The sequence below is a fragment of the Arthrobacter sp. 18067 genome (genome assembly GCF_902706295.1).
GTDB lineage: Bacteria > Actinomycetota > Actinomycetes > Actinomycetales > Micrococcaceae > Arthrobacter.
On sequence record NZ_CACSJJ010000001.1, the window covers coordinates 1 to 115,343 of the forward strand.

Annotated in this window: 88 protein-coding genes, 1 tRNA gene and 1 pseudogene (1 of these 90 running past the window's edge); 43 read left to right on the forward strand and 47 right to left on the reverse strand. The window is 63.8% G+C overall.

The window, feature by feature from the left end; all coding sequences use genetic code 11:
* The 4 genes from GVL04_RS00005 to GVL04_RS00020 form a co-directional block, all read left to right on the forward strand.
* On the forward strand, positions 1–1,367 hold a 1,367-nt coding region (locus GVL04_RS00005; RefSeq protein ID WP_159697696.1), incomplete at its 5' end, for an MFS transporter.
* Entirely contained in the window at positions 1,368–3,554 is a 2,187-nt protein-coding gene (locus tag GVL04_RS00010) for a molybdopterin oxidoreductase family protein (RefSeq protein WP_159697698.1), read from the forward strand. It begins immediately after the preceding gene.
* A complete protein-coding gene (locus tag GVL04_RS00015) occupies positions 3,551–5,113 on the forward strand; it encodes an FAD-dependent oxidoreductase (RefSeq protein WP_159697700.1) in 1,563 nt (520 codons plus the stop codon). The genes GVL04_RS00010 and GVL04_RS00015 overlap by 4 nt, the downstream gene beginning before the upstream one ends.
* 27 nt (positions 5,114–5,140) lie before the next feature.
* The gene (locus GVL04_RS00020; RefSeq protein WP_159697702.1) at positions 5,141–5,878 is read left to right on the forward strand and encodes an MBL fold metallo-hydrolase; all 738 of its coding nucleotides are present in this window, start codon (positions 5,141–5,143) and stop codon (positions 5,876–5,878) included.
* Positions 5,879–5,884: 6 nt separating this feature from the next.
* Here the strand turns inward: GVL04_RS00020 and GVL04_RS00025 are convergent, their stop codons facing one another.
* Positions 5,885–6,781: a LysR family transcriptional regulator gene (locus tag GVL04_RS00025; protein ID WP_159697704.1), complete on the reverse strand. Its 897-nt coding sequence runs from the start codon at positions 6,779–6,781 to the stop codon at positions 5,885–5,887.
* Positions 6,782–6,901: 120 nt separating this feature from the next.
* On the opposite strand from GVL04_RS00025, the gene GVL04_RS00030 reads away from it, so the two are divergent.
* Together GVL04_RS00030 and GVL04_RS00035 are read left to right on the forward strand one after the other, a co-directional pair.
* Positions 6,902–8,317 carry a M20 family metallopeptidase gene (locus tag GVL04_RS00030; protein WP_159697707.1) on the forward strand — a complete coding sequence of 472 codons (1,416 nt, stop codon included), beginning with the start codon at positions 6,902–6,904 and terminating at the stop codon, positions 8,315–8,317.
* Between the two features lie 29 nt (positions 8,318–8,346).
* Entirely contained in the window at positions 8,347–9,675 is a 1,329-nt protein-coding gene (locus GVL04_RS00035; RefSeq protein WP_159697710.1) for an MFS transporter, read from the forward strand.
* A gap of 104 nt (positions 9,676–9,779) precedes the next feature.
* On the opposite strand, the gene GVL04_RS00040 is transcribed toward GVL04_RS00035, so the two are convergent.
* Positions 9,780–11,189, reverse strand: a complete 1,410-nt coding sequence (locus tag GVL04_RS00040) for an NAD(P)H-quinone dehydrogenase (protein ID WP_090820643.1) — start codon at positions 11,187–11,189, stop codon at positions 9,780–9,782.
* Positions 11,190–11,293: 104 nt separating this feature from the next.
* On the opposite strand from GVL04_RS00040, the gene GVL04_RS00045 reads away from it, so the two are divergent.
* From GVL04_RS00045 to GVL04_RS00060, 4 genes are all read left to right on the forward strand, one after another.
* Entirely contained in the window at positions 11,294–12,112 is an 819-nt protein-coding gene (locus GVL04_RS00045) for a purine-nucleoside phosphorylase (protein WP_159697713.1), read from the forward strand.
* 472 nt (positions 12,113–12,584) lie between these two features.
* The gene (locus tag GVL04_RS00050) at positions 12,585–14,183 is read left to right on the forward strand and encodes a glycoside hydrolase family 68 protein (RefSeq protein WP_159697716.1); all 1,599 of its coding nucleotides are present in this window, start codon (positions 12,585–12,587) and stop codon (positions 14,181–14,183) included.
* A gap of 93 nt (positions 14,184–14,276) precedes the next feature.
* Positions 14,277–15,899, forward strand: a complete 1,623-nt coding sequence (locus GVL04_RS00055; protein ID WP_159697719.1) for a glycoside hydrolase family 32 protein — start codon at positions 14,277–14,279, stop codon at positions 15,897–15,899.
* A 101-nt stretch (positions 15,900–16,000) separates the two neighbouring features.
* Positions 16,001–17,746 (forward strand): phospho-sugar mutase, encoded by a 1,746-nt coding sequence (locus tag GVL04_RS00060; RefSeq protein ID WP_159697722.1) that lies wholly within the window; start codon positions 16,001–16,003, stop codon positions 17,744–17,746.
* Between the two features lie 5 nt (positions 17,747–17,751).
* Here GVL04_RS00060 and nirD read toward each other — a convergent pair whose 3' ends face one another.
* Positions 17,752–18,114, reverse strand: a complete 363-nt coding sequence (nirD, locus tag GVL04_RS00065; RefSeq protein WP_159697725.1) for a nitrite reductase small subunit NirD — start codon at positions 18,112–18,114, stop codon at positions 17,752–17,754.
* A 281-nt stretch (positions 18,115–18,395) separates the two neighbouring features.
* On the opposite strand from nirD, the gene nirB reads away from it, so the two are divergent.
* The 3 genes from nirB to GVL04_RS00080 are packed head-to-tail and all read left to right on the forward strand — an operon-like array spanning position 18,396 to position 23,240.
* Entirely contained in the window at positions 18,396–21,026 is a 2,631-nt protein-coding gene (gene nirB / locus GVL04_RS00070; protein ID WP_159697728.1) for a nitrite reductase large subunit NirB, read from the forward strand.
* A gap of 9 nt (positions 21,027–21,035) precedes the next feature.
* On the forward strand, positions 21,036–22,070 hold the full coding sequence (gene cobA, locus GVL04_RS00075) for a uroporphyrinogen-III C-methyltransferase (RefSeq protein WP_159697730.1): 1,035 nt from the start codon (positions 21,036–21,038) through the stop codon (positions 22,068–22,070).
* Between the two features lie 12 nt (positions 22,071–22,082).
* The gene (locus GVL04_RS00080) at positions 22,083–23,240 is read left to right on the forward strand and encodes a uroporphyrinogen-III synthase (RefSeq protein ID WP_159697733.1); all 1,158 of its coding nucleotides are present in this window, start codon (positions 22,083–22,085) and stop codon (positions 23,238–23,240) included.
* A gap of 28 nt (positions 23,241–23,268) precedes the next feature.
* On the opposite strand, the gene GVL04_RS00085 is transcribed toward GVL04_RS00080, so the two are convergent.
* Together GVL04_RS00085 and GVL04_RS00090 are read right to left on the reverse strand one after the other, a co-directional pair.
* Positions 23,269–24,567 carry a Y-family DNA polymerase gene (locus GVL04_RS00085; RefSeq protein ID WP_159697736.1) on the reverse strand — a complete coding sequence of 433 codons (1,299 nt, stop codon included), beginning with the start codon at positions 24,565–24,567 and terminating at the stop codon, positions 23,269–23,271.
* 174 nt (positions 24,568–24,741) lie between these two features.
* Positions 24,742–26,208 carry a sugar porter family MFS transporter gene (locus GVL04_RS00090; protein WP_159697739.1) on the reverse strand — a complete coding sequence of 489 codons (1,467 nt, stop codon included), beginning with the start codon at positions 26,206–26,208 and terminating at the stop codon, positions 24,742–24,744.
* A gap of 136 nt (positions 26,209–26,344) precedes the next feature.
* On the opposite strand from GVL04_RS00090, the gene GVL04_RS00095 reads away from it, so the two are divergent.
* Together GVL04_RS00095 and GVL04_RS00100 are read left to right on the forward strand one after the other, a co-directional pair.
* Entirely contained in the window at positions 26,345–27,376 is a 1,032-nt protein-coding gene (locus GVL04_RS00095; RefSeq protein WP_159697742.1) for a LacI family DNA-binding transcriptional regulator, read from the forward strand.
* Positions 27,377–27,385: 9 nt separating this feature from the next.
* On the forward strand, positions 27,386–28,483 hold the full coding sequence (locus GVL04_RS00100; protein WP_159697745.1) for an FAD-dependent monooxygenase: 1,098 nt from the start codon (positions 27,386–27,388) through the stop codon (positions 28,481–28,483).
* Between the two features lie 24 nt (positions 28,484–28,507).
* Here GVL04_RS00100 and GVL04_RS00105 read toward each other — a convergent pair whose 3' ends face one another.
* Positions 28,508–28,939, reverse strand: coding sequence for a LexA family transcriptional regulator (locus GVL04_RS00105; RefSeq protein WP_159697748.1), 432 nt, complete (start codon positions 28,937–28,939; stop codon positions 28,508–28,510).
* A 353-nt stretch (positions 28,940–29,292) separates the two neighbouring features.
* On the opposite strand from GVL04_RS00105, the gene GVL04_RS00110 reads away from it, so the two are divergent.
* A complete protein-coding gene (locus tag GVL04_RS00110; protein ID WP_159697751.1) occupies positions 29,293–30,438 on the forward strand; it encodes a hypothetical protein in 1,146 nt (381 codons plus the stop codon).
* Between the two features lie 81 nt (positions 30,439–30,519).
* Positions 30,520–31,740, forward strand: coding sequence for a hypothetical protein (locus tag GVL04_RS00115; RefSeq protein WP_159697754.1), 1,221 nt, complete (start codon positions 30,520–30,522; stop codon positions 31,738–31,740).
* On the opposite strand, the gene GVL04_RS00120 is transcribed toward GVL04_RS00115, so the two are convergent.
* The 7 genes and pseudogenes from GVL04_RS00120 to GVL04_RS00145 all read right to left on the reverse strand — a co-directional run bounded on the left by GVL04_RS00120 (position 31,725) and on the right by GVL04_RS00145 (position 37,766).
* On the reverse strand, positions 31,725–32,171 hold the full coding sequence (locus GVL04_RS00120; RefSeq protein ID WP_159697757.1) for a DUF6262 family protein: 447 nt from the start codon (positions 32,169–32,171) through the stop codon (positions 31,725–31,727). The genes GVL04_RS00115 and GVL04_RS00120 overlap by 16 nt on opposite strands.
* Entirely contained in the window at positions 32,158–34,098 is a 1,941-nt protein-coding gene (locus GVL04_RS00125) for a tyrosine-type recombinase/integrase (protein WP_159697760.1), read from the reverse strand. The genes GVL04_RS00120 and GVL04_RS00125 overlap by 14 nt, the downstream gene beginning before the upstream one ends.
* On the reverse strand, positions 34,095–34,697 hold the full coding sequence (locus tag GVL04_RS24585; protein WP_235036095.1) for a tyrosine-type recombinase/integrase: 603 nt from the start codon (positions 34,695–34,697) through the stop codon (positions 34,095–34,097). Before GVL04_RS24585 ends, GVL04_RS00125 begins: the two co-directional genes overlap by 4 nt.
* A gap of 153 nt (positions 34,698–34,850) precedes the next feature.
* A pseudogene (locus GVL04_RS24900) lies at positions 34,851–35,213 on the reverse strand (site-specific integrase); the annotation flags it as partial.
* 300 nt (positions 35,214–35,513) lie between these two features.
* Positions 35,514–36,338 (reverse strand): hypothetical protein, encoded by an 825-nt coding sequence (locus tag GVL04_RS00135; protein WP_159697766.1) that lies wholly within the window; start codon positions 36,336–36,338, stop codon positions 35,514–35,516.
* Between the two features lie 80 nt (positions 36,339–36,418).
* Positions 36,419–37,138 (reverse strand): ATP-binding cassette domain-containing protein, encoded by a 720-nt coding sequence (locus GVL04_RS00140; RefSeq protein ID WP_159697769.1) that lies wholly within the window; start codon positions 37,136–37,138, stop codon positions 36,419–36,421.
* Between the two features lie 31 nt (positions 37,139–37,169).
* Positions 37,170–37,766: a dihydrofolate reductase family protein gene (locus GVL04_RS00145; RefSeq protein ID WP_159697772.1), complete on the reverse strand. Its 597-nt coding sequence runs from the start codon at positions 37,764–37,766 to the stop codon at positions 37,170–37,172.
* A 128-nt stretch (positions 37,767–37,894) separates the two neighbouring features.
* Between GVL04_RS00145 and GVL04_RS00150 the strand changes: the two genes are divergently transcribed.
* The 9 genes from GVL04_RS00150 (at position 37,895) to GVL04_RS00190 (ending at position 48,537) form a co-directional block, all read left to right on the forward strand.
* Positions 37,895–38,326, forward strand: coding sequence for a hypothetical protein (locus tag GVL04_RS00150; RefSeq protein WP_159697775.1), 432 nt, complete (start codon positions 37,895–37,897; stop codon positions 38,324–38,326).
* 149 nt (positions 38,327–38,475) lie between these two features.
* A complete protein-coding gene (locus GVL04_RS00155; RefSeq protein WP_159697778.1) occupies positions 38,476–41,154 on the forward strand; it encodes a GMC oxidoreductase in 2,679 nt (892 codons plus the stop codon).
* On the forward strand, positions 41,151–43,187 hold the full coding sequence (locus tag GVL04_RS00160) for a hypothetical protein (RefSeq protein ID WP_159697781.1): 2,037 nt from the start codon (positions 41,151–41,153) through the stop codon (positions 43,185–43,187). The genes GVL04_RS00155 and GVL04_RS00160 overlap by 4 nt, the downstream gene beginning before the upstream one ends.
* A complete protein-coding gene (locus GVL04_RS00165; protein ID WP_159697784.1) occupies positions 43,184–44,257 on the forward strand; it encodes an alpha/beta fold hydrolase in 1,074 nt (357 codons plus the stop codon). Before GVL04_RS00160 ends, GVL04_RS00165 begins: the two co-directional genes overlap by 4 nt.
* The gene (locus GVL04_RS00170) at positions 44,254–45,198 is read left to right on the forward strand and encodes an acetoacetate decarboxylase family protein (RefSeq protein WP_159697787.1); all 945 of its coding nucleotides are present in this window, start codon (positions 44,254–44,256) and stop codon (positions 45,196–45,198) included. Before GVL04_RS00165 ends, GVL04_RS00170 begins: the two co-directional genes overlap by 4 nt.
* Positions 45,195–45,677 (forward strand): hypothetical protein, encoded by a 483-nt coding sequence (locus GVL04_RS00175; protein WP_159697790.1) that lies wholly within the window; start codon positions 45,195–45,197, stop codon positions 45,675–45,677. Before GVL04_RS00170 ends, GVL04_RS00175 begins: the two co-directional genes overlap by 4 nt.
* On the forward strand, positions 45,674–46,156 hold the full coding sequence (locus GVL04_RS00180) for a hypothetical protein (RefSeq protein ID WP_235036096.1): 483 nt from the start codon (positions 45,674–45,676) through the stop codon (positions 46,154–46,156). Before GVL04_RS00175 ends, GVL04_RS00180 begins: the two co-directional genes overlap by 4 nt.
* Before the next feature lie 8 nt (positions 46,157–46,164).
* Entirely contained in the window at positions 46,165–47,508 is a 1,344-nt protein-coding gene (locus tag GVL04_RS00185; protein ID WP_159697793.1) for a patatin-like phospholipase family protein, read from the forward strand.
* A gap of 156 nt (positions 47,509–47,664) precedes the next feature.
* On the forward strand, positions 47,665–48,537 hold the full coding sequence (locus tag GVL04_RS00190) for an FAD-dependent oxidoreductase (protein ID WP_159697796.1): 873 nt from the start codon (positions 47,665–47,667) through the stop codon (positions 48,535–48,537).
* Between the two features lie 26 nt (positions 48,538–48,563).
* Here GVL04_RS00190 and GVL04_RS00195 read toward each other — a convergent pair whose 3' ends face one another.
* Positions 48,564–50,072, reverse strand: a complete 1,509-nt coding sequence (locus tag GVL04_RS00195) for an HNH endonuclease signature motif containing protein (RefSeq protein ID WP_159697799.1) — start codon at positions 50,070–50,072, stop codon at positions 48,564–48,566.
* A 160-nt stretch (positions 50,073–50,232) separates the two neighbouring features.
* Here GVL04_RS00195 and deoC point away from each other — a divergent pair, with 160 nt between their 5' ends.
* The 3 genes from deoC to GVL04_RS00210 all read left to right on the forward strand — a co-directional run bounded on the left by deoC (position 50,233) and on the right by GVL04_RS00210 (position 52,409).
* Entirely contained in the window at positions 50,233–50,925 is a 693-nt protein-coding gene (gene deoC / locus GVL04_RS00200) for a deoxyribose-phosphate aldolase (RefSeq protein ID WP_159697802.1), read from the forward strand.
* Positions 50,926–50,978: 53 nt separating this feature from the next.
* Positions 50,979–51,206 carry a hypothetical protein gene (locus GVL04_RS00205; RefSeq protein WP_090819661.1) on the forward strand — a complete coding sequence of 76 codons (228 nt, stop codon included), beginning with the start codon at positions 50,979–50,981 and terminating at the stop codon, positions 51,204–51,206.
* Between the two features lie 99 nt (positions 51,207–51,305).
* Positions 51,306–52,409 carry a right-handed parallel beta-helix repeat-containing protein gene (locus tag GVL04_RS00210; protein ID WP_159697805.1) on the forward strand — a complete coding sequence of 368 codons (1,104 nt, stop codon included), beginning with the start codon at positions 51,306–51,308 and terminating at the stop codon, positions 52,407–52,409.
* A 22-nt stretch (positions 52,410–52,431) separates the two neighbouring features.
* Here GVL04_RS00210 and GVL04_RS00215 read toward each other — a convergent pair whose 3' ends face one another.
* From GVL04_RS00215 to mfd, 7 genes are all read right to left on the reverse strand, one after another.
* Positions 52,432–53,223 (reverse strand): PIG-L deacetylase family protein, encoded by a 792-nt coding sequence (locus tag GVL04_RS00215; protein WP_235036097.1) that lies wholly within the window; start codon positions 53,221–53,223, stop codon positions 52,432–52,434.
* Between the two features lie 12 nt (positions 53,224–53,235).
* On the reverse strand, positions 53,236–54,387 hold the full coding sequence (locus GVL04_RS00220; RefSeq protein ID WP_235036098.1) for a glycosyltransferase family 4 protein: 1,152 nt from the start codon (positions 54,385–54,387) through the stop codon (positions 53,236–53,238).
* Between the two features lie 4 nt (positions 54,388–54,391).
* Entirely contained in the window at positions 54,392–57,517 is a 3,126-nt protein-coding gene (locus GVL04_RS00225) for an oligosaccharide flippase family protein (protein WP_159697807.1), read from the reverse strand.
* Between the two features lie 36 nt (positions 57,518–57,553).
* Positions 57,554–58,993 (reverse strand): glycosyltransferase family 4 protein, encoded by a 1,440-nt coding sequence (locus GVL04_RS00230; RefSeq protein WP_159697810.1) that lies wholly within the window; start codon positions 58,991–58,993, stop codon positions 57,554–57,556.
* Entirely contained in the window at positions 58,990–59,787 is a 798-nt protein-coding gene (locus GVL04_RS00235; RefSeq protein WP_159697813.1) for a glycosyltransferase, read from the reverse strand. The genes GVL04_RS00230 and GVL04_RS00235 overlap by 4 nt, the downstream gene beginning before the upstream one ends.
* 230 nt (positions 59,788–60,017) lie before the next feature.
* Positions 60,018–60,827 carry a metal-dependent hydrolase gene (locus GVL04_RS00240; RefSeq protein ID WP_159697816.1) on the reverse strand — a complete coding sequence of 270 codons (810 nt, stop codon included), beginning with the start codon at positions 60,825–60,827 and terminating at the stop codon, positions 60,018–60,020.
* A gap of 4 nt (positions 60,828–60,831) precedes the next feature.
* Entirely contained in the window at positions 60,832–64,458 is a 3,627-nt protein-coding gene (gene mfd, locus GVL04_RS00245) for a transcription-repair coupling factor (protein ID WP_159697819.1), read from the reverse strand.
* 109 nt (positions 64,459–64,567) lie between these two features.
* Between mfd and GVL04_RS00250 the strand changes: the two genes are divergently transcribed.
* The 4 genes from GVL04_RS00250 (at position 64,568) to nhaA (ending at position 68,347) form a co-directional block, all read left to right on the forward strand.
* The gene (locus GVL04_RS00250; RefSeq protein ID WP_159697822.1) at positions 64,568–66,106 is read left to right on the forward strand and encodes an SDR family oxidoreductase; all 1,539 of its coding nucleotides are present in this window, start codon (positions 64,568–64,570) and stop codon (positions 66,104–66,106) included.
* A 47-nt stretch (positions 66,107–66,153) separates the two neighbouring features.
* Positions 66,154–66,651, forward strand: coding sequence for a DUF2505 domain-containing protein (locus GVL04_RS00255; protein ID WP_159697825.1), 498 nt, complete (start codon positions 66,154–66,156; stop codon positions 66,649–66,651).
* Position 66,652: 1 nt separating this feature from the next.
* Entirely contained in the window at positions 66,653–66,874 is a 222-nt protein-coding gene (locus GVL04_RS00260) for an SCO4848 family membrane protein (protein WP_089594213.1), read from the forward strand.
* A 156-nt stretch (positions 66,875–67,030) separates the two neighbouring features.
* Positions 67,031–68,347: a Na+/H+ antiporter NhaA gene (gene nhaA / locus GVL04_RS00265; RefSeq protein WP_159697828.1), complete on the forward strand. Its 1,317-nt coding sequence runs from the start codon at positions 67,031–67,033 to the stop codon at positions 68,345–68,347.
* Positions 68,348–68,368: 21 nt separating this feature from the next.
* Here the strand turns inward: nhaA and sufU are convergent, their stop codons facing one another.
* From sufU to GVL04_RS00315, 10 genes are all read right to left on the reverse strand, one after another.
* A complete protein-coding gene (gene sufU, locus GVL04_RS00270) occupies positions 68,369–68,821 on the reverse strand; it encodes a Fe-S cluster assembly sulfur transfer protein SufU (protein ID WP_159697831.1) in 453 nt (150 codons plus the stop codon).
* 87 nt (positions 68,822–68,908) lie between these two features.
* Positions 68,909–70,234, reverse strand: a complete 1,326-nt coding sequence (locus GVL04_RS00275) for a cysteine desulfurase (RefSeq protein WP_159697834.1) — start codon at positions 70,232–70,234, stop codon at positions 68,909–68,911.
* An 88-nt stretch (positions 70,235–70,322) separates the two neighbouring features.
* Positions 70,323–72,770: an ATP-binding protein gene (locus tag GVL04_RS00280; RefSeq protein ID WP_159697837.1), complete on the reverse strand. Its 2,448-nt coding sequence runs from the start codon at positions 72,768–72,770 to the stop codon at positions 70,323–70,325.
* 472 nt (positions 72,771–73,242) lie between these two features.
* Positions 73,243–75,903, reverse strand: a complete 2,661-nt coding sequence (locus GVL04_RS00285; RefSeq protein WP_159697840.1) for an AAA family ATPase — start codon at positions 75,901–75,903, stop codon at positions 73,243–73,245.
* Positions 75,904–75,938: 35 nt separating this feature from the next.
* Positions 75,939–78,671 carry a LuxR C-terminal-related transcriptional regulator gene (locus tag GVL04_RS00290; protein ID WP_200846698.1) on the reverse strand — a complete coding sequence of 911 codons (2,733 nt, stop codon included), beginning with the start codon at positions 78,669–78,671 and terminating at the stop codon, positions 75,939–75,941.
* A gap of 141 nt (positions 78,672–78,812) precedes the next feature.
* Complete coding sequence (gene pth / locus GVL04_RS00295) at positions 78,813–79,397, reverse strand: aminoacyl-tRNA hydrolase (RefSeq protein WP_159697846.1); 585 nt, start codon at positions 79,395–79,397, stop codon at positions 78,813–78,815.
* 137 nt (positions 79,398–79,534) lie between these two features.
* Positions 79,535–80,104: a 50S ribosomal protein L25/general stress protein Ctc gene (locus GVL04_RS00300; RefSeq protein ID WP_026542774.1), complete on the reverse strand. Its 570-nt coding sequence runs from the start codon at positions 80,102–80,104 to the stop codon at positions 79,535–79,537.
* Between the two features lie 319 nt (positions 80,105–80,423).
* The gene (locus GVL04_RS00305) at positions 80,424–81,404 is read right to left on the reverse strand and encodes a ribose-phosphate diphosphokinase (RefSeq protein WP_159697849.1); all 981 of its coding nucleotides are present in this window, start codon (positions 81,402–81,404) and stop codon (positions 80,424–80,426) included.
* 2 nt (positions 81,405–81,406) lie between these two features.
* On the reverse strand, positions 81,407–82,900 hold the full coding sequence (gene glmU, locus GVL04_RS00310; protein ID WP_159697852.1) for a bifunctional UDP-N-acetylglucosamine diphosphorylase/glucosamine-1-phosphate N-acetyltransferase GlmU: 1,494 nt from the start codon (positions 82,898–82,900) through the stop codon (positions 81,407–81,409).
* A gap of 120 nt (positions 82,901–83,020) precedes the next feature.
* Positions 83,021–83,092: transfer RNA gene (locus GVL04_RS00315), tRNA-Gln, on the reverse strand.
* A 288-nt stretch (positions 83,093–83,380) separates the two neighbouring features.
* Between GVL04_RS00315 and GVL04_RS00320 the strand changes: the two genes are divergently transcribed.
* Both GVL04_RS00320 and GVL04_RS00325 read left to right on the forward strand, forming a co-directional pair.
* On the forward strand, positions 83,381–83,980 hold the full coding sequence (locus GVL04_RS00320) for a TetR/AcrR family transcriptional regulator (RefSeq protein WP_159699012.1): 600 nt from the start codon (positions 83,381–83,383) through the stop codon (positions 83,978–83,980).
* A 295-nt stretch (positions 83,981–84,275) separates the two neighbouring features.
* Positions 84,276–84,692, forward strand: coding sequence for a VOC family protein (locus GVL04_RS00325; RefSeq protein ID WP_159697855.1), 417 nt, complete (start codon positions 84,276–84,278; stop codon positions 84,690–84,692).
* 265 nt (positions 84,693–84,957) lie between these two features.
* On the opposite strand, the gene GVL04_RS00330 is transcribed toward GVL04_RS00325, so the two are convergent.
* The 5 genes from GVL04_RS00330 to GVL04_RS00350 all read right to left on the reverse strand — a co-directional run bounded on the left by GVL04_RS00330 (position 84,958) and on the right by GVL04_RS00350 (position 91,054).
* Positions 84,958–86,790 carry an ABC-F family ATP-binding cassette domain-containing protein gene (locus GVL04_RS00330; RefSeq protein ID WP_159697858.1) on the reverse strand — a complete coding sequence of 611 codons (1,833 nt, stop codon included), beginning with the start codon at positions 86,788–86,790 and terminating at the stop codon, positions 84,958–84,960.
* A gap of 36 nt (positions 86,791–86,826) precedes the next feature.
* Positions 86,827–87,819, reverse strand: a complete 993-nt coding sequence (locus tag GVL04_RS00335; protein ID WP_159697861.1) for a 4-(cytidine 5'-diphospho)-2-C-methyl-D-erythritol kinase — start codon at positions 87,817–87,819, stop codon at positions 86,827–86,829.
* The gene (gene rsmA / locus GVL04_RS00340; protein WP_159697864.1) at positions 87,816–88,697 is read right to left on the reverse strand and encodes a 16S rRNA (adenine(1518)-N(6)/adenine(1519)-N(6))-dimethyltransferase RsmA; all 882 of its coding nucleotides are present in this window, start codon (positions 88,695–88,697) and stop codon (positions 87,816–87,818) included. The genes GVL04_RS00335 and rsmA overlap by 4 nt, the downstream gene beginning before the upstream one ends.
* Before the next feature lie 26 nt (positions 88,698–88,723).
* Positions 88,724–89,875: a transglycosylase family protein gene (locus tag GVL04_RS24880; RefSeq protein WP_159697867.1), complete on the reverse strand. Its 1,152-nt coding sequence runs from the start codon at positions 89,873–89,875 to the stop codon at positions 88,724–88,726.
* Between the two features lie 291 nt (positions 89,876–90,166).
* Positions 90,167–91,054, reverse strand: a complete 888-nt coding sequence (locus GVL04_RS00350) for a TatD family hydrolase (RefSeq protein ID WP_159697870.1) — start codon at positions 91,052–91,054, stop codon at positions 90,167–90,169.
* A gap of 192 nt (positions 91,055–91,246) precedes the next feature.
* On the opposite strand from GVL04_RS00350, the gene GVL04_RS00355 reads away from it, so the two are divergent.
* From GVL04_RS00355 to GVL04_RS00365, 3 genes are read left to right on the forward strand one after another with little or no spacing between them, the layout of a single operon-like run.
* Positions 91,247–92,335: a MoxR family ATPase gene (locus GVL04_RS00355; protein ID WP_159697873.1), complete on the forward strand. Its 1,089-nt coding sequence runs from the start codon at positions 91,247–91,249 to the stop codon at positions 92,333–92,335.
* 9 nt (positions 92,336–92,344) lie between these two features.
* A complete protein-coding gene (locus tag GVL04_RS00360) occupies positions 92,345–93,796 on the forward strand; it encodes a DUF58 domain-containing protein (RefSeq protein ID WP_159697876.1) in 1,452 nt (483 codons plus the stop codon).
* Entirely contained in the window at positions 93,793–96,315 is a 2,523-nt protein-coding gene (locus GVL04_RS00365; RefSeq protein WP_159697879.1) for a DUF3488 and transglutaminase-like domain-containing protein, read from the forward strand. The genes GVL04_RS00360 and GVL04_RS00365 overlap by 4 nt, the downstream gene beginning before the upstream one ends.
* A 143-nt stretch (positions 96,316–96,458) precedes the next feature.
* Here GVL04_RS00365 and GVL04_RS00370 read toward each other — a convergent pair whose 3' ends face one another.
* Together GVL04_RS00370 and rsmI are read right to left on the reverse strand one after the other, a co-directional pair.
* On the reverse strand, positions 96,459–97,940 hold the full coding sequence (locus tag GVL04_RS00370; RefSeq protein ID WP_159697882.1) for an NAD-dependent succinate-semialdehyde dehydrogenase: 1,482 nt from the start codon (positions 97,938–97,940) through the stop codon (positions 96,459–96,461).
* Between the two features lie 160 nt (positions 97,941–98,100).
* On the reverse strand, positions 98,101–98,976 hold the full coding sequence (gene rsmI / locus GVL04_RS00375) for a 16S rRNA (cytidine(1402)-2'-O)-methyltransferase (protein ID WP_235036132.1): 876 nt from the start codon (positions 98,974–98,976) through the stop codon (positions 98,101–98,103).
* Between the two features lie 125 nt (positions 98,977–99,101).
* On the opposite strand from rsmI, the gene GVL04_RS00380 reads away from it, so the two are divergent.
* The 3 genes from GVL04_RS00380 (at position 99,102) to GVL04_RS00390 (ending at position 103,215) form a co-directional block, all read left to right on the forward strand.
* On the forward strand, positions 99,102–100,919 hold the full coding sequence (locus GVL04_RS00380) for a dolichyl-phosphate-mannose--protein mannosyltransferase (protein WP_159697885.1): 1,818 nt from the start codon (positions 99,102–99,104) through the stop codon (positions 100,917–100,919).
* A gap of 10 nt (positions 100,920–100,929) precedes the next feature.
* Positions 100,930–102,762, forward strand: a complete 1,833-nt coding sequence (locus GVL04_RS00385; RefSeq protein WP_159697888.1) for a long-chain fatty acid--CoA ligase — start codon at positions 100,930–100,932, stop codon at positions 102,760–102,762.
* A 162-nt stretch (positions 102,763–102,924) separates the two neighbouring features.
* The gene (locus GVL04_RS00390; protein ID WP_159697891.1) at positions 102,925–103,215 is read left to right on the forward strand and encodes a hypothetical protein; all 291 of its coding nucleotides are present in this window, start codon (positions 102,925–102,927) and stop codon (positions 103,213–103,215) included.
* Here the strand turns inward: GVL04_RS00390 and GVL04_RS00395 are convergent.
* Both GVL04_RS00395 and GVL04_RS00400 read right to left on the reverse strand, forming a co-directional pair.
* Entirely contained in the window at positions 103,205–104,440 is a 1,236-nt protein-coding gene (locus tag GVL04_RS00395) for a TIGR01906 family membrane protein (RefSeq protein WP_235036099.1), read from the reverse strand. The genes GVL04_RS00390 and GVL04_RS00395 overlap by 11 nt on opposite strands.
* A gap of 141 nt (positions 104,441–104,581) precedes the next feature.
* Entirely contained in the window at positions 104,582–105,574 is a 993-nt protein-coding gene (locus GVL04_RS00400) for a stage II sporulation protein M (protein ID WP_159697897.1), read from the reverse strand.
* Positions 105,575–105,680: 106 nt separating this feature from the next.
* Here GVL04_RS00400 and GVL04_RS00405 point away from each other — a divergent pair, with 106 nt between their 5' ends.
* Positions 105,681–106,484, forward strand: coding sequence for an RDD family protein (locus tag GVL04_RS00405; protein ID WP_159697900.1), 804 nt, complete (start codon positions 105,681–105,683; stop codon positions 106,482–106,484).
* Positions 106,485–106,510: 26 nt separating this feature from the next.
* Here GVL04_RS00405 and GVL04_RS00410 read toward each other — a convergent pair whose 3' ends face one another.
* The 5 genes from GVL04_RS00410 to GVL04_RS00430 form a co-directional block, all read right to left on the reverse strand.
* A complete protein-coding gene (locus GVL04_RS00410) occupies positions 106,511–107,350 on the reverse strand; it encodes a pentapeptide repeat-containing protein (RefSeq protein ID WP_159697903.1) in 840 nt (279 codons plus the stop codon).
* A 184-nt stretch (positions 107,351–107,534) separates the two neighbouring features.
* Positions 107,535–108,755 carry an Ig-like domain-containing protein gene (locus GVL04_RS00415; RefSeq protein WP_159697906.1) on the reverse strand — a complete coding sequence of 407 codons (1,221 nt, stop codon included), beginning with the start codon at positions 108,753–108,755 and terminating at the stop codon, positions 107,535–107,537.
* A gap of 118 nt (positions 108,756–108,873) precedes the next feature.
* Positions 108,874–110,352 (reverse strand): adenosylhomocysteinase, encoded by a 1,479-nt coding sequence (gene ahcY, locus GVL04_RS00420; RefSeq protein WP_159697909.1) that lies wholly within the window; start codon positions 110,350–110,352, stop codon positions 108,874–108,876.
* A 48-nt stretch (positions 110,353–110,400) separates the two neighbouring features.
* The gene (locus GVL04_RS00425) at positions 110,401–110,619 is read right to left on the reverse strand and encodes a Trm112 family protein (RefSeq protein ID WP_159697912.1); all 219 of its coding nucleotides are present in this window, start codon (positions 110,617–110,619) and stop codon (positions 110,401–110,403) included.
* 143 nt (positions 110,620–110,762) lie between these two features.
* Positions 110,763–111,140, reverse strand: a complete 378-nt coding sequence (locus GVL04_RS00430; RefSeq protein WP_200846699.1) for a DUF3499 domain-containing protein — start codon at positions 111,138–111,140, stop codon at positions 110,763–110,765.
* Positions 111,141–111,282: 142 nt separating this feature from the next.
* Here GVL04_RS00430 and GVL04_RS00435 point away from each other — a divergent pair, with 142 nt between their 5' ends.
* Positions 111,283–111,801 carry a metallopeptidase family protein gene (locus GVL04_RS00435; protein ID WP_159697918.1) on the forward strand — a complete coding sequence of 173 codons (519 nt, stop codon included), beginning with the start codon at positions 111,283–111,285 and terminating at the stop codon, positions 111,799–111,801.
* Between the two features lie 68 nt (positions 111,802–111,869).
* Here the strand turns inward: GVL04_RS00435 and GVL04_RS00440 are convergent, their stop codons facing one another.
* Together GVL04_RS00440 and GVL04_RS00445 are read right to left on the reverse strand one after the other, a co-directional pair.
* Positions 111,870–113,507: a DUF5719 family protein gene (locus GVL04_RS00440; RefSeq protein ID WP_235036100.1), complete on the reverse strand. Its 1,638-nt coding sequence runs from the start codon at positions 113,505–113,507 to the stop codon at positions 111,870–111,872.
* Positions 113,500–115,343, reverse strand: partial view of a glycosyltransferase gene (locus GVL04_RS00445; RefSeq protein ID WP_159699018.1) — the 3' portion only. Its footprint extends 1,540 nt past the window's final position; 1,844 of the gene's 3,384 nt are visible here — the last part of the coding sequence; its start codon lies off the right edge, out of view; its stop codon occupies positions 113,500–113,502. Before GVL04_RS00445 ends, GVL04_RS00440 begins: the two co-directional genes overlap by 8 nt.

The following is a 115,343-nucleotide window of genomic DNA, read 5'->3' on the forward strand; positions in this document are numbered from 1 at the left end:
CTGCCACCGCAGCCCCCGCCCTTGAACACCGCCCCGGCCGCTGGATTGCGAACTGGGATGCCGAAGACAAGGGCCAGTGGGAAGCCGAAGGCCGGTCCATCGCCAAGCGCAATCTCTACTGGTCGATCTTCGCCGAATTCCTCGGTTTCGTCGTCTGGCAGCTGTGGTCCATCGTGGTGGTCCAGCTCCCCGCGGCCGGGTTCACCTTTGATACCAACGAGATCTTCTGGCTCATCTCCATCCCCAGCCTGGTAGGCGCCACGCTCCGTATCCCCTACACGTTCATGGTTCCCAAGTTCGGTGGCCGGAACTGGACCATCGTCTCCGCCCTCCTCCTTCTGATTCCCACCACGGGCCTCGCCATCTGTGTCTCGAACCCGGAAACGCCCTTTGGCGTCATGCTCCTGGTAGCCGCCCTCGCCGGCTTCGGTGGCGGCAACTTCGCCAGCTCGATGGCCAACATCACCTTCTTCTACCCCGCCCGCGAAAAGGGTTGGGCGCTGGGTCTGAACGCCGCGGGCGGAAACCTGGGTGCCGCCGTCGCGCAGCTTGTTGTCCCCATCGCCATCACGCTCCTGGCAGCCGGGACCGTCAACCTGCCGATGGCAGGCATCATCTGGATTCCGCTGATCATCATCGCCGCCTTCGGCGCCTACAAGTACATGAACAACCTCACCAGCGCCAAGGGTGACGTGGCCGGCTCACTGGCTGCCCTGAAGGAACCTCACCTCTGGATCATGGCGTTCCTGTACATCGGAACGTTCGGCTCGTTCATCGGCTTCGCGGGTGTCTTCCCCAAGCTGATCAAGGACTACTTCCCGGATTTCTCCTCCATCCACGTCGGCGCAGTAGCACTATCGCTGGCCTTCCTCGGCCCGCTGGTTGGCTCCTTGGCCCGTCCCTATGGTGGCCGCATGGCTGACCGCATGGGTGGCGCCCGGATGACCATCGCCTCGTTCGCCTCCATGGCAGTCATCACCCTGACTATGATCTGGACACTGCCGCTGAAGAACTTCTGGCTCTTCCTCACCTTGTTCCTGCTGCTTTTCCTGGCCAGCGGCTTCGGAAACGGCGCAACGTACCGGATGATCCCGGTCATCTTCGCAACGTCCAGCCGGGCAGCACGCTCCGGAGCTCCCAGTGCCACCACCGCACGACTCGCGTCTTCCTCACTTGGCCTGATCTCCGCGATCGGCGCCTACGGCGGCTTCGTCATCCCGCAGGTACTCAACGCCTCCAACACGGCCAGCGGCTCTTACACCCCGGCGTTCTACGGATTCGTTGGAGCCTATGTCCTGATGCTCACCGTCTGCTGGGTCTGCTACATCCGCCCCGCCCAGAAGCGCAACACGATCGGACACATCTAGATGCCCAACGGCGCCGATACCCACTGCCCCTACTGCGCGCTCCAGTGCGCCATGACGCTGACCCCGGCTGCACCTGCAGCCGGGGCAGTGCCCGCGCCGGATGCAGCACCCGCCGTGCCCCTGGAAGTTTCCGGGCGCGACTTCCCCACCAACCGGGGCGGGCTGTGCCGCAAAGGCTGGACATCGGCGTCGTTGTTGCGTCATAACGGCCGCGTCACCGAGCCCATGCTCAAAGGATCCGACGGCGTCCACCAGCCGATCTCCTGGGATCAGGCGCTCATGCTCATCACCGGAGCCGTCAAGGACACGCAGGTTCAGTACGGAAATGATGCTGTGGGCGTTTTCGGGGGTGGCGGCCTCACCAACGAGAAGGCTTACCTGCTGGGCAAGTTTGCCCGCCTCGCCCTGAGGACGTCCCGGATCGACTACAACGGACGGTTCTGCATGTCCTCCGCTGCTGCCGCCGGCAACCGCGCCTTCGGCGTGGACCGCGGCCTGCCGTTCCCCGTCACTGACCTCGACACCGCGTCCGTGATCCTCATGCTCGGTTCCAACGTTGCCGAGACGATGCCGCCGTTCGTCCAGCACCTGCAGGGCGCGCGCGATGCCGGTGGGCTGATCGTGGTGGACCCCCGCCGCTCGGCTACTGCAGCGTTCACGTCCGACGGCGGCGGCCTCCACCTGCAGCCGACGCCCGGCACAGATCTGGCGCTCCTTTTGGGCATCAGCCACGTAATGGTCCACGAAGGGCTCACCGACGCCGGGTACATCGCTCAGAACACCAGTGGATACGCAGCCGTGGTTCGCAGCCTTTCTGCGTTCTGGCCGGAGCGCGTCCAGTCCATCACCGGCGTCCCGGCCACCCTCATCCGCGAAACGGCCCGACGCCTGGCCCAAGGCACCCGCGACGGCGGCAGCTACATCCTCAGCGGCCGTGGCGTGGAACAGCACGTGGACGGTACAGACACCGCCACTGCCGCGATCAATCTCAGCCTCCTCCTCGGCTTGCCCGGCTCGGCCCACAGCGGCTACGGCACCCTCACCGGCCAAGGCAACGGCCAGGGCGGCCGCGAACACGGCCAAAAGGCCGACCAGCTCCCCGGCTACCGCAAGATCACCGACCCCGCCGCGCGCGCCCACGTCGCCGCAGTCTGGGGCGTCGACGAGTCGCTCATCCCCGGCCCCGGCCTGCCCGCCGTCGAACTTCTCAAGTCGCTCGGAAAGCCCGACGGCGTCCGTTGCCTCTTCGTGCACGGCGCCAATGTTGTGGTCTCGGCCCCGGACACCAACGAAGTGATCAAGGGTCTTCGCAGCCTGGACTTCCTGGTGGTCTGCGACTTCTTCATGTCCGAGACCGCAGCCGAAGCTGACCTGGTGTTGCCCGTGACGCAGTGGGCCGAAGAAGAGGGCACTCTGACCAACCTCGAGGGTCGCGTGATCCGACGCCGGCGGGCCCTGACTCCTCCCCCGGGTGTCCGCAGCGAATTGTGGCTCATGGCCCGGCTGGCGGAGCTGCTCGAGGCCCCTTCGACTTTCAGCGATGATCCCGAGACTGTTTTCGAGGAGCTGCGCCTGGCCTCTGCCGGCGGCTTGGCCGACTACTCGGGCATCGACTACGCCATGCTGGACCGGGGCGAAGCTGCCTACTGGCCTTACCCTGTGGGCAGCACTGGGACTCCGCGACTCTTCGCCGACGGATTTGCCCACGCCGATGGCCGGGCCGTCATGGTTCCGGTCACCCCGTCCAAGCGGGCTGTTCGATCGTTTGCGGACGATTCCCTGGCCTTGGCAACCGGCCGGCTCCTGGAGCATTACCAGTCCGGCGCCCAGACCCGTCGCGTGAGCGAGTTGATGGCATCACAGCCGCAGGCCCGGCTCCTCATCCACCCGGGCACAGCAGCTGCCCGCGGTATCGCCGATGGCGACTACGCCACCGTCACGAACGAGCGCGGCGAAGTACTTTGCCGCGCTGAACTCAGCACCACAGTCCGACCGGACACAGTCTTCCTGCCGTTCCACTTCCCCGGCCAGGAAAACGCCAACCGCCTCACCGAAGCGGCAACAGACCCCATCTCCGGCATGCCGGAATTCAAGACCAGCCGGGTATGGGTCCGGCGGGCAGTCTCCACCCAGGAATTGGTTCCTGCCGGGACGCGGCTGCCACTGCACGTCAAGGAGGCATCATGAGCGAGCGCATTGTTGTAGTTGGATTCGGGCCCGTCGCGGCAAGGCTCATTGACGAACTGCTCCCTGCCGTCCGCACTGGACTGGTGCAGTTGCTCATCGTCGGCCAGGAGGCTGAGGCGGCCTACAACCGTGTGATGGTTGCCGAGCTCGGCGTTGGCCGCACCACAGCCGAGGCCTTGGCGATGGCTGACGCGTCCGAGCTGGAAGCCGACGGCGTTGACGTCCGGTTGGGAATCAAGGTCAAGCGGATCGACCGTGCCCGCCAGCACGTAGTCCTCTCGGACGGCACCACTGAACACTACGACCGACTGGTGTTCGCCACGGGCTCCCGCCCCGTGATTCCCAACTTGACCGGGCTCAACCCGGATCCTTCCGGACCTGTGCTTCCGGCTGGCGTCACGGCTTTGCGCGATCTGAAGGATGCCGCCGTGCTCCGGTCAGCCGTAGCCGGGGGCAAGCGTGTTGTGGTCCTTGGCGGTGGTGTCCTCGGCCTGGAAACCGCTTTGGCTGCTTCGGAAGAGGGTGCCCAAACCACGGTGGTCCACAATGGACCATTCCCGCTTGGCCGCAGCATTGACCGCGGCAGTGGCTCTGTCCTCACCAACAGCCTGCGTGCCGGCGGTGTCCGCATGGCGGGCAACGCCCGGTCCACGGGCATTGAAACGTCCGGCCCAGACGGCAGTTTCTCCGCATTGCTGTTGGATGACGGTTCCGCAATCGATGGCGATCTTCTGGTGTTGTCATGCGGCGTCCGGCCCCGTATTGAACTGGCTGAGGGATGTGGGCTTCCTATCGCTTCCGGCATTCTGGTGGACCACCATCTCCGGACGTATCACGAGCCGCACATGTTCGCGGTCGGTGACTGCGCGGAAGTGCGCTGCCCGGACGCTTCCTGCGTTGATTGCCGTACCGCGGGCGGACCCTCCGGCCTGGTTGGCCCGGGGTGGCGGCAGGCCGAATGGCTGGCAGAGTACCTGATAGTCCTGGCCCGTGATGGCCAGGCTGCCGCGGATGCACTGGAGGCGTTGCCCAAGGAGAAGCCAGGAGTGGTGGTCCTGAAGGCACGCGGTATCAATTTGGCGGTGGCCGGCGACAACCAGGCCGATCCTTGGGATGAGGAGTTGTTGGAAGCCGGCGCTGTTGCCGGACGTGCCCGTCGGCAGATCTCCCAATGGGCAGATCCGGAGCACGGCCGTTACGTGAAGATGACCACGCGCGGCGGGGTCCTGGAGGGCCTGGTTGCTGTGGGCATGCCCAGGACTGCGGCTGAACTCGTGGTGCTGTTCGAGCGTTCCTCCGAGTTGCCCGCCGACCGTTCCCTGCTGCTCCGGCTCGATGGGCCTGACCAGCCGGTCGCAGGTTCCACGAGCAACGACCCCCAGCGGACCGTGTGCCGCTGCGCAGGGGTCAGTGCGGCCAGCATCGAGGACTCCGTTGTTGAAGGCTGCAGCACGGTCGGCGAGGTCTCCAAGGCCACCCGCGCCGGAACTGGCTGCGGAGGATGCCATGAGGACATCAAGGGGATCATCGAAAAACATTTCCAAGCGGCTGCCGCCTGACACCGCGTAGCTCTCTAGACTTCTCGGGTGAACATATCCGAACAAGCACCCGGCGTCTTTTTCGTGGAGGGACCGGCGTCCAACTGGCTCATTGTCCGTGACGACTCAGGCTTCATCCTGATCGACGGCGGCTACCCCGCCGACCGCGACCTGGTCTTGGAGTCCGTCCGTGGGCTCGGCCTGGATCCCGCGGCAGCCAAGGCAATGTTGATCACGCATGGACACGTGGACCATACAGGATCCGCCGCCTACTTCTCCCGAACCTTTGGCACACCCATCCTCTGCTCCCCCGAGGAACTTGCCCATGTGCAAGGCAAGGAGAAGCATCAGGTCACGTTCGGCCAGGTCTTGGTCCGGGCGTGGCGGCCCAAGGTGTTCCGCTGGATGCTGCACGTCATCAAGGCCAAGGCCCTCCAAGCAGAGCCGGCCACACGGGCCGAGGCCTGGACCCAGGAGAAGCTCCAAGGCCTGCCGGGAAAGCCGGAAGCGATCCTTCTTCCTGGCCACACCCCGGGCAACGTTGCTTTGCTGCTGCCAACCGCCCGGGCGATCGCCGTGGGAGATTCGTTCGTCAGCGGGCACCCGATCAGCCCTATGTCCGGCCCGCAGATGTTGCACCGGATGTACCACTCGGACCCGGCGGCGGCGTTAGGGGCTACCCATCGGCTCGATGATGTTGACGCTTCAGTGGTCCTCCCGGGACACGGCCCTGCCTTGAATATGCCCCTCGCTGAAGCCCTTTCGGCGCTGCGCAAGCAGTACTGAGCCGGTCTACTCAGCCAAGAGCTCGTCCGCCAAGGCCGAAGCGAAGGCAGTGACCAAGGCCGATTTGCGGCGCCCGGCCATGGTCTGGATTTGTCCCTCCCGCTGGAGGAAGACTGTGTTGTCCACGGGAATGAAGACAAGACCAGCGTCTTCGCGTGCCGGGACCGTGAACCTGCTCATCAGCGCCACTCCAGCGCCGCTCCGGGCAAAGGCAAGAATGGGTCCCACTTGATCCGTTTCCAGGACGATCTCAGGGCTAAGTCCTTCCCGCTGGACGGCGATATCAAAGAGCTCACGCTGGGTAATCCCTCGTCCGGGGAGGGCAAGTTTTTCCTCGCAAAGCTCCTTGAGAGACACCGAATCCCGAGCTGCCAGCCGATGATCGCGCGTGACGGCAGCCAGGGCAGGAGCCGGTAAGGAAAACTCCACAGTGACATCACGCTGGGGCCCGAGGGCAAACACCGCGGCAATGTCAGCCTTGCCGTCGATCACTTGACGCGTGGCCTCTGCTGAGGGCACGACTACCAGGTTGAACACAACGTCGCTGTAGCTGGTTACCATCGTTGCGATGGCCGCCGGCACCCTGCAGTGAGCCAGCCCTTCCGCACTGGCAACCTTGATGACGCTGGTTCGCCGAGACTCCGTATCCCGCAGTTCCTGGAGCAGAGTTTCTCCTTCGAGTTCGCTCCTGCGGGCATGCGCCAACACCAATCGCCCAGCCTCGGTAAGCATCATGCCCCGCGGGTGCCTGTGGAAGAGCGGAGCTCCGGCCGAGGATTCCAGCTTGCTCATTTGACGGCTGATGGCTGATGGCGAGACATGGAGGATTTCTGCGGCCTCAGTGATGGATCCAGTACCGGCGACCTCGCGGAAATAGATCAGCGATGTTGGCAACAGCTGCACGTCGCACGCTTCCCTTCGGTTTGCATTCAAGTCAAAGCTTGTTGAGAAAAGGATACTGGTTAGTGAGTCAGGCCACATCTAGAGTCGGAGTTAGCCACCACGATTCGAGGAACAAAGCCCATGACTCTACGCACCGAAATCCTTGCTGCAGCTAATGATCACATCGACTCTGGAACGTTTCTCAGTGAACTGCGCACAGCGGTCTCCTACCCGACAGAGAGCGGCAAGCCTGAGGGAAGAGATGCACTGAATGCATATCTGGACGACATCCTCACCCAGTTGTTGGAGGACATGGGGTGCGCCATGGATCGCTGGGACCGGTGGGACGGCAGCGAAAACTCGTTCCTGCTGGGCACCCGCATGGAAAGCCCTGAGCTCCCCACGGTCCTCTGCTACGGACACGCCGATGTGGTGGACGGCCACGAGGGACAGTGGGCAGGAGGCCGTAATCCGTGGGAAGTTTCCGTTCAAGAAGGTCACTGGTACGGCCGGGGCACCGCCGACAACAAGGGCCAGCACTTGGTAAACCTGGCAGCCCTCCGGCTTCTGCTTGCCCACCAGGGAAAGCTTGGCTTCAATCTCAAATTCCTGTTCGAATGCGGCGAAGAGATTGGCTCGCCCAACCTGGCCGAGTTCGCGGCCTCGCACCAGGATGAGCTCTCCGCTGATGTCTTCATCGCATCCGATGGTCCCCGCCTCAACGCCCATACTCCGACGATCTTCCTTGGCGCCCGGGGCGGCGCAAGCTTTGAGCTCACGGCCAAGCTGCGGCCCAGCTCCTACCACTCGGGCAACTGGGGCGGGCTCCTTCGGAATCCGGCCACCACCCTGGCAGCCGCCATCGGCACACTGGTGGACGGACATGGCCGAGTTCAGATACCCGGCCTGCTGCCTGCAGCCCTGCCGGGCTCCGTCCGGCGAGCCCTTGCCGGCGTCGAAATCTTGCCGGGGCCCGAAGACCCTGCCGTTGATGAGGGCTGGGGCGATGAGAGCCTCAGCCCTGCTGAGCGGGTCTACGGCTGGAACACGCTGGAAGTCCTGGCCCTGGGCGCCGCTGACCTGGAAAACCCCGTCAACGCCATTCCCGGAACCGCGCAAGCAATCCTGCAACTTCGATACGTCACCGGAACAGACACCAACGGGTTGGAGCGCCGCCTTCAGGACCATCTGGACGCCAAGGGCTTTGACATGGTCAAGGCCCGGGTCACCACGGTCTTTCCTGCCAGCAGGTTGGACCCGGACAATCCTTGGGTTGCCTGGGCCAGCCAGTCCATCACGGAGACCACGGGCACGGCACCGGCGATCCTGCCCAACATTGGCGGCTCCCTCCCCAACCACGTTTTCGAAGACATCCTGGGGCTGCCGACACTCTGGGTCCCGCACTCCTACCCCGGTTGCCTGCAGCACGCGCCCAACGAACACATGCTCGAGTCCATCGCCCGCGAAGGCCTGCAGATCGCGTGCGGGCTCTTCCACGATCTAGGCCAAGCCCAGGTTCCTGTCCTGGAGCAACGCCGCACAGCAGCCCACGCCTGAATCCCACTACGTATCATCGAGGGAACACCATGACAACAACGCCCAACGCCGCTGCGCAGCAGCCGGCACCTGTTGGCATCAACGACGACGTTGAACGCCCGCAGTCCAGGAAAGCGACCACGCGAGGAATTGCCGCCGCGACGGTCGGTAATGCCCTGGAGTGGTTCGACATGGGCATCTATGCCCTGCTTGCCATCTACATCGGCCGCAATTTCTTCCCGGCCGAAAACCCGGCAGTGGAGCTAATCCAAGCCTTTGCCGTCTTTGGCGCCTCCTACCTGATCCGTCCCCTGGGCGGCCTCATCCTTGGCTCCTACGCAGACAGGAAGGGGTTGAAGAAGGGCCTCATGCTGACCATCCGCCTGATGGTGATCGGCACGGCGATGATCGCCTTCATGCCTGGCTACGACCAGATTGGCATGCTCGCCCCGATCGGCATCATCCTTGCCCGCCTGGTCCAAGGCTTCTCTGCTGGTGGTGAGTTTGGTGCCGCGACGTCGTTCCTCATCGCCCAAGACTCCAAGCGCAAGGGCTTCCTGGGAAGCTTCCAGTTCGCCAGCCAAGGCTTGGGATCGCTGATGGCAGCCATCTTCGTCGCCGTCCTCACCTCCGTGCTTTCCGCATCGGACATGACCGAGTGGGGCTGGCGCATCCCCTTCATTTTCGGGCTGTTGGTGGGCCCGGCGGGCTACTTCATCCGGAAGCATGTGGATGAAGCGCCGATCGTCCGGAGCGACGACGACGCCGGAGCCTCGGGATCCCCCATCCTGGATGTTTTCAAGACCCAAAAGCTCGGCATCTTCATTGCTGCGGGCGCCTTGGCCATTTCCACGGCAGTGAACTTCATCCTCCAGTACATGCCTACGTACGGGATCAAGCAGTTGGGACTCGACCCGTCAGCTTCGTTCAGCTGCCTGGTGATCACGGGCGTCATCCTCACCTTCGGGACACCCGTGGTGGGGCACCTCTCGGACAAGTTCGGGCGACTGAGGATCATGATCCCCACGGTCATTCTGACCGCACTGATGGTGATCCCGCTGTTCCTCTGGCTGACTGCCGGGAGGTCCTTCCTGGTTCTGGCCACCACCATGACCATTCTCGGTTGCCTGAAGGCCGCCTACTTCGGAGCATTGCCCTCGGTGATGTCGGACGCCTTTGATGCACGTTCCCGGGCAACCGGACTGTCCTTCAGCTACAACGCTTCCGTGGCGGCCTTCGGTGGTTTCACTCCCATGATCGCCGCGTACCTCATCGAGATCACAGGACAGGGTGTCGCCCCTGCCTACTACTTGGCCATCCTGGCTTGCCTGAGCCTGGCGGCGCTGGGAGCAGGCCTCAAGTACCGGGGCATCCGCTAAGTCGCTGGACGCAGAAACGCCCGTTTCGATGGCTGGCTGCGCAGAGTGCCGTGCAAACGGCATGGTGCGCAGCGAACCGTCGAAACGGGCGTCGGCGTTTGAACCTACATGTGCACGTGCAGGCGCCGTGCAGCCTCCGAGATGGAGCCAGTGAGCGACGGGTACACCGTGAAGGCGCTGGCGACGTCGTCCACATGGAGCTTCTGGGTCACGGCAACGGAGATCGGGAAGATCAGCTCGGAAGCGTTCGGGCCCACCACCACGCCACCAATCACAGTGCCTGATCCCTTACGGGCGATGATCTTGACGAAGCCGTCCTTGGTGTTGCGCATCTTGGCGCGGGCGTTGCTGAGGAGGGACAGCATCACAACATCGCCCTGGTACTTACCCGAAGCCAGATCGGCCTCGGAGACACCCACGGAGGCGATTTCCGGGGAAGTGAAGATGTTGGACGCCACCTGGTTGAGTTTGAGCGGCTTCACGCCGTCCCCCATGAAGTGGGCAATCGCGATGCGGCCCTGCATGGCAGCTACGGACGCGAGGGCGAAGACACCCGTGCAGTCGCCGGCAGCGTAGATGTTGGGGGCAGTGGTGCGGGAAACGCCGTCCACCTTGATGTGGCCGGACTCCGTGAGGGTCACGCCGGCTTCTTCCAGGCCGATGCCGGCGGTGTTCGGGATGGAGCCAACACACACCAGGCAGTGCGAACCCGTGACCACCGATCCGTCACCCAAAGTGACCTTCACGCCGTCGTCCGTTCGCTCCACTGCGTTGGCGCGTGACTTGGACAGAACGCGTACGCCGCGGCGTTCGAAGACGCCTTCCAGCAGCTTGGCCGCGTCCGTGTCCTCGCCGGGAAGGACTTGGTCACGGCTGGAGATCAGGGTGACCTTGGATCCCAGGCCGTTGTAGGCGGAGGCGAACTCGGCACCGGTAACACCGGATCCCACCACGATCAGCTCTTCGGGGAGCTCGTCCAGGTTGTAGATCTGGGCCCAGTTGAGGATGCGTTCGCCGTCGGGCTTGGCCGTGGGGAGTTCGCGTGGGTGGGCGCCGACAGCCAGCAGGATGGCATCGGCATCAATGGTGCGGGTGCCATCGATGGTCAAGACCTCGATGGTGTTGTTGTCCAGCAGCTTGCCGGAACCGATCACGATCTCCACGCCCAGCCGCTCAAGGCCGGCACGGATGTCCTCGGACTGTCCATGGGCCAGGTTCAGGACACGATCATTGATGTGTTTGAGGTCGGCGCGGGGCTTGGACGCGGTGCCGTCGCCGTCGAACTTCACTCCCAGCTCGTCCGCCTCACCGACGCGGGTCATGAGGTCGGCGGTGGCAATGAGGGTTTTGGAAGGCACGACGTCGGTCAACACGGCAGAGCCGCCAAGGCCTGCCCGCTCAACGATGGTGACGTGGGCGCCGAGTGAGGCGGCCACCATGGCAGCTTCATATCCGCCGGGACCACCTCCCAGGATCGCGATACGGGGGGCACTGAAGTCAACTTGGGTGGTCACAATCCTCAATTCTCGCTCATTGCCACGCCGGCTGCCACTCAGCCCACCCTCACCAACGCCCGGGTCCCTACCAAAGTCCTGCGGCCGCAGGGTAGCTTGTACCAGTGAGTAACACTGAGCTGATGAACACAGACCCTTTCGAAGCCGCACAGGCCGCCGCTGACTTCATTGCCGCGGAGACCGGCGTCGAGTCCCACGATGTAGCCCTGGTGCTCGGATCCGGCTGGGCGGAGGCTGCTGACCTCATTGGTGAAACCACCGCCACGCTCAACGCCTCGGAGGTCCCCGGCTTCCATAAGCCAGCAGTCGTGGGCCACGTGGGCACCATCCGCTCCGTCCTCACCAAGGAGGGCAAGCGGGCCTTGGTCCTCGGTGCCAGGACGCACTACTACGAGGGCCGCGGTGTACGTTCAGTGGTCCACGGCGTTCGCACCGCGGCGGCCGCCGGATGCAAGACCTTGGTCCTCACCAACGGCTGCGGCGGTCTCAACGAGGATTGGACCCCGGGCACTCCCGTGCTCATCAGTGACCACATCAATCTCACCGCAACTTCACCGCTTGAGGGCGCCACGTTCGTGGACCTCACCGACCTCTACTCCTCACGCATCCGCGACCTTGCCCGCGAAGTCGATGCCTCCCTGCAGGAAGGCATCTACGCCCAGTTCACGGGCCCCCACTACGAAACGCCGGCAGAAGTGCAGTACGCCAAGCGCATCGGTGCAGACCTGGTGGGCATGTCCACCGCGCTCGAAGCAATCGCCGGCCGCCATGCGGGCATGGAAGTGTTCGGCATTTCCCTGGTGACCAACCTCGCCGCAGGTATCAGCCCGGTCCCCCTGAGCCACGCGGAGGTCCTGGAAGCCGGCCAGGCCGCGGGCAAGCGCATCTCCAAGCTCCTGGCTGAGATCATCACCAAGCTCTAGGGCGCACCCCAAGGAATGCGTGGTCACTGGCGGGTGGCCACGCATTTCTGTTTATCGGTGCCCATAAGCGTGTGCGCTAACAATTTCGGGCGGGAAGTAAACGCACAGTAAATTCTCAGAATAAATCTGATTTGTTGCGCAACATTTGACCCGCATCTCTGGAAATGTCACGCGCGCACGTTGGCAGTGTAAGCGCTTGCACATCTACTGACGGGTAGGCTCCCGAGCAAATGAAATGCCCTTTGATTTGCGACCTAACACGTGTCTAGCGTGGAGAGCGTTCCGGTAAGTCGACGTGCCGGAACGAAGCGCGACGGGGGCCTCACAAGGACTCGTCGCCACCTCGAAACGATGGCGTCCCTCGAAGACGCTTCCAGCGGATCGAGTGGACGCCTTAGTAGAGAACCCCTCATCAGGGGACAGGGCATGCGCCCCACTCCACGAAGTCCAACACTCCGCGAGAAGAGCAAGCATGAACACGCACTCAACCCCTCAACGGCCACGCCGCCGTCTGCGACGGGCAGTAGCCGTCGCAGCGGCAGCCAGCGTGGCAGGCAGCATCCTGCTGGTCACGCCCGCTGCGCAGGCAAACCTGCCGGCCGATCCGCCGTCGAGCACCATGCCGGCACCCACGCCCGGCTTCCCGCTGCCGAGCCTGCACACTCAGCAGGCCTATGACCCGGCGGCAAACTTCACGTCCAAATGGACGCGCGCCGACGCCAAACAGATCATGGCCCAAAGCAACCCCACCGTTGCACCGGGTCAGAACTCCATGAGCCCCAACGTCACCATGCCGGAAATCCCCAAGGACTTCCCGGCCATGAACAACGACGTTTGGGTCTGGGATACCTGGTCCCTGACCGACGAGAACGCGAACCAGATCAGCTACAAGGGCTGGGACGTCATCTTCTCCCTGGTTGCTGACCGACATGCGGGATACGGCTTCGACCAGCGCCACTGGAACGCCCGGATCGGCTACTTCTTCCGGAAGACCAACGCCGATCCTGCCAAGGATAAATGGAACTACGGCGGACACCTGTTCCTGGACAACACGTCCATCGGCAACACGGAATGGTCCGGTTCCACCCGCCTCATGCAGGGCAACAAGATCAACGTGTTCTACACGGCCACCACGTTCTACGACGTCGCCGAACGCAACGCCGGCGGGGGTGGAATTGCCCCGGACGCGGCCATCGCCAAGGCCCTGGGCACCATCCATGCCGACAAGAACGGCGTGAGCTTTGATGGCTTCCAGCACACCAAATTGCTGGAACCGGACGGAAAGCTCTACCAGAACAAGGCCCAGAACCCGGGCTTCGCATTCCGTGATCCGTACACGTTCGCGGACCCCGCACACCCGGGCAAGACCTTCATGGTCTTCGAAGGCAACACCGGTGGCACCCGGGGCTCCTACAAATGCAAGCAGGAAGACCTGGGCTACCAGCCTGGCGATCCCAACGCCGAAACCGTGGCCCAGGTCAACAGCACCGGCGCCTGGTACCAGACAGCAAACGTGGGCCTGGCAGTCGCAGACAACAAGGACCTGACCAAGTGGAGCTTCCTTCCGCCGATCCTGTCTGCAAACTGCGTCAACGACCAGACTGAACGTCCGCAGATCTACATCCAGAACGAGAATGGCAAGAACAAGTACTACCTGTTCACCATCAGCCACCAGTTCACCTACGCGGACGGCATGCGCGGTCCCGACGGCGTCTACGGCTTCGTTGGCAACGGCGTCCGTTCGGACTACCAGCCCGTCAACAACAGCGGTCTGGCCTTGGGCTCCCCCACGGACCTGAACATGCCGGCCAACGCGCCGGAGGGTCCGGACCCGCGGCAGAACGGCCGCCAGTTCCAGGCCTACTCGCACTACGTGCAGCCAGGCGGCCTGGTGCAGTCGTTCATCGACAACGTGGACGGCGTCCGCGGCGGCTCCCTCTCACCCACCGTGAAGATGAACTTCAAGGGCGGCGTGACGCAGGTTGACCGCAGCTTCGGCCAGAACGGCCTCGGCCCGTTCGGCTACCTGCCCACCAACGTCCGCGTTGGCGGCGAAGGCCACTACAAGTAGGCCGTAACACCCTGGCCGTGAGGCCGCGGCAGGGGTGTTGGCTCCAGAAGGGCCAGCACCCCTGCCACCCCCAACCCTTCAGGATTTCTCCCCATGACTTATCCCAACCCCCATCTGTCCCGCCGCCACTTACTGGCCGCGAGTGCCGCCGTCGTGGTCGCTTTCTCTGCCGCTTCCTGCACAGCCAGCCCGACGCCGGTCCCCACCTCGGCGGCTCCGGCACCTACCCCTTCGGATCCTTGGCGGCCCGTTGCCCATCTGACGGCTGAAAAGAACTGGCTCAACGACCCCAACGGCCTCGTCTATCACAACGGGACCTACCACGCGTTTTACCAGTACAACCCGCGCGGAAACTCGTGGGGCAACATGTCCTGGGGCCACTCCACCAGCACAGACCTGGTGCACTGGGAACAGCAGCCTGTGGCCATGGAGGCCAGTCCCGAGGAAGAGATCTTCTCCGGCTGCATCGTTATGGACACGAACAACGCTTCCGGACTCGGATCGGCAGGGAATCCGCCCATGGTGGCCCTGTACACCAGCGCTTACGGGAAGAACGGTGCGCTTCCTCAAGGCACGCAGGCACAGTCGCTCGCCTTCAGCCTGGATAAGGGGACAACCTGGCAGAAGTACCAAGGCAACCCCGTGCTCAACCTCGCGCCCACCAACAACAACTTCCGCGATCCCAAAATCACCTGGTACGAGCCGGGCAATTACTGGGTGATGACCACCGTGGTGGCCGACGCCCACGTGGTCAAAATGTTCAAGTCCACCGATCTGCTCCAATGGGATTACCTGAGTGATTTCTCCGGCGTCGGAGCCCAGGGAGGGCTATGGGAAGTGCCCGAACTTCTCCAGATGAAGGTAGAAGGTTCCACCGCGAAGAAGTGGGTGATGCTGCTGAGCATCAACCCCGGCGGTATAGCTGGCGGCTCGGGCATGCAGTACTTCGTGGGTGAATTCGACGGGACCCGCTTCACTGCAGAGAACGCAGCTGCACCCGATGGGCCGCTCAGCGAATCCCAGTGGCTGGACCATGGGGCTGACTATTACGCGGCGAACTCGATCTCCGGCGCACCCGGTGACAAACCCGTGCTACTTGGCTGGATGGGCAACTGGGACTACGCCCAGCATGTTCCCACGACTCCGTGGCGCGGTTCCATGGCGATTCCGCGCGAGCTCACCTTGGTTCGCGGGGAGCGCCGTTTCGAACTGCGGTCCGTCATCGCCTCCGCAGCCAGGGCGGCATTTGAACGCGCCGGCAGTGAAGTCAAGGGCAAAAACCTCACCATAGGCTCCTCACCGCAGGCTCTCGGCAAGGACTTCACGGGCCGCACGCAACTGATCGAACTCGAGATGGAACTGACCTCTGCCCGCGAAGCCGGTCTGCTCCTCCGCCAATCGCCCGATGCCAAAGCGGGCCTGCGTATCTCCTATAACAAGGAGAACCACACCGTCAGGGTGGACCGGTCCAAGGCCGGGACGGGCAATTTCTCCGAAAAGTTCAGCCCATTTCACGAGGTGGCCCTGCCATCCCCCGGAACCGACGGCAAGGTCAAGCTCACGATTCTGCTGGATTCCTCATCCGTGGAGGTCTTTGTCCAGGATGGAGCAGCAGTTATCTCAGACACGTTCTTCCCGGACTGGGACAACACTGGGGCATCAGCGTTCAGCATGAATGGCGACACGGACTTCACGGTGCGGACACGCTCACTTTAGAGCCGCCGAGGGGCCGGATCCCACCCTTTACAACCACTCTTACGGGCGGGATCTTGCCCCTCGTTGCCCCTTCACGGCGCAATGAGGATAGTTTTGTCCCTATGACATCCAGCGATGCCGCATTTGAACAGCTGCTCACCGACGCCCGCGAGTGGGCATCCCAAGACCCGGATCCGGCGACATCGGCCGCTCTCCTCGAGCTCGCCGACCTTGCCGGTGGCGGTGATGCGGGAGCAGCCCAGGAATTGGGCGACAGCTTCAATGGCACGCTGCAGTTCGGCACCGCCGGCCTCCGTGCGGCCCTCGGGCCCGGTCCCAACCGGATGAACCGCGTCGTTGTCCGTCGAGCCGCGGCAGGTTTGGCGGCCTTCCTCACCGAAGCCGTCGCCGCAGCTGCGCCGGGAACCCGGCCACGCGCCGTCGTCGGCTTTGATGCGCGCTACAACTCGGACATCTTTGCCGAGGAAAGCGCGGCAATCTTCACCGCGGCCGGCATCGAGACCTTCCTCATGCCGGCGGCTCTCCCGACGCCGTTGCTCGCCTACGCGGTCAGGTCACTGGAGTGCGACGGCGGCGTGATGGTGACAGCCAGCCACAACCCGCCCCAGGACAACGGCTACAAGGTCTACTTGGGCCGGCACGCTGTGCCGGAGAGTGGTCGCGGTTCACAGATCGTCGCTCCCTACGACGAAAAGATCGCGGAGAAGATTGAGGCCGTGGGTTCCTTGGATTCGATTCAGCTGGCCCCGGCTGGCTGGACCGTGCTGCCAAAATCCATTGCCGCAGAGTATGAAACCGCCATGGCGGGCTTGGCGGATCGGGAACACTTCCGCGCCAGGGACCTCAAGATCGTTTTGACCCCCATGCACGGTGTGGGCGGCGAAACGGCCGTCTCAGTCCTTAACGCAGCAGGTTTCACGGACGTCACCCTCGTGGCCGAACAGGCTGCACCTGACCCTGACTTCCCCACTGTTGCCTTCCCCAACCCGGAAGAGCCCGGCGCGCTGGACCTGGCTCTCGCGGCTGCCGCGGACTCGGGTGCAGACATCGTTTTGGCCAATGATCCCGACGCCGACCGCGCAGCGGTTGCAGCTTTGGATCCCGCCACGGGAGCTTGGCGGATGCTGCGCGGCGATGAAGTGGGTGCGCTGCTGGGCGCACATGTCGTGGCGCGCTTGGCCGCCGGTGCGGGCGAAGAAACCCGTGGCGGCGTCTTTGCCAACTCGATCGTGTCCTCACGCCTCCTCTCGCGGATCGCAGCCGCGGCAGGGTATGCGCACGAGGAAACGCTCACGGGATTCAAATGGATTTCGCGCGTTCCCGGCCTCACCTACGGGTACGAGGAAGCACTGGGCTACTGTGTGGCGCCGGATCTGGTGCGCGACAAGGACGGCATTTCCGCGGCAGTACTGATCGCTGAATTGGCGGCCGCTGCCAAGGCCGAGGGCAGGACGATCTTCGACACCCTTGATGACCTGTACCTGGTGCACGGGCTGCACGCCAGTGACCAGTTGAGCATCCGGGTGGCAGACCTCGGACTGCTCGACGCCATGATGAACCGCTTGCGGGTCAACCCGCCCGAAGCATTCGGGGGCTCCGCCGTCGAGGTCTTTACCGACTTGGCAGAAGGAAGCGAAGCCCTGCCACCCACGGACGGTCTGCTGTATTTGACCCGGGACCTCACCCGCGTGATCATCCGTCCCAGTGGCACGGAGCCCAAGCTCAAGTGCTACCTGGAAGTCATCCAGGCCGTGGAGTCCGCGGCCGAATTGCCCGAGGCCCGCCAAGCAGCACGGACATCCCTGGACGATGTCCTCAGGGATGTCCGCGAAGCATTGGGTTTGTAGGACTCTTAGACTTCAACTTCGATGAAACCGTCCACCAACCGGGTGGCGAAGACAGCGAGCGTGAGTTCCGGGTTGGTGAAGCACTCCCCGGTTTCGAGGTCGTAGACCTCTTTGTGCAGCGGCGACGCAATGGTCGGCCTGCTTCCACGGGATCCGATGATGCCGCGGGCCATAACGTTGGCCAGGGTTGCCGGGTCCTGCTGCGCCACAGCGAAGACCTCGGTGGGCGCGGTGCGGAACAGGGCAACCTGGCGGCCGGCGATCAGTGCCGCTTCGCCCCAGGCCACTTCAAGTTCTGCCACCGGGCAAACACGCTGCCACGTGGCGGTGGTGGCCAGGTCCTCGGCACGGTCCAGAATTACGGTCATTTCAGCCCCTCTCACTGTGTCCGGGTGCTGGCATTTCCACCGTTACTCCCCCGGACCGGGCCACGCTTGCGGCCACTCCTCCACGCTAGGACGGGGGTGTTTCGACAGGAGTGCGCGTTTGTGTCCAACGCGTAAAAGAGACCTCACGCCCCCGGAAATGCGTTCGTGATGCAGAAGTTAAGATCACGAAACATAAGGGAAACTGAAGCGAAACTGCCCGTCCCTAGGCTGGAACCACAAGTTGCGGAGATCCGTCTGCAACATCTGCGAAAGGCCCACCAGTGACCGGACACACTTCAAGTACAGAGAACCCGCGCCGCATCGTCGTCGTCGGCGGCGGCCCCGCTGCCCACCGTTTCGCCGATGCCATGGTCAACCGGGGACTTGAAGGTTGGCAGGTTACGGTGCTGACCGAAGAGGCCCACCTCCCTTATGACCGCGTGGCGCTGAGCAAGGCCCTCACGGAAACGGGCGTGGACCTCACCTTGGGCGAGGCATCGATGTGGGACCACGGGGCCCTGACCCTCAAGACCGGCGAGCGCGCCGTCAAGATCGACACCGTTGCCAAGAGCGTGCTCACCGCCGCCGGCAACAAGTACGACTACGACCACCTGGTGGTTGCCTCGGGTTCGGATGCAGCCCGGCTTCCCATTCCCGGCGCCGAACACACCCACGTTTACCGCACGCTCGAGGACGTTTGGGCCATCAACAAGGCCATCGCCGGGCTCAGCGCGAAGTTGGGACGCAAGGTCAACGCCGTCACCATCGGCGGCGGGCTGCTGGGTCTTGAGTCCGCAGCGGGCACCGAGCAACTGGGCGCTACCCCGATTGTCATCAACGGTTCGCCGTGGCTCATGAACACCCAGTTGGACGAAGGCGCAGGCCAGGCCCTCGGCCGGCTGATTGAAGCCAAGGGCTTCGAAGTCCACGGTGGCGTCTTCCCCTCCGAGGTTGTTACGGACGACGACGGCAACGTCACCGGAGTCCTCATGGCCGACGGCCGCACCATCGAGGCCGACCTCGTGATCGTTGCCATCGGCGTCAAACCCCGCGACGATCTCTTCCGCGCGGCAGAAGGCGAAGAGCAGCTCTTCAGCTTGGGCCAGCGCGGCGGCGTGGTCATCAATGATTTTTGTGCCACCGAGGTGGATGGGATCTGGGCCATCGGAGAGGTGGCCAACTTCGAGGGCATGTGCTTGGGCCTCGTTGCTCCCGCCAACACGATGGCCGAGATTGTTGCCGACCGCCTGCACGGTGGCGAGGCAACTTTCCCGGGCTTTGACACTGCCACCAAGCTCAAGTTGTCCGGCGTGGACGTTGCCAGCTTCGGTGACGCCTTCGCCAGGACCGAGCACTCCCTCGAAATCGTTTACGCCGACCCCGCACGCGGTGTTTACCAGAAGATTGTCACCACCGATGATGCCAAGACCCTGTTGGGCGGAATCTTCGTCGGCGATGCTTCCCCGTACATGAGCCTCCGCCCGCTTCTGGGCCGCGAGCTCTCCGCCGAACCGGGCGCCTACCTTAGCGCTGCCGGCGGTGGCGAGGCCCCCGAGACCGAACTCCCGGATGACGCCATCCTGTGCTCCTGCAACAACGTGGCCGCCGGAACCATCCGCGACACCATCAACGGATGCGGAGCCTGCGAGGGCAACGCTCCCGTGCAGGAACTCGGAGAGCTGAAAGGCTGCACCCGTGCCGGAACCCAGTGTGGTTCCTGCGTCCCCATGCTCAAGAAGCTGCTTGAAGGCGAACTGACCAAGTCCGGCATCGAGGTCTCCAAAGCGCTGTGCGAGCACATCAGCCTCTCCCGCCAGGAACTCTTCGACGCCATCCGTGTCCTGGAAATGACGTCCTTCGAAGAGATCATGGCCAAGTACGGCACCGGTGCGGGCTGCGATATCTGCAAGCCGACGATTGCCTCCATCCTGGCCAGCCAGCACTCCGCCTATGTCCTGGATGCCGGCCGCGGCTCGCTGCAGGACACCAACGACCGCGCTTTGGCGAACATGCAGAAGGACGGCACCTACTCGGTGGTCCCCCGCATAGCCGGTGGCGAGATCACACCCAAGGGCCTCGGCGTCATCGCGGCCGTCGCTGAGAAGTACAACCTCTACACCAAGATCACCGGCGGACAGCGCATCGATATGTTCGGTGCCCGCCTTGAGCAGCTCCCGGACATCTGGAAGGAACTGGTGGATGCCGGCTTCGAGTCCGGACAGGCGTACGGCAAGAGCCTGCGCACCGTGAAGTCCTGCGTTGGATCCACGTGGTGCCGCTTCGGTGTCCAGGATTCCGTGGCGATGGCCATCGCACTGGAGCTCCGTTACCGGGGCCTCCGCAGCCCGCACAAGCTGAAGATGGGTGTCTCCGGTTGCGCCCGTGAGTGTGCCGAGGCACGAGGCAAGGACGTCGGCGTGATTGCGACAGCCGACGGCTGGAACCTGTACGTGGGCGGTAATGGTGGCGCCACCCCGGCGCACGCAAAGCTCCTCGCCAAGGACCTGGACGACGAAACCCTGCTGAAGTACATCGACCGCTACTTGATGTACTACATCCGCACCGCTGACCGCCTGCAGCGCACCGCCCGCTGGCAGGAAGAGCTTGACGGCGACATCAAGCACGTCGAGGAAGTAGTGGTCCACGACTCCCTGGGCATCGCCGAAGAGCTTGAGGCCGCCATGGCCAAGCACATCGACACCTACGAGGACGAATGGGCCGAGACCCTGAAGGACCCGGAGCGCCTCCGCCGCTTCCGTTCCTTCGTCAACGCTCCCAACCAGAAGGATGAATCCATCTCCTTCGTTCCGGAGCGAGGCCAGATCCGCCCGGCCACCAACGAAGAAAAGGGCGGAGTGCTCATAGCCTCCACCATCCCGGTCCGCAGCGAAACCGTCGGCGCAGAAAACTAGGGGTCCCCCATGCAGCTCACCATCGATCTCACCGGCCGCGACGTCCTCGTCACGGGATCGGAAAAGTCCGCCCGCCAAGCAATCCGCCGCTACCAGATCGCCGGTGCCCACGTATACCGGCTGAGCACCCCCGAGGGTGTGCCCGGCGACGGCCAGCTCCCCGAGCGTCCGTTCCTGGTGGCAGTAGTGGACGACGGCGAGGCGGGCTGGCTGCCGCTGGTGGAACGCTGCCGCGACGCCGGAATCCCGGTTGCGTTCGAGCCCGCCCCGGGCGCTGAGGGCCACGTCACCCTGGTAGGCGGAGGCCCGGGGGCCCTGGACCTGCTGACCGTTGGTGCCGTCGACGCCTTGCGGGATGCCGACGTCGTGTTCTATGACCGACTGGCCCCTTACCAGGAACTGGCCGACCTCACCTCTGCCGACCTGGTGGATGTCGGAAAGCAGCCTGGCCTCCACAAGGTGACTCAGCGTGACATCGAAAAGCTCATGGTGGAGGCGGCACTTCTGGGCAAGAACGTGGTCCGGCTCAAGGGCGGCGATCCCTACGTGTTCGGCCGTGGAGGCGAGGAAGTGGCGGCCTGCGTTGCTGCGGGCGTTCCCGTGCGGGTCATTTCCGGTGTCACCAGTGCCATCTCCGTTCCCGCAGCGGCAGGGATCCCGGTGACACACCGCGAAGTGAGCCACATGTTCACCGTAGTCTCCGGCCACGCCCCGTTGACCGAGAAGGAACACACCCACCTTGCCGGCCTTGGCGGGACGATCGTGGTCCTCATGGGTATCGGCACCCTTCCCCAGCTGGCGGCAGGCCTGCGTCGGGCCGGGATGAATCCGGACATGCCCATGGCCGTGGTGGAACGTGGATACCGCCCGGGACAGCGCACCACCATCGCTGATCTGGGTACGATCGAAACTGCAGCCACCGGCTGCAGCAACCCGGCCGTTCTGGTCATCGGCGAGGTGGTCCGGGTGGCTGAAGCCAACCGCAATCATGCTGAAGCATCCGCTGAACTTAGCCGCCTCGCGGCTTCGCTCCTTGAAGCCTGAAGGTAAGAACACATGACTGTTGCACGCGCCATCGAAGTCCACGACGCCACTGCCGCTCCGGAAGTTTCCGAAGTGGCCGATGCGCCACTGGATGGTTTCCGAATCGGCGTCACCTCGCACCGCCGTTCCCGTGACCTTATTGAGGCATTGGAGCGCCGCGGTGCGAGCGTGTTGCACGCCCCCGCTTTGAAGATCGCCCCAGTGCAGGAAGACATGGTCCTCATTGAGGACACCCGCACCATTATCGCTGCCAAGCCGGACATCTGCATCGCCACCACGGCTTATGGAATGCGCCGCTGGTGTGAGGCCGCGGACTCGTTTGGCATCGGCGAACAACTCCTGGAAACCCTGTCCGCTTGCCGCATGTTTGTCCGTGGACCCAAAGCCCGCGGCGCTGTGCGTGCGGCCGGTCTCGCCGACGTCGGAATCAGCAGCGACGAAACCACCGCCACACTGGTGGACATGCTGCTGGTTGAAGGCGTGCGGGGCAAGACCGTGGCCGTGCAGCTGCACGGATACACCGACGTTCGCCAACTGGAACGGCTCCGCATGTCCGGCGCCACGGTTCTGACTGTGACCCCGTACCGCTGGGTGAAGCCCGACGGCGAAGACAAACTCCCACGCCTGATCGAGGCCGTGGTGGGCGGGAACCTTGATGTACTGACGTTCACCAGCGCCCCAGCGGTGGATGCCATGTGGAGCACCGCTCACGAAATGGGCCTCTACCGGCAGCTCATCGAAGCGCTCAAGGGTCCGGTGACCGTTGCCGCTGTTGGGCCTGTCACCGCACAGCCACTGGTCGACGCCGGACTGACGCCCCTTATCCCCGACCGCTACCGGATGGGTGCCTTGATCCGTCTGGTGACGGAGCACCTGTCCCTGAACCACGTGCGCCGACTGGAAACCAAGAGCGCCACGATCGAATTGCGTGGCCGCTGCCTGCGGATCAACGGTGAGGTGGTGGAGCTTGCACCGGCTCCGCTCCTGCTGCTGCGGGCACTGCTCGGCGCGGGTGGGGCGGTATTGTCCCGGGAAGCGCTCTCGGACCTGTTGGACCTGCGTGGCTCCGTCCACGCCCTGGACATGACAGTCAGCAGGCTGCGGTCTTCGCTGCCTGACGGCAAGCTCGTTGAAACGGTAGTGAAGCGCGGGTACCGGCTGAGGGCCTAGGTCCTCCGCTTCCTCGTCCCCTGCCACGCTACGCCGCCTTCACCAGGGGAAGTTCGTCCCAGTTGGTGGTGTAGCGGGGGCTGAGCATGTCCCGTTTCATGGACCAGTCCGGACCGCCCTTAATGCCCGCGTGGCCCAGGCCGATGGAGCCCCGGCCATACCGCTTGCTGACTTGCTCCAGCAGAGGGCCGATGCCGCGCTCCTCATGACGGTTCTCGAAGATCTCCAACGGTTTCTGGTTGCCGCTGGGACGGAGGTCGGTGACCATGATCCCGGCTTTGGCATACTTCACGCCTTCCTGGATTTTGGGGACCAGCGCGTGTGCGGCCTTGGTGAGGAGCACGGGGTCCGAAGTGGGCATGGGCAGCCTCACGGTGACCGTGGGAAAGGACTTGTCGTTCGGGTTGTAGACGGACGTCGCTGCAAACGCTGTCAGGAGCTTGGCCTGAAGATCGTGCTTGGCCAGCCTTGCACTGGCCATTTGGCCGTAGACGCTGAGCACCTGCCGAAGCTGATCCGTCGTCGTAATCGGTGTGGAGAACGAGCGGGAGAAGATCAGCTGGTCCCGGCCGATTCTTTCTTCCTCCATGGGAATACAGGGAGTGCCTTGGAGTTCAAGGACGGTTCGCATCATGACAATGGAGAACTTGTCCCGCAAAGCAATAGGGTCGGCGCGGACCAGGTCCAGGATTGAGAAGATCCCCATAGCATTCAGCCGCTTGGTAAGCCGCGTTGCCACACCCCAGATTTCGATGACGGACAGCCGTGCCATGAGTCCTTCGCGCTGATCTTCAGGGATGGAGTCCCAGCGGCACACACCGCGGAAAGCTGGATTGTGTTTTGCCCATTTGTTGGCGAGCTTGGCGAGCGTCTTGGTGGGGGCGATTCCGACACACACGGGGACTCCCACATGCCGTTGGCAGGCAACCTTGATGGTGTGCCCCAGCTCCAACAGTTCCCGTGGTTGTCCCCTGACACCAAGGAACGCCTCGTCGATGGAGTAGACCTCCTGCCATGCCGAGTAGCGGGCCAGGAGCTCCATGACCCGGGAGCTGATGTCGCCGTACAGTTCATAGTTGCTGGAGAGCGCTATCAGCCCCCATTCCTTGGCACGTGGGGCAATCTTGAACCACGGCTCCCCCAGCCCAATGCCCAGCTTCTTGGCCTCCGGCGACCTGGTCACTGCGCAACCATCATTGTTGGACAGCACTATGAGTGGCTTGCCCTCCAGCGCGGGGTTGAATGCCCTCTCCGCCGATGCATAGAAGCAGTTGATATCCACGTGGGCGATCTCCTGCATCCGGTGCATGAGTGCTGGCTTGGACATTTCGCTCCTTCGGTGGGCACTAGCACGGTTGCCGCTGTTTCCGTCCAGGACACACCGCGCATTCGAATATATATTCGAATACCTTCACTTTACTGCCAGCCGCCGACAAGAAAGCATCCCACCCGCCTGACTGTGGAAAAGTCGGGCGGGCGGGATGCGATGAGCATGGAGTGGCTAGGATATTTCCGCCGAATCCTTCTTGTGCACCAGATAGATTGCTCCAGTGGTCACGTCTTCTTCCAGGGCCTCCAGCGTGCGCCCACGGGTTTCGGGAACCTGGGTGTAAATGAAGATCAGGGCCAGGATGCCCACCACTCCGAAGAGGAAGAACGTGCCGGTGATTCCCACCCCCGCCACGAGAGTCGGGAAGAACAGGCCCAGCAGTGCATTGGCGATCCAGAGGCAGAATACCGACAGGCCAATCGCGAATCCGCGCACGTGCAGCGGGAAAATCTCGGACAGCATCACCCACACAGCGATGTTCAGGAAGGTCTGCATGGAACCTACAAACGCGACCACCAGGAACAAGATGACGAACGGGCGGGCAGCATTTCCGACGGGAAGCACGATCGACGCGATGCCGATCAGGAAGTGGCAAGCGGTGGTCAGCGTAAAGCCCAGGAGGAGAGTAGTGCGGCGGTTGACGCGCTGCATGAGCGTCAGGGCGATCACGCCACCCACCACGGCGATCACGCCGGGTGCGATATTGGCAACGAGTGCGGCATTGGAGTCGAACCCGGCCTCCACCAGCACGGACTGCCCGTAGTACATGATCGAATTGATGCCCGTCAGCTGCTGGGCAACGCCCAGGCCAATGCCCACCAAAATGATGCGCAGGATCCACTTGTCCTTGAGTGCGCCCCACGAGGTGGCCTTGGATGCCCGCTCTTCGTCGGCGAGGTGCTTCACGTCAGCCATTTCAGCTTCGGCGCGGTCTTCGGAACGGATGGTCTTGAGGACTACCAGGGCTTCTTCCCAACGCCCCTTGGAGATCAGCCAGCGCGGCGACTCGGGCATCCGCAGCATGCCAAAGAACAATGCGATGGCGGGTAGGGCGGCAACTGCGAGCATGATCCGCCAGACTCCCCCGAATTCTCCCCAGACGTTGCCAATGATGGCATTGACCACAAAGGCCGCCAGCTGGCCGATCACGATCATGAGCTCGTTCCGCCCAGCCAGGGAGCCACGGATTTCATAGGGCGCCAGCTCAGCAAGGAAAACGGGAACCACTGTTGAAGCTCCACCAACAGCCAGGCCCAGGATGACGCGCCCCGCAACCATGACTTCAAAGCTCGGGGCGAAGACGCAGGCAAGAGTCCCTGCGAGGAAGAGGACAGCCAACAGGATGATCGTCTTGCGGCGACCCCAGCCATCCGACAAGCGGCCTCCCCCAACAGCTCCGGCAGCAGCTCCGAACAAGAGGGAGCTGGTCACGATCCCTTCCGTCAGGGGCGTCAGGGTGAGATCGACCGTCATTGGCCTGAGTGCGCCGTTGATGACACCCGTGTCGTAACCGAACAAGAGGCCGCCGAACGTCGCTACGAGTGCGACGAGACCCAGTCGCTTTCTGTGCGGGCCATTGGTCAGCGGAGGGAGCGAAACGCCTTGGGCGCCTCCCCGCTGCGTTTGTGTAGCAGACATCAGGACTCCTTTGTCAGTGTGCTGCGGGTCATACTCACCCGCTCTGAATAGAGACTAACGCGCGAAAGGCTTAAATGTAAGGTCAAACTAACAAATGACTTAATTTCGTACTCCTTCCGCGTGGGAGGATGAGGACATGGTTACCGGCCACCGCCCCCGCTCCGCCACCCAAAGTGACGTCGCCCGGGAAGTCGGCGTGTCCCGAACCCTCGTTTCCTTTGCCTTCCGCGGCGCCCCGGGTGTCAGCAATGAAACGAAGCAGGCCATCTTCGAAGCCGCAAAACGTCTCGGCTACCGACCCAACGCCGTAGCCGCCGACCTCGCACGCAAGCACCGGTCCGCCGTCGGGCTCTATCTCATGGACATCCGCAACGAGGTCTACGCGGACATCCTCAGCGGCGTCCGCACGGCGCTGACCCAGGACCGCAACAGGCTCATCCTCAGCGTCTCCCGATCCGTGGACGGCGAGGACCAAGGCGCCCTCGAGTCGCTCATTGAGGCCCGCGTGGGGATTATCATCGCGGCCACCCTGCTGGATTCCGACGAGCGCGTCCAGGAGCTGGCTCAGATCGTTCCCCTCGTCAGTGTGACACGACCCGTGGACGGCGTGGACAGTGTGTACTCGGACGATGCCGCCGGGGCCCGAGCCGCCGTCGAACACCTCATCGGCCTGGGTCACACGAGGATCGCCCACCTGGCCGGCCCGGTTTACGACGGACACACGGTCCGCAGGCAGAGCTACTCAAAGACCATGCGCGACGCCGGGCTGAAGCCACTAACGCTTGCAGCCGAGGACTTCACGCAGGATGCCGGGCAGCGCGCTGCCGCCCGACTGCTGGGCATGGCCGATCGCCCGACCGCGATCTTCACCCATAACGACCAACTGGCGCTGGGTGCACGCGAGGCCGCCTACGCCAAGGGCCTGGCGGTCCCAACCGACCTGTCGCTGGTGGGATACGACAATTCCCGGACTGCAAGGCTTCACGGCATCGACCTCACGTCCGTTGACCTTCATGCCGTAGAGCTGGGACAGGTTGCTGGAACTGTGGCACTGGAACGCCTCAGTAATCCACAGGCGCCAATCGCCGACAGGCGCCTCAAACCGCGGTTGGTGGTGCGTCATTCGACGGCGCCACCGGCCCCCGGTGGCAGCCGGGCCGGAAGGTAGATCGAGCCCATGAACATCGCAATTGTCGGCGGCGGCCCTGGCGGCCTTTACTTTGCCGCACTGATGAAGCAGCGGAACCCCGCCCACAACATCACCCTCTGGGAGCGCAACGCCGCATCCGACACCTTTGGCTTCGGCGTCGTTTTCTCAGACGAAACCCTTGGTGGCATCGGCACCGCCGAACCCGTTGTGGCCGGTTACATGAGCAGCCGCTTCGCACGGTGGACCGACGTCGACATCCATTTCAAGGACCAAACGAAAACGGTGGGCGCACAAGGGTTTGCAGGGATCGGCAGGAAGGACCTACTGGAACTGTTGCAACGGCGCGCCCTGGAACTGAGCGTAGAGATCCGCTTCAGTACCGCAGCCCCGCCTGTGGAGGATCTGGCCGCCACCTACGATCTGGTGGTCGCCGCAGACGGCGCCAACTCCCAGATCCGGGCCACCTATGCGGAGGAGTTCCGCACCGCCCTGGATGTGCGGCCAAACAAATACATGTGGCTCGGGACCGACCAGCCGCTCAAGGCGTTCACGTTCTTCGTGAAGGAGACTGAATGGGGCGTCATGCAGATCCACGCCTATCCCTATTCCGATCAAGGCTCAACGTTTGTTGTCGAAATGACTCCTGGCGCCTGGCACGCTGCCGGCTTTGACCAGGCCGCCGACAGAGTCTTCGCACCAGGGGTTTCGGATGAGGATGCCGTAACCAAGATCCGGGCCATCTTTGCCGATGAGCTCGGCGGGCACCAGGTCCTGACCAACAATTCCAAGTGGCTGAACTTCACCACAGTCCGCAACAAGAACTGGCGCAAGGGCAATGTGGTGTTACTGGGCGACGCCGCCCATACGGCCCACTTCTCCATCGGATTCGGCACCAAGCTGGCCATGGAAGACGCCCTGGAACTAGCCGATTGCCTGCGGGAACGCACCGGTGTTGACGCGGCCTTGGAAGCCTACGAAGCTCGTCGTCGCCCGGTGGTCGAAGCAACCCAACGCGCAGCCCAGGCCTCAATGGAGTGGTTTGAGAACATTGACAAATACAAAAACCAGCACCTCGAGCAGTTCAGTATCAACCTGCTGACCCGCAGCCGGCCGCACCGCCTGTGACAAGGACCTACCTCGCAGAGAGGGCTAGATGTGGTGCAGGCAGGTGGTCGCAACGCCCCAGATAGTCAGCTCAGACATTGCCGGCACGCGAATGTCCGGGTACTTGGGATTGTCCGCCTGGAGGATCACTCCCGAGGGCGTGACTCGAAGCCTCTTGATGGTCAGCTCACCGTCGAGGACAGCCACGACGACGGATCCATCCTTGGGCTCCAGCGCCCGGTTAACGATCAGCTCATCCCCGTCACTGATCCCTGCACCCTCCATGGATTGCCCCGTCACCCTCACCACGAAGGTGCTGGTGACATCCTTGATCAGGTGTTCATTGAGATCGATCCTGCCGTCAAAGTAGTCCTGTGCGGGCGATGGATACCCTGCCGCCACCGGGATTGGAGCCAGCAGTACCGACATCAGGGAAAAGCCCGCATCTATCACGCGGGGGCCGACGATCACGCCCACAACACACCTTTATTCGAATATATGTTCCCATTAGTGTACGGCGTGTCCTAAGGTTTTGACCTGCGGGTCTACGTCGCCGACGGGTGTCCTTGACGTGTGTCGAGGACGTACCAACGGTTTCACGAGGCACTGACAGTATTGCGGGCCCGAGGGGTAGAACATTAGTTCCCATCCGTGGGTGTCCCATTGGAGAGATTGCGCCCTGTGGCACCGGACAGTAATCGCGCCTGTTTAGGCCTCATGCAGGGTGCCTGCGCGCTTTCGCTTAGGCTGTGAGAAATCTTCGGAGGGCAGTCAGGTCTTCCTTGGGGGTTGTGCCGTAACCCGTCGCACTGCAAAGGAAGTCTCCAAGAATGTCCATTGATCTCTCTGTGTACGGCGCCGCCGGGCTCAACACGGAGGCCATTGCTGAATTGGTTCAGTCGATGCCTGGCCTGTCTGCCGTATCCTCAGGCGGAAGCGCGATGGTGCGGGCCATCCGAGGCAAGCAGCAACTTCCTTGGTTCACAGTGGACGGCCCGTTCGCGGTGGAAGACGAGGACCTCCCTGCTGAGGTGACCGCCCGGTCAATCGGAACAAAGTGGCTCTACCAGATCCGCATCGAGGACACCTCTGAAAAAACCATCAGCGACGCCGACCGGTTCGGCAGAAAACTCACCAAGGCGACCGACGGTGTCCTCGTTGATGAGCAAACCGGACAAGTGTGGCCCAAGACAAGCAAACGCCACGTACCCCGCCCGAAAGTTGCGGGGCCGGTTGATGAAATCGTACTGAGATGGTGTTACCTGGTTGATGAAGCACCCGACGACGTGGCGGCGCGCTATCTGAGGTTGGCCCGACTGTTTCTCCCTGAGGCACTTCCTCGCCGCTACGGAACGTACGAACCCTTCCAAGGCAACCTTGAACGGGACGGAGACGCCGGTTTTGCAGAATTTATGAACGCCGACGACAGCGATCTGGTCCTGTTCTACGGCAAATTCCCCGTCATCATTGGAACTCTTGATGGCCGGACGCGAGGTCCTGGCAGGACCAGGGCAATTTCGCTGACACTTGACCGGCAGGCTTTCAACGACGTCGCCTGGCGGGGAGCGCTGATGCGATTCTTCAAGGCAATGGCCGCTGAACTCGGGTGCTTCTTCGCTTCAGCGGAAGTACAGAGGCCAGGCCGAATGATCAGCGGGGTGATGTCCCTCCAACTTCACGAGGAGGGATACTATCCGACCATAAGGGGTGAATGGCTGGGGCTTCCTGCCTACCCGGTCTGGTGGTCTTGGTACTCGAAACCTTATGCAGATCTTGTCCACCAATACTGCCATGGTGCCAGCCAGAATCCAGACGGTTCTATTTTCCATTTCTGGCAGGAAGAATCCGCAGACCGCGATCAGCTTCGCGCGTTGCTGCAGGATCCGGAGGCACCGTGGATCCCGGCGGAGCTGTCCCAGCAAGGCGACGAGACAACCCAGCGAGCTTCCGTGATGCCGTCCAATTTGGATGGTTGAGCTGTTCCGGCAACATCGTCGCTCGAATCCCGGTTATCACCGCACCAGCTTCACACTCTGGCATGAGAGAGGATATGCAGTATGTCGTACGACCTGACCGTCTATTGCCCGGATTCGCCCACCATCGACAAGGTCGCATTGCTGGTCGGCAATACCCGGGGTCTTCATGTGGACCCTGAGAATTCCGACGAGAGCGGGGTGCTGGTGCTGCGCGGGGTGAAGCGGGCATATAGTTTCACGGTCGATGGTCCGGTCGCCTTGGAACCCGAGGATCTGCCTGACGAGGTCAGCGGTGTTCTTCCCGACGCCAACACCATGTTTCAGGTCCTTGTTGAGGGGACAGTCGAGTCCGAGATTATTCATGGTGTTCGATTCGCGAAGAAGCTCGCGAAGTCGTGCCATGGGGTGACAGTGGATGAGCAGACCGGTGAAGTGTGGCCCAAGCCCCGCGTGGTTAAGCCGGTTGTACCCAAGGTCAGCCCGTACAAGGATCTCATCCATTTTTCTTGGTACGCCCTAGCCGACGAGATGCCGGCAGATCTTCCCGAGCGGTACGTTCGATTGGCGAAGGAATGCCTGCCTGAAGCGCTTCCTGTTCGGTTTGGGGACTATGAACCGTACCAAGGTGATTTCGTCCGGGACGGTGTCGAGGGGTTGATGCGCCAGTGGAAGGACTCGCCGCCGCTGAGTATGATCGTCACGGCTGATCTCCCTATAAAACACTTCAGCATGGAGTACCTGACCCAAGGCACCACGGGTGACTCCCGGCACGTGGGCATGAGCATGGCTCGCGAAGCTTTGGAAGACGACGAGCTGCGAGCAAGGACAAAAGAGTTCTTTATCCGCCTCGCGTCCGAGATGGGCGCGTTCCATGCCTACGTCGAGGTCATTCCGCTGGTCATCACGGGAGGGGTCCCTGGTTACCCGATCTACAGCTACGCAGACATAACCAGGTCGTCCGCTCCTCGGCGGGAGGAAACCAGACAAATGGAATGGGTGGGCTTGCAACCGTATCCGCAATGGTGGACGTGGTTCGGTCCCTTATACGCGGACCTGGTCCGCTCTTACCTCACAGGCCAGCTCGAAGAACACCCTCAAGGAATCTTCCACTCGTGGACAGAAAAGCCGGCAGACCGGCGCGAAATCACCCGCGTGCTTCCGGACCCCGAGCAGCCATGGATACCGCAGGAGTTCTGCGGAGTTTACGAGGACGAGAAGGCTTTGTTTCCAAGCAGCCTTGCAGTCAACGTCCCGCAGCGATTGAGGGAAGTCAGGATGCCACTGCATCAGTACGAGGACTGATCCGAGGAACGGGATCCGGGTGAGTTCCTTCCCTCTTGTGACTGCTGGCCGTTGATCTGGGTGGCGAGTCGCAGCGCGCCATGAACACGGGCGAGGCGTTCGTTGAGTTGTTTGTTTTCCTCGGTGAGCTGGGCGATGCGTTGGTGGGCCAGATGCAGGCGCCGCCGCAGCGAATGATCGGAGGCGTGGACTGCCTGGCCGGTGGGGGCCGGTGGTGGGTTGGTACGGAATTCTTCCAAGCGGACCATCACCTCTGGCTGACTATAGAGCCAGGACCGCGAAACACGCGCGGTTCGGGCCAGCTCGGATGCCGTCCGCGGGCCGGGTTCTTTGCTCATTTCCTGGAGGGCTGCCGCGACGCGGGCCCGCGCGTCCTCAGACCGTTGGCGGGCTGCGGCGAGCAGGTGATGGCTGTTATCAGGACGCACCATCGGGTTCCTGCGATTCAGTACCGCTGGAACGGATCGTGTTGATGATGTTTTCCAGGTTCCCGGCGACCTTGGTATTCATCTCCACCATGCGGGTCCTGCCCGTGGACTTCGCTTCTGCTATCAGTCGCTTGGTCGTTCGGAGCTGGGCGAGGTGTTCGCCGAGGAAGTCAGGGGTAGTGACGAACACCGGGCAGGTCAGGCAAGCGTTGGCGTGCGGGCAGCTTTGCTGCAATGGAAGCCCGCAGTATCCGTTGGGCAGTGCCATGGTTGCCCGGCCAAGGTGCTCTTTCATCCAGGCCGCGTCGCTGAGGCCCGGTGCCTGCTCGATATTGATGGCTTCGCCCTGGACATTGATTTTCGTGGCCTTCTCCCAGTGGCGACGGATCGTGGCGTCGTTCAAGCGGGCGTAGCGGGCAGTCATGTCGTTGGATTCGTGATCCAACAGGCGCCGCACGACTTCCTGCGGGACATCCGAGTTAATCATCCGGGTCCCGTAAGTGTGCCTGAGCTGGTGAGCGGTAAACCGGAACGGCCGCCCATGTTGATCGCGCAGCCCAATGCTCTCCTGCCAGGAGGCGAGGCGGACCGAAGCCACGGCAGTGGCCAACGGCCGGGTCCCGTCCCTGGATGTCGGTGCCGGGGCCAGGCATTGGGCAGAGGGTATGGAGGACAGGACTTCAGCGGCCCGTTCGGTGATGGCCCCGGCCATTTCCTCACTGATCGGTGTGAAGGCCTCGCGTGACATTTTGTGGTTTCTGTAGCGCAGATACGGCGCGTTCTGGCCGTCCCGGACCACGCAGTCAATATCGAGGTGATACGCGTCGGCCAGGCGCAGTCCGGTTCCGATGAGGATCTGCATCATCAACCGGTGTGGTTGTTCCAGCCGCGAGAGGGCTTCAGGGGATTCGATTTGGGCCATGACGTATTCAGGGAGGGCACGCGGGGCACTGACTGGCAGGCGTGGAAGGTCGCTGGGGTGGATCCAGACCGATGCCGGTAAACGTGGCTCCCAGTCGTGTTGCCGTGTGGCCTTGAGGAACATCGAAATTGACCCGAGTTCGTAACGACGGCTGGCCTGGCCGAGGTTCAACCTCAGCAGCAGATTCATATGGACTTCAAGGGTTTCCCGGGAGAAGAGTTCCAACCCCGCAGTGGGGCCAGCATGCTCGGTGAAAGCGGCTGATAAGCGGTGCAGGGCAGTGATATCGCGGTTGAGCTGGTGGTAGCCGGTGCCGGAGGAGATACGCCATCGCATGAATCGTTTGGCAAGTTCCCGAAGCCATGGCTGGGTGATCGGGGCGAACTGGAGTGTTCCTCCTGCGCCCTTCTTGCCCACGAAGCCCATGGAGGTGAGATGCCACAGGTTGCGTGCGTAGGTGTCGTTCGGGTCCGAGGGGTCCCTGAAATTGCTCATCATTCGGAACAGGGCGTTGTTGACCCGATGAATTTCCCGACGGGCGTCGCCCAGGTCCAACGGGTTATCGCCATCGATCAGAGAAAGGACTCCTCTGGACTGGAGCAGGGCGACGTATTTGCGGATTTCCGGTGCGGGGAGCCGGCGGAAGCGTTCGCCCGGGCTTGAAGCCACCAGCTGCAGGGCCAAAGCCACTTCCCAGCGCAACGGCGACGGAAGCCCGGATAAATCAACGGCTTCCGGTTCTGGAGGTTTGCCCGTCGTCTTGTAGAACTCCTCCAGAGGCGGTTTCCCCCGGGCCCGCCACCGCTGGACATGAAGGTTGCAGAAGAGCTCTCCTGGGCGATACCTCAGACAACCCGGAACCGAGCACAAGGGGAAGAACCGCCCAGCGAAAGCTTCGTCGTCAAAGACGATGATGTCAGCGGTGAAACGAGGCGATAACGCCAAACGCATCCGCTGGATCCGGCCGCCGTCAATGTCATCGACGGCGATTTCCCTAAACTCGGTCATGGTTCGTTCCTGCCTTCATCGGCCGGGTCCGACGAGGCGAGCCAGCCCGTGGAAACCAAAGCTTCCCGGACGTGCCGGATCTCCAGATGGGAGTACGTGTCGATCGTCGTTGACACGGACGCGTGCCCCAAGAGTTTCTGGACAACTTCCGAAGGGACCTCCCGCCGGAGTAATTCCGTGGCATAGGTATGGCGGAACTGGTGCGGGGTGAAATGAAACCCGGTCCGCCGTCGAAGCCGGCGGACCAAGTCCATCACCGCGGCGTAGGTCATCGGCCGTCCTTCAGGAGGAGCCCACAGATTGACGAAAACGTAGTCGCAGTCCAAAGCGCCGTACTCGTCAAAGAGATAGTCCACGAACATCCGCACCAACTCCGGGGCCACGGGGACGTCACGGTCGCCGGACTTTGCCCTGGCCGCGTTGACGTTGTCCCTGGCCCGGACCCGGATCACACAATCCGGGGCGTCAATGTCCTCATGCCGCAAACCCAGGACCTCACCAATCCGGAGGCCGGTCCCGGCCAGCAAAGCGAACAAGAACCTGTCCCGCTGATGCTCGCACGCATCCAGGATCGCAGTGACCTGGTCGCTGCTGAGCACCCGCGGCGCCTTCTTTGGGGCCCGAAGGCGAAGCTCAGCCCGTGGCCTGACAGACCGCCCCAAGTGCGCCAGGAACGGCCGCCACGACCCGCGCCCAAATGACTGCACCGTCGTGCTCAGGAAATGGCAAGAAACCCCGTGCCGCTGATGGAACTGGTGGAACGAGCTGACAGCAGAGAGTTTCCGGTTGATCGTTACCGGGCCGCAGTGCTCCAGCGCTGCCGGCAATCGGGCTACGCGCCCGGCCCGCTCGAGAGGAGATTTACGCAACCACCCAACAAAACGACCCAGGTCCTCGAGGCGCACAGAACGCCACGACACACCAACCTGATCCAGAAAGGCGAAGTAGTCCCGCAAGTCAAAGGCATACGACCTCACCGTCTCCGGTGAACGATCGATAACACTCAAATGAGCCAGGAACCGGTCGACGGGAGCGACGACCTCGAAGCGGGGATCAACAACGGTCCACGAACCCGACCCATCAGGCAAAACCACCTGCTGAACAGTCCACGGCATACGGTCCCCTTCACCGATCCCTCACGAATAGCTCAATACCAGCAGACGAAGGAAACAGGTTCATGAACACGTGGACAACACCACAGGTAATCAAATTCGGAAGGCCAAGAGCGGTGCAATCACGCTCCGGCAGCTACATCGAAGACAGCCCAGAAAGGGCTACAGGAAATATATGTTCGATACCCGAGTGTACAGCGGATGGCGGACATTGTTGGATCTCCACCCGAAACCTGGCCGCGGAACCGTGGTACCGCGCGGGCGTGGCTTCTGGTCCCTGCCGGAGTGAGAAGGCAGATGAAGCTATCGGTCGATTCGAGGCAGTGCTGGTGCGGCGATCTCCCGCGCGGGCAGGACGGCGGCGTTAAGGATGGCGCGGTTCCCGAGCTGCCGTTCGAGATCGACCATAAACGGTGTCGCCGGGTTTCCCTGACAGGTGGCCCACTGCGCCCCGGAGGGCCGCACTCCCAGGACGACCTCGACCGTGGACTCTGTTTCGAGGAGCTTGACGATTTCAACCCGGCCTTCGGCGTTCTGTCCGGAGTTGCAGTCAAACTCCGTGATGAGAAGTGCCACGCGGTTGGACTCAGGAGCCGGCGGCAACGAGGGATCAAGAGTGACTGCGCCGGCTCTCAGCTCACCAAGGTCGAGCGTGGGTGTGCAGGTCGATGACTCAACGACCGCCCACACCGGCTTACCTGGCTCCGATGCCATGGAGTTGGTGGAAATGACGATGTACATGTAGTCGCGGACATCTCCGTGGCCGTCATCTTGGGGAACTGCCAGCCTGTTCATGAGCATCACACGATCGCGGCTTTCCTGCGCAATCAGCCATGCGGCCGGGTCAAACTGTTCGACGTTGCGGCCGTCGAGGGCCGGGGCGGCCTCCGGGCCGAGCCCGCTCGCCGGTCGTGGATTGTTCAGCGCCTGAAGCGGAACCTCGTTGCCTTGGCACAGCACCACTTCAGGTTGAATTTCCGGGGTTTGGCTCCCGGCGGACGGCAAGCCGGCTGCCGGCTGTCCAAGCGATGCACACCCGGTTCCGAGCAGCGCCAGGGCTCCGCTGACCAATGTGAGCCGTGCTGCTGCTCTCAATAGTTTCCCCATGCCGCCAAGGCTACGCCTCACGCCGGAAGTGATTCTTCGGGCAAGCCCCGCTCATTCGCGAACCTCTCCGGTCATTTTCCCGGCGCGTTGGCCACGTGACGTCAGATGTGCCGGAGATACCTCTGAGGTGCGTCCAGGAATGACCGCCAGTTGGCAACAAGATCAAGATCTTCCCAGTCGCGGGCCCGCAGACCCCATGGCCCCACTTCCAGGATCCGGGCGCCCGGAAGGGCCGCCAGAAGAGGTGAGTGTGTGGACATGATGACCTGGGAATCTCCGTGGGACAACAGATCCTTCAAGACACTCAGAAGGCTGAGGCAGCCGCTGAACGACAGAGCCGACTCGGGCTCATCGAGCACCCATAATCCGTGTCCCTTGAATCTGTCCAGCGCCAGTTCCAGGAATGATTCGCCGTGGGACATGTCGTGGAAGGGGATGTCCCCGGATGTGCTCGGGTTCATCTCGAGGTACGTGAAGAATCCGTGCATGGTTTCCGCCCGCAGGAAGTACCCACGCCGGGTGGCACCGGCATTCCGGACAAGCTGCAGGTGATCGGCGAGGACGGATTCGCTGGATCTGGTGGTGTGCCGTGCACCAGTCGAACCGCCCTCCGGCGACAGACCGTAGGCCAAGGCGATGGCTTCCACCAGCGTCGATTTTCCGGACCCGTTCTCGCCAATCAGGATCGTGGCGGCGGTCAGATCGAGGCCCTCATCAAGCACCTGGGTAACAGGCGGCAGCGCTGCCGGCCAGCGACCGCGATCAAGAACGTTTGCCGGGTCCTCGGCAAGCCGCCGGATTGGATAGGTATGGAGGGGCATGCGCCCATTCTTGCAGTCACCGAATCTTCGGCTAGCGGACCACCCGATATCGTACGTGCGTCACGAGCCCGGTCCCCCGCACGTCCACCGGCTCCAGGCGGACGTCCCCGACTCCGTCCAGCAATCGTTCGCCACCGCCGAGAATTACGGGCGAGATGTGGAGCCTCAACTCGTCCATCAGCCCCGCCGAGAGGAACTGCCGGGCCGTCTGCGCTCCGCCGGCGATGGCCACGTTCTTGCTGCCGGCAGCTTCCCGGGCACGGTCCAGTGCAGCCTCAATACCGTTCGTGACGAAGTGGAACGTCGTGCCGCCCTGCAGCTCCAAGGGCTGCCGCTCATGATGGGTCAGGACGAAGACGGGTGCGTGGTACGGCGGTTCCTCACCCCACCACCCGCGCCAGTCCGAGTCCCAAGGGCCGGGGCCGGGCCCTGCGTACATGTTCCTGCCCATGATGTAGGCGCCGGCTTCCAGGATGCCAGCCACCTCGGCTGCGTTGGCTTCGCGTTCTTCGAACTGCCAGCGGTGCAGGCTTTCGCCGCGCTCCCCCAGCGGCTGCTCCAGAGACTGATTGGGGCCGGCAACAAAGCCGTCCAGGGACACGGTCAGATCGCACGTGACTTGGCTCATGCGCCCATCCTGCCACCCACCACGCTGGCCGTATAGAAAACAGCTGAGGCTTGGACCCTATGCGGAGGAACGCACGGGTCCTACGCTGAACCTGTTCACCAGCGCGAAGACGCGAAGAGAGGGCAGCCATGGCACGGGATCCAAAACCCACCTTGGAGCAACTGAACATCCTCGTCGGCGAATGGGAAACGTCTATTCCGGGCAGGGAAATCTCCGGCCGGACGACCTTCGCGTGGCTCGAGAGTGGAGGCTTCCTCATTCAGCGCTCCACGGTCCAGCACCCTGACTACCCCAACGCGGTCAGCGTCATCGGCGCCACCGGCTCGGACGGTGCGTTCCAGCAGCACTATTTCGACTCGCGTGGCGTCGCGCGGATCTACGACATGACGCTCAAGGACAAGCTATGGACCCTTTTCCGGGACGGACCGGACTGGCCTCAGCGCTTTGTTGGCCGTGTCAGCGAGGATGGCAACACCATCACTGCCCGCTTGGAGCGGGGCAGTTACCCCGGCGGCCCGCTGGAGCACGACTTTGACATGGTTTACAAGCGCATTGTCTAACCCAGGCCGCACCCAATAACTCCACCTCATTTACAGATCCCCTGCCCGGTGGGAATATAAGCCCCATAGTCCGCGGAGGCATCGCCCCGGCCACGCCTGGCGCCGTCAGCTGCAGCTATGTAGTCAGCTCTCCTCTGAGAGGAACGGCCATGGGTCGTCTGGGGACCGGGAACAGTGGGGATGCGGGTACCGAACCCGCTACTGATCTGCCACGCCACCGGGGCAGTGGCATCGAAAAAGTCGACGCAGTGGTAGTTGGTTCAGGCTTCGGCGGTTCGGTGGCTGCACTTCGCCTGGCCGAAGCCGGGCAGTCCGTTGTGCTCATGGAACGCGGCAAACCTTACCCTCCCGGCAGCTTCGCGCGCTCGCCGTCCGAGATGGGCAGGAACTTCTGGGATCCGGACCGCGGCCTGTATGGGCTCTTTGACGCCTGGACGTTCCGTGGCACTGAGGGTCTGGTGTCCAGCGGACTGGGCGGCGGCTCACTCATTTACGCCAATGTACTGCTGCGAAAAGACGAAAAGTGGTTCGTCAACGAGTCGCCCATTCCCGGCGGTGGCTACGAGAACTGGCCTTTCACCCGGGCAGACCTCGACCCCTACTACGATGCCGCCGAGGCCATGCTCCTGCCTGTCCCCTACCCGTACAGGGACACGGCCAAAACCGTGGCCATGGAAAAATCAGCGGCGAACCTGGGCCTCTCCATCACCCGCCCGCCCATTGCCATCACGTTCTCCACGGGACCGGACGCGGAACCGCGGACCAACCATGCGCTGCCGCTGCCCGGCTACGGCAGCATCCATGGCCCCAACACTTTGCGGACTACGTGCACGCTCAGCGGTGAATGCGACATCGGGTGCAACGCCGGCGCCAAGAACACCTTGGACCACAACTATGTCTCAGCCGCGGCATTCAAGGGCGCCGATGTGCGCACCTTCCATGATGTCCGCGGCATCCGGCCGCTGGATTCCGGAACGCCGGGCAGCGGTTACGAGGTCCGGTACGTTGTGCACAATCCGGACCACCGCGGCGAACTCCTCACAGAGCGCATCATCCATTGCCGCAGGCTCATCCTGGGCGCAGGTACGTTCGGCACCAACTTCCTGCTGCTCCGCAACCGCGGCTCCCTCCCGGCACTCAGCGACGCCCTGGGCACCCGTTTCAGCGGTAACGGCGACCTTTTGACGTTTATCATGGGCGCCAAGACGCCCCCTGCCAATGGCTCGCGTCCCGGCATCCGAACGCTGGCCGGGAGTCGAGGACCGGTGATCACCACAGCGATCCGGGTTCCGGATTCGAACGACGACGACGGCGATGGTCCCGGCTACTACGTGGAGGACGCCGGGTATCCGGCCTTCATGAACTGGCTCATCGAAACCGCCCAGCTGGGCACCACCATCAAACGCACCGCCAAGGTCGCGGGGCAACTGTTCAAGGACAGGCTGTTCGACGCCGGCCGATCCAACGTCTCGGCCGACCTCGCCGCAGCCCTGGGTGATGGCCGCCTGTCGTCCAGTTCGGTGCCTTTGCTCGGCATGGGCAGGGACATTCCCGACGGCGTCATGACCCTTCGCGACGGACGACTCGCCGTCGCCTGGACCATGGCCACCTCCAAGGAGTACTTCGGCCGCGTCCGCGAAACCATGGAGTCGATTTCCAAGGACCTCGACGGCGACTTCATTGACAACCCGCTCTGGTGGGCCAAGCGAGTCATCACCGTCCACCCCATCGGGGGCGCGCCGTCCGGCCGGCATGCCGGGGAAGCAGTCTGCGATTCCTACGGCGAGGTGTTCGGATACCCGGGGCTGTACGTGGTTGATGGAGCCGCGATGCCAGGTCCCGTGGGCGCCAACCCGTCATTGACCATCGCCGCGTTCGCGGAGCGTACCTGCGCCCACATCATCGAGGATGCGGACCACACGATCCACCGGGGCATCAGTCCCGCAGATGCGGCGGGCTCCGGTGAGTCCAGCGCAAGGGCCACCGTTGAACGCGAGGCGGCTGGCGCCGTCGTCGACGTCTGGGCGTCCGCTCCGCGCGCTTTGGCGCCGGACGCTACCAAGGGCAAGGCCGCACCTGAGGAACAGCCTGCGAGCGCCGTGTCTGAAATGCCCGAGGTGCGCAGCCGCGGCCTGGGCATGCCTGGCGCTCAAAGCAAGGATGCGACGTCCGTGCGGTTCACCGAACAGATGCACGGTTGGTTCAGTCCCGGAATCACAGACCCGGAAAAGGGACGGAGCCTGGGCCGGGACCGAAGCCGGAAGATCATGTTCGAGCTGACCATTATTGCCGAGGACATCGACGCGTTCGTTGCCGACCCGAACCACCCTGCCAAAACCGAGGGCTACGTCTTGGCGGACTACTTCGGCGGCCGGATGCCGGTGGAGCGTGGCTGGTTCAACCTGTTTGTCGAGGACACCTCCGACGACGGCGCACCAGCCAGGCGCATGCTGTACCGGTTGTGGCTGCGGGACCCAGGCGGAACGCCGTTCACGTTCACCGGTCACAAACTGATCCACAACGAGGCAGGTTTCGACCTCTGGGCGGACACCACCACCCTGTATGCGACCATCCTCCGGGGGCACGTTCCACCGGAGTCCGGACTTCCGGCCGTAGAAGAAGGCACCGGCCGTGAGGGGATCGTGGGCGCCGGCATCCTCTTCATCAGGCCTCTCGACTTCGCCAAGCAACTCACCACGTTCCGGGCCGAAGGCCCGGCCCCTGCTGCAGGATTGGTGGCTTTCGGGAAGTTGTTCGGGGGCGAACTCTGGCAGGTCTACGGTCGGGGGCTCAAACGTATCCCGTTCCCTTTCAAGCCGAAGCAATGAAAAGCTGGGAGCTCGCGAAACACCACGCCGTTCTGGGTTTCACACCCCAGGCGGCGGTTCGTTGGCTCTCACCCATGTCGCTGGCCAGAACTGCCCTGAAGGTCGCGGCGGCCACCGTGTTCGCCGACTTTGGCGATAAGCGTGAGCTTGAGGGCAGCTTCCCCTCCGATCCTCTGCGCTTGGATGACCTTCCAGTCCAGGGCCAGCCGGCGCAGCCCCCAGTCAGCAGCCGGGGGCTGCCCTCGCCTGCTGAGCTTCAGGAGGAGCGTGCGGCCGGTCCGGCAGCGACGGACATGTGGCTCGACTTCGCGGCCGACCTCGGCGACGGCTTCGACGCCACGTACACGGTGGCATCCCTGCTGGCCCAGGACACTCTGACCGTGGACGGACATGATCTCCCCCGCGGCAGGATCCTGGTGCTGGGAGGGGACGAGGTCTACCCAGTGGCTTCCCCGGCAGCCTATGAGAACCGGATGGCGGGCCCGTACCGGACGGCATTTCCAGCTGCGTTGCGGGGCCCGCTGAGCGCCCCAAAACTCCCGGATAGCACGCGAAGCGGGCCTCACAACCCACCACCCATCATGCTCGCGCTCCCCGGCAACCACGATTGGTACGACGGGCTCACCTCGTTCATCCGGATCTTCACCAGGCAACGGAGCATCGGGGGCTGGCGGACCATCCAGACGCGCAGCTACTTTGCCGTCCGGCTCACGGGTGCCCCTTCCGGGCAGGGCCGCAGCGGCACGCCCGGCTGGTGGCTGCTGGGCCTGGACAGCCAACTGGGCCAATACATCGACGAGCCGCAGCTGGATTACTTTTACCGGAACGTCACCTTGCAATTGCAGCCAGGTGACGCGATCATCCTCTGCGTGGCCGCTCCCTTCTGGGTTGACGCCGCTGATCCGGCCTTGAGTGAGTTCCGCCAGGCAAACTTCTTCGAACAGGACTACCTGCGCCGCCGTTTCGATCCGGAGACAGGCCTCTTCCAAGCCACCGGTGCCAGCGTACGGCTGTGGCTCACCGGCGACCTCCACCATTACGCCCGCTACGAGGACACGGACACCGGACCGGATTCAGGCAAAACCCAGATGATCACCTGCGGGCTGGGCGGCGCCTACCTCTCCGATACACACGGGCTCCCGGAGGAGATCGTCTTGCCTGCCCCGTCAGCGGCTCCGGGTGAGTCCTCCAGCGGCGCGCACACGGGGCCCAAGGTCGCAGCCCGAACCTTCACCCGCACGCCCACCACCTTCCCCGGCCAAGGAGACTCCCGCCTGCTCGGCCCACAGCTGGCCAACCCCTTCTCGCAGTTCTGGCTGCCCATCCGCAACCCCGGCTTCGGCCTATCGCTCGGCCTAGTGCACGTGGTGGCCGCCCTGACTCTGTGGACCGTCTTCAGCGCCTTCCGCGGCGAGTCGTTCGTGGACAGCCTGCGCAGCCTCACCCGCGGTAACACCTGGTTGCTGGTCGTCGTCCTGGTCCTTGCCCTTCCGCTGTTGCTGGCCGTCGCCTCCACGCTTGCCCGCTGGCTCGGAGTGGCCAAGGCGGGCATCGTCGTTTTTGCCCGGGGCGCGCTGTACCAACTGTCCGCGCTCGCGGTGAGTGCCGCCGTCGTGATCCTGGTTCCCTGGCCAAGAGGCTGGCCGGACTTCGTGATCTTGGTCCTGGCCCTGGCGCTGGTGCACCTGGGTGGCTGGGTGCTCGGCAGCGAGGCCTTTGCCCTGTACATCCTGGCGACGCCCAGCGGCGAGGTGTCCTCCTGGAGGATGTCCGGCCAGGCCATCGAGGACCACAAAGGCTTCCTCCGCATCCACCTCGCACCCGACGGCAGCCTCACCGTCTACCCCCTCATGGTGGACACAGTCTGCCGCGATTGGCAGCTGGCAGACAACGACGACGACGGCGCGCGCCTGGTGCCGGTTTCCGGTTTGCCTGCCGTGCGGCTTCTTGAAGAACCCATCACCATCACCATCGCACAGACCAGCACCACAGCACAGACCAGCACCACAGCACAGAAGGGAAGCACCCCATGATCATTACCCGTGCCGAGCACAGGACTGAGGTCATCCCCCTCCGTGCCCGGGACAACACACCGCTCAGCCTCGTCCATGTCACGTCGCCGGCTGAGGCCACAAAGGGTCCCGTGATACTGGTCCACGGCTCCGGCGTCAGGGCGGAGCTGTTCCGGCCCCCGGTCAGGACCACCATCGTCGACGTCCTCCTCGAAGACGGCTGGGACGTGTGGATGCTGAACTGGCGGGCTTCGATCGACCTCGATCCCCTGTCCTGGACGCTCGCCGACGCCGCCGTGTACGACCATCCTGCCGCCGTCGAGCACGTCCTGAACGCCACGGGCGCGGAGACCATGAAGGCCGTGATCCACTGCCAGGGGTCCACCTCTTTCACAATGTCCGCCGTGGCCGGACTCCTGCCGCAAGTGGACACCATCGTGTCCAATGCCGTGTCCCTGCACCCGGTGGTACCGGCGTTCTCCCGCCTCAAGATCGACTACCTGACCCCACTGGTCAAAGTCTTTACCCCGTACTTGTCACCAGCGTGGGGGTACAAGTCGCAGGGGTACTTCACCAGGGCCATCCGGGGCTTGGTCAAAGCCACGCACCATGAATGCGACAACACCGTCTGCAAGATGGTCAGCTTCACCTACGGCAGCGGCCGACCAGCCCTCTGGTCCCATGAAAACCTCGACGACGCCACCCACCAGTGGCTCAGCGGAGAGTTCGCTGAGGTACCCGTGACCTTCTTCGAAGAAATGGGCCGCAGCATCAAAGCAGGGCACATGGTGGCCGCCGGCGACCATCCGGAACTGCCGGACAATTTCGTTGCAGAGGCTCCTCAGACCGACGCGAGGTTCGCTTTCATCGCAGGCTTGGACAACCTGTGCTTCCTGCCCGAAAGCCAGCAACGCACCTTCGAGTTCTTCCAAAAGCACCGCCCCGGCAAGGACTCGCTCCACCTCATCCCCGGATACGGCCATTTGGACGTCTTCTTCGGCGACCACGCGTGGCAGGACACCTTCCCCGTCATTGTCGACGAACTCAACGGAATCCCAGCAATCAGCCCAGCCCAGGAGCCAACGCCATGAAAAACCTCACCGAGCTGGCCACGCCCTTGCTCAAGCTCCTCCCGTCGCCGGTTCCGCGGCGGCAGGAGCGGCTCCGCGGGCAGCATGCCTTCGCGGATGGGATCAAGTACGTCATGCCGGTCAATTCCGATGACTCTCCCGTACTGATGGCGGCCTTCCCCATCAACAAGAAGGCCGCGGCGGCTGCGCTCCCCGGTTCCGAGATGCGGCCGTTCAGTCTCGGCGGCAAGGGCTTACTGGTGGTGACGGTGGTCAACTACAAATCCACTGACATCGGGAAGTACATCGAATACTCCCTGGCCATCGCCATCACCCACGGCAGCCGGCCGGCCCCGCCCATCCTCCCGCTGATCTTCCAAAAGACCTTCAAACTGGGTCAGTTCGTGGTGGACCTGCCCGTGAGCTCCGAAGTCTCAGTCAAGGGAGGCAAAGGAATCTGGGGCATGCCCAAACACCAGGCGAACCTGGACTTCGTAGTCACGGACGCCTCGGTGTCCGCACAGTACGACAAGGACGGACAGTTGGGCTGCTACATCGAGATCGAACGGCCCGCAGCCCTCGGGCTGCCCCTCAAACTCGCTGCCTCCAACTACTGCGTCTTCCGGAACATGCTCTGGAAATCGGACATCTATTTCGAAGCCACCGGAGACATCGCCCTCGGGGCCCAAGCCAAGGCGCGGCTCATCCTCGGTGACGCGCCCGGCGTCGAGCCCTTGAAGAACCTGCAGGTAGAGAGCAAACCGGTGTTCACCGCCTGGTTGCCGCAAGCACATGGTGTCCTGGATGACCACTATGAAGCGTGGTTCCTCACTGCCCCCACCCAGCTCGAAGCCGTAGCCCTCCGCGGCGGAGACATGATGGACAGTGTCGTGGATTTGGGTCAAGGGCAGGAATGGCTGGCCCCGCCGGACCGCAGCCGGGTACAGGGCGGTGCCCAGTGAACTGGCTCCTCCTGATCAACGCCCTCTACTTCCTCTTCGGCGCAACCATGTACGTGGGCACCATGTGGGTGCTCAAGTTCTTCCTTTACCCCACGTGGGAATCATTGGCCCGTGACAACGTGGACATGCACTTCGGCATCCCCACCCGCGCGGCCACCAAGTTCTTCACCATCGTGGTGCCCATCATGTTCATCTCCGGCGGCATCCTCGTATGGTCCGAATGGGGCACCATCCGCGTCATGCCCGCCATCATTTGCCTGCTGGGAATCATCGTCCTGACCTGGGTGGGCCAGGGCATCATCATCCCCGTCAACGTCCGTATCCGCGGCGGCGATTTCGCAGATGACACCGAACTGCGCACCCTGCTCAAACGCTGGATGATGCTCAATGACATCCGCTTCTACGTTTCCACCCTCACGTGGGCCGCCATGGTGTGGCTGCTGGTGGACCGCGGCCGGCTGTTGGAGTCGTTCGCGTGACCGCGCACCAGCCCGCCCAGCCCGGGCATCCGGCACGAACACGGAAACCGCACCCTCCCGGCACCGTCGCATGGGCCCTCTCTGATCCACTTCGCGCAGTCCTCGCCGTTATTGCCATCATCACGGTGCTGACCGGTGCCATCCAAGTCCCGTTCGGTGGACCGGTCCTCCAACTGATCGGCGCCGAATCCACCCCTGAAACACGCCAGCTCTTCGGCACTGTGGGCATGTTCATGGTGGTCGTAGGCGGACTGCTCCTCCACACCCTGCTCAACACCGCGCCCTCCCCGGAAGTGGTGCTCTGGTCCGGCCTGCAGAAAACCGGCGCCTTCGGAGCCGTGGGCATCGGCGTCCTCAACGGCGTCTTCTCACCCCTGGCTCTGTTGGTCGCCTTCTTCGACCTCGCGACGGCGATACTCCTCTTCATCTATTGGCGCCGCATCAGTGCGGCACCAGCCAACCCCGGGCTGGCAGGATGAAGCGCACCGTGAAACGCTCACTGGTACTCGCCGGCGGCGGGATGCGCGTGGCATGGCAGGCAGGAGTGGTGAAGGCTCTCGCCGAGGAAGGCCTGGAATTCCAGCACGTGGACGGCACCTCCGGCGGAATCCTCACGGCCGGGATGCTCCTCTCAGGAGTGTCGCCTGAAGAGATGTGCAGCCGTTGGTCGGGGGTTGACGTCAAGGACTTCGGCTCGGCATTGCCCGTGGGCGACTATCTCAAGGGGCCGTGGTCCCTGCCCGCCATAGGCGATGCCGACGGCATCCTTGGCAAAGTCTTCCCAACCCTGGGCATCAACGACGCAACCATCCGCGCCCGCGCGGCCGAACCGGACGCCGTCGAAGGTTCCTTCAACGTAGTCGAGTTCACCGAAAAGCGCTGCCACGCAATCGACGCCACAGTCATTGACGCCGGGCTCATGGCGGCGGGCATGTCTCTGCCCATCTTCCTGACACCCCTGCGACGGGACGGGAAGATTTGGACCGACGCGGTCTGGGTCAGGGACGCCAACGTGGCCGAAGCCCTGCAGCGGGGTGCCGACGAAGTGTGGTTGGTCTGGTGCATCGGAAATACGCCGTACTGGGGCGATGGTCCGCTGGAACAATACGTGCACATGATCGAAATGAGCGCCATGGGGGCGCTCTTGGCGGATTTCGAGGCTGCCGCTGCTGCCGGGCGCGAGTTTGTGTTGCACGTGGTCCGGCCACGCCACCCGCTTCCCCTGGACCCGGAGTTCTACTTGGGCAGGATTGACGCCGACACCCTGATCGGTATGGGCTACCGGGATGCCCGCGCCTATCTGGACTCGATGACTGACGCCGGATTGGCCAAGGATGCGAACTGCACTGCGATGACTGAACCGGCGCCGGGAGTCCGCTTGAACGACACCCTCCGGGGCGACCTGGACGGCTCTCCCGCAACGTTCAAAGCCACAGTGGTCCTTCCGTCCGATCCCGGCGATGAAGCGCCGCAGCTCACCGGATACCTGGAGCACCCACGGTTCGGGCGGGCGTTCCTGGCAGGCGGGCGGGTAGAGGTAAACGGGGAGGACGTCACGTACCGTGCGCGGATAAGGCTCGACGGCGGGTGGCAAAGCGTCGCCGTGACGCGCACCTTGCGTGACGACCCTGGTCCGGATGCCTGGGCGGATTCGCGGCGTGCCCGGCTTGAAGTTGGTGGGCTGGTTGCCGACCTCAGCATGAGCCTGGCCGATGCCGCGGGGCTCCTGGCCTCCATTGAACCCGTGGGCGCCCACGGATTCGTGGACCGGGCGGCGGCAGTGGCCGGCTTCGCCGGGAACGGTTTCCGCGAGCTGCTCCGCCGATACTGAGGGTCACGGACGGCCGAATGTGACGCACGTTATTACCGGCTGGTAAACACCACGCTACGGATGCGCCAAAGATGGCAACAGCGGGGAAACACCCGCGAAAAACCGGCCCAATACGCTGATGATCAACAGCAGGTCATATGAGCGAAAGGGCCAAACATGTCCGCCACCCCGTCCGCATCTTCCCTCCACATCGTCATCGCAGGCGCAGGCCCCGCCGCCCAGGCTTTGGTGCGGCGACTTGCCGGAAGGTCCGACTCCCGGCAACTCGCGTTCGACGGAACCATCACCGTGCTAAGCAACCGTGACGAGTGCCCGGACGCCCTGCTTGAACTCGCTGAACTCCCCCAGGTCTCGATCCGCTTCGGCCAGGCGGCCAGCTTCATCGACGCCGACGCAAAGATTGTCACCACTGTGGACGGCATGGAGTTCGCCTACGACCAGCTGGTCATCGCAACAGGCTCCGCGCCGGTCCTGCCCCCGGTGGCGGGCGCCGAATCCAGCCTGAGCTACTCCACCATCGACGACGCCGCGAACATCGGCGAAGCAGTCAAGGACGTCACCCGGATCGTAGGCCGACGTCCTTTGGGGATCCTCGTAGGCAACGGGCCTGCTGCTGGCCAGGCAGAGGCCGTACTGCGGGCACGCGGGGTCCGTCCCGTCCGCACCACCCTCCGCCCCGCCGCCGTCGTAGCGTCCACTGCTGGTTCCCCGCTCCCGGCAACCGGCATCCTCTTCGAGGATGGCAGCAGCATGAATGGAGACCTCGTGGTCATCGCCGAGGAACGCACTGCACGCAACGACCTCGCCGAGAGCGCCGGCCTCCTGGTAGCGTTCGACGGCGGCATTGCGGTGGGGCGCGACCTCGCCACCTCCGTTCCGGGCATCTGGGCGATCGGCGACGCCGCTTCCTGCGACGGACTCCGCCTTGGTTTGCTTCTCTCCGCCGAGTCTTCGGCGATGCTGTGCGCTTCCGGCATGCTCCTGGGTGCGCCGGGCGTCGCTGATCACCAAGCTCCATTGGCCGCTTGATCCTTTCGGGCTGCGAGTCTCAGTCCTCATCGAACAACTGCGGGTGACTTGTCCGGGTACCGCTTCCGACGGCTATTCCGGTGGGATAGCGGTGAACTCTCCGAAGCCGTGGTGCTCGAAACTGTCGGAGTCGCAGAGGCTTCCGCCATCACCCCCTGAGTCGTCACCGCGGAAGTACCAGAGCCCCGGCCATGACCCGGTAAGGCCGGGGCTTTCGACCGGTAACGGTGTCCCGTGGGCGTGGTGATCTCCTGAGTGTGAAGGTCCCCGGGCGTGGTTTTGGTGGTCCAGCCGGGGTTTTCTTTGGTGTGGTTGCAGGCTTCGCAGAGTCCGGCGCCGTTGTCCACACACGTGGTGCCGCCGGAATGCCAGGGCACGATGTGGTCGATGTGCCGGATGGGCGCGTCGCAATATGGGGTGCGGCAGGTGTCATCACGGGTTTCGATGAAACGCCTGAGCCGCGGCGGGAACAGCCTTGCTTTGGAGTCCATGGTCAGGAGTTCGCCGGTGGCCGGTGCGGTGTAGAGCCGGCGCAGCCACACGGTTAGTTCTGGGTCCTCTGTCAGCTCTGGATCCTGTCTTGGTGCGGGGTCTTGCTCGGACCGCGCCCCGCCTCCGGCGCCAACCAGTGCCCTGGCCCATTCTCCGGGGACGATTCCGTATCCCTGGAGCCGGGCGGGTTCGCTGTCTCCTTGGAAGAGGGTTCGGTCGGTCATGACGAGCTGGAGGTCGATTCCGCTGATCCCGCCGCGCCTGCCGGTGATGCGCTCGACGAGGGTATCTGCCATGAGCTGGCCCCGGATCCGGGGGTCCCCGGCCGAACAGGCAGAGTCAGCAGCACGGGTCAGAGCGGCGTACGCTGCCACACCCTGGGCCACTGGCAGGAGCGCGGTCAGGTAGGTCATGGCATCCGGCGCGGGACGCAGGCTCACTGTCCGTTCCGTGGCAGCGTGGCTGGCTCGTTGGGCAACGGAACGCGGATCACGCCGGTACGCCGCAGCCTTGACCGCTGCGATGATCGCCCGGTCGCCCTTCCCCTCGAACGTGCCGGTGTCGGCGGCGAGCTCCTCGTCCACGGCACACCGGTCCTCCACAGACAGGCATGCTGTTTCCTTGACGAGCAGCGTGGCCCGCCATTCATTCAACTGCCCCGATTCCAGCGCCGCCATGGTGTGCGGCATCTCCACCACCAGCGCCTTCGCCAACCCCAGGAGACGGGACCCCCGGTTCGGGGACTCCCGCCGGGCCAACGCGATCTGCGCCCCCACACCCTGGCCCCGCTCGGACGCGGGGACGCCGGCCTCGGCTTGTTCCTGCCGCTGGGCCAGGTCAAAGGCCACCGCAGCACGGGCCTGCAACCCCACGATGACTGACTTCAGGTCTTCCAACCCGCGGATCTGGTCGATCAACTCCCGGCCACCGGCACCGAGGCGGAGGGAACGCAGGGCGGCCAAAACATCCCCCAGCGACGCTCCAACCGCCAGTGTGACCGTAGTGGCCGCTGTGGCCGCCTGCACTCTCCGATTCCGTTCCATGCCCCAACTCTTCCAGCCGGCCCCAACCATCATCAGGCCTGACTTTGCCTATGTGGACAAAGCCCCGAAAGCCCTCAGCCCATATGGCAAGATGGTCCTTTGACGGGCAGTGACAACCCTGCGGCCACCGGGCCGGCCACGCCCAGCACGGAAGGATCCCATGAGCAACCAAGCCGTCGCCCCTGCGAACATCGCCTCCTACATCGACCACACCCTGTTGAAGCCGGAGGCCAGTGAGGCTGACGTCCTCAAGGTGTGCGCCGAGGCCATCGAATACCAGTTCAAGTCAGTGTGCGTGAACCCGGTCTGGGTCAAGACCGTCACCAAGGCCCTCAAAGGTTCCGGTGTGCTGACGTGCTCGGTGATCGGCTTCCCCCTGGGTGCCACGCCCAGCGACGTCAAGTCCTTCGAAGCACGCGGAGCCGTGCTTGATGGTGCGGACGAGATCGACATGGTGATCAACATGGCTTCCGCCCGCGCCAACGACAAAGGTGCGCTGGTGGACGACATCAAGGCCGTGGCCGAGACAGTCCACGCCGGTGAGGCCATCCTGAAGGTCATCATCGAGACGTCAATGTTGAACGATGAGCAGAAGGTCATCGCGTGCCAGGCAGCCGTGGAAGCAGGGGCGGACTTCGTTAAGACGTCCACCGGATTCAACGGCGGCGGCGCCACGGCAGAAGACGTTGCCTTGATGCGCAAGACCGTTGGACCGGACTTGGGCGTGAAGGCCTCCGGTGGAGTGCGTTCCCTGGCCGATGCACAGGCTATGATTGCTGCTGGTGCAACACGTATCGGAGCGAGTTCCGGAATTGCCATCGTCAAGGGTGAACAAGGTTCATCTGCCTACTGAGGCTTCCGCAACCGCCAGAGATTTTTGAGCCCCGCGGGGCCGAGGAGGAACGAATGTCCAAGAACGCAACAAGCGCCCCCATTGAACGTGAGAACAACCTGGGCACAAGCATTGTGCTGTTCGTGGTCATGATCGTGCTCTTCCTGGGCGCCATCTATTCGCTGTCCTTCCTGAGCCTCGAGAACCCGTGGCCGATGGCCGTCTGCCTGGGCCTGTTCGCTCTGGCTTTCTGGATCCCGCAGACCATTCTTGGCCGCTCAGATTCCGCGGGCGAAAGCTAAATCCTTCACATGTCGGGAAACGGTTCAGGCTGCCGCCTGGGCCGTTTCCTTTTAACCCGCATTAACCCGCCGGAAACCCGCGCAGGATAGGGTGTTGCCATGAAATCGGCGGTCCCCAAGGTTGCGTTGCTGGTTGTGGCATTGGCCGCGGCAGGCCTCGGCGTGGCCGTCGTCGCGGCGAAACCCGGCGCCGTCGACGCGAAACCGTCGTACTGCAGTGCTCCAGGCAGCCAAGCCACCCAAGTGAAGAAGTTCACAGTCAACGGCTACCTGGACCCGGAGGACACCTCCAAGTCCCTCCAGCAACTCATCGACGCCGCTTCCAAGGACGGTGGCGGCATCGTAGAACTGCCTGAGGGAACGTTCACGCTGGGGCGTCCGCTGGTCATCAAGAGCAACGTGGCGCTCAAGGGAACCGGGCAAGCCACCGTGCTGAAAGCGGGGCCGGGGTTCCTGAAAACCAAAGGACCCTTCGGCGGGCACCCGCTCATCACCACCAACGGAGCGCAGAACGTCACCATCTCCCACCTCACTGCCGATCAAAGCGGCGAGGAATTGGACGGCAACACCTCAGAGCGGCTCACTGAATACCTGGTGGACGTGCGTCACACCACCAATGCGTTGGTGGAAGATGTCCGGACCCGGAACCCCTTTACCTACTCCATCGCGGTGGTCGCCAGCAGCAACTTCTGCATCCGCAACAATGACACCCTGGTGACAAGCAACGGCACATACGATCAATTGGACGGCATCCACGTCACCGACTCACACGGCGGCGTGGTGGAGGGCAACACTGTCGACCAACGCCAGGGAGACGACGGCGACGACGGCCTCGTGGCGCAAACCATTGGAGCCTCGGTCTACGACGTCACCTACCGGAACAACAAGGTCCGCGGCGGATCGCACGGTTCCGGAATGCAGTTGGCGGTGGGAAAGCACGAGATCTACAACATCACGGTGGAGGACAACCGCTTCTGGGAATCCCCCAACGGCGTCAAGATCGGGTACTACGACGGCAACGCCGCTGTTCATGACGTCGTGGTCAAGAACAACTCCGTCGTTGATACGCCGGGACCGTGGCTGGATTTCCAAGGCGATCTGAGGAACATCACTGTGACGGACAACGTCTTCTGCCAGAGCGGGGCCATGAAGCTTGGCGATGCTCCCGGCAATGTTGTGTCGAACAACCGGGAAGGCTGCTGACCACAGCCGGCCAGTCAGCTACTCAAAAAGCCGGAACGAAGTAGGTCTCCGCCTTTACCGGGATATCGCCACTGGGAAAAAGTGCATCCGCCTGGGTACCGTATTGCCGGATCCTGGGCGGCTTATTGGCAAGGCCCTGATCCCAGCTCCACGGGACGTAGCCCAGCTGTGCCAAGCGCCGCGCGTCCGGTCCGGCCTCGAGGTCATAAGGGAAATCCGAGTACAGCACCAGGTTCTCCGGATGGGCAATGCCGGCTTCCCGGGTGATGAGGTGGTCCACGTGCTTGCCTACTCCCACGGGGCAGAACAGCAGCTCGGCCCCGGTCAGCCCCATTAGCGCAGCCACGTCGGTGCGGAGTTGCCCGATGAGTCCCTGGTCTCCCCTGGCGATCCGTCCCAGCGCGATGTCGAATCTGTAGGTGGGATATCGGTGCGTCATTTCCGGAAGAAGCCTGTCCCAAGCCGTGCTGCCAAACCGGGGGGTCCGGCGTCGGCGGAACAAAGCGTCCACCGCTCCCATGTGGATCGATTGGACACCCATGTCCTCCAGCACTGACCTGTCTTCGGCTTGGCGGGCGGCAAACAAATGCCCGGCATCCTTGACCGCGCATTGGCTCATGAAGGACTTCGCGGCCCGCGTGTGCGGCCCCGGCGAAGCTTCAGTGAACAAGGTTGCCACAATCACTTCGCGGCCTTGGGCCTGGGCCTCGATCAGCGCACCGCAGGACAGGACGGCGTCGTCCAGGTGCGGCGAAAGGAAAAGCCACGGCGCATCCCCTGACAAGGATCGATCGATTCTGGATTGCTGGGGCAAGGCGGTACCTTTCTAACGGACGATTTGCGGCAGCGTCGCGGAGCCTTCAACCCGGGCTTCAACAGAGGTGGGAACAGATAGCGCGGCACGGTATGCCGCACCCTGCAGCGTTGCCAACCGGTCCCAGTTGTAGCCGGCCGCGAACGCCCGTCCCTGTGCACCGACGGACTCCAGGCCGGATTGGGAGTACCGCGCCTCAAGCTCCTTGGCGAGTGCGCCGACGTCGAACGCGTCCACCAGCCAGCCCGCACCGTTCGGGACAATCTCCCGAAGGCAAGGGATATCGAAGGCAATGACCGGCGTGCCTGTGGCCAATGCCTCGATGGCCACCAAGCCGAAGGTCTCCTGCCGGGAGGGGCACACCACCAGTCGTGCGTGGCTCAAGGCCTGGAACTTGGCATCCCCTGACAGCCAGCCGAGGAGCTCCACACGGTCCGAGAGCCCGGCGTCCGAGATCGCTGCGCGCAGTGTCGCTTCGTCCGGGCCGGTCCCTGCGATCAACAGCTTCCCGTCGATTCGCCGGCAGCACTGTGCCCAGGCTGCCAGCAGCAGGTCCAGGCCTTTGCCGGTGAACTCCAGCCGGCCAAGGCAAAGGATGTCCTGGCCAACCGTTGGCACAGGCTTCCAGGCAGCAGGGTCCACGCCGTTTCCGATCACATCCACGTGGATGTCCGGGTTCAGGGCCGTCAGGCGGTCCGAAATTCCCTGCGAGACGGCGATGGCCCGCCGATGACGCCGGACTCCGAACCGTTCCACCCAGTGCAAAGGAAGCTTGTATTGCCGCGCCTTGTCACGGGCATGCAGCCACTGAACCACGCCAATGGTGGGCCTTTTGGTCCACAGTGGGGCGGCCATGGTGGAGAACGGTGCGAAGAAGTCTTCCACCACAAGGTCGGCGGCGGCACGACGTTTGCGGGCTTCGAACGGCAAGCGGACAACGTACCCCAGCAGGCGGGTCAGGCGGGTGGTGCCCTGCCCGAAGCCGATCGGTACGTAGTGCACCCCGTCCTGAACCCGTTCCTGCCACCCCGGGTACCGCGTGGTCAGCACGGTGATCCGGAAACCGTCGGCCGCGAGGCGGCGATTGGTCTCGTGGGTCCTCACCGATCCCCCGCCGGCGCCGGGCATGCGGGGATCCTCAAAACCCAGATGCAGGATTCTCATGGGTTCACCGTTCCGTTTCGTAGGTTTTGGAGGGCGTGCCCGTGCCGTCGGCAGCTCCGGCGCTGAGTTCGGCAGGTGCCACAAACCACAGCGTGGTGGCACCGTTGGTGGGTCCCTCGGCACTGAACACGGGTGTTGCGTGCTCCTTGAGCCAGGTCAGCATCTCGGGCCTCGCGTAGCCGTAGCCTTGGCTTGTGGGGTGTGACTGCGTCAGGATATAACTTGCCCCGGCTCCCTGCATCAGGGGCGCAGACGGCCAAACACCAAACCGTGGATCGTCGGCAAAAGCGAACTCACCCGTGCTGTTGGTGACACTTACCCTGGCCTCCTGCGGGAGGTTGGTTTTCACCCAGTCCTTGACCTGGACAAAGCCGTTGTCAACCGTCAGTGCGGTCCGGGCACCCAGCACCACAGTCAAGGCCACGAAGCACAGACTGGCGACGGCCAGGAACGTCCGTCCCCGCACGTACCTCTCCCGGAGCTCAACCACCACAAGAACCGAACACAGCACCCCGGCGATCATGACGCCATACCCATACTGTTCCTCGAAGGTGCCAAACGCGGCACTGTAAGCCCCGGCAGCTCCCAAAGCGAGGCCGGCGAGGCCAACCAGCCGCCGGTCTGCCCGGTAACTGAAGCACAGCATCGCACCGGCCAAGGGGCACAGGGCCAGCAGGAGGTAGCTGGTGCCAAAGTGTCCACTCTGTTCGATCAGCCTGGTAACGATGTTCGGTGAACCTTCTGCGGTGAAGCCCGTACTCTTTTCCAGTCCCGAAGCCCGCAGCAGGCCGCTGGTCTTCGCATCGATCCAATCCGGCAAGTGGGCTTGCGAGGCCGCAACGGCCAGGTACGCCGCGTACGGCACGGCCGCTGCAAGAATCACGACGGCGGCCTGCCGCCATGGCAGGGTCCGCTTCCAGATCACGGCGACGACGACGGGACCAACTGTGCAGATGATGAAGAAGTCCTTGCACAAGACGGCGTATCCCAGCAGGAGTCCAGCCCCGATCAGCCGCAGGACAACAGGCAAGGTCAAGACAGCAGTGAGCCGCAGCTTCCCCACCGTTTGACGGGTGCCCGTCAACACAAGGAAGCCCGCGAGCACGAAGGCCATCGCTGCCGTCTCCAGGAACGCATGGCTGTTATTCCGCAGGATGAAGGGTTCGAAGGCCAGGACCACCGCGGTGAGCCATGCCGCCGTCGTGCTTGCAAGCTTTCTGACCAGAAGGAATCCCAAGCCAACGGTGATTGCTCCCAGGCCGGCGTTGAGCCAGCGGAGCTGCAGCACTACTTCCACGATGTCGCCGGAGATTCCAAAGAGCTTGATGGTTCCGGCCTCCAGCAGGAAGAAGCCCGGTGGGTGCAGGAAGAACGGGCCATCCGGAAGGGTAGGGACCTGGCCGGTCGTCAGCGACTCCCCCAGACGAACATAGAGCAACTCATCCACCCACACTTCAAAGCCGCGCTCCAAGCCAAAGGCCCGCACTCCAAAGGCAGCAGCGGACACGGCAACGAAGACTGCTGCCGGACTGGAAACCACCCGGACCATAGTTGCCGCAAAAGCGCTGCTGACGGGCTTTTGGGATGTGGACCTCCGGCCCCTCCGCGACCGTGCCGCGAACCGCCGTCGAATCGTCCCAATGCCCAGCGTCCGCGGCAACAGACCGCGCTGATGGGCCAGCACCGCTACGCCACTGATGGTCGCAAGGACCAGCCACACGAAGGGCTGAATTGCACTGGCCACGGCGAGGACCAGCAGCAGGGCGGCAGCGCCGGTCATGAAGCGTCCGGCACCCTTCACCGGACCAACGTCCGCGAGGACCGGCCATGAAATGAGCGTCATTACTACCGCTGCCAGGACAGCGCCGATCGCAGAGCCCATGGCCAGGCCACTGACCGCAGCAAGGTGCCACCCCAACCAGAGCCCTGCCATTACCAGGAGGCAGGCGCACGCCAAGCCGATTTGGCAGCGCCGGTATGCCCGCAGCGCGAGCAGGATCGTGGCCAGGACGGTGAGGACTGCGTAGCCCAACCCGGCGGCTGCAAGCCACGGCAGGAGTTCCAAGGAACCGTGGTATTTCTCCGGAATGATCAGGCCGGCAAAAACATGGGGGGCAGTGGCGATAATGGCAAACGCCACCACGGCGAGCTGGCTGAAGGAGGCGAAGGCGGCGGCGAGTACCTGGCGGACATCGGCGCCCTGGCGGCGGAGCAAAGGAAACGCCACCAACGCGGTGCCCGCCGCAACGTAGACCGGGCCCTTGGCAATAGTAGCCAGCGCCTGGAATCCTGCGGCGGCGGATCCTTCATCCAGGAACGCCACCACAACTACATCCACGCCAACCAGAACCGACACCACGCACAGGACGGACGCGATGTCACTGGTCTCAGCCCACCGCCATCGTTGCCGCAGGACACCCGGGCGCCACTGGAGGTCCCGGTAAAAGGACCAAGGAACAACCACGAGTGCCAGCGCGCCCACAGCGAATCCTAGGATCGCTCCCACAGCGCCCCAGGCAAGGACCACCACCAGGAGGCTGAACACCAGCCTCAGGAGCACTTCGCCGATGGTTGTCAGCGCGTACCACTTGAATCGCAGCTCACCCTGCAGCCAGCCCGACGGCGCCGCCATCAGGAAGATGGCCAGCGAACCCAGCGCTACAGCAGCGGCGAGTGCCGGCGTCGCGAAGGCCAGCGTCAGTGCGCCCGTTATCACCGCGGCAACGATGCCTGCAATGAGGGAGACGAACACCGAGAAGGCCATGCCGTCCTTGCGTCCATCCGAACCTGCCGGGTGGACGGCCACAAAGTGGGACAGGGGAAGGGGAACAAGGGCGGAAGCGACGATGCCCACGACACCCAGCAGCATCGCCCCGGCCGCGAACTGGGTGTAGTCCGCCGTGCCCAGCATGTTGGCCATGAGCAGTGTGCAGGCATAGCTGACTACCCCCACCAAACCAGCTGCTACGGAAAGGAAGCCACTGTTTTCAGCTACTTTGGCGCTGGCGTCGCCGCCCGTTTGCGATGCTGTTTCCGGCACACGGTCCGGTGTTGGTCCGGGTGGCCGTTCCGGCAGGTTCACTGAAGCGGCGTCTGCCTTCGTATCGAGCGCACGCAAAGTGTCAGTCATTTTTCCCCCTCGAATTCCCCCATGGACTGGTGTCCGCTACATGCCCTCAACGGCGTCTGCAGGTGTGAACGTGCTTCCAGGACCGGCCAGGAGCGTGCTCCGTCCCACGGCGCGGAGTTCGGCAGATACAACGCCAATGCGCCTCATGATGGCGAAGGCCTCGAATTCGTCCCTGCCCTTCATCATCACTGACACCCGCCCTTGGTTTTCGGACACCTCGTCGGTTGGCCGAAGGATGGCTTCCAGATTGGCGCCGGCAGGCATGTCAAAGTGCACCAGCGTGGACATGTCCGATGACGAAGCGCCGGCGTCGATGCCTTCACGACGGAAGGCTTTTTCTTCCATGAGTACCCCGGCGAGCAAGGCTGCGCTGCGGTCCCAGGTGAAGCAACGGGCCCAGTCCTGGCATCTGGCCGACATCGCGCCCGCCTCACGCTGTTCGGAGAGTGTCTCGAGGGCGGCCACCAACGCGGGACCGAACTCGGCGGCCGTGTCCACCAGCCACCCCGTACTCCCGTGAACCACCGAGTCCCGAATGCCTGGAACGCGCAGCGCCAGGCAGGGAACACCCCACGCGGCCGCCTCAATCACCGAGCAACCCCAGCCCTCCGAAGCTGATGTCGAAACGGTGAGCCACGCTCGGTTCAGCAGGCTGTTGCGGACGTGGTTGGGTTGGTAACCGTGGAATGTCACGATGTCATCGAGGCCCAGGTCCATGGCCAGTTGCTGCAAACGCGGCCGCTCGGGACCATCGCCCATTATTTCCAGGCGGAGTTTGGGTACGCTTGCCGCGGCAATGGCAAACTGGCCCAACAGCAGGTCCAGCCGTTTGTGCGGTACCAATCGACTGACGACGGCGACCGTCGGCTCGGGATCGCGGGGGCCAACGGTCTGTGGCACCTCGATGGTTCCGTTCGGAACCACGTGGATGGCACCGGGGAACCCAAGCTTGCGCAGCTCCAGCCGGGTGGATGGCGATACTGCCGCAATGGCCCGTCGTCCATAGACTGCCTTGGCCCCTGTGCTTTCGAGCAAGCGGCCCACGGCGGCCATCGGAGCCGAAAAGCGGGTTCGAAATTGTTCCTGGTGGACATGGTGAATCAATTGAACGATGGGCATTTCCCTAGGCAGGAACAGTGGCGAAAAGAACGGAATCCCGTTTTGGCAGTCAATAACGGCGTCAAACCGGCTGCGCGTGCGCACCATTCTGAGGGCTGCTTTGCCATAGAGGGACAACGGGCCGCCAGAACGGACCACCCGGATGCCATCAATGACGTCCTCGGCGGGCTGATGATCTTCACGGCCGGTGAACCACGTCACTTCGGCGCCGAAATCGACCCAACGACGCGAGATTTCATGCATATATTGTTCGGCTCCGCCGGCTTGTGAGTGCCTGATGTCACGCCAGTTCAGGACGAGGATCCGTTGACCGGCCAATTGCGCCGGGAGGTTGGCATTTCCCAAGGGTTCGGTCACGGCATCGCCTTTTGTAGTTGGAGAACTGAGGCAAAACTGGAAATTCCGTCCTTGAACGGCCGGAAAGTAGACGCTGCTACATCCGTCCAGGCAACGGGTAATTCAACAATCCGGGCCCCTTGGTGCTGGAGCCGGAGGAGCAGTTCAACGTCGAAAGCAAAGCCGGTGGTGCGGCACTGGACCATGGCTGCTGTCAGTGCGGCCCGTTCAAAAAACTTGAAGCCACACTGCGTATCCCAAATGCCTTTGACTTTCGATTTCGTCAGCACACGAAAGGCCGTTCCGCCCACCCGGCGCCCCAATTGTTGAGGTTGGACAAAGGTGGAACCTGGCGCGTGGCGGGAAGCAATGACCGCGGAGGCGCCCTCTTCCAAGTGGGCCATCGTCGGGATCAGTGTTTCAAGCGGTGTCGCCAGGTCAGCGTCAAAGAAGCCCGTGTACCTGGATGTTCCGCTGAGCAAGCCCCTGCTGACTGCCGCCCCTTTGCCGCGGCGAGAACACCCCACCACGGAAATAGGAATTTCGCTTCCTTTGTCGCGGGATATCCTGCGGACTACGGCGCCCGTTTCATCTACGCTGCCGTTGTCCACCACCACAATGCGGGACGACCACGGCTGCCCGGCCAGGAAATCGACGGCTTGGATGAGCGTTCCAGGAATTCGGGCAGCCTCGTTATAGGCAGGAATAACAACTTCAAGATCTACCTGTGAACGGCGAAGCGAATCGGTCCCCTGCCGTGCCTGAAAACTCCCCCTGCTGCCTGTATGGATACTGTGCGAGTGGAGCAGATCCATCTGAACCTCCATTTAGTCAAACAATTTGACGTCGAGGTCCAAGCTATTAGGGGTTCTACGTGGAAGGCACGAGTAGTCACTACTCGAAATCTCAGGGAGTGGCCCTTGGTCCGGCGGCGGAGTACGCAGTTTTAGCAGCAACCCACTACTTGTAGGGGGTCATTTCAAATATTCCACCGATGTTACATATGCCTCACGGCAGGTGCGGCAATACTAAGCCTGCTGCACCCCTAAGGCAAGGGAAGAAAACCGCCCAAAGCGGCCAGAACTCCGGGCCAATGCTGCTGGGCAAGCGTCCAGGCCGGAGCAATCATTCCCACCATGGCATATCCACTGACAGGAATAAGGACCAGCCATTCACGCCGCGAACCAGCCCGCCCCAGCAACGGAATGGAGAAGGCGCCGTTTGCCCGCCAAATTCCGCTGATAAGGGATTTTCGCAGGAATTTTGGTGGCTTGATGACAATTGGCCATAAAAGCGGCACACCGCCGACGGTGATCATGTCACCAACGATGTGCACCACAACACCGGTCAGCATGGACAACGGCAACCAGCCCCACTGATCGGGTGCGAACCAAGTCACCAGTCCGGCCATCACCAAGGCGAAAAGCCAGTTAGTGATCCATCCGGACTTGGGAAACAAGTTCAAGGCCTTGGCGGCAAGGTTGATCATGAACATACACAGCAGCCCTGCACCCACGGAAAGCTTGCCCACCGGGGTTACCATCTGGAACTGTGCGGCCATGGCCGCGAGCACCACGAAGGCTGAGGCTCCCAGCAGAGAGTGCGTACCCTGCCTGTGCCCGCCGCTGGCCTTCTCGATTCCGACGGCGATCGCGTTCGACAGCGGCGGCAGCGAATTCGCGATCGTGCTGTGCCGATGGTCCCAGTCGCAGACCAAGGCAGTTCCCGCCGTCGCCATGGCTCCGATCAGGATGCCGGTGGAATCCAAGGGGTACCAGCCCAACGCATAGGGGCCGCTTGAGGCAATAGCTATCCACGCCGCGGCACCTGACGCGGCGTGATGTCCTCCCATCATTCGGTTAGCCAGCCTTCACGGGGACGTCGGTAAAGATTGCTTCGATGACGTTGTTGGCCCACTGCAGGATTTCGGCGTCCTGGAGGTCCCGTCCACCGATTCTGGCAGTCTTGGGCTTGGGAATCAGCACGGAGTCCAAGGCAGGCTTGACCTGCGAACCCGGGTACATGCGGTTCAGGCGCATGGTTTTGGATTCGGGCAATTGCGCCGGCGAGAAGCGGATGAAGTTGCCTTGAAGTGCGACGTCGGACAGGCCGGCTTCGCGGGCACCCACCCGGAAGCGCGCCACGGCAATGAGGTTTTGGGCGGGCAGCGGCGGCTCGCCGTACCGGTCCACGAGCTCTGCAAGGACCTCGTCGATGGCTTCATAGCTAATGGCCGCAGCAAGCTTGCGGTACGCCTCAAGGCGCAGCCTTTCGCCGGGCACATAGTCGTGGGGCAGGTGGGCGTTAACGGGGAGCTCGATCTTCATCTCGGCCGCCTTTTCCTCGGCCTCCCCGCGGTACTCGGCAACAGCCTCGCCCACCAGACGGATGTAGAGGTCGAAGCCCACTCCCTGGATATGGCCGGACTGTTCACCACCCAGCAGGTTTCCCGCACCACGGATTTCGAGGTCCTTCATGGCCAACTGCATGCCGGCGCCCAGCTCGTTGTGGGCTGCCACGGCTTTGAGACGCTCCAGAGCTACCTCGCCCAATGGTTTCTCGGAAGGATAAAGGAAATAGGCGTAGGCCCGTTCGCGGCCACGGCCAACACGGCCCCGGAGCTGGTGGAGCTGCGAAAGCCCATATTTGTCCGCGCCATCGACAATCAGGGTGTTGGCGTTGGAAATGTCCAGGCCGGTCTCAATGATGGTGGTGCACACCAGCACGTCGAAGCGCTTCTCCCAGAAGTCCACGATGATCTTCTCAAGGCGGCTTTCGGACATCTGCCCGTGCGCCACTTCCACCCTTGCTTCCGGGACCAGCTCGCGGATCTGCGCCGCGATGCGCTCAATCGAGGAAACCCGGTTATGGACGAAGAACACCTGTCCCTCGCGCATGAGTTCGCGGCGGATGGCGGCAGACGTTTGCTTGTTGGTGTACGGCCCCACGTAGGTCAGCACGGGGTGGCGTTCTTCGGGAGGCGTCGCCAAGGTAGAGGTTTCCCGGATACCTGTGAGGGACATTTCCAGGGTTCGCGGAATCGGCGTAGCACTCATGGCCAGTACATCAACGTTGGTGCGCATCTTCTTGAGCGCTTCCTTGTGCTCCACACCGAAGCGCTGCTCTTCGTCCACGATCACCAGGCCAAGGTCCTTGAACTCGAAGTCCTTGGACAAGAGCCGGTGCGTGCCGATCACCACATCCACGGCGCCGCTCTTGACGCCCTCAGCTGTTTCCTTGGCTTCCTTGCCGCTCTGGAATCGGGACAGCGGCTTGACGCGCAACGGGAAACCGGAGAAACGCTCCGTGAACGTCTCGTAGTGCTGCTGCGCCAACAGTGTGGTGGGCACCAGGACAGCCACTTGCTTGCCGTCCTGCACAGCCTTGAACGCCGCGCGAACTGCGATCTCGGTCTTTCCGTAGCCCACGTCTCCGGACACCAGACGGTCCATGGGGATCTCCCGTTCCATGTCCGCCTTGACCTCGTTGATGGTGGTCAACTGGTCCGGCGTCTCCACATAGGGGAAGGCTTCCTCGAGTTCGCGCTGCCATGGGGTGTCCGGGGCAAAGGCGTGGCCCCGGGATGCCATGCGGGCGGAGTAGAGCCGGATCAGTTCACCGGCGATTTCCTTGACAGCCTTGCGTGCCTTGGACTTGGTGCTGGCCCAGTCCGCTCCGCCCATCTTGCTCAACGCCGGAGTGTCCCCGCCGACGTAGCGGGTCACCTGGTCCAGTTGGTCGGTGGGCACGAAGAGCCGGTCACCCGGGGCGCCGCGCTTGGACGGGGCATACTCCAGGACCAGGTACTCGCGCAGCCCGGCATCCGAGGCCGACGTACCCGTGACCTTGCGCTGGATGAGCTCGACGAACCGGCCGATGCCGTGCTGCTCATGCACTACGGAATCACCGGCGTGCAGCTGCAGCGGGTCCACTGCGTTGCGACGCTTGGACGGCATGCGCCGCATGTCCTTGGTGGAGCTGGCCGTGGCGCGACCCAGCAAGTCGGCTTCGGTCAACAGACCCAGTTTGAGGCCGTCCAGGACAAAACCACGTCCGACGGCGGCAGTGGTCACCTCGATGATTCCGGGCTGGGGTTCCTTATCCAAGGACTCCACACGGGAACACGGAATGTCGGCGTCGTGGAACAGCTCGGCAAGGCGCTGGGCGGGCCCGGGACCATCGGTCACCACCACCACACGCCACTGCTCGCGGACGCGGGAGCCGATGAACTCCAGCATCTCGGCCACCTCGCCCTGGTATCCACGCGGTTCGCGGGCACGCATGTTGAGGACGTCGATGTCCAGTACCAGGTCCTCGTCCGAGGCAAGCGAGGTGATGGACCACCAGGAAACGTCGTGTGCAAGGGCGGCGGAGCGGGTGTCGGTGAGGGACCTGAAACTGGCGGCATGCAGGTCCGCGGAGGCCTGGGACGACAGGTCAAGGGGCGCCGCACCGCCGTCGGACGCTGTTGACCAGGCAGCTTCGAGGAACTCCTCGTTGGTCGCCGCGAGATCGTGTGCGCGGGTGCGTACCTTCTCCGGTTCGATCACCACGGAAAGCGAGCCGGCCGGGAGCTGGTCCACGAACGGGACCATGGCGTCCACAAGCACCGGTGCGAGGGATTCCATGCCCTCGACTGCGATGCCGCCCGCAATCTTCTCCAGCATGTCGGCTGCGGCAGGCATGTCGGCCTTCAGCTTCGAGGCACGGGACATCACGGAGGGCGTAATCAGGATCTCCCGGCACGGCGGTGCGTGCAGTTCCGTCGGGTGGTGGATCCCGGGGGCGGACAGCGAGCGCTGGTCAGCAACGGCAAACCAACGCATCTGGTCCACTTCGTCGCCGAAGAATTCCACCCGGATCGGGTGGTCCTCGGTGGGCGGGAAGACGTCCAGGATGCCGCCGCGGACTGCGAATTCGCCGCGGTGCGTCACCATATCCACCCGTGCATAGGCGGCATCGGAGAGCGCGCGGACAACCTCCGAGAAGGAGCGTTCCTGTCCCACCTGCAGTGTCACCGGAACAAGGTCGCCGAGGCCGGCAACAATGGGCTGGACCACGGCGCGGACCGGGGCCACCACCACACGCAACGGGGCCGCCGTCGACGTTTCAGGGTGGGTCAGGCGGCGCAGGACGGAGAGCCTGCGGCCAACGGTGTCCGAGCGCGGCGACAGCCGCTCATGCGGGAGGGTTTCCCAGCTGGGAAAGGTGGCGATGGAGTCCGCAGGCAGATAGGAGCCCAGCGCGGCCGTGAGATCCTCGGCTTCGCGGCCGGTTGCCGTGACGGCGAGAACCACGGGAGCGCCGGTGCCCTCAGTCCCAGCCAGCGCATCTGCCATTTCCGCCAGCAGCACGGCGCGCATGCCTGTAGGCGCGCTGATCTGGTAGTCGGTGTTGCGGTCACTGAAAGGCCGCTGTGCCTCCGTTCGAACGCGCGCGAACGTCTTGTCCTCCGCCAATGCGCGGCGCAGACCGTTGAGGCTCATGACAGAAACTCCTAGGGTGGGTCCAAGGGCAGGCAACACAAATGCCCGGAAATTCAGATGAACGCCGGGTCATTCCAGCCTACCTCTACCCCCAGCCCCAGGAGTTCCTTTGCAGCCTTCGGAAGCTACGCATTCCAATACCCCGCAGGACACCAAGACCGTGCTGGTCACCGGCGCCACGGGATACATCGGCGGCCGCCTGGTTCCCCGGCTCCTCGAAGCCGGCCATAGAGTGAAAGTGCTGGTCCGTACGCCACAGAAGATCGCCGACGTTCCCTGGCATGACGACGTCGAAATCGTCGAGAACAGCCTGTCCGACGCCGAAGGCCTCGCCGACGCACTGGACGGCGTGGATGTCCTGTACTACCTGGTCCATTCCATGGCGTCAGGCAGCGGGTTCGAGTCCAAGGAAGAAGCCATGGCCCGGCTCGTGGCAGGAGCCGCAGCGGAGGCCGGTGTGGACAGGATTGTTTACCTTGGTGGGCTGCACCCGGAGAAGACCGAACTGTCCACACACATGCGTTCGCGCGAGACCGTGGGCAGGGTGTTCCTTGAATCTCCGGTGGACGCCATCGTGTTCCAAGCCGGTGTGGTGATCGGTTCGGGGTCGGCCTCGTTCGAGATGATCCGCCACCTGGCCGAAACCCTCCCCGTCATGCCCGCACCGAGCTGGGTCAACAACCGGGTTGAAGCCATCGCCGTCCGCGACGTGCTCCATTACCTCGTGGCCGCCGCTGCACTTCCGGGAAAGTTAAACCGATCCTTCGACATTGGGTCCCGGGACGTCCTGAAATACAAGGACATGATGAACCAGTACGCCGTGGAACGCGGACTTCCCCGTCGCTTGGTCATTGCGCTCCCCGTCCCGGCACCCAAGCTTGCCGGCTTGTGGGTTGCCCTGGTAACACCCATTCCACTGTCCATGTCCCTGCCCCTGGTGCAGTCACTGCAGCACGACGCTGTGTCGCGGGAGCACGACGTCGACGACTACTTCCCGCAGCCCGACGGCGGCCTGACGCCCTACCGCCGCGCCGTCGCGTTGGCGCTCGGCAAGGAACGGGACGTCCAAGTGGAGACCACCTGGGCCAACGCCGGCATCGATGCCGATCCGCTTCCGAGCGACCCCGACTGGGCCGGCTACAAAGTGTTCCTGGATGAACGGGCCTTCCACAGCGAAGCCAAGCCCGAACACGTCTGGACCATCATCGAAGGCATCGGCGGCAAGAACGGCTGGTACTCACTGCCTTTGGCCTGGCGCGTTCGTGGCTGGCTGGACAAGTTGCAGGGCGGCGCCGGGTTGCTGCGGGGGCGCCGTCACCCCAAGACACTGAATACCGGCGAGGTGGTGGATTGGTGGCGGGTGGAGGCCATCGATCGAGGGCGCCTGCTGCGCCTGCGCGCCGAGATGAGGGCACCCGGCGGCGCCTGGCTGGAACTGGCAGTAGAGCCCGACGGCGGTGGGAGCCTCTACAAGCAGCGCGCCATCTTCTTCCCCCGCGGTTTGGCGGGAAGGCTTTACTGGTTGGGCGTGTACCCGTTCCATGGGTTCATCTTCCCGTCGATGGCGCGCAACATTTCGGCGGCGGCCATGACACTTCAGGAGGCTGAGCAGAAGCAGGGTTCGGGGGTGGCCACGGACAACCCGTAGGATGTTGGGAGCTAAAAAGCTTCACCACCACCATCCACGGAGGACCCATGGCCCTGAGCGCATCCACCACCCTGCCGCACAGCGTTGACCGCGTTGCTGCCGTATTTGTCGACGAGGAATTCCTGCGTCACACGAGCGAACTTGTGGGCGGCTCCCTGGAATCGTTCACGATCGACGGCGACCCCGCCGGTGCTTTCAGCACCACCACTGTCCGCACCCTCCCCACCACGCGGCTGCCGGACATTGCCCGCAAGTTCGTTGGCGAAACCCTGAAGGTCACCCAGACCGAGCAGTGGGAAGCCCCTGCCGCCGACGGCTCGCGCGCCAGCAACATCGCCCTCAAGATCTCGGGGGCTCCCCTCGACGTCACGGCTGTTCAGCGCCTCGTGGCCGATGGCAGCAACACCCGCATCGAACTCGAAGGCAACGTATCCTCCTCTGTTCCGTTCCTCGGTGGCAAGATCGCCGACGCCGCGGAGCCCATGGTGGGCAAGGCCTTGAACATCCAGTCACAGCAGGCCCAGGCCTGGCTCGAAAGCCACTAGCGTGGAGATCCCCGCGATCCTTGCGGTCGTCCTGATCGTTGCCGGTGTCTGGTCCCTGGTTGTGTGGCCGCAGTTCCTCAAGCGCGTCATGAAGGACCCCCGCGCCCGCGATGCCGCAGGCAAGGCCACAAAGTTCCTCACGGTCCACGTCGTGCTGGTCACCATCTCCATGGTGCTCGGACTTGCGACGGCGGCCATTGGGATCGCGGGCCTCGTCGCCTAGGTTTCACCCAACCAAGTAGCAGCAGAGCGCGTTATGAGAGCTGATAACGCGCTCTGCTGCTACCCAGTTGGGTATGATGGACAATGGTGTGCCGGGAAGTCTGGTCGGCGGTTTTTTGCAGTACCCGCAAACGCCCGCCCACTGTGAGGAGCCCCTGTGGCCCAGCAACTCCCCCCTTCGCCCGATACCAGCAGCTCCAGCAAAGTCTTCACCCGCTCCACGTACCCCGAGTACCGCCGGATCCTCTCCATTCTCCGCACGGAAACCGTGGGCGGCGCCCTTCTCCTGGCGGCCACTGTCGTTGCCCTGATCTGGGCAAACTCCCCCGCATCAGAGGGCTACTTCGCCCTCCGCGATGTCAAGATCGGCTACGAACCCTGGCATCTTGAGCTCAGCCTTGGCCATTGGGCCTCGGACGGGCTTCTGGCGGTGTTCTTCTTCCTCGCCGGCCTTGAGCTCAAGCGCGAATTCGTTGCCGGAGAACTCCGCAAACCGGCCCGGGCAGTTGTCCCGGTGGCCGCGGCCGTCGGCGGCGTCGTGGTTCCAGCGCTGATCTTCGTCCTGTTCAACCTGGGATCCCCCGAAACGCTCAAGGGCTGGGCCATTCCCACCGCCACGGACATCGCCTTCGCCCTTGCTGTGCTGGCCGTCATCAACACGCACCTGCCGGCTGCCCTGCGGACCTTCCTACTGACTCTCGCCGTGGTGGACGACCTCATCGCCATCGGCATTATCGCCTTCTTCTACTCCACGGGGCTCCAGCCATTGATGCTGTTGGCGGCCTTGGTGCCGCTCGCCCTCTTCACCTTCCTGGTCCAGAAGCGGATCCGCAGTTGGTACTTGCTCGTCCCCCTGGCCTTGGCCACATGGGGTTTCGTCCACGCCTCCGGCATCCACGCCACCGTGGCCGGGGTCCTGCTGGGCTTCGCCGTTCCAGTTCTGGCCAGCGGCAAAAAGGGAGAGCCTGCCGAGGGCCTGGCAGAGCACTTCGAACACCGTCTGCGCCCCTTCTCTGCAGGGTTTGCCGTACCAGTCTTTGCGTTCTTCTCAGCCGGCGTGGCCTTGGGCGGATTCGATGGCATGGGCGCAGCCCTCAGGGATCCCGTGGCCGTCGGCATTGTGGCAGCGTTGGTGGTGGGCAAGGCCGTGGGCGTCTTCGGCACCACATTCCTGGTCACCAAGACCACCCGCGCAAGCCTCGATTCCAGCATTGCCTGGATCGACCTCTTCGGACTGGCGCTCCTGGCCGGCATCGGGTTCACCGTCTCGCTGCTGATCGGCGAGCTGAGCTTCGGGACCGCTTCGGCACACAATGACCACGCCAAGGTGGCCATCCTGGCAGGTTCCCTGATTGCGGCGCTGCTGGCCGCCGTCGTGCTTAAGGCACGCAACCGGCGCTACCGCCAGGTGCAGGCGGATGAAGAACGGGACGACGACGGCGACGGCGTACCTGACATCTTTGCCCGCGCCTGACGCGCGGGTGCTTCGGAAGGGCTAGGCCGTGGCCTGGTTGAGTGCGTCTTCCGCAGCAACCCAGGAGATCATGGCGCATTTCACGCGGGCTGCGTAGCGGGCGACGCCTTCGAACGCGGCGGCGTCGCCGAGGATCTCCGGGTCCGCCTGGACCTTGCCACGCGACCGGAGGACCTCGCGGAAGTTCTCTATCACGGCGTGCAGTTCCTCCACTGACATGCCTTCACCCAGCTCGCTGAGCACCGAGGCCGACGCCATGGAGATGGAGCAGCCGGCACCGTCCCAGCTGATCTGCTGGACTGTTCCGTCCGCAACGGCGAGCCGCAGCGTCACTTCGTCCCCGCACACAGGGTTCAGCTGGTGCGATTGGCCGGTGGATGCCCCTACGGGGGCAGCCGTTTCTGCCAGTCCGCTGCCGTGACGCTGCTTGGAGTGGTCCAGGATGATCTGCTGGTACAGCTGGTCAAGACTCATGGTGGTTGTTGCCTGTCCGGTGGTTGATGCCAGTTCTGGCGAAATCGTTGATTGACGGCCGTCCGGCCAAAAGGCCTTCGGCGCTTGTCAGGCCTGGAAGTAGGCCCGGACCCCGGAAACCGCGTCGAGGAAAGCATCGACGTCGTCCGTTGTGTTGTAGAGGTAAGTACTTGCACGCGTAGTGGCCGTCAGTCCCAGGCGGCGGTGGAGCGGTTGGGCGCAGTGGTGGCCGACGCGAACGGCGATGCCGCGGTCGTCAAGGAACTGGCCGACGTCGTGGGCGTGGACACCGGCGACGTCAAACGCGGCCAAACCGATCCGCTCAGACCCTGAAGCAGGACCGACGACACGGATGCCGTCGATGCTTTCGAGGCCCTTGACGAGGCGCTGTCCCAGCGTTGATTCCCAGGCATGGATGCGGTCGATGCCTGTCTCGGTGAGGTAATTGACGGCGGTTGCGAGCGCCACGGCCTGGGAGATGCGCTGGGTTCCGGCCTCAAACCGCTGGGGCGCTGGCAGGTACTCCGCCCGTTCCATGGTGACAGTGGTGATCATGGAGCCGCCCGTCAGGAACGGCGGCAGGACATCAAGGAGTTCCTGCTTGCCGTACAGCACGCCAACCCCGGTGGGCGCCAACATTTTGTGCCCCGAGAACACGGCGAAATCTACGTCCAGTTCCTTGACGTCAACAGCCATGTGCGGCACGGACTGGCACGCGTCCAGGACAACCAGGGATCCAACCCGGCGGGCGAGCGCCACCAGCTCCGCCACCGGGTTGATGGTGCCCAGGACGTTCGATGCATGAGTGAAGGCCAGGAGTTTGGTCCGCTCCCCCACGATGTCAGCGGCGGCGTCGAGCCGCAGGGTCCCCTCGTCCGTAACGGGGATGAACTTGAGCGTGGCTCCTGTCCTGAAGGCGAGTTCCTGCCAGGGGATGAGGTTGGCGTGGTGTTCCATCTCGGTGACCACGATCTCGTCGCCCGGACCGATGGCCAGGCCCTTCAACGCCGAGCCTCCCCTCCCCTGCGCTGCCCAGAGAGCAGCGTTGGACAGGGCATAGCTGACCAGGTTGAGGCCCTCGGTGGCGTTGGAGGTCCACACGGTTTCCTCGTACCGGGCACCTACGAAGTCCGCGACGGTCTGTCGTGCGTCCTCGAAGACCTCGGTGGCTTCCACGGCGAGGTGGTGCGCGCCGCGGTGAACTGCGGCATTGCGTTGCTCGTAGTACTCCTGCTCGGCCTCGATGACGCTGAGCGGGTTCTGCGACGTGGCGCCGGAATCGAGGTAGATCAAGGGTCTACCGTTGACCAGCTGGTCCAGCACCGGGAAGTCGTTCCGGATCCGCAACACCTCCGCGTTGTCCATGGCATGCACGGACCGCTGCAGTGAGGCGGGGGTTGATACGGCAGTCAAGGGGCGCTCCTTGGAAATCCTTCAGGGACTCCCCATTATCCCACGGAGGGCCGCGTCGTGCGGTGCAGCAGGTGTGCCGTACAGCACGTCAGCCGCCCGCCCTGCCGGGCACCCAGCCCAGCGGTGGAACCGCCTCGCTGTCGAACGCACCGCGCAGCCGCTCAACGAGTACCGAGGCCCGGCGGCTGGCCGCGCTGCGGGTTCTTGCTTCATAACCGCGGGCCGCCCGCGAATAGCAGATGGCTGCATGCGCAAACTGCCGGTCTGCGGACAAGCTCCGCCCTGCTGACTCGAGTGTCTTGGGGTCGTTGTCCAGCAGCGCGGAGGCATACGTTCCCAGGGCTGCTCCGCCGGCGCCGTGAATGTCCGCAGCGAGTTCAGCCAGGCGGCGCTGGACCACAAGATCGTCGACGGCGGCGCTGCTTGCGTTGAGCGTCAGGAGTGACACTGCCTCCGCTTCCATCAAAGTGCTGCCCTGGGCGTGAAGATGTTCGGCCAGGGCCATCAATTCGCCTGACTTGCCCGACACCTGGTCCCGGGCTGCTGCAACGTACACGGAGCTGAGCTGGGGCAACAGGTCCGTGGGACCCGGGGCCACATGCGAGAGTGCGGCGAGGCTCTGCTGCACCCGCTCCATGGCCGGATCCGGGTTACCGCAGAGCGCCTCCGAGTAGGCCAGCATGGCCGCGGCCAGGGCGAGTACCGGCGGCAGGCCGGCGTCGGACAGTTCCGCAAGGACCGGTTCCAGGGTTCCACGCGCCGCACGCGGAAGGCCTTGGCTGAGTTCGGCGTATCCGCGGGCCACCTCCAAGCACACTGCCAAGTACTTCGGGAGAACGAAGGCAGAAGGACAGTCCAGGAGCGAATCCACCTGTCCCCACGCAAGATTGTTCCGCAGGCACATCACATGCCGGAGCAACACCCCTGGCCGGAACATGTCCAAGGCCGCGTCCGCTTCCAGGGCCGCCATTGCCGCTGTGGACCTCTCCAACGCCTCGGGGGCAGCTCCGGAGTGCAGGAGGCGCTCGGCTTCACGGACGTTTTCAAGCACCAGCCCGCACACCCCTGTGGGCACCTGCTCCAGCGCGGGGTCCCGCGGAGTTCCGGTTGCCGGGTCACCGGAAACTGCACCCAGGAGGTCCAACGCCAGGAGACGGTTCGCGGCCTCGGTCTTCACGGTGATGGACCTGCCCATTGCTGCCAATTCCCGAAGTTCCGGCGCCGCTTCGCCGAGTTGGCCTTCCGCCATCAACGCCCGTGCCCGGAGCAGCCTTGCCTCATCCTGCCGGCCGGGCGCTGTCACTGCTGCGGCGGCCCGCATGGCAAGCTCTGCAGTGGACGGCCTGTCGGCGGCCGGGGCAGCGGCCAGAAGGAGCTCATCAGAGAGGGTAAGGCCGCAGTCCAGGGTCCAGTTCATCCAGCGCAACATGGTGGGCGCCGATTCCCGGGTAAGTGCCGGTTCCTCCACACCCAGCCGAAGTGCCAGGCTCCTGGGCCGCGGCACGGACAGGCGGGTGCCCTCGCCACGCAGCCAGGAACTCGTCCGGACCAGGGGTGGCCGGCCGGGGAGCAGCCTGATGTGGCGGTTGTCCAGAAGATCCTCCACCGCCTTCGGGCCGAAGTGGTGCTCCACGACGTCCAGCGCCACAGGCTCTGCGAGCGCGATAAGTTCCAGCGCATGCCGTTCCTCAGGCGGGCGGGCAGCGTTTTCGGCCTGCACCTGCGCAACGACGGTGGGCCAGTCACAGTGGACCCGGACGTCGATGGTCCAGAAGCCGTCCTTCTGTACAAGGAGACCTGCTTGGCGGGCATCGTTGATTGCCAGGCCAAGCAGGCCCACGTTGAAGCCGCTCATGGCAGCGAGGAGGCTGCTGGCCCGGCGCTGGACCCGGCCGCCCAGGACCGCCTCGCACAACACGTGTGCCTCGGCGAAGGTAAAGGGCGGAAGAAAATACTGCTCCAGGAAGCCGTCTTCCCACAGCTGATAGAGGTCCGGCGGAAGGGGCCGACGACTGTCCGCGGTTGCCACCAACGTTGCCCCGAAGCCCGGTATGAGCTGCAGCAGGACAGCCAGCGAGGCCGGATCCACGTAGTGGATGTCGTCCACCAGCAGTACCAGCGGAGGACGTTCCGTTTGCGCCCGGCGCTTGTTCCGGCGTCGGCCAAGCGGTGGGGTGTACAGATACCCGGCAGCGCCGAGCGTGCTGGTGAGGGCCCTGAGGACGTGAAGTCCAGGTAGTGTTGCCCCGTCGCCATCCTCTGCAGGGGCCGCGCCCAAGGCTCCGTAACTGGTGGTTTTGAGCTCTGGCTTGCCTGCAAAGCTCCTGACGTCCATGGTCTCGGGGAGCCCCGCCTTGACGGAGAGCAAAAGGTGGCTCTTTCCGGATCCTCGGTCACCTACCACCACGATGCCGCTGGTAGAGGATGACGGTACGGCGGAAAGGATGATATCGAGGAGCCGCGTCCGGTCCGGGAATGCTGATGGCCTCAGCCCGACTGTGACGGTGTCTTCGTCCAGCCAGGGATCCGGCAGCATGCGCACTCCAATAGCAGCAGTCCCATGGTCCGGGAGGTTTGAGTTCCGCGAGGTGCGGGCTACCTGGCCTAGAAGCCGGCGGCGGCTGGGGGGAGAGTCTCGGTCTCAGAAGACTCTGTCGCCGCCGGCTTCGTCCAGGGCCGGACCATCTTTCGATGGCCGGTGCATCGGCTCAAAGAGACCACCGATGCGGATGATGCGACTTTCGGAATCCCGGTGATGCTTGGGGCTGAACCGTTCTTCCAAGATCAATCCTGCCGTGGTGGCGACTGCCGTACACCAGTAGTTGGTACTCGATTAGTCCGCGGCTTTTTCGGGCCCGGTACCTTGTTGTACTCAGTCCCCCAACAGGGCACTACTTGGTTTGGACGCGAAACACCCGCGTGTTACTCCATTGATTGGCTAAATTCCGCGCAGCCGCAGGGACAAGTGGCCCACTGCGGGGTTTTTGAGTACTCAAAGGGCAGAACCGTCAGTGACGGACGGCAGCCCCGAGATCTTCGCGCCGGCGGATACCGAGCTTGGCGTAGCTGCGGTACAGGTGGCCCTCAACGGTGCGCACCGAGACCATCAGCTTCTCGGCAATCTGGCGGTCGGTGAGGCCTGAAACCGCCAATGCCACGATGTCCTGCTCCCGGCGGGTCAACGGCACCGAACGATCCGCTTCGGCACTCGGGTCATGCACCAAGGCGTCGCCAAGGCTGGCTTCGCTGACGTCACGCAGCACTGCTGCCTGCCGCGCCTCCGGGCGTTTGCCTTCAGCGTCGAACGACAGGGCGGCCTTGTCGAACGCCACTGCGGCCGGGCCGGGCATACCGGCGGCGGCCAGGAGGTTGCCCGCGTTGACGAACCCCTGGCCCTCACCATCCAGATGTGCGGCCGCCATCGACTGCCATCCTGCTGCCCATGCACCGGACATGGACGACGCCGCCTCCTTGATCGACTCCATGGCCTGGACATCGCCGAGCTCGGCCCGGAGGACAAGATTTTGCAGCAAAATTCCGGGCCATCGATGCAGCGGCCCGGATTCCGGCAGCTTCCTCAGTTTGTCCAACCCTGAGCCTTTTGCCACCAGTTCCTGACCGGCGAGGATGAAGAGCTCCGAAAGGGCCCCTACATAGGCTCCGCCCGCCGCAGCCTCGTCCTGCTCACCGGCCAGGCGCGCTGCCAGGGCGGCGTCGCCGGACTTGGCCGCTGCGTAGAACGCCAATGCACTGCCAAGGCCCTGAAGCCTTTGGGGGTCGTTGATCCGGAGCGCCTCGACGGCGGGCGCCAGCAGCTCCGTGGCCTGTTCCAGTCGGCCTTGGCGCAGCAGTGACAATCCCTTGAGGGTCTGAATGTCGCCACCAAAAACAATGAGTCCCAAGGCCGAACTGGCTGAATATCGGTCGAGTGCACTGCCTGCAGCCCCCCAATCGCCCGCTTCCAAGGCGGCGAGGGTGTAGCGGGCCAGCACGAAGTCGCTGAAGTACAGGAGGTCATCCGTGGGTGCGTCAAGCAGTGCCAGGGCTTCACGGCCGGCTTCCAGGGCCTCTGCGGCCCTCCCCACGACCGTCAGCAACTCGCACTGCATGGCCAGCAGGAAAACCCGGTTCATGACGAAATCCGGTGCATCGGTTCCGAGCAGTTCAGCAAACCGCTCCAGGCCCTCGCGGAGTTCTCCGTAGTGCCCATCGTGGGCCAAGGCCGCCAATTCCAAGGCGCGGGCATGCCGTCCCACCAGCCCGACCATCGGGTCGGACGTCGGCCGGCCTTTGATCAGGGTGGCGGCGGCGGCCCGGGCATCGGCAACGATGTCCGCCGAGGAGTCGCCAGCGGCCGCCCGGGCAGCTGCCCACAGCAGGCCTGCGCCCACGGGGCCGGACGTATCCGCGTCCAGGAACCCCAGGTCTTCCTCCAGCAGCCGAACGGCCGTGCTGAAGTCGCCGTCGTTGTAGTTGACCATGGCCATGACGGCGCGGGCACGTGGCCGCAGCACCTCCGAGCTGACCTTGCCGGCTGCAGCCATCGCCAAGGGATTCTGGAGCAGCTTCGCGGCCAGGAAGGCTGCCTGCAGCAGCTGTTCATCGTCGACGTCGGCGCCACAGTCCAGCGCCCAACTCACCAAACGCAGCAGGCCCTCGGCCGTAGGCGGCTCCGCGAGCAAGTGCTGGACCATGCGCTGGCGGATCTGGAGGCTTCGGGCGGGCGAAACGATCTGGCGCAGCGCCTCGCTGTACATGGGGTGCCACATCTTGAGCGGGCTGCCTGGCCCGTTGGTGGCCAGGACCAGCCGGCTGTCCATCAACGCCCTCACGGTATCTCTGCCAACTTGCGTGTCCAGCACAGCGGCAGGAACAGGCTCGGACAAGGCAATGACGTACATCGCTTCCCGTTCGGCCTCGCTGGTGCGCAACACCCTGTTCCTCACCACCTCGGCCAGGCCTTCGCCGCTGCCGGAGAGTGCACGCGTCAGGAGCCAGACTCCGTTCCGCCGCACCAGGTTTCCGTCCGCCCGTGAATCGTCCAGGAGGCAACGAAGAAGCAGGGGGTTACCCTCGGAAACGGAGTGCAGGACGTCCGCGGCACTGGCCATGACGGTCCCACCAAGGGTCTTCTCCGCCAGTTCAGTGACACTCCCATGGTCAAGAGGATGAAGCTCCAGGCGCTCGGCAAGGCCGTCATACCAGAGCTGGAGCAGGGCTGCCGGCAATCCGGGCCGCGGCCTGCTGGTGGCCACGAGCCGCGCCCACCCTGCCGTCACCAACTCGGCCAGGATCTGGGTGCTGCCTTCGTCGAGATCGTGGGCGTCGTCCACAATGAGCAGCAGGCGTGCGCCTTCGCCACCCCGCCGTTTCTCGAACTGTGACCAGAACTCGCGCAGGATCGCAACAGGCGAGGTGGCCTGCTCAACCGGCAGGTCCAGCAGGTAGGGGGCCAGGACGCCGTAGGGCACAGCCGACAACGCGGGACTTCCGTGGACCCGCATCACCACCATTTCCCCTGCCAGCCGGGCCGCGATTTCGCCGGCCAGGGCAGTCTTGCCGATGCCGGGATCCGCTACCAGGAGCACAGCGCCTGCGCCTTCCTGACGCAATATCTCCGTGGCCAGATCCAGTTCGGCGTCCCGGCCTACAAGGTGCTCAGCCCGCATGGGCAACCCGCACTGGAACTACTGGGCACCCTGCCTCATAGGAGTCCATTGAGCTCGCCTCGAGACGACACACCGAGCTTGGTAAACACTTGATACAAATGGCCTTCTACAGTTCGCACAGACACCCCAATATCCATCGCGATTTCACGGTTGCTGACACCTTTCCCGGCGAGTTTAGCAATTTGGCGTTCCCGCTCCGTCAGCACCGGCGCGTCGCTGCGCGGTTGGATCGGCAAAGTCGACACTGAATGCTCCAGCCGTTCCAACCTCAGCTGGGCTGTCCGGGCGGCTGTAGTTTCGCCGGCGTCACGGGCAAAGTCCAGTGCCATGGCCACGCACCTTGCCTCGACCACCAGCAGATCCAGCGCGGCGGCGGCATCGGCAGCGTCCAGAAGGGACCGGGAACTCCTGTTCCGCGCGCCGCGGGCGAGGTTGCCGGATATTTGGGCGAGCGGTCCTTGGCGACGCCCGGCGATGTCTTCGAGCAGTCGGTATTCCTCGTCGGTGCCTTCAACTGTGGCGCCGAAGAGGCAGATGCCCGCCGTGGTGAACCGCTGCTTGTCGATGTCGTTGTGAACCCGGGCGAGAAGCCTTTGCTTGACCTCGGGGTCGCCCATCCAGCGCCCTGCCATCTCCGCGCAGAACTCGCCTACGGATTCGGAGAAGTACGTCCCCACTCCCCTGCAGGTCCTGTACAGATCCAGGTAGCGGCCTGCTTCAACGGAATTGCCCAGTTGGGCGTAGGCAAAGGCTGTCGCGGCGTAGGCCACCTTATTCATGTTCATGGCAGGGCGGAGCTCCAGCTGCGCAACGGCGGACCGGAGGGGTTCAATAGCACTGGCGGGCTTGCCGGCGTAGGCATAGGCGAGGCCTATGCCCAGTTCGGTCAGCGCACCCCGGTACTGGAGCCGTGATGACCGTGAGGGCGTGCGCCGCATGAGTTCGATGCACTGCCGCCACTGCCCCGACAACAACAGGACAAGGAATGCATGCCTGGCGAAGGCTTCCTCCAGTTGGGCGGGGCGGTCCGTGTCTCCCAAATGCCGTGAGACGGTCCGTGCAAGCTCTTGCGCCTCAAGCTCCCGGCCAAGAATGCAGCGGGCCTCAACCAGGAAGAAAGAGGACCTCAGCCAGTGCTCGCGGTCCTCCGCCGGATCCTTGGCCAGTTCTTCTTCCAGGGAATCGATGATGGAGAGGTATTCGCCCATGTAGGTGTTGTATTCGTAGCTGCACAGGTGGAGGCGGTTGCGCGCCTTGGCCAGCGTCTGTGCCGGATAGGCCTCCGCCATGGTTCCAAGGGTCTCAAGCCCGTCGGAAACAACTCCCGGCACCATGCCAGACCGCCCATCAATCCATGTCATGGCCTGGCATTTTGCTGCCGTAATTTCCGCGAATTCCAGTGGATCCAGGGCGGCGAGATGGGACTCGGAGACCTCATCCAACGCCTGTGCAGCATGCAACGGCAGATCCAGCATGAGATACGCCGCTGCTTTCAGGCGTTGCCCGGGCACCCACTCGACGTCTTTCGGGCCCAGGGACAGCGTGCATTGGATGGCGAAATTGGGGTCATAGTCATCCAGCGCCGCACGCCCGGCCGCGAGAGCATGCGCCGGCGATGGCATTGGCTCGTCCTCGCACGAATGCATCCAGGCTGCGTAGCTGAGGAGATCCTGCGCCGCCATTCCCTGCAACGCAGGCTCTTTGGGGCCGTGCAGCATCAGGCGCAATTCGCGCCTGCGGCGGGTGCTCAGCCAACCGCGGACTACCTCGCCAACGTAGGGATCGCGGAGTGAGACCCAGTGGTCGCCGCACCGCTCAACGGCGAGCAGCCCGGATTCCTCCATCTCCACCAGGACCTCGGTCCCAAAGATGGCTGCCAGATCCATGAGGGTTGCGCGCTGCGCACAAGCCAGGATTTCGACGACGGTCCTGCTGGCCTGCGTTTCGCGCGCAAGCCTGGAACGGACAAAGTCCTCCACAACCGTTGCGCCCTCAAGTTTGATCCGGTCCCTGAGCGTCCACACGGAATCGTTCAGGACGAGATTGCCGGTATGCCGCTGCTCTTCGAGCAGGGCGTGGAGGAGCATCGGGTTACCGCCAACAGCCGAGTGCAGTGAACCCACCAGAGTTGAGGATACGTAATGCCCCAACACGGAACCCAGCACTTGCTTGGTCTGTTCCTCGCTCAGGGTGTTGAGGTGGACTTCGCCCAATTCCCCTTCAAGGACCAAGCGGTGAAAGTCAGCAGGGAGGTCGCTTGCGCGCTGGACCGTGGCAACCACTTTGGCTGTGCCCGTGGCCATGAGGTTCAACAGAACGCCTGTACTCATGGGGTCCATGCCACCGGCGTTGTCCACGATGAGAACCGTGTCCCGGCCCGCGGCCTCTGTCCTGATCAGGCTGGTCACTGCGTGGAGGATCCCCGTCGGAGAACTCACGGCTTCGGACGGCAGCCGGGCCAACAGAAATCCCAGGCATCCGTACGGTGTTTGGCCATTGGCTACGGTGTTGCGCAATTGAAGGCTGTGGACCTTGGGCCCCAGCGAAGACACAACAGCGCGCGCAAGCCCTGATTTGCCGATTCCCCGCTGACCCGTGAGGACTACTCCATAGGAATCAGGTGACTCAAGGTATTTGCCGGCCTTTGACAGATCATGGCTCCGGGCCAGGAGTGACCACGTTTGCCTGTCTGTTGGTCCGCCCACAAGATCGGGAGCCGCAGCCCTTGCTGCGCCTCCCCCGCCCTTGTTTAGCAACTCCGCCGACATCCGCATCCTTCGCTACACATCCGCGACAGTCCCCCACCGCTTACCTGCGTACCATGCACACTACCGTCGGGCGCCGACAGTTTGTAGGCCTTAGGGTCCTCGGGACCGTCAGGCTTTCATCAGGCTTTCCTCAAGATTTGCTCAAGCTTTCGCGGGGTGGTGTTTCTGTTGTGCCGACAGCAGGCCCTGGTCCATGAGCAACTCTACGGCGTCGGCCGCCTCGTCAAGCAGGAATGGCAGTTCCTTCTTTTCCGCGGTGGCGAAATCCCGGAGGACGTAATCGGCCGTCTCCATCCGTCCCGGAGGCCGCCCCACCCCTACACGAACCCGCAGATAATCCTTGGTGGCGAGTGCTTTTGAGATGTCCCGCAGGCCGTTGTGCCCGCCCTCACCGCCGCCCAGTTTTAGCTTGACTGTGTTAAATGGGATGTCGATTTCATCGTGGACCGCTATGACGTGGTCCGGTGCGATGTCGAAGAAGTTGCACAGCCCCGCTACGGGTCCGCCGGAAGTGTTCATGTACGTCATGGGCTTGGCCAGGACCACACGAGGGCCACCGATGCCCAGCCGGCCCTCCACTACCTGGGCGCGGGCCTTGTGGACTTTGAACTTCCCACCCATACGGGACGCGAGTTCATCCAGCACCATTTGGCCCACATTGTGCCGGTTGTTGCTGTACTCACTGCCGGGGTTGCCGAGGCCGACAATCAGCCAGGTGTCACTCATGGTCTCATCCTAGGGAACGTTTGTTTATCAGCGGGGACTGGTTGTCAGCCCGGGACTACGGGCAACGGTCAAAAGAAAGTGGCCGGGACCCGAAGGTACCCGGCCACTCCAAGGCATAAGCCTCAAGCAGTCAAAGACTACTCGGCAGCCGGTGCTTCTTCTTCAGCTTCGGAAGCGGTCTCAGCGATACGGACCACCAGGGTGTCACCCTCGGTGAGCAGGGTGGAGCCCTTCGGCAGGACGAGGTCTGAAGCGTGGATGCTCTCGCCGGCCTTGAGGCCTTCGATGCTGACCTCGACGGCGGTGGGAACGTGGGTTGCCTCGGCTTCGAGGGACACCGTGGTGGCTTCGAGGCTGGCGACAGCACCCGGAGCAACTTCACCGGAAACGTGGATGGCGATGTCGACGGTAACCTTCTCGCCGGCCTTCACGGTCTGGAGGTCAACGTGCTCGATGATCTGCTTTACGGGATCGCGCTGGATGTCCTTGACGAGAGTCAGGTGCTGCTCGCCGTCGACGTCGATTGCGAGGAGGGCGTTGGAAACGCGCACTGCCAGCGTGGTGGCGCGGCCCGGCAGGTTGATGTGGATCGGCTCTGCGCCGTGGCCGTAGATGACAGCCGGGATCTGGCCGGCCATGCGTGCACGGCGGGCGAAACCCTTGCCGAATTCGGTGCGCAGTTCTGCGGTGAGCTTCTGCTCAGACATGTGTACTCCTTGATTACTGTGGCGCCCGGAAACATCCGGGCTGGTCTATCAGCAAGGGCGGAGGTCTGGAGACCTTCTACGCCCGGCTGAGGGCGGCCGCCGAGCAGCCGTTCCGCCTGTGTTGAAGGAGATGCAGACCCAGTCGATAACGGAGACCCGCAACCCTGGTCCATAAAACGCGGACCGGATGTGCTCTCCCTCGCCAAGGTATCCCCAAGAGTTTAGCAGCGGAACGCGTCAGAACTGAAAACGGGCAAGGAAAAGGGCCACCCAACGCCGGGAGGCGGCAGGTGGCCCTCATACCGTCAGCAGTCCGGCGTTATGCCTTGCCGTCGAACAGGCTGGTGACCGAACCGTCGTCGAACACTTCACGGATGGCGCGCGCGATCAACGGTGCGATCGACAACACCGTGAGCTGCGGGAAACGCTTCTCGGCCGGGATGGGCAGCGTGTTGGTGACCACCACTTCGCGGGCGCCGGAATCGGCGAGGCGCTGGGCGGCGGGGTCGGAGAACACGGCGTGCGTGCAGGCGATGATGACATCCTTGGCGCCGGCGTTCTTCAGCACCTGGACGGCACCGGAGATGGTTCCACCGGTATCGATCATGTCGTCGATCAGAACGCAGGTGCGGCCTTCAACCTGGCCAACAACGGTCTTGGAGACGGCCTGGTTGGGAACCGTGAGGTCGCGGCTCTTGTGCACGAAGGCCAGCGGGGCACCGCCGAGGCGCTCGGCCCACTGCTCGGCAACGCGGACACGTCCGGTGTCGGGGGAAACAACCGTGATGTTGTCAGCCTCAACCTTGGTGCGGATGTAGTCGGCAAGGAGCGGGATGGCCATCAAGTGGTCAACGGGGCCATCGAAGAAGCCCTGGATCTGCGAGGTGTGCAGGTCCACGGACATGATGCGGTCCGCGCCGGCAGTCTTGTAAAGGTCGGCAACCAGGCGGGCAGAGATAGGCTCGCGGCCGCGGCCCTTCTTGTCCTGGCGGGAGTACGGGTAGAACGGCGAAACAACCGTGATCCTCTTGGCAGAGGCGCGCTTGAGAGAGTCGATCATGATCAACTGCTCCATGAGCCAGTTGTTCAGCGGGGCCGGGTGGGCCTGGATGACGAAGGCATCAGTGCCTCGCACGCTCTCGGCCGAACGGACGTAGATTTCCCCATTGGCGAAGTCGTAGGCGTCGATGGGCAGGAGCTCGGTCTCCAGCTCCTTCGCGATTTCCTGCGCCAGCTCCGGATGCGCCCTTCCGGCGGCGAGAATTAACTTCTTCTCTCCGTGTGCGGTAATTTCGCTCATGCCTATTTGCCCTCTTCTGTGGTTGCCGGGGATTGTGAGGATGTGGAGGCGGAGGCCAGTTCCTGGGCGGCTTCAGCCAGATTGGCGGAGGCGGTGCCCGGACGGTTGGCTATGACCCAACCTTCGGAATTCCGCTGTGCGGCCAGGCTGAGGGCGAGGGCACCTGCAGGAACATCCTTGCGGATGACGGCTCCGGCGCCGCTGTAGGCGCCGTCGCCTACGGACACGGGAGCCACGAAGACCGTATTGGAACCTGTGCGAACGCCCGAGCCGATCACCGTGCGGTGCTTCTTCTCGCCGTCGTAGTTGGCAGTGATGTTGCCGCAACCGATGTTGGTGTCCTCGCCGATTTCGGCGTCGCCGGCGTAGCCCAGGTGGGACAGCTTCGAGCCGCGGCCAATGGTCACGTTCTTGGTTTCGTAGAATGCGCCGATCTTGCCGGTCTCCCCCAGCACAGTGCCCGGGCGGAGGTACGTGAACGGTCCGACGCTCGCTTTGGCACCAATCGTGGAACCCGATCCGTGCGTGCGGGTCACCTTCGCGCCCTCGCCTACGTTCACGTCCGTCAGCGTCGTGTCAGGACCCACGACGGCGTCCCTCGCCACAGTGGTGGAACCGTGCAGTTGGGTGTTGGGCAGCAGGCGGACGTCTTCGTCGAGCGTCACGGTGGAGTCGATCCAGGTGGTGGCGGGATCCACCACGGTCACGCCGGCGCGCATCCAGGACTCGATGATGCGTCGGTTGTGCTCGGCGCCAAGCGCCGACAACTGGATGCGGTCGTTGGCACCCTCAACCTGCCAGCGGTCTTCGGTCACGACGGCGGCAACCCGGCCACCGGCGTCGCGCGCCAACCCGAGGACATCAGTCAGGTACATCTCGCCCTGGGCGTTGTCCGTGGTGACCTTCGAGAGTGCTGTACGCAGGACGGCGGCGTCAAAAGCGTAGATGCCGGAGTTGACCTCGCGAATGCTGCGCTCAGTCTCGCTTGCGTCCTTGTGCTCGCGGATGCCCGTGACGGTGCCGTCTTCTGCGCGAAGGATCCGGCCATAACCGGTGGCGTCGTCCAGTACTGCGGTGAGGACGGTGACGGCATTGCCCTCAGCCTCATGGGTGGTCACGAGTTCGCCGAGCAATTCGCCGGTCAGCAGGGGGACATCGCCGTACGTGACAACCACGGTACCTGCGAGTTCGGCTTCGGCGTCGAGGGCTTTGAGGGCAACCTCCACTGCGCGGCCTGTGCCGGGAACATCGTCCTGGTCGACAATCAGCGCCGCGGGATCCAGCGTGGTGACGTGCCCAGCCACCCGGTCACGCTCGTGCCGGACAACAAGTGCCAGCTTCAGCGGAGTGATGGAACGTGCTGCCAGGAGAGCGTGGCCCACCATGGAGCGTCCGCCGATTTCGTGGAGAATCTTGGGGGTCCGGGACTTCATGCGCGTTCCAGCGCCTGCAGCCAAAACAATGACCGCTGCGGGACCGGTGGATTCGGGGCTCACGTACTGGCTCTCCTTGCTCGGTATGTCCCGGGTAACCCGGCTTCGGAATGCCGCCATCCCAATGGACCCAGGCACCGTTCGAGCCGTTTCAGGTACAGAGAGGAGCGCATTTTCCGACCGTTCCGCCCATAGGATTCGAACCTATACTCCACGGCTCCAAAGGCCGGGGTGCTGCCATTACACCAGAGCGGACCGTGCGTGATTCACACCACCGGACAGCAGGGTCTGACGGTTTCCCGGGCTACCGGGATGCACACACAAGAATCTAGTTTGCCATGACCATCGCGTGCTTCGCGACTTGACCGCCCGCCACCCATTCACCGCCGCACTCCGGGACCCCTCAATGACCCTGTTCCAACCGGGGGTGACGGGCCGGTAAGGCATGATGGTCACGTGAGCAAGCGCACTGAACTTCCCCGTCCTGCGGACACCGCCGAACCCCTGGAGCATGTTGCCACCGGTCCCGCAGTCCGTGTCAGGATGACCGGACCGCAGCGCAAGTCCCAGCTCATCGGCATCGGCCGCGCCCTCTTCGCAGCCCGTGGTTTGGACGGCACCACCATCGAAGAAATCGCCGCCAGCGCAGGCGTTTCCAAGCCTGTCATCTACGAGCACTTCGGTTCCAAGGAAGGACTGTACCGGCAGGTGGTGGAGACCGAGTTCCGGATCCTGCTGGACTCCATCACTGAGGCCCTCAGCACCGAGGCCAAACCCCGGGTCCTGGTTGAACGCGCAGCACTGGCCCTCCTTGGCTACATCGAAGACCGCACCGACGGTTTCCGGATCCTCATGCGCGATGCCCCGCCCTCACAACCCGAGGGTGCCTTCTCTACGTTGCTCTCCCACGTAACAGCCCGGGTGGAACACCTGCTCTCCGATGAATTCGCACGCCGGGGTTTCAGCGCAGCCGACGGCGCCATGTACGCACAGATGCTGGTGGGTATGGTGGCGATGACCGGCCAGTGGTGGCTCGACAGCCGCACGCCCGACAAACGGGCCGTCGCCGCGCACCTGGTGAACCTGGCCTGGAACGGCCTGACCGGGCTGCAGAAGGAGCCTGAACTGCGTTCCGAGGGCTAAGTCCCTCCCTGCGATGCACCAGCGATCCTCTGCGTGCTGGCTCCCTTCCTCGCTCGACGCTCTCTCACCTTCTGCGGGTTTTTGGGCATCCCTCTCTCACCTTTCGCCGGTTTTTGGGCATCCCTCTCTCACCTTTCGCTGGTTTTTGGGCATCCCTCTCTCACCTTTCGCCGGTTTTTGGGCATCCCTCTCTCACCCGGTCTCGGGGCGCGGGGTACTTCTGTTCTCGGCTGGGAAAGTGGATTGGCTACGTGTCACTGGATAGTCGGCGGGTTCTGCTTTGTAGGATGTGCTCATGTCAGCACCCCAGCTCTACGTCACCTTTCCCGGCACAGCGCGTGAAGCCCTCAGCTTCTACGCGGAGATCTTCGGCGGGGAGCTTTCCTTGTACACCTTTGAGGACTTCAGCCGCACCGATGGCCCCTCGGATGCCATCGCCCATGGCGTCCTCAGCGGAGTGGTCTCACTGAGTGGATCTGACGCTGCGACAGGCGACAAAACCGTCCATATGGAAGGCGCCATGCTTTCACTGCTGGGAGCTGCCGAACCCGCGGTTCTCCACGAATGGTTCGACAAACTCGCCGACGGCGGCCAGATCCAGGACCCACTGTCGCCGAAGCCCTGGGGCGCATCCGACGGCCAAGTAGTGGACCGCCACGGCCTGCATTGGCTCATCGGCTACGAACAAGTGTCGACAACTGACGGCCAGTGAGAGAACGTCCCTCAAAAACCGCCGAAAGGTGAGAGAGGGACCCTCAAAAACCGGCGAAAGGTGAGAGAGGGTTGTTTCACCGGCGGCCGGGGCGTTTCACGAACTAGGCAACGAGGAACAGCGGCAGGCATCCGGAACCGCGCGTCAAGGCGAGGAACGAGCCAGCACGCGGAGGACGCCGCCACTGTACCGCCGCTAAGCGACGGCGAAGCGGCCCTGGCCGCCGCCCGCGGAGGGTGCGTGCCGCGGCGCCGGCCAAAGCAACCTACTCGCCGAGGATTTCCGCGGCCTCCAGCCATTCGAGCTCGAGCCCCTCTTTCTCGTCAAGCAACTCCCGCAGCTTGGCGTTGAGCTCTCCCAGTGCGTCGAAGTCGCCGGATTCGGATTTCGCCGCCATTTGGGTGTGGAGCTTTTCCTCCTGCTGCGCGATCTTGCCGAGTTGGCGGTCGATCCTGTTGAGGTCCTTGCGGGCTTCGCGTTTTTCGGCTTCGCTTGCACCTGACGGAGCCGCAGTGGATGCTGACCCACCGCTGGCCGACGTCGGCGCACCGGAGCCCCCACCAACGGCGCCCGAGGCAAGTGCGGCTTCGCGCAGCTCAAGGTATTGGTCCACACCGCCGGGCAAGCCGCGGAGTTTCCCGTCGCCCAGCAACGCCATTTGGTTGTCTGTGACGCGTTCCAGCAGGTAGCGGTCGTGACTGACCACCACCAGGGTCCCGGGCCATCCGTCCAGGACGTCCTCGACGGCGGCCAGCGTGTCGGTATCGAGGTCGTTGGTGGGTTCGTCGAGCATGAGGACGTTGGGCTCCCCTACCAGCAGGCGCAGGAGTTGGAGCCGGCGTCGCTCGCCACCGGAGAGGTCACTGACGGGGGTCCATTGCTTTTCCTTGGTGAACCCGAGCTGTTCCACGAGTTGCCCGGCCGTGAATTCCTTGCCGCCCACACTGAAGGACCGCTTTTCGCGTTCGATGACCTCGATGACGCGCAGGTCCGAGACGTCGTCGAGCTCTTTGACGTCCTGGGTCAGCACAGCGGTGACCACGGTCTTGCCTCGCTTGACCTTGCCTGACGACGGCTGGATTTCGCCGTTCAGCAGCTTCAGCAGCGTGGATTTACCGGCTCCGTTGACGCCCACCAGGCCGAGCCGTTCGCCCGGTGCGAGTCGGAGGGTGATGTTGTTGAATAGCTTCTGCCCCTCGTCGCCGTCGAGGAAATCAAGGGTCACGTTCTCGAGATCCAGCACGTCCTTGCCCAGCCGGGCGGTCGCCATCTTGCTCAGGGCCACTGAGTCGCGGGGATCGGGCACGTCGGCGATGAGGTCGTTGGCGGCTTCGATGCGGAATTTCGGCTTGGCGGTTCGGGCGGGCGCGCCGCGCCTCAGCCAGGCAAGTTCCTTTTTGACGAGCTGCTGGCGTTTATTTTCGACGACGGCTGCCGTGCGGTCACGCTCGGCGCGGGCCAGAACGTAGGCGGCGTATCCGCCGTCGAACATGTCCACCATGGCGTCGTGGACTTCCCAGGTGTAGTTGCAGACTTCATCGAGGAACCAACGGTCGTGGGTGACCACCAGGAACGCGCCCTGGTTTGCGCGCCAGCGTGTCTTCAGGTGCCGGGCCAGCCAGGCGACGCCTTCGACGTCGAGGTGGTTGGTGGGTTCGTCCAGCATGATGACGTCGTGGTCTTCGATGAGGAGCTTGGCCAGCGCGACACGGCGTTTCTGGCCACCGGAGAGGGCGTGGACGTTGGCGTGCCAGTCGACGTCGCCCACCAGTCCGCCCATGACTTCGCGGATCTTGGGGTTGGCCGCCCATTCGTGATCCGCGCGGTCACCGACGATTGCAGCGCCGACTGTGAGGTCGCCGTCGAGCACGTCGCCCTGGTCCAGGTAACCGACGTTAACGTCACCGCGTTTGGTGACGCGGCCAGAGTCCGGCGTCGAGCGCAAGGCGAGCAGGCGCATCAGAGTCGATTTACCGTCGCCGTTGCGGCCCACCATGCCAATACGGTCGCCATCCTCCAAACCGAGGGTGACGCCGTCGAGGACAGTGCGGGTCGCGAACGAAACGGTGAGGTTTTCGCCGCCAAGCAGGTGGGCCAATGGGTACTACTTTCTACTGCTGGAATGCGGGAGGTACTAAAGGAGGGTATCGGAGATGATCCGGGCGCCGGGTACAGGTCCGTGGACTGCCACCGCGATGTGGCCCCGGTGGGTTAATTCTTCGGCGAGGACGCTGGCAGAGACGGAGTCCCGGGCAAGCAAGGCGATGGTCGGGCCGGAGCCGGACACCATACCGGCCAGTGCACCACGCGCCTCGCCCAGTCCGATGGTGTCGCGCAGTTGCGGAGCCAGGGCAATGGACGCGCGCTGGAGATCGTTGATGAGCACCCGGCTGAGGGTCTCGGGATCGCCGTGGCGGAGCGCCTGGAGGATGGTGGGATCCACGTCCACGGGCTCGGCAATCTCCACGCCTTCAGAGTCGCGGAGTCCGTCAAGGGCGCGGAACACGTCCGGCGTCGAGAGGCCGTAGTCCGCGAAGACCAGCACCCAGTCCATCTGCGCTTTGGCCAGGGCCGGAGAGAGTTTGTCGCCGACGCCAAGCCCGACGGCGGTGCCTCCCAGGAGCGAGAATGGCACGTCTGCACCCAACTCGGCCGCCAGGTGCGCGAGTTCCTCGCGGGAGAGGCCGCTGTTCCACAATGCATCGCAGGCCAACAACGTTGCTGCGGCGTCGGCGGAGCCACCGCCCATACCCCCGGCAACCGGCACGCGCTTGGTGATTTCAAGGTGCACGCCCGTGGGCTTCTCGGACATTTCCGCCATGATGGCCGCAGCCTTGTAGGCCAGGTTGCGCTCATCCAGCGGGATATCTACGCCGTCGAGGTCAAGCGTGCTTTCCGGGCTGATGCTGACGGTGATTCCCTCGGCCTCGGTGCTGGTAGCCGCCACTTCCTCATACAGGGAAACGGCAAGGTAAACACTGGCCACCGAATGGTAGCCGTCGGGCCGGAGTGGGCCGACGCTCAGTGAGACGTTGACTTTTCCGGGGGCTTTGACGCGAACTGTCCGGGCATGGAAGCGGTCCCCCACAAAAGGGAGGCTGCTTGGTTTGCGGGTGCCCGGGTTCATGCGTCCACGGGGTGGCGGGCTTCGGCGATCTTGACGTAAGCGGAGATGTCCAGGACCTCGCCGCGCGCAGTCGGGTCCACACCTGCAGCTACCAGGCACCGCTCGGCTTCGGCAGCGCTTCCGGCCCACCCTGCCAGGGCGGCGCGGAGGGTCTTCCGTCGTTGGGCGAATGCAGCGTCGATGACGGCGAAGACCTGCTCACGGGTGGCGTGCGTCCGGGGCGGATCATGGCGGGTGAACGCCACGAGCCCCGAATGGATCTTAGGTGCCGGCCAGAATACGTTCATGCCGATGACGCCGGCCTTGCGCATGTGCCCATACCAGGCCGCCTTGACCGACGGAACACCGTAGATCTTCGACCCTGGTGTTGCGGCCAAACGGTCTGCTACCTCGTCCTGCACCATGACCAGGCCGTGCTGCAGGCTCGGGAAGTGCTGCAGCAGGTGCAGCACCACGGGAACGGCAACGTTGTAAGGCAGGTTGGCCACCAACGCCGTGGGAGGCACGGGCAGTTCCGTGACCTTCATGGCGTCGGAGAGCACCAGGTGGAAATTGTCCTCGGCTTCAGGTCGCCAAGCCCGAATGGTCTCCGGCAGCTTGCCGGCCAGCACGGGGTCGATCTCCACAGCCACAACGGCTTTGGCTGCGTCGAGCAGCCCCAGCGTCAGCGAGCCCAGACCTGGACCCACCTCCAGCACGGTTTCGCCTGCGTCTATATTGGCCGCGGCAACAATTCTGCGGATGGTGTTGCCGTCGATCACAAAGTTCTGCCCCAGTGTCTTCGTGGGGCGTACACCGATTTCCTCGGCAAGCCGTCGGATGTCTGTGGCGCCCAGCAGGGGCGCGACGGCGGCGGGTTCGGAATTCGGTTCAGTCACCTAGGTATCGTATCGCCTGTGCGGGGTCAGGCTGCGTGCGCGCAGCCCCAGTCGCGGAGGCCGTTCTTGGCGTAGAGGCGGTTGGCGATGTCGATCTGCTGTGCTTTGCTGGCAAGGCTGGCGTTGGGGGCGTAAGCTCCGCCACCGTTGGCAAGCCAGGTGGGGCTGGAGAACTGCAGGCCGCCGTAGTAGCCGTTACCGCTGTTGATGGACCAGTTTCCACCGGACTCGCACTGGGCAATCCTGTCCCACATGGCCTCGTTCGGGGCTCCGGTGGGGCCGCTGGAGGTCGCTGCCGCCTTGGCGGGAGTCGCCACGGGCCGGGCCTTGGTGCCAACGCTGACCTTCTCGGCGACGGGCTTGGTGGTGACGTTGCTGGATACCAGGGCCCTGGAAGCTTCGCGTCCGTCAACGAGGACCAGCTTGAACGTCTTGACCAAGGAGCCGGCAACGCCTGCCTGGGTGACTTTTTCCTCGCCCTTGAACAGTTCGGCAGTTTCAGTCTTCACGCTTTCGAAGGGCACTTCCTCAGTGGCTTCGGCTGTCTTGCTGGTGTCAACGCGGGAGACCTTGATCACCATGTCCTGGACGATGGGCGCGTTGCCAGGTTGGGAGATGCGGTCGTTGGCGCCGACGGTGATGCCGGTGTCCTTGAGCACGGTGGCGACATCGGCCGCCGTCGTGGTGGTGCTGGTGTCCTTGCCGTCAGCCACAACACTGATGGTCTTGGGCGTGGAGATGGAAACGAAGGAGCCGCTGACTTCCAGGGACGCCTCCTTTGGTTGGGAGATTTCCGAGGAACTGGCCACTCCGAGTTCGCTCACCAGCGCGGCGACATCGGGGGCATTCGTGTTCACCGTCTTGCGGGCGCCGTCCAGTTCAATGGACACCGCCTTGGCGAGGTTGATGTTCACTACGGTGCCGTTGTCGACACTGGCGTCCAGAGCGGGTGAGACCCGGTCTGCGTCCTTCAATTCAACCTTGGCTGCCTTGACCACCTGGTCTACAGTGCCGCCAAAGGTCTGGATGGAGCTCACTTTGCCGTCAACGTTGAGGGTGACGGTCTTGTTGTTGCCCACGAAGGCGACAACACCAACCACCAGCGCTGCAACAACCAGCAACTGGGCGCCTACTTTGAGGAAGCTGAACTTGCCATCCGTTGTGAAGAACTTGATCACGATTGCCCATAACTCTCAGACCATCCGGGCACGGGGAAAAGCACAGAAATAATGCCAGCCGCAAAACGGAGGGGCCAGGCAAAAGCCTGGTCCCACTCTTGCTGCCGGCATCTGCGCCGCCAAAATACATTCAACTGATTCAGTCCGGAATCAACCGGCCCAGCTGTCCGAAGGCCTTCCCCGACCCCGGCTACTTGTTTAACACAGTAACCGATCTGTTATAAAGCAACCAAGACTTCTGCATACCGGGTATTCATTCCCCGGGCGACCCGAAGGTCCCGGAACGGCGCTTCAGGCCCATGAACCGTAGGCCTGAAGCGTGTTTTCCGCCAAGCGCGAACACAGTTCGGAAAGGTCATCTCCTGTCACTTCCGCCATGGAGCGGACGGTGTACGGCACCATGTAGCTTGCGTTCGGGCGTCCCCGGTAGGGGTGGGGCGTCAGGAACGGCGAATCCGTTTCCACCAGGATCCGGCTGGGCTCGGCGATGGCCAGCGCCGAGCGGAGGTTCCCGGCGTTCTTGAATGTCATGGTGCCGGCAAACGACATGTACCAACCGTTCTGATTGCAGGTCCGGGCAAGTTCTTCGTCTCCCGAGAAGCAGTGGAACACCACCCGCTCAGGCGCCCCTTCCTCCGCCAGTACCTGTACAACGTCGTCGTGCGCGTCGCGGTCGTGGATCTGCAGCGTCAGTCCCAGCCGCTTCGCGATGTCGATATGGCGGCGGAAAGAGTGCCGCTGGTGCACCAGCCCTTCCCCGTGCGTCCTGAAGAAGTCCAGCCCTGTCTCGCCGATCGCACGGATCCGAGGGTGGGCCGCAAGCTCTTCTATCTCGGCGAGCGCCGACTCCAATTCACCGCGCCCGGCGTAAACGGGAGCATCGTTGGGGTGGATCGCGACGGCACCGAGCAGGCGCGGGTCCGCGTCCACAGCTTCCACCGTGAAGCGGGACGACTCCAGGTCGCAGCCAACCTGGATTGCTCCCTGCACACCCACGGACTGGGCCGCGTCCATGGCGTCCCTGACAGAGACCTCGATCAGTCCGTGCCTGAAGTCCAGATGTGTGTGGTTGTCCATGACGGGAACGGGCAGCGGCTCCGGTGCCGGCGGGTACTCCCTGCGGGAATCTGTGTCCTCGGAGGACGCGCGGTACGGAGCAGGAGCGAGGGAATTGCACATGCTCCCACCTTAATCGGACCGTGGTCCTCCTTGGTCAACGGCGATAAATTCCACTCGGCACATAAATTCCTGAGCACTATGTCAGCGGCGGCCAATGACTGGGTAGTCTGGAACGGACAGACGGTCAGCAACAGCAAGACATCACCACCAAGACAGATTGCTGATGCAGTGGCCACGGCTGAAGGGCAATCCATGGAGTCCAAGCGACAAGTATCCGTTGAACCTACCCCTCTTCAGGGCGAGGCTTACAGTGCGCTGCCACGTGATGGAGCCGCGCTCAACGGGCATAGGCCGCAGGTCATGGACGGAGAGCGGTTCCACGACGCCAGCGAACGAATTCTTAGTTCAATCAACAAAGTTATTGACGGCAAGGCCGACGCTGCGAAGCTCGCCCTGACGGTGCTGCTGGCACAAGGCCACCTCCTGCTGGAGGATGTGCCCGGCGTCGGAAAGACGCTGCTGGCCAAGACACTGGCCCGGACAGTGGACTGTACGGTCTCCCGCATCCAGTTCACCCCTGACCTCCTGCCCTCCGATGTCACTGGCGTTTCCATCTACAACCAGTCCTCACGGCAGTTCGAGTTCCGCCCTGGGGCGGTTTTCGCGAACATTGTGATCGGCGATGAAATCAACCGCGCCTCGGCCAAGACCCAGTCCGCCCTTCTGGAATGCATGGAAGAGCACCAAGTGACAGTGGATGGGCACTCATACCAGCTGGGATTGCCCTTCATGGTGGTGGCGACCCAGAACCCCATTGAGATGGAAGGCACCTACCCCTTGCCGGAGGCCCAGCGGGACCGCTTCATGGCGAGGATTTCCATGGGTTACCCGGACAAGGAAGCCGAGATCGAGATGCTGGAGACGCACCAGGCGTCGTCTCCCCTGGTCAAAGTAACCCCGGTGGTCACTGCCAGCGATGTGGCTGCCATGATCGCCACCGTCCAGCAGGTCTACGTATCCACGGCGATCAAGGAATATACGGTGGCCATCGGGCGCGCCACCCGCGACAGCGCCCGGCTCCGTCTGGGCGCGAGCCCGCGGTCATTGCTGCAGTTGCTCCGCGCGGCCAAAGCGACCGCGGCATTGGACGGCCGCGACTTCGTGCTCCCGGATGATGTGGTGGACGTGGCGGAATCGGTACTCGCCCACCGGATCATCCTGGACCGCAAAGCGGCAAGCTCGGGCGATACACCCCAGACCATTCTTCGAGGCATCCTGGCATCCGTTCCTGTAGCCCAGGAACCGCCCGGTGCCTGGCGCAGGGACAGGCAAACCGCCTAGGAGGCAGGAATGGCGCTGGTTGATCGGCTCCCCAAGCATTTGTTTACGACCCGTGGCTGGGGTTTGCTTGCGGCCGGGGCGGTCTCCCTCGGGTGCGCCTACGTCATGGGCCGCCGGGATCTCCTGACGCTGGCCATCCTCCTGCTTCTCCTGCCGCTGGTCGCCCTCGCCGGCGTCCGGGTTCTCAAGCCCAAATTCCAGGTGTACCGGGAGTTCAATCCCTCCACTGTGGAAACAGCCAGCACCACCACCGTGCGACTGGCCGTGGCCCGGTCCTCGTATTCCACAGGTCACGTGATCATGGAGGAGCAGTTGCCTCCCCGTTTCGGCGAGCCTCCGGCGTTCCGTTTCCCGGCACGGTCAGCATCCGGCGGCACCAGCCGCTACGAATACCATCTCCGCTCGGGCAAGCGCGGACAGTTCCGTATCGGTCCGGTCACGGCAGAGTTCAGCGACCCGTTCGGCTTGTCGCTTCGGCGGCATTCAATCGACGACGGCGACATACTCACCGTGACGCCTGCCGCCGTCGAACTTCCCGTGACCGGACTCGCAGGGGCGCGCGGCAACGACGGCGTGACCGCGACGCGCATCCGCGCCAACCCCAGTGACGACGACATCATGACCCGCGAGTACCGGCACGGCGATCCCATGCGGAGGGTGCACTGGGCCGCCACTGCGCGCCACGGCCAACTCATGGTGCGCCAGGAGGAATCGGTAACGACCCCGGAAGCCACCCTTATCCTGGACCAGCGCTTCAATGCCCTGGCCGGCGGAACGGGATCCATGTTTGGCGGCCACGACGAAGACTCGGACCTGGTGACGAGTCCCAACTTTGAGTGGATTGTCACGGCAGCCATGTCCATCACGTCCCACTTGGCAGAACGGAACTACTCGTTGCGGGTACTGGACGCTTTTGGGAGCCCGGCGTTCAACCGTTCGCGCTCGGCGCCGGAACCGGATGCAGAGGAGTTCGCGGGGGCCGGTGGCCTGCAGGCCATCGCGGAAGGACTGGCGGCCATAGAGCTCAGCGGTCCCAGGCATGCCAGGGGTGAGCATCACCGGGCGGATCACCACGGCACCGAGCACAGGGAAGCCGGGCCGGGGTCGTCCTCCCCGGATTCTGCCGATGCTGCCTTTGATGACCGGCTCATGGACAAGCTCGCTGCCCACCGCCTGCGTGGCCCTCTTCTGGCACTGCTGGGCACACTGACTCCCGCCGAGGCCAGGTCCCTCGCTCCTGCGGCAGCCTACGGAGCCAACGCTTTCGCCCTGATGGTGACGGAGACGACCCGGAACAACGATGACGTGCTGGAGATCTTGCGGCTCGCCGGCTGGCGCGTGGCGGTCGTAACGTCCAAGACGCAGTTGGGCGCTGCCTGGTCTGCGTTCGACGAAGGTGGAATTGTGGCCGCCGCCGGAGCAGCCATGGACGTTCGTCGTGGAGCGGCGGTGCCCCGATGACCGCAACATCCCATCGCGGCTCCCCCGCACCAACCCAGCCCAACAGCGCATCAGGCCAGAAGCAGCCGGCCGGGTCACGGAGAACGCAAGCACCAGGGCCTGGCCCTTATCCCTGGGTGATGGCAGGGTCCATTGTCGTGGCCGTGCTTGGCGCTGCTTTGTCCTTGAACGGGGTCCTCAGGGGCTGGGCCTGGTTCATGCCGTTGATCACCACCGTAGTTGTCGTGGCGCTGACCTTGGCCGTCCTCCGGGCGCTTCGAGCCCAGCCGCTGCTGGCAACCGTGGGTTCCTTTGCTACGCTCGCGGGGATCCTGAGTTTCACCTTTTGCCGCCAGGAAAGCCTGGCGGGCTTCATTCCCACTGCCGGGACGTTCACCGCCGTCGGGCGCCTTATCAAACGGGCCGCCGAAACTGTGGTGTCCGAAAGCGCTCCCGTGGCGCCCAACGCAGGAATCGTGTTCGTCATGTGCGCCTGCCTGGGGCTCTTGGTGATCTTGATCGACGCCTTGGCGGTGCCCCTGGCGATGCCCGCTGCCAGCGGCATAGGCCTCCTCGCCGTCATGGTGGTACCGGCCACCATCAAACCCCAGAGCGTGGGAGTAGCCGGCTTCATCGGCGCTGCAGTGGGGTATCTGCTGATCCTTGGTTGCAGCCACTGGTTCGCCCCCGATGCCCGGCTGCAGTCCGGGTCAGGGCGGGGCCCAAGCCAATTCAGGCGGTCAGTCGTCACCGGCGGGCTGGCCCTGGCCTTGACCATGGTGGTTCCGCTGGCAATCCCCGGTTTCGAGACCGGAACTTTCCCCCAAGGCTCCCGGCTGAGCCCGTGGGGTACCTCCAACGGACTTAATCCCATGATCACCTTGGGCAACAGCCTCCGGAGTCCCACTGGCTCGGGCCGCATTACCTACGCCACCAGTTCCAGCTCTCCACTCTATTTGAGGTCCGTCACCATTGATCATTTCGACGGCGAAACCTGGGCTCCCGACGACCGCTCCGCTGAGCGTCGCGTGGGTGCCGACAGGATTGAGACGGGATACGCCGTCCAGGGCGAAGTGGTCAACGCCGTCACGTCCGTCAACGCAGGCCTGTTCACCAGCCCCTACCTCCCTGCCCCGTTCGCGCCGGCCTCGGTGAACGGCTTGAACGGTCGCTGGACCTGGGATCCTGCAACGTTGAGCATCATGAGTACCGAGACCACCACCCGTGCGCAACGGTATGTGGTGTTCTCCGCCGCCCCCAAGGTGACGGCGCAATCGTTGACCCAGGCCTCGGCGGTCCCGCGGGGCATCTCGGAGGACTTCCTCCGCATCCCGGGCAACCTGCCGGATATTGTGCGCCAAACAGCCGATTCGGTCACGGCGTCCGCGGGCAGCAACTACGGCAAGGCGCTGGCCATCCAGAAGTACCTTCGCTCCGGCGAGTTCACCTATTCCCTGCAGGCGCCGGTGCAGAACGGCTACGACGGCAATGGCCTCTCTGTCCTGGCCGACTTCCTGGCTGTGAAGAGCGGCTACTGCGTCCATTTCTCCTCCGCGATGGCCGTCATGGCGCGGGCTGAAGGCATTCCGAGCCGCATTGCCGTGGGCTATGCGCCCGGCCGGCTCACCGGCGAGTCCGTGGCCTTGGTCGGTCAGGGTTCCTTCCCGGAATACGAGGTAGACGCCCGGGACGCCCACGCGTGGCCCGAGCTTTACTTCGAGGGCCTCGGCTGGGTTCCGTTCGAGCCCACGCCTTCGCGTGGCGTCGTTCCCGAATACGCTACCGAGTCCTCGGTTCCCACCAACCTGAGCACCAACGCGGACGAGAAAGAGGTCCTCACGACTCCTGCTCCCGCTGCCCCCGCTCCCGTGCCCCTCCCGGGCGTGGACACCCCGGCTGCAGGGTCGGCAAGCGTGAACCCGCTTCCCACCATCGCGGCGGCTACGGCCAGCGTGCTGTTGCTGGTGGGATTCCTGTGGTCACCGCGGCTCAGCAGGACGCTGCTAAGGCGACGCCGCCTGAACCAGAAACCTCCGGATGAAGCCGACGCCGTGATGCCCGGCTACAAAGACCCGGCCCCCGAGTTGGCGTGGGCAGAACTCCAGGACCTGGCCACTGACTACGGCTTGCCGTCGACGCCCAGCGAAACTCCCCGGCACTTCTCCGCCAGGCTCCGCTCCAGTACCGCCCTTGGAGACACGGGCGGAGTGGACGACGCCGCGCACGTGGCGGTCTCGTCGCTCACCTCGGATTTCGAACGGCAGCGCTATGGCCGCGGTGCGGTTGCTGCGCAGACAGACGCACAGGCAGCGGCACCAGCGGCGGCGACGCGTATCGCCGTCGTCCGTGAGTCAATGCGGCACAACGCCCGCTGGTTGGTCCGCTTCCGCGCAGACTGGCTGCCGCCGTCGATGATGCGCCGATGGGTGCACGCCCTCGGCGCGCCCTTCCGGGCCTTGGCCGCGCTCGGCAAAGCCCTGGGGTGGGCGGTCGCGCGTGGTTGGCGCGTGCTCCGGGGCTTGCTGCCGCAGCGCCGCTAGCTCCCCTGTTCCTGATCGGCAGGACTCAATGACGGCAAAGGGCCCGGCCCCGGAACTTGTGGTTCCGGGGCCGGGCCCTTGCGTTTGTCAACCGTTCTTGTTGCGAGAGCGGTGGACCGGGCTCCTTGGTAGAAAGAGCAGCATTAGTCGGCGTACGGGTCCGCGATACCTACGTACTGGGTGTACAGGTACTCTTCGATGCCTTCGGAACCGCCTTCGCGGCCCAGGCCCGACTGCTTGACGCCACCAAACGGGGCAGCAGCGTTGGAGATCACGCCGGCGTTGAGGCCGAGCATGCCGGTCTCGATCCGCTCGCTGATGCGCAGGCCACGGTTGAGGTCCTTGGTGAAGACGTAGGCAACCAGACCGTATTCGGTGTTGTTCGCCAGGCGGACGGCCTCGTCCTCGGTGGAGAACGTGATGATGGGCGCTACCGGTCCAAAGATTTCTTCCTGCAGGATGCGGGCGTCGGCTGCCACGTTCTTCAGCACGGTGGGCTGGTAGAAGTAGCCGGGACCCTCGACGGCGGCACCACCGGTGACGGCTGTGGCACCTCCTGCTACGGCTTCGGTGACCAACGCGTGAACGCCATCGCGGGCTTTGCCGTCGATCAGCGGGCCAACCTTGGACTCGGCCTCGGTGCCGCGGGCGGTGGTCAGGGCACCGATTTTGGCGGCGAACTTCTCCGCGAAGGAGTCGGCGATGGACTCGTGCACAATGAAGCGGTTGGCTGCGGTGCAGGCCTCGCCCATGTTGCGCATCTTGGCGGCGATGGCGCCTTCAACGGCCTTGTCCAGGTCGGCGTCTTCGAAGACGACGAACGGGGCGTTGCCACCGAGTTCCATGGAGGTGCGCAGGACCTTGTCCGCGGCTTCACGGATCAGGGCCTGGCCTACCGGGGTGGACCCGGTGAAGGAGATCTTGCGGAGACGGTCATCCTTGATCAGCGGGCCAGTGACAGCGCCGGCGGTGGAGGTCTGGATGACGTTCAGGACACCGGCGGGGAGGCCGGCTTCCTGCATGACCTGTGCGAAGAGCAGGCTGGTCAGCGGGGTCAGGTTTGCGGGCTTGAGGACCATGGTGCAACCAGCGGCGACAGCGGGAGCTACCTTGCGGGTGGCCATGGCCAGCGGGAAGTTCCACGGTGTGATCAGCAGGCAGGGGCCCACCGGCTTCTTCTGCACGAGGAGGCGGTTTTTGCCATCAGGTGCTGCAGAATAGCGGCCCGACACGCGGACGGCTTCCTCGGAGAACCAGCGCAGGAACTCGGCGCCGTAGGTGACTTCGCCACGGGCTTCGGCCAGGGGCTTGCCCATTTCCAGGGTCATGAGCAGGGCGAAGTCTTCGGCACGCTCGGTGACCAGCTCGAAGGCACGGCGCAGGATTTCGCCGCGTTCGCGCGGTGCGGTGCGGGCCCAATCGGCCTGGGCGGCAGCAGCGGCGTCGAGGGCGGCGGCGCCGTCTTCAGCACCGGCGTCGGAGATGCTGAGCAGGACCTTGCCCGTGGCCGGGTCCTCAACATCAAAGGTCTTTCCGGATCCGGCCGGGCGCCACTGACCGTTGATCAGCAGGCCGGTGGGGACGGAAGCCAGCAGTTCGCTTTCGCGTTCAACCGTGACAGTCATGGCGACTCCTTCGTCTTGGGTGCTTTGGAGAATTGCACCACTGGGGTTCGTTGCCGGAAGTGGCTTGAATTACTGCCACGGTACTGCCACGCGAGAAGCAGTGTCTACGCCTTCACGCACTGCCAAGCAGGCGCCAATTTGTGCAGCTGCACAGCGCCGGTCAGCGGGCCGCAAGAACCGCGGAGTAAAGCTCCCGCTTGCTGACTCGGGCGTCATCGGCAACGGCTGCCACGGCTTCCTTGAGGCGGATGCCTTGTGAAATTAGCTCGTTCACCGCCGCAACGTGGTCTTCGGGCTTACCGGGTTCCTGTTCAGGCGCACCGCCCACCACAACCGCGATTTCGCCACGGACCTCGTTCTTCTCTGCCCATTCCAGCAGTTCACGCAAGGTGCCACGGATGACTTCTTCGTAGGTCTTGGTCAACTCACGGCAGACTGCGGCGCGGCGTTCGGAGCCAAAGCGCTCATGCAGGGCACGCAACATGACTTCCAGACGATGTGGGGCCTCGAAGAAGACCATGGTGCGGCGCTCGTCTGCCAGATCTACGAGGCGGGAATTCCGCTCCCCTGATTTGCGTGGCAGGAAGCCTTCAAAGCAGAAGCGGTCCGTAGGCAGGCCGGACAGCGCGAGTGCCGTCAGCACAGCCGAAGGCCCGGGCACCGCAGTAACGGTCAGGCCAGCCGCGACGGCTCCCTCCACCAGGCGGAAACCGGGGTCCGAAACCGCAGGCATCCCGGCGTCGCTGACCATGAGGATGGTCTTACCGGCGCGCACGTGGTCAAGGAGTTCCCCGGTCTTAGCCACTTCATTGTGTTCGTGGTAGCTGATGACGCGTCCGGAGACCTCCACGCCCAAGGCCGTGACAAGCCGGTGCAAACGGCGGGTGTCCTCTGCCGCAACTATGTCCGCGGTCGCCAGGAGTTCGATCAATCGGGAGGATGCATCCCCCACATTTCCGATGGGGGTGGCCGCCAGCACAATCCGTCCTATGCCTGGGGTTGCCCCGGCGCCGGCGGCAGGAGTCACCTCGTACACGTCATCGCTGATGGGAGTCTCGTCCGGGGTGCTGCGTTGTTCGTCCACTTGCCAAGCCTAATGCCGCGCCGTCGTCAACGCCGCACCTCAACGCTGCAGCAAGGATGGAAAGGTAGCATGGGCGGGTGAACCAGTCGCCCGTTCCTGCCACCACTTCCGGAACTCCTGTGGCGTCCCCCGCAACCGCCGGAGCCGGTGACACCGCGGTCGCGGACATCACGGAGCATCCATCTGAACGGGCAACCCGGGACGTATCACGGTCCCGGTTGAACACGTCTGTGGACGACAACGTAGGCAGTCTCCTGCCAGGCCGGGGGCTGGAACGCCACCGCTGGATCGCCCGGCCAGCCGAGGCCTACACCGCCCAAGCCCTGAGAGAGCGCCTGATCGGCGGGATCCAAAGCTGGCGCGACTACCCGGCCACCTTGCGTTTGTGGTTCTGGTTGATCCCCACCATCACCGCGGTGCTGGGCGGCATTCTCCGGTTCTTCCGGCTGGACGCCCCGCACAGCCTGGTCTTCGATGAGACGTATTACGTCAAGGACGCATACTCCTACTTGGTGAGCGGCTACGAACGCAGCTGGCCCGCCAATGCCAACGACTCCTTCAATGCCGGCAACCCGAACGTCCTGCTCAACACTCCGGAGTATGTTGTCCACCCGCCGGTCGGCAAATGGATGATCACGTTCGGGATGTGGCTGTTCGGCGGCGACAATCCCTTCGGCTGGCGCTTCGGCGCGGCGCTGACGGGGACCCTGACCGTTTTCCTTGTCTCACTCATTGCCCTGAAGCTGTTCCGTTCGCACACCCTCGGCGCCGTTGCCGGGCTCCTGCTCGCCATTGATGGCCACCATTTGGTGCTCTCCCGGACAGCTTTGCTCGACGTCTTCCTGGCGTTCTGGATCCTCGCCGCGTTCGGCGCGCTGCTGTTGGACCGCGACGACGGCCGCCGTCGTCTCGCTTCCCGGCTCGCCGCGCAAGCGGCTGCTTCGCCGGGCGGCCGTCCGTCCCCCACGCAACTGGTGGCCGGTCCTTGGCTCGGAATGCGCTGGTGGCGCCTGGCGGCCGGGATCTGCCTGGGTTTGGCAGTGGGAACCAAATGGTCAGCGTTGTTCTTCGTCGCCGCTTTCGGCCTGATGACTGTCCTGTGGGACCTCAGCGCCCGGCGCATTGCGGGCATCCGCAGTTGGTTCAGCGCAGGCATCATCAAGGACGGGTTGTTGGCGTTCGTCACCATCATTCCTGTCGCCGCCGTTACGTATGCGGCAACATGGACGGGCTGGTTCCTGTCGAAGGACGCCTACTACCGGCAATGGGCGGCGACCAACCCCGCGCCGGGATGGGATTGGTTGCCCAACTCCGTGCGGTCCCTGGCGCACTACCACCTGGAGGCCTACAAGTTCCATCAAGGCCTCAGTTCGGACCATCCGTACGAGTCCAGCCCCTGGACCTGGCTCGTCATGGGGCGGCCTACGTCGTTCTTCTACCAGTCCCCCAAACAGGGCACACCAGGCTGCGTCGTTGAAACCTGTTCCTCGGCCATCCTGCCGGTGGGCAACCCGGTGGTGTGGTGGGGCGGGACCATTGCCTTGGTCATCCTGTTGTTCTGGTGGGCGGGCCGCCGGGACTGGCGCGCAGGTGCCATCCTTGCCGGAGTCGCCGCCGGATACCTTCCGTGGTTCATGTACCCGGAACGGACCATGTTCATCTTCTATGCGGTGTCCTTCGAGCCGTTCCTTGTCCTCGGCCTGACGTACGTGCTGGGGTTGGTCCTGGGCCGGAGCAGCGATCCTCCGTGGCGGCGGCGGTCCGGGCTCTACGTGGTGGGCCTGGTGCTGATTTTGGCTGTCCTGGCGACTGCGTTCTTCTACCCGGTGCTGACCGCGGAAGTGATCAGCTACGAAGAATGGCGGATGAGGATGTGGATGCCATCGTGGATCTAGGAGGCAAGCAGTGAGGGAAGCCAGCACAGACCTTCTGGTCGAGGCCGACCCGAACACCAACGTGACGGACCTTCTCCTGGAACGCTGCGCCAAGGACCCGTTCGGCATCCTGTACGCGCACAAGACGGCCAACGGCTGGCTGAATGTTTCCGCAGCAAGGTTCCTCGCCGACGTCACTGCCCTGGCCAAGGGACTGATTGCCGGTGGCCTCAACCCCGGCGACCCCGTGGCAGTGCTCTCCCGTTCGAGCTTCGAATGGACGCTGGTTGATTTCGCCATTTGGATGGCCGGCGGAGTGACCGTGCCTATCTACGAGACGTCGTCGGCAAGCCAGATCGAGTGGATCCTGGCCGATTCCGGTGCCCGGCGCATCTTTGTCGAGGACATCGCCAAAGCCGATCTCGTGCACGCCTTGGTAAACCGGTCCACGGCGCTCGGGGACGATCCCGTGGCGATCATGCGGATGGAGCACGACGGCGACGCCCCCAACCTGACCAGCGTCTCCGCCGTCGGAGTCGGCATCATGGACGCAGAGCTCGAGCGGCAGCGCAGCACCGCCAAGCTGGCCGACGTCGCCTCGATCGTCTACACCTCCGGAACCACTGGCAAGCCCAAGGGCTGCGAAATAACCCACGGCAACTTTGTCCTCGTGGCACGGAACGTCATCCCGTTCCTCCCCGAACTGCTCCTGCAGCAGGGCGCGCGGACGCTGATGTTCCTGCCTCTGGCGCACGTCCTTGCGCGCGCAGTCCAGGTCGTTTGCCTCACAGCCGGCATCACGCTCGGTCATAGCGCCGGCGCCAGCGGACTCATGGCAGACCTCAGTACGTTCAAGCCCACTTTCCTCCTGGCGGTGCCCCGCATCTTCGAAAAGGTCTACGCCGAGGCAGGACACAAAGCGGCCATGAGCGGCAAGTCCGCGCTCTTTTCGGCAGCTTCGGCAACCGCGGTGGAATATTCGACGGCGGTGGACCTCGCCTCCCGTGGCCAGGGACAGGGGCCGGGTTGGTTGCTGGACATGAAGCACCGTGCGTTCAACAAACTCCTGTATCCCAAAGTCCGGGAGGTTTTCGGAGGGGACGTGGGCTACACCGTTTCCGGAGCGAGTCCCCTCAGCCTTCGGGACAACCACTTCTTCCACGGTGCAGGCGTCCCCGTGCTCGAAGGCTACGGACTGACGGAGACCACGGCGCCGTGCACAGTGAACACCCCCAGCATGTCCCGCATCGGGACTGTTGGCATACCCCTCCCCGGAACCACCATCCGGGTGGCACACGACGGCGAGGTGTTGGTCAAGGGCATCGGCGTCTTCAAGGGCTATCACGCCAACGACACTGCCAACGAGGCAGCATTTGTTGACGGTTTCTTCCGCACCGGAGACCTCGGCGAACTGGACGACGACGGCTTCCTGACCATCACAGGCCGCAAGAAGGACCTCCTGGTGACCGCGGGCGGGAAGAACGTGGCGCCGGCTCCGCTGGAGGAGAAACTGCGCGAGCACCCGCTGGTGGGCCAGGCCGTAGTTGTGGGCGAGGGCCGGCCGTTCGTTGCCGCGCTGGTAAGCCTGGACCCCGAAGGACTTGCGAACTGGTGCGCTGAGAACAAGACCGGAACCCTGTCTCCCGCTGAGGCGGCAGCTGATGACCGGGTCAGGGCTGCCGTACAGTCGGCGGTGGATGAGGCCAACAAGCTCGTCTCTGCGGCTGAGTCCATTCGGAAATTCGCCTTCATCACGTCGGAACTCAGTGTCGAATCCGGCCACCTGACACCGTCGCTCAAGCTCAAGCGGGCCGCGGTGGTCAAAGACTTCTCTGCTCCAGTGGAGAAGCTCTACGAAAAGTAACGGCGCCATCGCTCCACCTAGATGCCCCCGCCGAACACCTAGTTCGGGCTTTTCACCACCTAGTCTTGCCAAAAACGCCACCTAGCCGGGCCTAGAACCGGCTGGGGGCATTCTCCGCGCCCGTAGCGTTTTCCTCACGAACCACACGTTCAGGGGGATCTCATGGCCGCAAGTTCAGCAGGGCCGGCACGGGCGCTTTACTATTCCCGCGCCAGGGCCAGCCTGGTTCCACAAATTCTGGGGCTGGCATTCATAGCCTTCGGCGCACTCTTCATCATTCTGTCGATAGTCCAACAGCGAATCGATTTCCTGCTGGTACCGCTCATTACTTTCCCGGTGGGGTCCCTGGTGGCGTTCATGAGCGTCACCGTCAGGGTGGGCGAACCCGAACGCCTTGTCGATCTCCTGGCCCGCGGGAGTGCCTCCGGAGAAGCCGGTGCTGCTAGCGCTTAGTGTCCGCTGGTTCGTTGCTGATGTTGTCCGCATCATCCGCAGCAGCTTCATCGCCTGATGCATCGGCTTCGTCATGCGCTGTGCCCGCACCACGGCGCTGCTTGGTGGGCCACGTGAAGATGAACGTCAGCGTCGCTACGAGGAACACCAGGGCGCCAATGACGATGCCCGCGTCAATCCAGAACTGTCCCGGGAAGAGCCGGATGAGGGTGTCCTCCAGCGAGAACGTCCACGTGCCGTTGGCGAAGAAGATCCTATGGAACTCGGTGAAGAACTGCTGCCAGCTCAGTGCTGCCAGGACGGCGAGACCAATGATGATGACCAGCGTGACGATGGATCCGGCGAAGAGGCCGCGACGGATCCCGCCGTTGCTCCGCTTACGCAGATACAGGATGGCGATGATGCTGAGGATGATGAGCAGCAGCCCGGCCCCGAAGGACGAGAGGATGACGAGCTTTACGTCAGCCATGTGCGCCACTTCGCTGTCCTTGAAGAGCTTGGCGCCGTCCTGGTTGACCAAGCCACCCAGGAAACGGGGACCGGCCCCGTTACTGAGGTAGTCAACGGCATACGAGCCGTACGTCATGCGGTCATCGGTGCTGAAACCGTAGCCGTCGCCGGGGAAACCGGGGCGGTTGTACTCCACCCACAGGAACAGGGGGCTTGTCACTGCCCTGACGGCGAGGACCAGCAGGACCACAGGGAAGAACACGGCCAACAGCACCTGGAAAACCCGGGGACCGATCGGCTTCACCTTTGCGGCTTGCTCCCGCTCTGCGTTGCGTCGCGCCACCTCGTCTTCCGGCGGACGGACCTGAAGGGCCGACGTCGGCAATGGTTCCGAATAGTGCGACGGTTGCTTGTCAGTGGAGGCACCAGCGAGCGCGTCAGCGAACAACGGAGGTTCCGGCTCGGCGTCGGCCGCTTCTGCAGCCTTGCGGTCAGCGCGGCTTTCGGGCTGACCGCCGGCGGGCGTCGCGGTGGTGGGTGTAGGCCCAGCGGTGGTGGGTCTAGGCCCAGTGGTGGACGGCGTCGGTGCAGTTGACGAACCAGGTTCCCCCGCCGGCGGCGTGGTCGTCGAAGGTGCGGGCTTCGCCGTCGTGGCGGGAGCTGTCGAAGAAGCACCGCTTGAGGTCTTCGGCTTCATCCAGTCGAAGGCCGGTTCGTTGGGGTCCTCATGGACGTCCGTGTCCGGTTCTTGTGGTTTCGGGCTCTTGTCGCTCACAGCGGGTTTCACTTCCGTAGGCATCCACCGGCGATTGGGGTGCTGCCGGCTCTCTTGTCTGCATTCGAGCCTACCGCCCGGCCTTACACAGACACGCGGTGCCACCCCGGCCGCGGCCAGATCGAAACGTAACTGTAAGGTCTACGCCGCGATGCTGCGGTATCCGGCGTCGTGGGCGTCCAAATCCCCGGTGACACCGGCGCGGGCTGCCCGCCCACCGAGGACCAGGGTGTAGACCCAATAGGCAGCCAAAACCAGCGCGCCAATGGTGATCTTGGCCCACACAGGCAACAGACTCGGCGTCACGAAGCCCTCCACTATCCCGGAAATGAGCAGGACGAGCACCAACCCGAGGGCAACAGTCATCAAAGACCGTCCTTCATCGGCCACAGCCTGGAGCCGCGTCCTCGGACCGGGCCGCACCATGGCCCAGAAAATCTTGAGCCCTGCCGCGCAGGCGATGAACACCGCGGTGAGTTCCATTAATCCGTGGGGAAGGATGTAGCTGAAGAAGATATCCATCTTTCCCGTCGCCAGGAAAAGCCCCGCTGCGACTCCCAGGCTTTGTGCGTTCATGAACAGGATGAACGGCACCCAGAACCCGGTGACTCCAAACGCCACAGCTTGGGCGGAAATCCAGGCGTTGTTCGTCCACACAGCGCCGGCGAACGAGGCGGCAGGATTCTCCGAGTAGTAGTCGATGAAGTCCTCCTCCACGTACTGCTGGACTTTTGCGTCACTGGCTACGGCCCTCAAAGCATCCGGTGACGTGCCGATCCAGAGGGCATAGGCACCTGCTACCAGCACGAAGGCAAGCCCGCACCAAAGAGTCAACCAGCGGATACGGTAGAACGCCGCCGGCAAGGAAACAACGAAGAACCGTGCCAAGTCCTCCATGAAGTTCGAGCGCGCGCCCGTGAACCGTGTCCTGGCCTGCGCCAGCGCCGCAGACAGTGATGCAGACAAACCGGTCTCCGGAGCCACCGAGCGGATCAGGGACAAATGTCCGGACACCGTCTGATACAGCCGCAGCAGCTCATCCGCTTCGGCTCCCGTGAGCCGGCGCTTGTGCGCAAGGAAATGAAGCCGGGACCACTTGTCCCCATGTACGGCCGAGAAGGCGTCAATGTCCACGGCACCACCCTAGCGCCTGTGCCACCCGCCGGGTCAGTGCCGCGGCTAGACTCATTGATGCGGGCACGCCGTGGGCCCGCCGCGTTTGCGAAGCATGGGAGCGGGCATGAGTTCAATCATCACCGGCGAGGCAGTGGTCCTGGAGTTGCGCCCGGCATCCTTCGCTGCCCGAGCGCTGGGGCTCATCCTCGACGTCATCTCCCAGGTCATCCTCGCGATACTGCTCATCATCCTCATCAGCGCTGCCTCCCGGGACCTCGATGACGCCGCCATCCAGGCGTTGGTCCTCAGCAGCATCGTTTTCTCTGTCGTGATCGTGCCCGTCGCCGTGGAGACCCTCACCCGCGGACGCTCCCTGGGAAAGCTCGCCACGGGACTTCGCATTGTTCGCGACGACGGCGGGTCCATCCGCTTCCGTCAGGCCCTCATTCGCGGGCTCCTTGGTTTCCTGGAGATCTACATGACGTTCGGTGGCCTCGCGATCGGGGTGGCGCTGTTTAACGACAAGTCCAAGCGCCTGGGCGACATCGTTGCCGGCACCTATTCGCTCCGGCAACGTGTCCCCTCGAAGCCACGGATCATGCCCGTAGCAGCCCACTACCTGCAGGCCTGGGTAGCCATGGCGGACATCGGCCGGGTCCCCGATGCCACCGCTCGAAGGGCAGGAACGTTCGTGCAGCAGGCCTACCTCATGGCTCCCGCGTCACGCATCAACATGGCCGCTGCCCTGGCATCCGAACTCGCCAGATACGTTGCCCCTCCCCCTCCTTCAGGCACCATCCCCGAGGACTACATCGGGGCAGTTCTCGGAGAACGACGCAACCGCGAACTCGCCCGCCTGCGCCAAGCGGAGCAGCGGAATGCAAGGGTCGGCGAAAGACTCCGCAAGTTGCCGTTCACTGGCGCCTGAAGCCCCACCCGATAACCGCGTAGCCTTTAGCGCCAGTGGGTCGGTCCCGTCAGCCTTTCCGGTAGGAGGGTTGTGGCATCGCCTTCGGCCGCGTTGATCTGGGGTTGGGTCAGGTAGAGGGCCTTGGAGAGGTCCGCGCCGTGGAGGTGGGCTCCGCGGAGATCGGCTCCGAGGAGGTCGGCTGCCGTGAGGTCGCTGTTCCTCAGGTTGGCTCCGATCAGGTAGGCGCCGCGGAAGTTGGATCCGCAGAGGCGTTGGTGCCCCAGGTCCGCCCCCATCAGGTCGGCACCACTGAAATCATCATCCCGGCGGAGGCCGCCGTCGGGCGCTTCCTGGTCCTCGGCTCCGTAGGAGGCGCGCAGGCCTTCGCTGACCTCCATCAGGAGGGTCCGCACCTCTCCATGCAAGGTTTCGACGTCGGTGGCCAGTACCGTGGGTGCGTTGCCTTGGGCAACGGTTGCTATGTGCCCGGACAGGTGTTCCGCTGCCGATGCGAGGTCCGGATCGAAGGTCCGTTGTTGGGCTTCGGCCAGGTACCAGAGCATCTCGTGCAATTGCCGGACCACCTTGAAGACGGCGAACATCGAGGATGCGGACCACGGATTATCAACCCAGCTGGTGCCCGCGAAGGTGTGTTGGGAAACCGCTTGGCCCGCGCCGAAGCAATCAAAGACGGTGCAGCCGCTGAATCCACGCGGGCGGAGGCGCTGGTGGATGGTGCAGGAAAAATCGTCAGCCATGTTCGGGCATGCCGTGGCCGCCGCTTTGTCGATGGCGAATTCAGCCGAGCGGGCGAATCCAAGTGCCGTACAGCAGAGCGCGAAGCAGTTGCCGCAGTCCGGGCGAAGGGTCGGTGAAATGGTCATGTGTACTCCAAGTGATGAAAAGGGGTCCGGTGGAAGGAGCCGGGGAACCCGTGAGTGGGTTCCCCGGAGGGACACCCGGAATCACCTTGGAGGGCAGCACGAAATGGGCCAACGCATGGTCGGCACGTGAAGTGTGGGTCAAAGAGCGCAGGAAATAATCACTGCCACGATCTTAACAGCAGGTTTACCGCTGGGCGTAGCTCGCCCACGGGATGTTCCAGTCCCCGAAGCCTTCCAATGGTTCCACAGCAGGAGCACCGGTGTTCAGGATCTGGACCACGTCACCGGTCTTCATGTTGTTGAAGAACCACGCAGCATCGTCCGGCAGCAGGCCTACGCATCCGTGGGAGACGTTGACCCGGCCAATGGCCCCCCACGCCGCCTCAAGGGCTTGGTGGACGTAGACCCCGGACCACGTCAGGCGGTTTGCATAGTCCACTACCATCGGCGCGTAGTAGCCCTTGTCTCCGGGTTTCAATCCGATGCTGCCAGCGTTGAAGTTGGACTTGCGCTCCTGCTCCAGGATCACGGCATAGCCCGTGGGCGAAAGCCAGTCTTCCCCGCCCAGGGATACAGGAGCGGTGTGGACCAGTTGCCCATCTGAGTAAACATTCATGGTCTTGGTGGTGTCGTCCACCACAGCCACGCGCTGGGGACCTGTTGTGAACGTGGAAACCACGTCCGCGTTGCCGATCATCTTGTTACCGAAGTCGACGCCCAGGAGTTTCATGTCGACCGTGACGGTGGTGCCCGAAACCCAGAACGCCTCCGGGCGGATCCGGACCTTTTTATCGGAGTACCAGTGCCAGGCCACAGCTTGGCCGGAGGAAACGGTGATGGCAACCCGCTTCTCCATGGCTGCCTTGTCCACCACAGGCTCGCTGAAGTTGATCTCGATGGGCTGCCCGGAACCCGCCGTCGTGCCGTTGCGCGGGTAAATGGAAGCGTCGGCCTCGTAGGCTGCGGAAACTGTGGTGAAGGTCTGGGTCTTCTGGGTTTCCTTCCCTGCGGTATCAACCACGGTGAAGGAATAGCTGTACTGGGTCTTGAACTTCAGGACTTCCAAGGTGGACCACGTGCTGCCGTCAGGGCTGATTTTGCCCTGCACTGGCGTACCACCGTCCACCGGTGCCAGCACCACGTCCTTGACCTTGCCGTTGACAGCTTTGATTTGCGGGCCCACCACGGGGTTCCACTCAATCGCTCCGTCCAACGGCGTGATACCCAACTCCACGGGTTTGGCCTCCACCGTTGGAGTAGGCGACGGCGTGGCGCCACCCAGCGGGGTGCCACCGGCCAGCAGGCCGGGCACCGTTGCGACTCCAATTCCGCCCACGGCAATAGCGGCGCAGATCCCTACGATGGCAAGGATCTTGCCTGTTTTCCGTTTGGCGACTTCCGTCATGGTTCCCGTCTTCCTGTCCCCCGGCAAGCAATACTGAACACCCAATTCTAGCCGAAAGGCCGGCCACGCTGGTCGCGTGTCCGGCCTTTCGCCATCGATTTGGGTGACGCAGCGCTGCTTAGTAGCGGTAGTGCTCCGGCTTGTAAGGCCCGGCAACGTCAAGGTCCAGGTAGTCCGCTTGGTCCTTGCTCAATTCCGTCAGTTCCACGCCCAGTGCGTCCAGGTGCAGACGTGCGACCTTTTCGTCCAGGATCTTGGGAAGCACGTAAACCTGCTTCCCGTATTCGCGTTCGCCCACAGGCTGGTCCTTCTTGGTCCAGAGTTCGATCTGCGCGATGGTCTGGTTGGCGAAGGAGTTGCTCATCACGAAGGAAGGGTGGCCCGTGGCGTTGCCCAGGTTCAGCAACCGGCCCTCGGACAAGACGATAATGGACCGCTCCGAGCCTGTGCCCGCCTCGAAGACCCACTCGTGGACCTGTGGTTTGATCTCCACTTTCTTGACACCGGGAATCTTTGCGAGCCCGGCAATGTCGATCTCGTTGTCGAAGTGCCCGATGTTGCCAACGATCGCTTTGTTCTTCATGCCCAGCATGTGCTCGGCCATGATGACGTCCTTGTTGCCCGTGGTGGTGATGAAGATGTCACCCTGTGCGAGCACCGATTCAAGCTTTGCTACCTGGTAACCGTCCATCGCGGCCTGCAGGGCACAAATGGGGTCGATTTCGGTAACGATGACGCGCGAGCCCTGGCCGCGCAGTGCCTCCGCGGCGCCCTTGCCCACATCGCCATAACCGCATACGACGGCCACCTTGCCGCCCATGAGCACGTCCGTGGCGCGGTTGATGCCGTCCGGCAGGGAGTGGCGGATGCCGTACTTGTTGTCGAACTTGCTCTTGGTAACGGAGTCGTTGACATTGATGGCCGGGAAGAGCAGCTTGCCCTGCTCCGCGAGCTGGTAGAGGCGGTGCACACCAGTCGTGGTTTCCTCGGTAACGCCCTCGATGCGGGCAGCAAGGCGCGTCCACTTCTGCGGATCGGCGGCGAGGGTCCTTCGAAGGAGGTCCAGGATGAGGACGTATTCCTCGGGATCTTCTTCGGTCGCCGTGGGAACTGCGCCCGCGGCTTCGAATTCGACGCCCTTGTGCAGCAGCAGCGTGGCGTCGCCGCCGTCGTCGAGAATCATGTTGGGACCCAGCTCCGGATTGGTCTCAGCGCCCGGCCAGGTCAGGATCTGCTCTGCAGTCCACCAGTACTCCTCCAGCGTTTCGCCCTTCCAAGCGAAGACGGGAACACCCTGGGGGTTTTCCGGCGTGCCTTTGCCGACCACGACGGCGGCAGCAGCTTCATCCTGGGTCGAAAAGATGTTGCACGAAGCCCAGCGGACTTCAGCACCCAGTGCGGTGAGGGTCTCGATGAGGACGGCAGTCTGGACCGTCATGTGCAGGGAACCCGCGATCCGTGCACCCTTGAGTGGCTGCGAGGCGCCAAACTCAGCCCGAAGGGACATGAGGCCCGGCATTTCGTGCTCGGCAAGGCGGATCTGGTGGCGACCTGCCTCCGCAAGGGAAATGTCAGCCACTTTGAAGTCAAAAGTCATGGAAATCCTTAGGGGTACCGTGCGGGTTTGATGAAGAAGAAAGTGCGCTTATGCCTTGGAATCGTGCTGGCCGGAGGTGGCGGCATTGGCCGCGGCCAGCAGTTCCGGTGGCAGGAGCAGCGGGATTCCGTCCTCAATCGCGTAGCGGAGCTTTTCACCGTCCGCTGCGGCAGAGGTGGAGACCAGCTCCTCACCCTCCTGGACCAGCGCCGAACCCGTCACGGGGCAGCGCAGGATGGACAACAGTTCAGGACTGACCTTTGGCATGAATGATGCTCCCTGGGTGGCGCCTGCGTGGCGCCGCTGGCGGACTTATCTGCAGATTCCAGACTACCGCGCAGGATCAGCCGGTTTGGAGCACGGCGACGAATTGCGACCCGACGCCAGGATCCGCCACGGAGGACTGCCTGTCAGGACGGTTCGCGGAGGATTCGCAGGTGGCCACGGCGGGTTCCCTCGACGCCTGCAGGCGGTTCCATCTGCGCGTGGTTGTGCCGGGCAGGCGACTCAGGTGCTGCCGAGGCTGCCTCGCGGACGGCGTTGGCCAGGGCCAGCAGATCATCGGGGCCAGGCTCGGGCGGGGTGGCGGGCATCGCCAGGCGCAGGACTTCCCAGCCCCGCGGAACGGTCAGGCTGCCGGCGTGCTGGGAGCAGAGGTCGTAGGCGTGCGGTTCGGCGTACGTCGCGAGAGGACCCAGGACTGCGGTCGACTCGGCGTACACGTACGTCAAAGTGGCCACCGCGGACTGGCGGCAGGCTGATCTTGAACATTGACGAATAGCACCCACAACATCCCAGATTAGCGCCAATTGGCACCTGCATTGCGCATTGGGCACCCGTGGCCTCCGCGAAGCCGGCAGAGTGCACAAGCCTCGGCGCGCTGCACGCCATGATGTCGCGCTGGCGGTTCCTCGGTACTAAAGTCGATATATGCAGTCACAGCCACATGTTCCCGGGTTCAACATCCGGTGGACTGACGCCGATGGCGATCAGGCGGAGGAACACGCCGGTTCGGGTGTTCGCGGCTTCCGGCGGCGCCGGCGCAACCGCCACGGGAGGGGACTGCGGGGCGAATTGATGCTCCCCAACCTGCCTGGTTTCCGAACCCGTTCAGAGCGGTTCGACGATATGGTGCTCGACTCAGCCGAGCGGCTCCAGGACATGTGGGGCAAACAGCTGGACGGCGTACTCTTTGCTGTCGATGAGATCCCACCCAATCTGGAGCAGCTTGTCGCCATTGGAAACACTGCCCCCATGGGCTCATATACGCCCGGTGGCCGTGGCGAAGCACCCATGATCACGGTCTACCGCCGGGTGGTGGAGCAAGGCTCCAACACCCGTGAGGAACTGCAGGACCTGGTCCATGACGTCGTCGTGGAGTACACCGCCGAAATGCTGGGCGTGCCGCCGGAAACACTTGATCCCGTTTACCGCCGTCGGTATCAATAACCCTGCATCACTAACCATGCGTCGATAACGACTGCGGCAGGCAGCTTTCGCTGCCTGCCGGCCCTGGGCTAGTACCCCACAGAGACCGGGACCTTCTCAAGTCCCGCCGCTGCGTCCTGGATTGCCACGACGGAAACATCCGCGCGGCCCTGCTTGCCGAGGACAAGTGCGCCATAGATCGGGTCGCCGGAAGCCGAAACCACATACCCTGCTATCGGTGAGTCTCCGGACTTTGCAGGGAGCTCTATCAACGACGTCGTCCCACCGGACATATCCACGTCAACGGCCTTGCCCACCGCACCCTCGGCAGTCACCGGAGCGTAGGTAACTGTGGCGCGGCCCTCAGGCACACCAAAACTCAGGAACCTCTGACCGTCCCGTGGAACGGCTACCAGGTGCTGGCTTCCCAGGCGGGCCGACGCCGGAGACCACGCGAAATCGGTGGCTTCCTCGGCTTTGGCGCCCCGCGTGACGCGGGCCGATGCCACGAATGCCACGTCCGAGCTCGCCTTGACGGTATAGGTTCCGGCCGGAATACCTTCCAGGTTCAGTGTGGCCACTGAGCCGCCCCTGACCGTCACGACTCCCCCGCTGGGAATCTTGCGTTCACCATTGGCACCGTACAGGCTCACCTGCACCACGGCATCGGTGGAACCGGGAACGGCAATCTGGAGGGCCGGTACAGCGTCGGCGAAACCTGATTTGCCGGCCAACGCTTTGGTGGCCGCCGGGTCCTGGATATCTACTCCGGACATCACCTGCAGGTTTGAGGGTCCGTCCCCCGGCGAAAGATACTCGACGCCCCCGGGAGCGAGTCCTCGCAGCACGCTTTGCTGGATGGTCCCGGAAACAGGGCCGCCTGTGCTGCGGACGTGGACAGCGAGCTGGGATTCACTCGGAGCGAGCCCCGCAAGATTCACTGAGCGGGTGGTTCCGGGAGCTACCAGGAGGCCACGTGCGCCCGGTGCCTGGATTTGTCCTTCGTACCCAAAGAGGTCGAGGTTTACCGTCGCAGGAGTCTCCGAGGCGTTGCTCAGGTTCAGAACTGCGGTTCGGCCCACTGCAGTGTTGGCGCCCAAGAGCCACGCATCGTTACCTGGAGGCTGGCATTGGGCCGTGGCCAGGCCGCGGAGGTCGCCATCTGTTGCGGCATAGCTGAGATGGGCGGCCAGGGATGCCTGCTCATTCCCAATGGGATCCGCCCCCACCACTGTCGGAGAGGTCACGGGGGAAATGGAGGCTACACCTGCTGCCAGTACCGGCGGCCCGGACGTTGGCGTAGGAGTGCTGGTGGGGGCCTTGGCGATCTCAGCCACCGCGTCGCCTGCCAGCGACGTCACCTTGCTTCCGGGAACCGTTCCAGCCGGATTGCTCAGCACCACCGCGTTGAGTGCACTGGTTGCCGTGGTGGAAACAGGACTGAAGTCCGCGTCCGTTCCCACAACGGTGCCGTTGACCAGCCGTGCAGGTTCGGGGCAGACACCCAAGGCGCGCCCTGCAGGAACGTCGGCCTGCCGGGCGTCCATAGTGGTCCCGCCGGAAGGCTGGGGCACCATCGAGGTCGCGGCAACAGCGCCTCCACCTGCAGCCAGGATGACCACTGCGGAGAGCACACCCGTAATGACGCCTTTGTTGGAGCTCCGGGAGCCCTTGGGAGAACTGCGGGACGCTTTTTGCTCGACCGGCGGCTTCTGGTCGTCAGACACTGCTGTACTCCTTACGGAGGGATACTTCATCCCTCGACATGCCGGTACGGGTGCGGCGTGCGGGCATCGGAATGGCCAACAGGACCGTCAATCCGATCACCACGGCCTGCAGGATTCCGAACAACAGGGCCCAAGGGCTCGTGTACCGGATTTCCAGCTCACCCCCACTGGCCGGAAGTTCGAAGGCCTGCGACCAGCCGGATGTGGTGGCCTTCAGTTGGCGGCCATCGATCCATGCTGTCCAGCCGGGATCAGACCGTTCGGCCAGGACAACCTGGCGGCCTTCGTCACCGGCCGGCACAGCAGCATCCACGGACACTTCCCCGGCCGGCAGGTTTCCTACTGTTTCGCCCTTGGAATCTACGATTCGGACGCGGTGGGCACTATCCGCGGCCGTAGCTGCAGGCTGGTTCCTCGGCGTGACACGCCACAGCCACCCGGCGTCGGTCTGGCCAACAGCAACGAGGCCCGGAACGGCGTCGATCCTGCTGGCTGTCAGCTGGGCCGCGTTGTCCGCGGCCTTGAGGACCACGAATCCGGCGCCGAGTTGTTCCAAGTCTGCGCGGGGGTCCACACCGGTGCTGGCCACAATGGTGGCCACGGCACGGCGGAGGGATGCGGTTGCTGCGTCGTCGGTCGCTATTTCTTCGCGGCCCGGCGCCCCGATGATGGTCCGGGCGGAGGCAATAGTAGACAGACCGTCCAGGGTTGTGCCCGCTCCGCGCATCAGCGACGACGTGAAGGCACCCTGCTCGCCGCTGGTGATAACCAGCGTCCGGGTACGTTCAGGTCCCTGGCCACGGTCGACGGCGGTAGCCGGCAAAGTAGCTGAGTCCACCGGCCATACCTGGCGTGGAGAACCAAGGGACGACGTCGGCCCGGCAGCGTTCGGTGCCGCTGTCACCCCGGGTGCGGGGGACGGCTGAAGGATGTTCTGTACTGCCCAGGCGCCCATGCCGGCCAAGGGCCCGGCGACGAGGAGAGTCAAGGCCAATCCGGACGCGATGGCCCGCAGCGGCAGCCGTCGACTTTGTGAGTCAGGCATCCGGCGGGGGGCGGCAAAGATCTTGTCGGCCCCGATGACGGCGGCACCGAGCAGCAATATTCCCGCCGCCGATACGGCCGGACCGGTAAAGGGTCCGACAATGACGTTGTTGTTCACGCCCGTGGCGACATGTCCCACCAGCCAGCCGCTGGCCAAAATGGTCAACGCTGCCAGCCAGAAGACCCGGGCCAGCGCGGTGCGCTTGCCGGGCAGGAACAATGCCGTGACGGCGAGGATCAGGATCGGAGCGCTGACCAACAGGGCCAGCAGCAGTGCCCAGGGCATGGCCCCGGGGCCAAAGAGCGTCAGGCCGGTCAAACCGGCGTCGACGTCAAAAGCGAGCGGCTGGCCAAGCAGTTGCTGCCACAGCGGTGCTGCCTCGAACGTGAGCGGCACTCCAGGATCGGCGAGCAAAGCGCGGGGCCTGTCCAGCACGGAGATTCCATAGGGCAGGAACAAGGCGACGGTAGGAAGAAGTGACCACCACAAAGTCTTGCCGCGTTGTCCGAGGATGACGGCGGCCAGGATTACCGCAACGGTAATGGGGCCCAGCAGGGATGGTGCAGAGGCAGTCACAATGGCCATTGCCAGTCCCCCGGCCGCCGCAGCGGTCCAGGACGGCGTTCCGTTGATGCCCGGTTTTCCGAGGATGGGAGCCGGTCGCCTGCTGAGTGAAGTGACGGCGTGCGAACGCCCTTGGCCGATGGCAGATCCTGAGGCGCGCAGCAGTGCGAGGAGCAGCAGTGGCATCATGACGTGCGCAACCAGGGCACCCGCGCGGCCCTCATTGA

Coding starts and splice junctions, on each gene's coding strand:
- GVL04_RS00010 (WP_159697698.1), top strand. CDS start 1,368: ATGCCCAACGGCGCCGATACCCACTGCCCCTACTGCGCGCTCCAGTGC.
- GVL04_RS00015 (WP_159697700.1), top strand. CDS start 3,551: ATGAGCGAGCGCATTGTTGTAGTTGGATTCGGGCCCGTCGCGGCAAGG.
- GVL04_RS00030 (WP_159697707.1), top strand. CDS start 6,902: ATGACTCTACGCACCGAAATCCTTGCTGCAGCTAATGATCACATCGAC.
- GVL04_RS00035 (WP_159697710.1), top strand. CDS start 8,347: ATGACAACAACGCCCAACGCCGCTGCGCAGCAGCCGGCACCTGTTGGC.
- GVL04_RS00050 (WP_159697716.1), top strand. CDS start 12,585: ATGAACACGCACTCAACCCCTCAACGGCCACGCCGCCGTCTGCGACGG.
- GVL04_RS00055 (WP_159697719.1), top strand. CDS start 14,277: ATGACTTATCCCAACCCCCATCTGTCCCGCCGCCACTTACTGGCCGCG.
- GVL04_RS00060 (WP_159697722.1), top strand. CDS start 16,001: ATGACATCCAGCGATGCCGCATTTGAACAGCTGCTCACCGACGCCCGC.
- nirD (WP_159697725.1), bottom strand. CDS start 18,114: ATGACCGTAATTCTGGACCGTGCCGAGGACCTGGCCACCACCGCCACG.
- cobA (WP_159697730.1), top strand. CDS start 21,036: ATGCAGCTCACCATCGATCTCACCGGCCGCGACGTCCTCGTCACGGGA.
- GVL04_RS00080 (WP_159697733.1), top strand. CDS start 22,083: ATGACTGTTGCACGCGCCATCGAAGTCCACGACGCCACTGCCGCTCCG.
- GVL04_RS00085 (WP_159697736.1), bottom strand. CDS start 24,567: ATGTCCAAGCCAGCACTCATGCACCGGATGCAGGAGATCGCCCACGTG.
- GVL04_RS00090 (WP_159697739.1), bottom strand. CDS start 26,208: ATGTCTGCTACACAAACGCAGCGGGGAGGCGCCCAAGGCGTTTCGCTC.
- GVL04_RS00095 (WP_159697742.1), top strand. CDS start 26,345: ATGGTTACCGGCCACCGCCCCCGCTCCGCCACCCAAAGTGACGTCGCC.
- GVL04_RS00100 (WP_159697745.1), top strand. CDS start 27,386: ATGAACATCGCAATTGTCGGCGGCGGCCCTGGCGGCCTTTACTTTGCC.
- GVL04_RS00110 (WP_159697751.1), top strand. CDS start 29,293: ATGTCCATTGATCTCTCTGTGTACGGCGCCGCCGGGCTCAACACGGAG.
- GVL04_RS00115 (WP_159697754.1), top strand. CDS start 30,520: ATGTCGTACGACCTGACCGTCTATTGCCCGGATTCGCCCACCATCGAC.
- GVL04_RS00120 (WP_159697757.1), bottom strand. CDS start 32,171: ATGGTGCGTCCTGATAACAGCCATCACCTGCTCGCCGCAGCCCGCCAA.
- GVL04_RS00125 (WP_159697760.1), bottom strand. CDS start 34,098: ATGACCGAGTTTAGGGAAATCGCCGTCGATGACATTGACGGCGGCCGG.
- GVL04_RS00140 (WP_159697769.1), bottom strand. CDS start 37,138: ATGCCCCTCCATACCTATCCAATCCGGCGGCTTGCCGAGGACCCGGCA.
- GVL04_RS00145 (WP_159697772.1), bottom strand. CDS start 37,766: ATGAGCCAAGTCACGTGCGATCTGACCGTGTCCCTGGACGGCTTTGTT.
- GVL04_RS00150 (WP_159697775.1), top strand. CDS start 37,895: ATGGCACGGGATCCAAAACCCACCTTGGAGCAACTGAACATCCTCGTC.
- GVL04_RS00155 (WP_159697778.1), top strand. CDS start 38,476: ATGGGTCGTCTGGGGACCGGGAACAGTGGGGATGCGGGTACCGAACCC.
- GVL04_RS00160 (WP_159697781.1), top strand. CDS start 41,151: ATGAAAAGCTGGGAGCTCGCGAAACACCACGCCGTTCTGGGTTTCACA.
- GVL04_RS00165 (WP_159697784.1), top strand. CDS start 43,184: ATGATCATTACCCGTGCCGAGCACAGGACTGAGGTCATCCCCCTCCGT.
- GVL04_RS00170 (WP_159697787.1), top strand. CDS start 44,254: ATGAAAAACCTCACCGAGCTGGCCACGCCCTTGCTCAAGCTCCTCCCG.
- GVL04_RS00190 (WP_159697796.1), top strand. CDS start 47,665: ATGTCCGCCACCCCGTCCGCATCTTCCCTCCACATCGTCATCGCAGGC.
- GVL04_RS00195 (WP_159697799.1), bottom strand. CDS start 50,072: ATGGAACGGAATCGGAGAGTGCAGGCGGCCACAGCGGCCACTACGGTC.
- deoC (WP_159697802.1), top strand. CDS start 50,233: ATGAGCAACCAAGCCGTCGCCCCTGCGAACATCGCCTCCTACATCGAC.
- GVL04_RS00205 (WP_090819661.1), top strand. CDS start 50,979: ATGTCCAAGAACGCAACAAGCGCCCCCATTGAACGTGAGAACAACCTG.
- GVL04_RS00210 (WP_159697805.1), top strand. CDS start 51,306: ATGAAATCGGCGGTCCCCAAGGTTGCGTTGCTGGTTGTGGCATTGGCC.
- GVL04_RS00220 (WP_235036098.1), bottom strand. CDS start 54,387: ATGAGAATCCTGCATCTGGGTTTTGAGGATCCCCGCATGCCCGGCGCC.
- GVL04_RS00225 (WP_159697807.1), bottom strand. CDS start 57,517: ATGACTGACACTTTGCGTGCGCTCGATACGAAGGCAGACGCCGCTTCA.
- GVL04_RS00235 (WP_159697813.1), bottom strand. CDS start 59,787: ATGGATCTGCTCCACTCGCACAGTATCCATACAGGCAGCAGGGGGAGT.
- GVL04_RS00240 (WP_159697816.1), bottom strand. CDS start 60,827: ATGATGGGAGGACATCACGCCGCGTCAGGTGCCGCGGCGTGGATAGCT.
- mfd (WP_159697819.1), bottom strand. CDS start 64,458: ATGAGCCTCAACGGTCTGCGCCGCGCATTGGCGGAGGACAAGACGTTC.
- GVL04_RS00255 (WP_159697825.1), top strand. CDS start 66,154: ATGGCCCTGAGCGCATCCACCACCCTGCCGCACAGCGTTGACCGCGTT.
- sufU (WP_159697831.1), bottom strand. CDS start 68,821: ATGAGTCTTGACCAGCTGTACCAGCAGATCATCCTGGACCACTCCAAG.
- GVL04_RS00280 (WP_159697837.1), bottom strand. CDS start 72,770: ATGCTGCCGGATCCCTGGCTGGACGAAGACACCGTCACAGTCGGGCTG.
- GVL04_RS00285 (WP_159697840.1), bottom strand. CDS start 75,903: ATGCGGGCTGAGCACCTTGTAGGCCGGGACGCCGAACTGGATCTGGCC.
- GVL04_RS00290 (WP_200846698.1), bottom strand. CDS start 78,671: ATGTCGGCGGAGTTGCTAAACAAGGGCGGGGGAGGCGCAGCAAGGGCT.
- pth (WP_159697846.1), bottom strand. CDS start 79,397: ATGAGTGACACCTGGCTGATTGTCGGCCTCGGCAACCCCGGCAGTGAG.
- GVL04_RS00300 (WP_026542774.1), bottom strand. CDS start 80,104: ATGTCTGAGCAGAAGCTCACCGCAGAACTGCGCACCGAATTCGGCAAG.
- GVL04_RS00305 (WP_159697849.1), bottom strand. CDS start 81,404: ATGAGCGAAATTACCGCACACGGAGAGAAGAAGTTAATTCTCGCCGCC.
- GVL04_RS00320 (WP_159699012.1), top strand. CDS start 83,381: ATGACCGGACCGCAGCGCAAGTCCCAGCTCATCGGCATCGGCCGCGCC.
- GVL04_RS00325 (WP_159697855.1), top strand. CDS start 84,276: ATGTCAGCACCCCAGCTCTACGTCACCTTTCCCGGCACAGCGCGTGAA.
- GVL04_RS00335 (WP_159697861.1), bottom strand. CDS start 87,819: ATGAACCCGGGCACCCGCAAACCAAGCAGCCTCCCTTTTGTGGGGGAC.
- GVL04_RS00350 (WP_159697870.1), bottom strand. CDS start 91,054: ATGTGCAATTCCCTCGCTCCTGCTCCGTACCGCGCGTCCTCCGAGGAC.
- GVL04_RS00355 (WP_159697873.1), top strand. CDS start 91,247: ATGGAGTCCAAGCGACAAGTATCCGTTGAACCTACCCCTCTTCAGGGC.
- GVL04_RS00360 (WP_159697876.1), top strand. CDS start 92,345: ATGGCGCTGGTTGATCGGCTCCCCAAGCATTTGTTTACGACCCGTGGC.
- GVL04_RS00365 (WP_159697879.1), top strand. CDS start 93,793: ATGACCGCAACATCCCATCGCGGCTCCCCCGCACCAACCCAGCCCAAC.
- GVL04_RS00370 (WP_159697882.1), bottom strand. CDS start 97,940: ATGACTGTCACGGTTGAACGCGAAAGCGAACTGCTGGCTTCCGTCCCC.
- GVL04_RS00390 (WP_159697891.1), top strand. CDS start 102,925: ATGGCCGCAAGTTCAGCAGGGCCGGCACGGGCGCTTTACTATTCCCGC.
- GVL04_RS00405 (WP_159697900.1), top strand. CDS start 105,681: ATGAGTTCAATCATCACCGGCGAGGCAGTGGTCCTGGAGTTGCGCCCG.
- GVL04_RS00410 (WP_159697903.1), bottom strand. CDS start 107,350: ATGACCATTTCACCGACCCTTCGCCCGGACTGCGGCAACTGCTTCGCG.
- GVL04_RS00415 (WP_159697906.1), bottom strand. CDS start 108,755: ATGACGGAAGTCGCCAAACGGAAAACAGGCAAGATCCTTGCCATCGTA.
- ahcY (WP_159697909.1), bottom strand. CDS start 110,352: ATGACTTTTGACTTCAAAGTGGCTGACATTTCCCTTGCGGAGGCAGGT.
- GVL04_RS00425 (WP_159697912.1), bottom strand. CDS start 110,619: ATGCCAAAGGTCAGTCCTGAACTGTTGTCCATCCTGCGCTGCCCCGTG.
- GVL04_RS00435 (WP_159697918.1), top strand. CDS start 111,283: ATGCAGTCACAGCCACATGTTCCCGGGTTCAACATCCGGTGGACTGAC.